The organism is Bradyrhizobium sp. USDA 3315, from assembly GCF_054056795.1.
In genome coordinates this window covers 7,188,736-7,298,468 of the sequence record NZ_JBSRYP010000001.1, presented here as the reverse complement: position 1 = coordinate 7,298,468, position 109,733 = coordinate 7,188,736, and the positions used below count along the sequence as shown (strand labels likewise).

Annotated in this window: 114 protein-coding genes and 1 pseudogene (2 of these 115 only partly in view); 56 read left to right on the top strand and 59 right to left on the bottom strand. The window is 65.0% G+C overall.

Annotated features, from left to right (window positions below; translation table 11 throughout):
* Positions 1-105, top strand: partial view of a GrlR family regulatory protein gene (locus ACVIYL_RS34310; protein ID WP_035634127.1) — the final stretch only. It extends 240 nt beyond the left edge of the window; the window shows 105 of its 345 coding nt (coding positions 241-345); its start codon lies beyond the left edge, outside the window; its stop codon occupies positions 103-105.
* Here ACVIYL_RS34310 and fabG read toward each other — a convergent pair.
* Entirely contained in the window at positions 102-782 is a 681-nt protein-coding gene (fabG, locus tag ACVIYL_RS34305; protein ID WP_028332327.1) for a 3-oxoacyl-ACP reductase FabG, read from the bottom strand. The two genes, ACVIYL_RS34310 and fabG, sit on opposite strands and share 4 nt — an antisense overlap.
* 125 nt (positions 783-907) lie before the next feature.
* Between fabG and ACVIYL_RS34300 the strand changes: the two genes are divergently transcribed.
* Together ACVIYL_RS34300 and ACVIYL_RS34295 are read left to right on the top strand one after the other, a co-directional pair.
* Complete coding sequence (locus ACVIYL_RS34300; RefSeq protein WP_253608883.1) at positions 908-1,597, top strand: SGNH/GDSL hydrolase family protein; 690 nt, start codon at positions 908-910, stop codon at positions 1,595-1,597.
* A gap of 134 nt (positions 1,598-1,731) precedes the next feature.
* Entirely contained in the window at positions 1,732-1,938 is a 207-nt protein-coding gene (locus ACVIYL_RS34295; protein WP_035634033.1) for a hypothetical protein, read from the top strand.
* Between the two features lie 72 nt (positions 1,939-2,010).
* Here the strand turns inward: ACVIYL_RS34295 and ACVIYL_RS34290 are convergent, their stop codons facing one another.
* Positions 2,011-2,754: a tyrosine-protein phosphatase gene (locus tag ACVIYL_RS34290; protein WP_253608882.1), complete on the bottom strand. Its 744-nt coding sequence runs from the start codon at positions 2,752-2,754 to the stop codon at positions 2,011-2,013.
* A gap of 85 nt (positions 2,755-2,839) precedes the next feature.
* Here ACVIYL_RS34290 and ACVIYL_RS34285 point away from each other — a divergent pair, with 85 nt between their 5' ends.
* Positions 2,840-3,151 carry an MliC family protein gene (locus ACVIYL_RS34285; protein WP_253608881.1) on the top strand — a complete coding sequence of 104 codons (312 nt, stop codon included), beginning with the start codon at positions 2,840-2,842 and terminating at the stop codon, positions 3,149-3,151.
* Positions 3,152-3,241: 90 nt separating this feature from the next.
* Here the strand turns inward: ACVIYL_RS34285 and ACVIYL_RS34280 are convergent, their stop codons facing one another.
* Positions 3,242-3,454, bottom strand: coding sequence for a DUF2735 domain-containing protein (locus tag ACVIYL_RS34280; protein ID WP_051002896.1), 213 nt, complete (start codon positions 3,452-3,454; stop codon positions 3,242-3,244).
* 539 nt (positions 3,455-3,993) lie between these two features.
* Here ACVIYL_RS34280 and ACVIYL_RS34275 point away from each other — a divergent pair.
* From ACVIYL_RS34275 to ACVIYL_RS34255, 5 genes are all read left to right on the top strand, one after another.
* Entirely contained in the window at positions 3,994-5,028 is a 1,035-nt protein-coding gene (locus ACVIYL_RS34275; protein WP_024581543.1) for a glutamine synthetase beta-grasp domain-containing protein, read from the top strand.
* Positions 5,029-5,211: 183 nt separating this feature from the next.
* A complete protein-coding gene (locus ACVIYL_RS34270; protein WP_057020062.1) occupies positions 5,212-5,916 on the top strand; it encodes a hypothetical protein in 705 nt (234 codons plus the stop codon).
* Between the two features lie 5 nt (positions 5,917-5,921).
* Complete coding sequence (locus ACVIYL_RS34265; RefSeq protein WP_225163023.1) at positions 5,922-6,608, top strand: substrate-binding domain-containing protein; 687 nt, start codon at positions 5,922-5,924, stop codon at positions 6,606-6,608.
* Positions 6,609-6,640: 32 nt separating this feature from the next.
* Positions 6,641-7,462: a tetratricopeptide repeat protein gene (locus ACVIYL_RS34260; protein ID WP_253608880.1), complete on the top strand. Its 822-nt coding sequence runs from the start codon at positions 6,641-6,643 to the stop codon at positions 7,460-7,462.
* Between the two features lie 63 nt (positions 7,463-7,525).
* On the top strand, positions 7,526-7,675 hold the full coding sequence (locus tag ACVIYL_RS34255; protein ID WP_092086355.1) for a hypothetical protein: 150 nt from the start codon (positions 7,526-7,528) through the stop codon (positions 7,673-7,675).
* Between the two features lie 16 nt (positions 7,676-7,691).
* Here ACVIYL_RS34255 and ACVIYL_RS34250 read toward each other — a convergent pair whose 3' ends face one another.
* From ACVIYL_RS34250 to ACVIYL_RS34235, 4 genes are all read right to left on the bottom strand, one after another.
* Positions 7,692-8,309: an Isoquinoline 1-oxidoreductase subunit gene (locus tag ACVIYL_RS34250; RefSeq protein ID WP_253608879.1), complete on the bottom strand. Its 618-nt coding sequence runs from the start codon at positions 8,307-8,309 to the stop codon at positions 7,692-7,694.
* Between the two features lie 10 nt (positions 8,310-8,319).
* Positions 8,320-8,844 carry a (2Fe-2S)-binding protein gene (locus ACVIYL_RS34245; protein WP_253608878.1) on the bottom strand — a complete coding sequence of 175 codons (525 nt, stop codon included), beginning with the start codon at positions 8,842-8,844 and terminating at the stop codon, positions 8,320-8,322.
* Positions 8,841-11,615: a xanthine dehydrogenase family protein molybdopterin-binding subunit gene (locus tag ACVIYL_RS34240; RefSeq protein WP_456781917.1), complete on the bottom strand. Its 2,775-nt coding sequence runs from the start codon at positions 11,613-11,615 to the stop codon at positions 8,841-8,843. The genes ACVIYL_RS34245 and ACVIYL_RS34240 overlap by 4 nt, the downstream gene beginning before the upstream one ends.
* A 145-nt stretch (positions 11,616-11,760) precedes the next feature.
* The gene (locus ACVIYL_RS34235; protein WP_253608877.1) at positions 11,761-12,852 is read right to left on the bottom strand and encodes a hypothetical protein; all 1,092 of its coding nucleotides are present in this window, start codon (positions 12,850-12,852) and stop codon (positions 11,761-11,763) included.
* A 288-nt stretch (positions 12,853-13,140) separates the two neighbouring features.
* Between ACVIYL_RS34235 and ACVIYL_RS34230 the strand changes: the two genes are divergently transcribed.
* Positions 13,141-13,845 (top strand): GrlR family regulatory protein, encoded by a 705-nt coding sequence (locus ACVIYL_RS34230; protein ID WP_057019933.1) that lies wholly within the window; start codon positions 13,141-13,143, stop codon positions 13,843-13,845.
* Positions 13,846-13,855: 10 nt separating this feature from the next.
* Here the strand turns inward: ACVIYL_RS34230 and ACVIYL_RS34225 are convergent, their stop codons facing one another.
* Positions 13,856-14,299, bottom strand: a complete 444-nt coding sequence (locus ACVIYL_RS34225) for a DMT family transporter (protein WP_016843015.1) — start codon at positions 14,297-14,299, stop codon at positions 13,856-13,858.
* Between the two features lie 159 nt (positions 14,300-14,458).
* On the opposite strand from ACVIYL_RS34225, the gene ACVIYL_RS34220 reads away from it, so the two are divergent.
* Positions 14,459-16,081 (top strand): ABC-F family ATP-binding cassette domain-containing protein, encoded by a 1,623-nt coding sequence (locus ACVIYL_RS34220; RefSeq protein WP_253608876.1) that lies wholly within the window; start codon positions 14,459-14,461, stop codon positions 16,079-16,081.
* A gap of 56 nt (positions 16,082-16,137) precedes the next feature.
* Here ACVIYL_RS34220 and ACVIYL_RS34215 read toward each other — a convergent pair whose 3' ends face one another.
* The 4 genes from ACVIYL_RS34215 to ACVIYL_RS34200 all read right to left on the bottom strand — a co-directional run bounded on the left by ACVIYL_RS34215 (position 16,138) and on the right by ACVIYL_RS34200 (position 19,443).
* Positions 16,138-16,674, bottom strand: a complete 537-nt coding sequence (locus tag ACVIYL_RS34215; protein WP_253608875.1) for an REP-associated tyrosine transposase — start codon at positions 16,672-16,674, stop codon at positions 16,138-16,140.
* Positions 16,675-16,782: 108 nt separating this feature from the next.
* The gene (locus ACVIYL_RS34210) at positions 16,783-17,415 is read right to left on the bottom strand and encodes a DapH/DapD/GlmU-related protein (protein ID WP_253608874.1); all 633 of its coding nucleotides are present in this window, start codon (positions 17,413-17,415) and stop codon (positions 16,783-16,785) included.
* Between the two features lie 76 nt (positions 17,416-17,491).
* Entirely contained in the window at positions 17,492-18,466 is a 975-nt protein-coding gene (locus ACVIYL_RS34205) for a glycerophosphodiester phosphodiesterase family protein (protein ID WP_253608873.1), read from the bottom strand.
* Positions 18,467-18,531: 65 nt separating this feature from the next.
* Positions 18,532-19,443: a dienelactone hydrolase family protein gene (locus ACVIYL_RS34200; protein WP_253608872.1), complete on the bottom strand. Its 912-nt coding sequence runs from the start codon at positions 19,441-19,443 to the stop codon at positions 18,532-18,534.
* Between the two features lie 172 nt (positions 19,444-19,615).
* Between ACVIYL_RS34200 and ACVIYL_RS34195 the strand changes: the two are divergent.
* A pseudogene (locus tag ACVIYL_RS34195) lies at positions 19,616-20,191 on the top strand (MBL fold metallo-hydrolase); the annotation flags it as partial.
* Between the two features lie 25 nt (positions 20,192-20,216).
* On the opposite strand, the gene ACVIYL_RS34190 reads toward ACVIYL_RS34195, so the two are convergent.
* From ACVIYL_RS34190 to ACVIYL_RS34180, 3 genes are read right to left on the bottom strand one after another with little or no spacing between them, the layout of a single operon-like run.
* Positions 20,217-20,408 carry a hypothetical protein gene (locus tag ACVIYL_RS34190; protein ID WP_253608870.1) on the bottom strand — a complete coding sequence of 64 codons (192 nt, stop codon included), beginning with the start codon at positions 20,406-20,408 and terminating at the stop codon, positions 20,217-20,219.
* A 36-nt stretch (positions 20,409-20,444) separates the two neighbouring features.
* Positions 20,445-20,747, bottom strand: coding sequence for a PilZ domain-containing protein (locus tag ACVIYL_RS34185; protein WP_253608869.1), 303 nt, complete (start codon positions 20,745-20,747; stop codon positions 20,445-20,447).
* An 8-nt stretch (positions 20,748-20,755) separates the two neighbouring features.
* A complete protein-coding gene (locus tag ACVIYL_RS34180; protein ID WP_253608868.1) occupies positions 20,756-21,865 on the bottom strand; it encodes a DUF2336 domain-containing protein in 1,110 nt (369 codons plus the stop codon).
* 447 nt (positions 21,866-22,312) lie between these two features.
* Here ACVIYL_RS34180 and ACVIYL_RS34175 point away from each other — a divergent pair, with 447 nt between their 5' ends.
* Both ACVIYL_RS34175 and ACVIYL_RS34170 read left to right on the top strand, forming a co-directional pair.
* Positions 22,313-23,146 (top strand): helix-turn-helix domain-containing protein, encoded by an 834-nt coding sequence (locus ACVIYL_RS34175; protein ID WP_456780640.1) that lies wholly within the window; start codon positions 22,313-22,315, stop codon positions 23,144-23,146.
* 71 nt (positions 23,147-23,217) lie between these two features.
* Positions 23,218-23,463, top strand: a complete 246-nt coding sequence (locus ACVIYL_RS34170; protein ID WP_076832093.1) for a hypothetical protein — start codon at positions 23,218-23,220, stop codon at positions 23,461-23,463.
* 125 nt (positions 23,464-23,588) lie between these two features.
* Here ACVIYL_RS34170 and ACVIYL_RS34165 read toward each other — a convergent pair whose 3' ends face one another.
* Positions 23,589-23,837 (bottom strand): hypothetical protein, encoded by a 249-nt coding sequence (locus tag ACVIYL_RS34165; protein ID WP_021079659.1) that lies wholly within the window; start codon positions 23,835-23,837, stop codon positions 23,589-23,591.
* Between the two features lie 150 nt (positions 23,838-23,987).
* Between ACVIYL_RS34165 and ACVIYL_RS34160 the strand changes: the two genes are divergently transcribed.
* A complete protein-coding gene (locus tag ACVIYL_RS34160) occupies positions 23,988-24,665 on the top strand; it encodes a nitroreductase (protein ID WP_456780639.1) in 678 nt (225 codons plus the stop codon).
* Positions 24,666-24,897: 232 nt separating this feature from the next.
* On the top strand, positions 24,898-26,061 hold the full coding sequence (locus tag ACVIYL_RS34155) for an acyl-CoA dehydrogenase family protein (RefSeq protein WP_253608865.1): 1,164 nt from the start codon (positions 24,898-24,900) through the stop codon (positions 26,059-26,061).
* Between the two features lie 149 nt (positions 26,062-26,210).
* Here the strand turns inward: ACVIYL_RS34155 and ACVIYL_RS34150 are convergent, their stop codons facing one another.
* Together ACVIYL_RS34150 and ACVIYL_RS34145 are read right to left on the bottom strand one after the other, a co-directional pair.
* Positions 26,211-28,292, bottom strand: a complete 2,082-nt coding sequence (locus ACVIYL_RS34150) for a methyl-accepting chemotaxis protein (protein ID WP_253608864.1) — start codon at positions 28,290-28,292, stop codon at positions 26,211-26,213.
* A 165-nt stretch (positions 28,293-28,457) separates the two neighbouring features.
* Positions 28,458-28,709 (bottom strand): hypothetical protein, encoded by a 252-nt coding sequence (locus tag ACVIYL_RS34145; protein ID WP_057019943.1) that lies wholly within the window; start codon positions 28,707-28,709, stop codon positions 28,458-28,460.
* A gap of 192 nt (positions 28,710-28,901) precedes the next feature.
* Here ACVIYL_RS34145 and ACVIYL_RS34140 point away from each other — a divergent pair, with 192 nt between their 5' ends.
* Together ACVIYL_RS34140 and ACVIYL_RS34135 are read left to right on the top strand one after the other, a co-directional pair.
* Positions 28,902-29,492 (top strand): NADPH-dependent FMN reductase, encoded by a 591-nt coding sequence (locus tag ACVIYL_RS34140; protein ID WP_253608863.1) that lies wholly within the window; start codon positions 28,902-28,904, stop codon positions 29,490-29,492.
* Between the two features lie 34 nt (positions 29,493-29,526).
* A complete protein-coding gene (locus ACVIYL_RS34135) occupies positions 29,527-30,309 on the top strand; it encodes an SDR family NAD(P)-dependent oxidoreductase (RefSeq protein WP_253608862.1) in 783 nt (260 codons plus the stop codon).
* Between the two features lie 85 nt (positions 30,310-30,394).
* Here the strand turns inward: ACVIYL_RS34135 and ACVIYL_RS34130 are convergent, their stop codons facing one another.
* Positions 30,395-30,778, bottom strand: a complete 384-nt coding sequence (locus tag ACVIYL_RS34130; protein ID WP_016843931.1) for a hypothetical protein — start codon at positions 30,776-30,778, stop codon at positions 30,395-30,397.
* Between the two features lie 175 nt (positions 30,779-30,953).
* Here ACVIYL_RS34130 and ACVIYL_RS34125 point away from each other — a divergent pair, with 175 nt between their 5' ends.
* The gene (locus ACVIYL_RS34125) at positions 30,954-31,583 is read left to right on the top strand and encodes a L,D-transpeptidase (RefSeq protein WP_016843930.1); all 630 of its coding nucleotides are present in this window, start codon (positions 30,954-30,956) and stop codon (positions 31,581-31,583) included.
* 74 nt (positions 31,584-31,657) lie between these two features.
* Here ACVIYL_RS34125 and ACVIYL_RS34120 read toward each other — a convergent pair whose 3' ends face one another.
* The gene (locus ACVIYL_RS34120) at positions 31,658-32,533 is read right to left on the bottom strand and encodes a hypothetical protein (RefSeq protein WP_225163042.1); all 876 of its coding nucleotides are present in this window, start codon (positions 32,531-32,533) and stop codon (positions 31,658-31,660) included.
* Positions 32,534-33,115: 582 nt separating this feature from the next.
* Here ACVIYL_RS34120 and ACVIYL_RS34115 point away from each other — a divergent pair.
* The 3 genes from ACVIYL_RS34115 (at position 33,116) to ACVIYL_RS34105 (ending at position 34,632) form a co-directional block, all read left to right on the top strand.
* A complete protein-coding gene (locus ACVIYL_RS34115; RefSeq protein ID WP_253608861.1) occupies positions 33,116-33,697 on the top strand; it encodes a septal ring lytic transglycosylase RlpA family protein in 582 nt (193 codons plus the stop codon).
* A gap of 210 nt (positions 33,698-33,907) precedes the next feature.
* Positions 33,908-34,321, top strand: coding sequence for a hypothetical protein (locus ACVIYL_RS34110; protein ID WP_253608860.1), 414 nt, complete (start codon positions 33,908-33,910; stop codon positions 34,319-34,321).
* Between the two features lie 104 nt (positions 34,322-34,425).
* A complete protein-coding gene (locus tag ACVIYL_RS34105) occupies positions 34,426-34,632 on the top strand; it encodes a hypothetical protein (protein ID WP_057019948.1) in 207 nt (68 codons plus the stop codon).
* On the opposite strand, the gene ACVIYL_RS34100 is transcribed toward ACVIYL_RS34105, so the two are convergent.
* Positions 34,629-35,357 (bottom strand): class I SAM-dependent methyltransferase, encoded by a 729-nt coding sequence (locus ACVIYL_RS34100; protein ID WP_253608859.1) that lies wholly within the window; start codon positions 35,355-35,357, stop codon positions 34,629-34,631. The two genes, ACVIYL_RS34105 and ACVIYL_RS34100, sit on opposite strands and share 4 nt — an antisense overlap.
* A gap of 128 nt (positions 35,358-35,485) precedes the next feature.
* On the opposite strand from ACVIYL_RS34100, the gene ACVIYL_RS34095 reads away from it, so the two are divergent.
* Positions 35,486-35,671: a hypothetical protein gene (locus ACVIYL_RS34095; protein ID WP_016840754.1), complete on the top strand. Its 186-nt coding sequence runs from the start codon at positions 35,486-35,488 to the stop codon at positions 35,669-35,671.
* Between the two features lie 85 nt (positions 35,672-35,756).
* Here ACVIYL_RS34095 and ACVIYL_RS34090 read toward each other — a convergent pair whose 3' ends face one another.
* The 7 genes from ACVIYL_RS34090 to ACVIYL_RS34060 form a co-directional block, all read right to left on the bottom strand.
* Complete coding sequence (locus ACVIYL_RS34090) at positions 35,757-35,993, bottom strand: hypothetical protein (RefSeq protein ID WP_016840755.1); 237 nt, start codon at positions 35,991-35,993, stop codon at positions 35,757-35,759.
* A gap of 323 nt (positions 35,994-36,316) precedes the next feature.
* Positions 36,317-36,490 (bottom strand): hypothetical protein, encoded by a 174-nt coding sequence (locus ACVIYL_RS34085; RefSeq protein ID WP_253608858.1) that lies wholly within the window; start codon positions 36,488-36,490, stop codon positions 36,317-36,319.
* 9 nt (positions 36,491-36,499) lie between these two features.
* Positions 36,500-36,730: a DUF6894 family protein gene (locus tag ACVIYL_RS34080; RefSeq protein ID WP_028332292.1), complete on the bottom strand. Its 231-nt coding sequence runs from the start codon at positions 36,728-36,730 to the stop codon at positions 36,500-36,502.
* Positions 36,731-36,870: 140 nt separating this feature from the next.
* A complete protein-coding gene (locus ACVIYL_RS34075) occupies positions 36,871-37,215 on the bottom strand; it encodes a tRNA-binding protein (protein WP_057019951.1) in 345 nt (114 codons plus the stop codon).
* The gene (locus tag ACVIYL_RS34070) at positions 37,215-37,841 is read right to left on the bottom strand and encodes a LysE family translocator (protein ID WP_028344883.1); all 627 of its coding nucleotides are present in this window, start codon (positions 37,839-37,841) and stop codon (positions 37,215-37,217) included. Before ACVIYL_RS34070 ends, ACVIYL_RS34075 begins: the two co-directional genes overlap by 1 nt.
* A gap of 18 nt (positions 37,842-37,859) precedes the next feature.
* Positions 37,860-38,732, bottom strand: coding sequence for a pyridoxal kinase PdxY (gene pdxY, locus ACVIYL_RS34065; RefSeq protein ID WP_253608857.1), 873 nt, complete (start codon positions 38,730-38,732; stop codon positions 37,860-37,862).
* A gap of 10 nt (positions 38,733-38,742) precedes the next feature.
* Positions 38,743-38,916, bottom strand: a complete 174-nt coding sequence (locus ACVIYL_RS34060) for a hypothetical protein (RefSeq protein ID WP_016840760.1) — start codon at positions 38,914-38,916, stop codon at positions 38,743-38,745.
* Between the two features lie 588 nt (positions 38,917-39,504).
* On the opposite strand from ACVIYL_RS34060, the gene ACVIYL_RS34055 reads away from it, so the two are divergent.
* Positions 39,505-39,747 carry a hypothetical protein gene (locus ACVIYL_RS34055; RefSeq protein WP_253608856.1) on the top strand — a complete coding sequence of 81 codons (243 nt, stop codon included), beginning with the start codon at positions 39,505-39,507 and terminating at the stop codon, positions 39,745-39,747.
* Between the two features lie 86 nt (positions 39,748-39,833).
* A complete protein-coding gene (locus ACVIYL_RS34050; RefSeq protein WP_253608855.1) occupies positions 39,834-40,499 on the top strand; it encodes an FMN-binding negative transcriptional regulator in 666 nt (221 codons plus the stop codon).
* A gap of 273 nt (positions 40,500-40,772) precedes the next feature.
* Here the strand turns inward: ACVIYL_RS34050 and ACVIYL_RS34045 are convergent, their stop codons facing one another.
* Positions 40,773-41,576, bottom strand: a complete 804-nt coding sequence (locus ACVIYL_RS34045) for an alpha/beta fold hydrolase (protein ID WP_253608854.1) — start codon at positions 41,574-41,576, stop codon at positions 40,773-40,775.
* Positions 41,577-41,692: 116 nt separating this feature from the next.
* Between ACVIYL_RS34045 and ACVIYL_RS34040 the strand changes: the two genes are divergently transcribed.
* The 6 genes from ACVIYL_RS34040 (at position 41,693) to panD (ending at position 46,729) form a co-directional block, all read left to right on the top strand.
* Positions 41,693-42,631, top strand: coding sequence for a LysR family transcriptional regulator (locus ACVIYL_RS34040; protein WP_253608853.1), 939 nt, complete (start codon positions 41,693-41,695; stop codon positions 42,629-42,631).
* Positions 42,632-43,087: 456 nt separating this feature from the next.
* Complete coding sequence (locus ACVIYL_RS34035) at positions 43,088-43,825, top strand: ROK family protein (protein ID WP_253608852.1); 738 nt, start codon at positions 43,088-43,090, stop codon at positions 43,823-43,825.
* Between the two features lie 129 nt (positions 43,826-43,954).
* A complete protein-coding gene (locus tag ACVIYL_RS34030) occupies positions 43,955-44,215 on the top strand; it encodes a PepSY domain-containing protein (protein ID WP_092086263.1) in 261 nt (86 codons plus the stop codon).
* A gap of 183 nt (positions 44,216-44,398) precedes the next feature.
* Positions 44,399-45,682 (top strand): cystathionine gamma-synthase family protein, encoded by a 1,284-nt coding sequence (locus ACVIYL_RS34025; RefSeq protein ID WP_253608851.1) that lies wholly within the window; start codon positions 44,399-44,401, stop codon positions 45,680-45,682.
* 112 nt (positions 45,683-45,794) lie between these two features.
* Complete coding sequence (locus ACVIYL_RS34020; protein ID WP_057019963.1) at positions 45,795-46,097, top strand: putative quinol monooxygenase; 303 nt, start codon at positions 45,795-45,797, stop codon at positions 46,095-46,097.
* A 242-nt stretch (positions 46,098-46,339) separates the two neighbouring features.
* Positions 46,340-46,729, top strand: coding sequence for an aspartate 1-decarboxylase (gene panD, locus ACVIYL_RS34015; protein ID WP_253639907.1), 390 nt, complete (start codon positions 46,340-46,342; stop codon positions 46,727-46,729).
* Positions 46,730-46,740: 11 nt separating this feature from the next.
* On the opposite strand, the gene ACVIYL_RS34010 is transcribed toward panD, so the two are convergent.
* Positions 46,741-47,091: a zinc ribbon domain-containing protein YjdM gene (locus tag ACVIYL_RS34010; protein WP_028332282.1), complete on the bottom strand. Its 351-nt coding sequence runs from the start codon at positions 47,089-47,091 to the stop codon at positions 46,741-46,743.
* 273 nt (positions 47,092-47,364) lie between these two features.
* On the opposite strand from ACVIYL_RS34010, the gene ACVIYL_RS34005 reads away from it, so the two are divergent.
* Positions 47,365-48,594, top strand: a complete 1,230-nt coding sequence (locus ACVIYL_RS34005; RefSeq protein ID WP_253608849.1) for a S1C family serine protease — start codon at positions 47,365-47,367, stop codon at positions 48,592-48,594.
* Positions 48,595-48,632: 38 nt separating this feature from the next.
* Here the strand turns inward: ACVIYL_RS34005 and ACVIYL_RS34000 are convergent, their stop codons facing one another.
* Positions 48,633-49,628 (bottom strand): LLM class flavin-dependent oxidoreductase, encoded by a 996-nt coding sequence (locus ACVIYL_RS34000; protein ID WP_253608848.1) that lies wholly within the window; start codon positions 49,626-49,628, stop codon positions 48,633-48,635.
* An 85-nt stretch (positions 49,629-49,713) separates the two neighbouring features.
* On the opposite strand from ACVIYL_RS34000, the gene ACVIYL_RS33995 reads away from it, so the two are divergent.
* Entirely contained in the window at positions 49,714-49,854 is a 141-nt protein-coding gene (locus ACVIYL_RS33995; protein ID WP_253608847.1) for a hypothetical protein, read from the top strand.
* A gap of 184 nt (positions 49,855-50,038) precedes the next feature.
* Here ACVIYL_RS33995 and ACVIYL_RS33990 read toward each other — a convergent pair whose 3' ends face one another.
* Positions 50,039-50,767, bottom strand: coding sequence for a hypothetical protein (locus ACVIYL_RS33990; RefSeq protein ID WP_253608846.1), 729 nt, complete (start codon positions 50,765-50,767; stop codon positions 50,039-50,041).
* Positions 50,768-51,078: 311 nt separating this feature from the next.
* Here ACVIYL_RS33990 and ACVIYL_RS33985 point away from each other — a divergent pair, with 311 nt between their 5' ends.
* Both ACVIYL_RS33985 and ACVIYL_RS33980 read left to right on the top strand, forming a co-directional pair.
* Complete coding sequence (locus ACVIYL_RS33985) at positions 51,079-51,669, top strand: hypothetical protein (protein WP_253608845.1); 591 nt, start codon at positions 51,079-51,081, stop codon at positions 51,667-51,669.
* Positions 51,670-51,985: 316 nt separating this feature from the next.
* A complete protein-coding gene (locus ACVIYL_RS33980; protein ID WP_456781916.1) occupies positions 51,986-53,110 on the top strand; it encodes a metallophosphoesterase in 1,125 nt (374 codons plus the stop codon).
* 97 nt (positions 53,111-53,207) lie between these two features.
* Here ACVIYL_RS33980 and ACVIYL_RS33975 read toward each other — a convergent pair whose 3' ends face one another.
* Both ACVIYL_RS33975 and ACVIYL_RS33970 read right to left on the bottom strand, forming a co-directional pair.
* Complete coding sequence (locus ACVIYL_RS33975) at positions 53,208-53,462, bottom strand: hypothetical protein (protein WP_063790162.1); 255 nt, start codon at positions 53,460-53,462, stop codon at positions 53,208-53,210.
* Positions 53,463-53,745: 283 nt separating this feature from the next.
* The gene (locus ACVIYL_RS33970; protein ID WP_253608844.1) at positions 53,746-54,441 is read right to left on the bottom strand and encodes a hypothetical protein; all 696 of its coding nucleotides are present in this window, start codon (positions 54,439-54,441) and stop codon (positions 53,746-53,748) included.
* 352 nt (positions 54,442-54,793) lie between these two features.
* On the opposite strand from ACVIYL_RS33970, the gene ACVIYL_RS33965 reads away from it, so the two are divergent.
* Positions 54,794-55,501 carry a L,D-transpeptidase gene (locus ACVIYL_RS33965; RefSeq protein WP_168859022.1) on the top strand — a complete coding sequence of 236 codons (708 nt, stop codon included), beginning with the start codon at positions 54,794-54,796 and terminating at the stop codon, positions 55,499-55,501.
* A 93-nt stretch (positions 55,502-55,594) separates the two neighbouring features.
* Positions 55,595-55,984, top strand: coding sequence for a lysozyme inhibitor LprI family protein (locus ACVIYL_RS33960; RefSeq protein WP_309145202.1), 390 nt, complete (start codon positions 55,595-55,597; stop codon positions 55,982-55,984).
* Between the two features lie 133 nt (positions 55,985-56,117).
* Here ACVIYL_RS33960 and ACVIYL_RS33955 read toward each other — a convergent pair whose 3' ends face one another.
* From ACVIYL_RS33955 to ACVIYL_RS33940, 4 genes are all read right to left on the bottom strand, one after another.
* Entirely contained in the window at positions 56,118-56,972 is an 855-nt protein-coding gene (locus tag ACVIYL_RS33955) for an SDR family NAD(P)-dependent oxidoreductase (RefSeq protein WP_253608842.1), read from the bottom strand.
* Between the two features lie 293 nt (positions 56,973-57,265).
* Positions 57,266-57,439, bottom strand: a complete 174-nt coding sequence (locus tag ACVIYL_RS33950) for a hypothetical protein (RefSeq protein ID WP_456780638.1) — start codon at positions 57,437-57,439, stop codon at positions 57,266-57,268.
* Between the two features lie 16 nt (positions 57,440-57,455).
* On the bottom strand, positions 57,456-58,253 hold the full coding sequence (locus ACVIYL_RS33945; RefSeq protein WP_253608841.1) for an RNA-directed DNA polymerase: 798 nt from the start codon (positions 58,251-58,253) through the stop codon (positions 57,456-57,458).
* A 139-nt stretch (positions 58,254-58,392) separates the two neighbouring features.
* The gene (locus ACVIYL_RS33940; RefSeq protein ID WP_253608840.1) at positions 58,393-62,166 is read right to left on the bottom strand and encodes a vitamin B12-dependent ribonucleotide reductase; all 3,774 of its coding nucleotides are present in this window, start codon (positions 62,164-62,166) and stop codon (positions 58,393-58,395) included.
* Between the two features lie 807 nt (positions 62,167-62,973).
* On the opposite strand from ACVIYL_RS33940, the gene ACVIYL_RS33935 reads away from it, so the two are divergent.
* Positions 62,974-63,867: a DMT family transporter gene (locus ACVIYL_RS33935; protein WP_253608839.1), complete on the top strand. Its 894-nt coding sequence runs from the start codon at positions 62,974-62,976 to the stop codon at positions 63,865-63,867.
* Between the two features lie 213 nt (positions 63,868-64,080).
* Here ACVIYL_RS33935 and ACVIYL_RS33930 read toward each other — a convergent pair whose 3' ends face one another.
* Together ACVIYL_RS33930 and ACVIYL_RS33925 are read right to left on the bottom strand one after the other, a co-directional pair.
* Positions 64,081-66,318 carry a CHASE3 domain-containing protein gene (locus tag ACVIYL_RS33930; RefSeq protein ID WP_253608838.1) on the bottom strand — a complete coding sequence of 746 codons (2,238 nt, stop codon included), beginning with the start codon at positions 66,316-66,318 and terminating at the stop codon, positions 64,081-64,083.
* Between the two features lie 19 nt (positions 66,319-66,337).
* Complete coding sequence (locus tag ACVIYL_RS33925) at positions 66,338-66,742, bottom strand: response regulator (protein ID WP_026192708.1); 405 nt, start codon at positions 66,740-66,742, stop codon at positions 66,338-66,340.
* A gap of 180 nt (positions 66,743-66,922) precedes the next feature.
* Here ACVIYL_RS33925 and ACVIYL_RS33920 point away from each other — a divergent pair, with 180 nt between their 5' ends.
* The gene (locus ACVIYL_RS33920; RefSeq protein ID WP_253608837.1) at positions 66,923-67,819 is read left to right on the top strand and encodes a DMT family transporter; all 897 of its coding nucleotides are present in this window, start codon (positions 66,923-66,925) and stop codon (positions 67,817-67,819) included.
* A 66-nt stretch (positions 67,820-67,885) separates the two neighbouring features.
* Here the strand turns inward: ACVIYL_RS33920 and ACVIYL_RS33915 are convergent, their stop codons facing one another.
* On the bottom strand, positions 67,886-68,434 hold the full coding sequence (locus ACVIYL_RS33915; protein ID WP_253608836.1) for a BA14K family protein: 549 nt from the start codon (positions 68,432-68,434) through the stop codon (positions 67,886-67,888).
* 268 nt (positions 68,435-68,702) lie between these two features.
* On the opposite strand from ACVIYL_RS33915, the gene ACVIYL_RS33910 reads away from it, so the two are divergent.
* Positions 68,703-69,113: an NADH:ubiquinone oxidoreductase subunit NDUFA12 gene (locus ACVIYL_RS33910; protein WP_057019975.1), complete on the top strand. Its 411-nt coding sequence runs from the start codon at positions 68,703-68,705 to the stop codon at positions 69,111-69,113.
* A gap of 373 nt (positions 69,114-69,486) precedes the next feature.
* Here ACVIYL_RS33910 and ACVIYL_RS33905 read toward each other — a convergent pair whose 3' ends face one another.
* Positions 69,487-70,173 carry a DJ-1/PfpI family protein gene (locus tag ACVIYL_RS33905; protein ID WP_456780637.1) on the bottom strand — a complete coding sequence of 229 codons (687 nt, stop codon included), beginning with the start codon at positions 70,171-70,173 and terminating at the stop codon, positions 69,487-69,489.
* 173 nt (positions 70,174-70,346) lie between these two features.
* On the opposite strand from ACVIYL_RS33905, the gene ACVIYL_RS33900 reads away from it, so the two are divergent.
* Together ACVIYL_RS33900 and ACVIYL_RS33895 are read left to right on the top strand one after the other, a co-directional pair.
* Positions 70,347-71,285 (top strand): GlxA family transcriptional regulator, encoded by a 939-nt coding sequence (locus ACVIYL_RS33900; protein WP_310879417.1) that lies wholly within the window; start codon positions 70,347-70,349, stop codon positions 71,283-71,285.
* 122 nt (positions 71,286-71,407) lie between these two features.
* A complete protein-coding gene (locus ACVIYL_RS33895) occupies positions 71,408-71,626 on the top strand; it encodes a hypothetical protein (RefSeq protein ID WP_456780636.1) in 219 nt (72 codons plus the stop codon).
* A 247-nt stretch (positions 71,627-71,873) separates the two neighbouring features.
* On the opposite strand, the gene ACVIYL_RS33890 is transcribed toward ACVIYL_RS33895, so the two are convergent.
* The 4 genes from ACVIYL_RS33890 to ACVIYL_RS33875 all read right to left on the bottom strand — a co-directional run bounded on the left by ACVIYL_RS33890 (position 71,874) and on the right by ACVIYL_RS33875 (position 75,643).
* Positions 71,874-72,413 carry a hypothetical protein gene (locus tag ACVIYL_RS33890; protein ID WP_246715851.1) on the bottom strand — a complete coding sequence of 180 codons (540 nt, stop codon included), beginning with the start codon at positions 72,411-72,413 and terminating at the stop codon, positions 71,874-71,876.
* A gap of 9 nt (positions 72,414-72,422) precedes the next feature.
* Positions 72,423-73,646, bottom strand: a complete 1,224-nt coding sequence (locus tag ACVIYL_RS33885) for a citrate transporter (RefSeq protein WP_456780635.1) — start codon at positions 73,644-73,646, stop codon at positions 72,423-72,425.
* Positions 73,647-73,810: 164 nt separating this feature from the next.
* Entirely contained in the window at positions 73,811-74,752 is a 942-nt protein-coding gene (locus tag ACVIYL_RS33880) for an alpha/beta hydrolase (RefSeq protein WP_456780634.1), read from the bottom strand.
* Between the two features lie 111 nt (positions 74,753-74,863).
* The gene (locus ACVIYL_RS33875) at positions 74,864-75,643 is read right to left on the bottom strand and encodes an SDR family NAD(P)-dependent oxidoreductase (RefSeq protein ID WP_253608832.1); all 780 of its coding nucleotides are present in this window, start codon (positions 75,641-75,643) and stop codon (positions 74,864-74,866) included.
* Between the two features lie 246 nt (positions 75,644-75,889).
* Between ACVIYL_RS33875 and ACVIYL_RS33870 the strand changes: the two genes are divergently transcribed.
* On the top strand, positions 75,890-76,888 hold the full coding sequence (locus ACVIYL_RS33870) for a DUF2155 domain-containing protein (RefSeq protein WP_253608831.1): 999 nt from the start codon (positions 75,890-75,892) through the stop codon (positions 76,886-76,888).
* A gap of 107 nt (positions 76,889-76,995) precedes the next feature.
* Here ACVIYL_RS33870 and aat read toward each other — a convergent pair whose 3' ends face one another.
* Positions 76,996-77,676 carry a leucyl/phenylalanyl-tRNA--protein transferase gene (gene aat / locus ACVIYL_RS33865; protein ID WP_057019982.1) on the bottom strand — a complete coding sequence of 227 codons (681 nt, stop codon included), beginning with the start codon at positions 77,674-77,676 and terminating at the stop codon, positions 76,996-76,998.
* A 223-nt stretch (positions 77,677-77,899) separates the two neighbouring features.
* Here aat and ACVIYL_RS33860 point away from each other — a divergent pair, with 223 nt between their 5' ends.
* From ACVIYL_RS33860 to ACVIYL_RS33830, 7 genes are all read left to right on the top strand, one after another.
* On the top strand, positions 77,900-79,345 hold the full coding sequence (locus tag ACVIYL_RS33860; RefSeq protein WP_225162515.1) for a DASS family sodium-coupled anion symporter: 1,446 nt from the start codon (positions 77,900-77,902) through the stop codon (positions 79,343-79,345).
* Between the two features lie 178 nt (positions 79,346-79,523).
* Positions 79,524-80,831: an MdtA/MuxA family multidrug efflux RND transporter periplasmic adaptor subunit gene (locus ACVIYL_RS33855; RefSeq protein ID WP_456780633.1), complete on the top strand. Its 1,308-nt coding sequence runs from the start codon at positions 79,524-79,526 to the stop codon at positions 80,829-80,831.
* Positions 80,828-83,935, top strand: a complete 3,108-nt coding sequence (locus ACVIYL_RS33850; RefSeq protein WP_253608829.1) for an MdtB/MuxB family multidrug efflux RND transporter permease subunit — start codon at positions 80,828-80,830, stop codon at positions 83,933-83,935. Before ACVIYL_RS33855 ends, ACVIYL_RS33850 begins: the two co-directional genes overlap by 4 nt.
* Positions 83,936-83,938: 3 nt before the next feature.
* Positions 83,939-87,223: an efflux RND transporter permease subunit gene (locus ACVIYL_RS33845; RefSeq protein ID WP_253608828.1), complete on the top strand. Its 3,285-nt coding sequence runs from the start codon at positions 83,939-83,941 to the stop codon at positions 87,221-87,223.
* Positions 87,224-88,696 carry an efflux transporter outer membrane subunit gene (locus ACVIYL_RS33840; RefSeq protein WP_076832244.1) on the top strand — a complete coding sequence of 491 codons (1,473 nt, stop codon included), beginning with the start codon at positions 87,224-87,226 and terminating at the stop codon, positions 88,694-88,696. It begins immediately after the preceding gene.
* Positions 88,697-88,704: 8 nt separating this feature from the next.
* Positions 88,705-89,013, top strand: coding sequence for a hypothetical protein (locus ACVIYL_RS33835; protein ID WP_253608826.1), 309 nt, complete (start codon positions 88,705-88,707; stop codon positions 89,011-89,013).
* 11 nt (positions 89,014-89,024) lie between these two features.
* The gene (locus ACVIYL_RS33830; protein WP_253608825.1) at positions 89,025-89,351 is read left to right on the top strand and encodes a BA14K family protein; all 327 of its coding nucleotides are present in this window, start codon (positions 89,025-89,027) and stop codon (positions 89,349-89,351) included.
* 25 nt (positions 89,352-89,376) lie between these two features.
* Here ACVIYL_RS33830 and ACVIYL_RS33825 read toward each other — a convergent pair whose 3' ends face one another.
* The 8 genes from ACVIYL_RS33825 to ACVIYL_RS33790 form a co-directional block, all read right to left on the bottom strand.
* Positions 89,377-90,069 carry a hypothetical protein gene (locus ACVIYL_RS33825; RefSeq protein WP_253636037.1) on the bottom strand — a complete coding sequence of 231 codons (693 nt, stop codon included), beginning with the start codon at positions 90,067-90,069 and terminating at the stop codon, positions 89,377-89,379.
* Between the two features lie 158 nt (positions 90,070-90,227).
* The gene (locus ACVIYL_RS33820) at positions 90,228-91,319 is read right to left on the bottom strand and encodes a sensor histidine kinase (protein WP_253608823.1); all 1,092 of its coding nucleotides are present in this window, start codon (positions 91,317-91,319) and stop codon (positions 90,228-90,230) included.
* Positions 91,316-91,756: a response regulator gene (locus tag ACVIYL_RS33815; protein WP_092084305.1), complete on the bottom strand. Its 441-nt coding sequence runs from the start codon at positions 91,754-91,756 to the stop codon at positions 91,316-91,318. Before ACVIYL_RS33815 ends, ACVIYL_RS33820 begins: the two co-directional genes overlap by 4 nt.
* Positions 91,753-93,282 carry a sensor histidine kinase gene (locus ACVIYL_RS33810; protein ID WP_253608822.1) on the bottom strand — a complete coding sequence of 510 codons (1,530 nt, stop codon included), beginning with the start codon at positions 93,280-93,282 and terminating at the stop codon, positions 91,753-91,755. The genes ACVIYL_RS33815 and ACVIYL_RS33810 overlap by 4 nt, the downstream gene beginning before the upstream one ends.
* A 99-nt stretch (positions 93,283-93,381) precedes the next feature.
* Positions 93,382-94,740, bottom strand: coding sequence for an acetyl-CoA carboxylase biotin carboxylase subunit (gene accC, locus ACVIYL_RS33805; RefSeq protein ID WP_028344933.1), 1,359 nt, complete (start codon positions 94,738-94,740; stop codon positions 93,382-93,384).
* Between the two features lie 24 nt (positions 94,741-94,764).
* Positions 94,765-95,262, bottom strand: a complete 498-nt coding sequence (gene accB, locus ACVIYL_RS33800) for an acetyl-CoA carboxylase biotin carboxyl carrier protein (protein WP_253608821.1) — start codon at positions 95,260-95,262, stop codon at positions 94,765-94,767.
* A 52-nt stretch (positions 95,263-95,314) separates the two neighbouring features.
* Positions 95,315-95,788, bottom strand: a complete 474-nt coding sequence (aroQ, locus tag ACVIYL_RS33795) for a type II 3-dehydroquinate dehydratase (RefSeq protein WP_253608820.1) — start codon at positions 95,786-95,788, stop codon at positions 95,315-95,317.
* A 334-nt stretch (positions 95,789-96,122) separates the two neighbouring features.
* Positions 96,123-96,941 carry a DUF1236 domain-containing protein gene (locus tag ACVIYL_RS33790; RefSeq protein WP_057019995.1) on the bottom strand — a complete coding sequence of 273 codons (819 nt, stop codon included), beginning with the start codon at positions 96,939-96,941 and terminating at the stop codon, positions 96,123-96,125.
* Between the two features lie 110 nt (positions 96,942-97,051).
* Here ACVIYL_RS33790 and ACVIYL_RS33785 point away from each other — a divergent pair, with 110 nt between their 5' ends.
* Entirely contained in the window at positions 97,052-97,315 is a 264-nt protein-coding gene (locus tag ACVIYL_RS33785; RefSeq protein ID WP_253641399.1) for a hypothetical protein, read from the top strand.
* An 18-nt stretch (positions 97,316-97,333) separates the two neighbouring features.
* On the opposite strand, the gene ACVIYL_RS33780 is transcribed toward ACVIYL_RS33785, so the two are convergent.
* Positions 97,334-98,101, bottom strand: a complete 768-nt coding sequence (locus ACVIYL_RS33780; RefSeq protein ID WP_016840097.1) for a DsbA family protein — start codon at positions 98,099-98,101, stop codon at positions 97,334-97,336.
* A gap of 87 nt (positions 98,102-98,188) precedes the next feature.
* Positions 98,189-99,595 carry a M48 family metalloprotease gene (locus ACVIYL_RS33775; RefSeq protein WP_057019998.1) on the bottom strand — a complete coding sequence of 469 codons (1,407 nt, stop codon included), beginning with the start codon at positions 99,593-99,595 and terminating at the stop codon, positions 98,189-98,191.
* A gap of 227 nt (positions 99,596-99,822) precedes the next feature.
* Here ACVIYL_RS33775 and ACVIYL_RS33770 point away from each other — a divergent pair, with 227 nt between their 5' ends.
* Both ACVIYL_RS33770 and ACVIYL_RS33765 read left to right on the top strand, forming a co-directional pair.
* Positions 99,823-101,010 carry a pyridoxal phosphate-dependent aminotransferase gene (locus tag ACVIYL_RS33770; RefSeq protein ID WP_253608817.1) on the top strand — a complete coding sequence of 396 codons (1,188 nt, stop codon included), beginning with the start codon at positions 99,823-99,825 and terminating at the stop codon, positions 101,008-101,010.
* A 219-nt stretch (positions 101,011-101,229) separates the two neighbouring features.
* Positions 101,230-102,564 (top strand): dicarboxylate/amino acid:cation symporter, encoded by a 1,335-nt coding sequence (locus tag ACVIYL_RS33765; protein ID WP_057020000.1) that lies wholly within the window; start codon positions 101,230-101,232, stop codon positions 102,562-102,564.
* 10 nt (positions 102,565-102,574) lie between these two features.
* Here the strand turns inward: ACVIYL_RS33765 and ACVIYL_RS33760 are convergent, their stop codons facing one another.
* Both ACVIYL_RS33760 and ACVIYL_RS33755 read right to left on the bottom strand, forming a co-directional pair.
* Positions 102,575-103,807 (bottom strand): NAD(P)/FAD-dependent oxidoreductase, encoded by a 1,233-nt coding sequence (locus tag ACVIYL_RS33760; RefSeq protein ID WP_253608815.1) that lies wholly within the window; start codon positions 103,805-103,807, stop codon positions 102,575-102,577.
* A 106-nt stretch (positions 103,808-103,913) separates the two neighbouring features.
* Positions 103,914-106,442, bottom strand: a complete 2,529-nt coding sequence (locus ACVIYL_RS33755; protein ID WP_456780632.1) for an Rne/Rng family ribonuclease — start codon at positions 106,440-106,442, stop codon at positions 103,914-103,916.
* A gap of 27 nt (positions 106,443-106,469) precedes the next feature.
* On the opposite strand from ACVIYL_RS33755, the gene ACVIYL_RS33750 reads away from it, so the two are divergent.
* From ACVIYL_RS33750 to ACVIYL_RS33740, 3 genes are all read left to right on the top strand, one after another.
* Positions 106,470-107,183, top strand: coding sequence for a hypothetical protein (locus tag ACVIYL_RS33750; RefSeq protein WP_309145031.1), 714 nt, complete (start codon positions 106,470-106,472; stop codon positions 107,181-107,183).
* Between the two features lie 615 nt (positions 107,184-107,798).
* A complete protein-coding gene (locus tag ACVIYL_RS33745; RefSeq protein ID WP_253608810.1) occupies positions 107,799-109,112 on the top strand; it encodes an N-acetylmuramoyl-L-alanine amidase in 1,314 nt (437 codons plus the stop codon).
* Positions 109,113-109,349: 237 nt separating this feature from the next.
* Positions 109,350-109,733: the 5' portion of a penicillin-binding protein 1A gene (locus ACVIYL_RS33740; RefSeq protein ID WP_253608809.1), read on the top strand. 2,118 nt of this gene lie beyond the right edge of the window; only the first 384 of its 2,502 coding nucleotides appear in the window; the start codon lies at positions 109,350-109,352; the stop codon falls past the right edge of the window.

Sequence of the window (109,733 nt, the reverse complement as noted above, 5' to 3'; positions counted from 1 at the left end):
ACCGGCACCTATACCGATCAGACCGCCGAAGGTGACGGCATGGCGCTCGCCGGCAAGCAGAGCATCCGCTTCAGGTCGAAACTGCGGCTGCTGGTTGCGGATTAAACCCGCCCGTTCACCGGCAGGAGCGCGCCGGTGACGGCGCTCGCGGCATCGCTGGCGAGGAACAAGATCACGTCGGCGAGCTCCTTCGGCGTCACCCATTTGGAGATGTCGGCCTTCGGCATCGCAGCGCGATTGGCGGCGGTGTCGATGATCGAGGGCAACACCGCGTTGACCGTGACCTTGCCCTTCAGTTCCGCAGCGAGCGACTCGGTAAGGCGGTGCACGCCGGCCTTCGAGGCGGCGTAGGGACCCATGCCGGAGGCCGCCTGCAGGGCACCGAGCGCGCCGATATTGATGATCCGTCCGGCGCCCGACTTGGTGAGATGCGGGATGGCGGCGCGCGAGGTGTTGAGCGCCGTCATCACGTTCATCGCGTACATGCGCTGCCAGGTCGCCGGATCGCCGTCGCCGACCGCCTCGAAGGTAAAGCCGCCGGCGATGTTGATCAGCCCGTCAAGCCGGCCGAAATGCGCGGCCGCCTTGTCGATCGCGGCCGTCGCCTGCGCAGTGTCGGTGAGGTCGACACCGCCCAGCTCGATATGGTCGGCCGTCGCCGCAAGCGTTGACGCGGCATGATCGATGCCGGCGACGCGCGCGCCGCGCGCCAGCGCCTCTGTGGCGACCACTTTGCCAAGCGCGCCAAGGGCGCCCGTGATGACGATGGCTTTTCCGTGCATGGCGGTCTCCGCATTCGCGAGCAAACGAATGCCCACTATGATCAGGCGGAATTCATTTGCAATGCCGCCAATTTCGCCGCCTACTGCGCGCATTCATCAATTCATTCACCTCAAGGATGTTTGCTATGCCGACACCCAGACCGTGCGAAACCCATCCCGATCTCGTCAGGTTCGGACATAAGCTGCCGCACTTCGCGGATGCGCTGCGGCATCAGCGCAAGATCAAGCTGGTGGCGCTTGGATCGTCCTCGACCGCGGGCGCCGACAACATCCTGCCGTTTCCGCCGCGGCTCGAGATGCTGCTGCGGCAACGCTTCTTCGGCCGGATGATCGACGTGATCAATCGCGGGATCGGCGGGCAGGAGGCGCCGGAGGAATATTCGCGCATCGAGTCCGACGTGACGGCTGAGGCGCCGGTGCTGGTGATCTGGCAGGTCGGCACCAACGCCGTCTACAAGGGCTACAATCCGGCCGAGGTGCGCGCGACGCTGGAGGCCGGGCTCGACGTGCTCACAGCGCTTCCGCTTGACGTCGTCGTGATGGATTCCCAGTACACGCAGGCGATCGTCGGCACTGAAGCTGCGCTCAATCTCGCCAACGTGATCATGCCGATGATCGCCGAAGTGACCGCAAGCAAGAAGGTGAATCTGTTCAGCCGCTTCGCGCTGATGAAGCGCTGGACCGATGACGGGATTCCACTCGCCGAGCTCGACGATGGCGGGCAGCTTCATACCAGCGAATGGGCGACCAATTGCGTAACCCAGTCGCTGTTCGGCGCGATCGACGACGCCTTGAAGCCGGAGGCGATCACGTAAGCCCAACGACGTCGGCCCGACTACGTAAGACTACGGGGTAGGGCCGGTTGGATAAAATTTGCAGCAGTTCTGTAAGTCGTTTGCAGAACCCTTTCCTTAGAAGCGGAACTCCAGCCAAGGTAGGGGTTATGCGAATGGGAAATCTTCCGGATCACGGTTTACCGCTGGTTCAGCTTAAGGAGCAGCGGCGCGATCTCGTGGTGGCGCTGCAAAACCGCAAGGGACCAGTGGGCAGCTGGGAATTGATGCAGATCGCCGCGATCCAGCAGGCAATCTCGGCGTTCGAGGATGTGATTGCCGACCTCGATGCGGAGCTCGAGCTCGAGGCCGCAGCGGCCTGAGCTTTTTTAGTTCAGCCGCGTTTCCTTCACGCGAACCGGTGTGCACGTCGCTCGAAAAGTCGGGCGAACTGATCAGGCCTGCAGATAGCGGCCTTCGAGCGCCTTGCGCTCGGCTTGGCCGAGCCCGAGGCCGTCGCGGAAATAACCGTCGAGGCCGCCATAGTCGGCATCGATCGCCTCGAATGCAGCCTCCAGAAACGCCGCGCGCACGGTGCCGAGCACCTGCTTGACGTCGTCAGGCAGCTCGGTGCTGTGGGCCGGGTCGCGCTTGTAGAACTGGTTGGTCAGGAGATAGTCGTCCGCGATCACCTGATCGGACACGCCGAGCGCGTGCAGGATCAGCGCACAGGCAAAGCCGGTGCGGTCCTTGCCGGCGGTGCAGTGGATCACCAGCGGCGCCCGGTCTTCCAATAGATGGGCAAACAGCGTGCGGTAACGCGCCGTGTTGTCCTGCACATAGCCCCGGTAGGAGTCCCGCATCACGTCGATCGCATCGGCTTCCGAGAGCTGACGGTTGCTGGCGATCTCGCGCAGCGAAGCCACCACGGTCGGCTCGACGGGAAGCGAATGCACGGTGACGTCGCTCATGCCGCATAGCGCCTCGGCGCGCTCGGCGACGCCGCGAAAATCGAACGCGCTTCTGACCCCGAGCGAGCGCACCACGGCGACGTCCTGCTCGGTAAGATGCGCAAGATGGTTGGAGCGGAAGATCTGGCGCCAGCGCACCGTCCGCCCGTCGCGCGTCTGGTAGCCGCCGAGGTCGCGAAAATTGCTGGCGCCGGCGAGATTGAGATGACGGGCAGGGGCTTCGGACATCGGGCGGGCCTGTTGCAGCTGATGAGGTATTGGCGCAGGAATAGCGGCGCAGACAGGTCTATAACCGGCCCGTTGGGGGGAGAATATGACTTATCGCGGGGGCGCCATTGTCATCGGCGCAATTCTTTTCGAGCTCTTTGGTTCCTCGAACGTGTCGGCGCAGTCCGCCTTCCGGAATTATCGCTGCGCTGACGGCACGCAATTCATTGCCGGGTTCTTCAACGGGGATACGCGCGCGCATCTGCAACTCGACGGCAAGGCGGTGACGCTGAAGAAGCGCCTGTCGCTGACTGGCACGCGCTACAAGGGCGGCGGGGTCACGCTCGAGATCAGCCGGGCCGGGCTTGCCAGGCTCCGGCATGCGAGGCGGCCGGCGACAGCCTGCGAGCCGGCATGAAAAAAGGGCCGAAACGCTCGCGTTCCGACCCTTGTTATTGTTCTGCTGCTGTCTGACGTTTTTGCGTCGCGCCCCTCGATCGCATCGGCATCAGTGATCGCGGCCCGGCTTGGCGTCGTCGATGGCCGCCTGATGGTACCAGCTCTCGCTGCAGGCCGAGGTCTCGACTTCAGCGGCGAGTTCGAGCGCGGTCCGCGTCTCGCCGTAGCGGCGTCCGCCAAGAGCCGCGCGGCCTCCTGCCGGGAATTGATAGATTGTTGCCGATCCCTGGATCGGTCCTTGGTTTTGGCCCGTGGTGATCATGTCAAAGTCTCCTTTAGCCGGAGCGAGCCTCCATGGTGCGCCCGACTCATTCGCGTGTGGTTACCGTGTTTTCGATATCGGCCCGGGCTCGGCGGGGTGCAAGTGAACAAGAAATAGTCATTGTTTGATCAATTCGTGGGCAGATTCGGGTTTGCTTCCTGTGAGGCAGGATGCAGCTGACCAACGCTTGAGCCGCGGCGGTGGTTGCAGGGCGCCCGACCGTTGGACACGAACTGTCACATGGCGCTGCCGCCGCAATAAGCGGCAGGCGATGCCGTAGCCGAATTTGCTGCAGAAACGGGCGGTGGAGAGCGTTGAGAGAAGATTTTGACTGACCGCGGCGCATGCCAGCCGCGCTGCTATGTCGCAGAAAAAAATGTGATCTCCGCTGTGGACATCCGCGGCCGGGCGGGCGCCGCAGTGCAGCAACTGGCATTTTAATTGCTTAGTAAGAGCCGGCCGATGGTGGCCGGGTACGCGTGCGGCGGCCGACTGGCTTTCGGTTCCTCACGGTTTTGCATCATCAACAGAGAGGTTCAATGACCAAGTACAAGCTCGAGTATATCTGGCTCGACGGATATACGCCGACGCCGAGCCTGCGCGGTAAGACGCAGATCAAGGAATTCGCGTCGTTCCCGACCCTCGAACAGCTTCCGCTGTGGGGCTTTGACGGTTCGTCCACCCAGCAGGCTGAAGGCCACAGCTCTGACTGCGTGCTGAAGCCGGTCGCCTGCTATCCCGACGCCGCGCGCGAGAACGGCGTGCTGGTGATGTGCGAAGTCATGATGCCCGACGGCAAGACGCCGCATGTCTCGAACAAGCGCGCCACCGTTCTGGATGACGAAGGCGCCTGGTTCGGCTTCGAGCAGGAATACTTCTTCTACAAGGACGGCCGTCCGCTCGGCTTTCCGGAAGAGGGTTATCCGGCGCCGCAGGGCCCGTACTACACCGGCGTCGGCTACAAGAACGTCGGCAGCGTCGCCCGCAAGATCGTCGAAGAGCATCTCAATCTCTGCCTCGCCGCCGGCATCAACCACGAAGGCATCAACGCCGAAGTGGCGAAGGGCCAGTGGGAATTCCAGATCTTCGGCAAGGGCTCCAAGACCGCCGCTGACCAGATGTGGATGGCCCGCTACCTGATGCTGCGCCTCACCGAGAGTTACGGCATCGATATCGAATTCCATTGCAAGCCGCTCGGCGACACCGACTGGAACGGCTCGGGCATGCACGCCAACTTCTCGACCAAGTACATGCGCGAAGTCGGCGGCAAGGAGTACTTCGAGAGCCTGATGAAGGCCTTCGACAAGAACCTGATGGATCACATCGCCGTCTACGGCCCGGACAACGACAAGCGCCTGACCGGCAAGCACGAGACCGCGCCCTGGAACAAGTTCAGCTACGGCGTGGCTGACCGTGGTGCCTCGATCCGCGTTCCGCACTCCTTCGTCAACAACGGCTACAAGGGCTATCTGGAAGACCGTCGCCCGAACTCGCAAGGCGACCCCTACCAGATCGCTTCGCAGATCCTGAAGACGATCTCCGAGGTTCCGACCGGCGCCAAGGCTGCGGCCTAAGCTGCTATCGGACCCGGATGGAGCCATCCGGTACCGCAAATCGGGTCCGCCAGGGCGACAGCCTTGGCGGACCTTCGCTATTTAGCGATACCCTTTGCAGGCGGCGTTCCGCCGAAACCGGTTTCGCTGCGTTATGAACCGCGCTAGATAACGGGTGCATCTTGGCTGCCGGGGATGCGGCGCTTGTTTGAGGGGTTTTACAAGGTCCGGTTCGAACTCGGCGGCGCCGTCGGCCGCGGCGTGATGTATGTCGGCGATGGCAAGATGCTGGGCGGCAATTCGGCGTTCGCCCATATCGGCACCTACGAGAAAGCCGGCGACGAGGTCGCAGTCGAGATCCAGACCGTCCGCCATAACCCCGATCCGAACTACCGCGCGATGGCCGGTACCGATGACGCCACGCTGATTGCCAAAGGCCGGCCGGACGGCGACCTCTACCGCTTCAAGGGCGAGCTGAAGGAGTTGCCCGGCGTGCCGTTCCAGTCGGTGATGACGCCGATCACCGAGGGGGACATCCCGCTCGCCGGCGGGGTCGGCGAGGGCGGCGTCATCAACGGGCTCTATTCGATCCACATCCGCGTGCTCGACGGGGTCGACGGCGGCCTCACCGGCGTGATGCTGCTGAACAACGGCCGCATCCTTGGCGGCGACGCCTTCTTCTACTATCTCGGCACCTACACTTCCGAGAAAGGCCGCTGGAAGGGCCAGATCCTCAATCAGGAGCACACTTCGGCGATGGGCGAGAACCCGATCTTTGGCGGCCATGAGGTCGGCATCGGCTTTGCCGGCACCTGCGACGCCGAGGGCGCCGTGCTGGAGGCGACCGCGCTTGCCGGCAAGCGCAGCCTGCGCCTCACGGCCGCGCTCAAGCTGATGCGGCGGGCATAGGCCATATGAGCAATTCGGTTCGTGTTCTTTCGACACTGGCGTTGAAGGGCGCGGTCGCGCGGCTTGCCGCCGCCTATCAGGCGGCGAGCGGCGTTGCGATCGACGCCGATTTTGCGCCGACGCTGGCGCTGCTCAAACGCCTGCGCGGCGGCGAGGGCGCCGACCTCGTGATCCTGACCCGCGAAGGCCTCGATGAGATGATCGGCGAGGGCCGCGTTGCGCGGGAGAGCGCAGTGGATCTTGCGCGTTCCCATGTCGGCGTCGCGGTGAAGGCGGGGGCGGCGCATCCCGACATCGCAACTGAAGCCGCGCTGCGTGCGGCGCTGCTCGGTGCGCGGGCGGTGGCCTATTCGCGGCTCGGCGCCAGCGGCATCCTGTTCGCGCAGCTGATCGCGCGTCTCGGCATTGTGGCGGCGATCAACGCGCGGGCGGTGATCATTCCGAGCGGCTTCACCGCGGAAAAGCTCGTCAGCGGCGACGCCGATCTCGCAATCCAGCAGATCAGTGAGTTGAAGCAGATCGAGGGCATCGAGGTCGTCGGGCCGATTCCGCTGGATTTGCAGACCCCGGCGGTGTTTTCCGCCGGCCGCATGGCAGCCTCGCAGCGCGCAGCGGCCGCCGATCATCTGCTGCGCTATCTGTCGTCGGCTGATGTCGCGCCAGTGCTGCGCGAGACCGGGCTCGAGCCTTGAATTTGCCCGCACCGCGACGCAACCTGCTGGTCATGTTCAAACCACTTCACGCGATTGTCTTTGCTGCGGCGCTTGCCGCGCCCGTGTCTGCCCACGCGCAATCGGCCGACCTCGTGCTGTGCGACCGGCTTGCCGCCGATCCCACCGATCCCGACAAGCCGGCCGACGTGAAGGGCGTGCCCGACATCGCGTCGGCCGACATCGCGACCGCGATCAAGTACTGCGCGGTGGCCGCAAGATCGTCGCGCCGCGCGATGTACCAGCTCGGCCGGGCCTATGCCGCCAACCGGCAGACGGCGGAAGCCGCAAGCGCTTGGCGCAAGGCCGCCGACAAGGGCTCGACCTCGGCGATGGTCGAGCTCGGCGTGCTCTACGGCAACGGCACCGGCGTTGCCAAAGACGAGGCGCAGGCCCGCAAATTGTTCGAGCGCGCGGCGCAGGCCGGCAACGCGCGCGGCGTCAGCAATCTCGCCGCGCTCGGCGGCGGCGGCGCGGCAGCTGATCCGGCACGCGCGCGCGAATTGCTCGCCAAATCCGCCGAGACCAATGCCGAAGCGCAGTACCAGCTCGGCATGATGCTGGCCGAAGGCCAGGGCGGCGCGCAGGACGATGTCGGCGCGCGGGCGCTGTTCGAGAAGGCCGCTGCGCAGAACCATCCGGGCGCGCTGGAGCGGATGGGCGCCTTCGCGCAGGCCGGTCGCGGCGGGCCGAAGGACAGCGATGCCGCGAAAGCTTATTACGAGCGGGCGGCGGCGCTCGGCGACGAGGATGCCAAGAAGGCGCTGGAGCGGGCCCGCTGTCCCTATGTCATCAAGGACAAGCGCGGCAATGCCGTGACCAATCTCTGCTTCTAACCGAACTGGAACGCTCTCCGCGGCATGTCGTTGACATGCGAAAGGCATTGGCGAGGCGTTGCGATGATCCGCAAACTAAGTTCCGGCGAGTACCGGCTCTATTCCCGCAAGGTCAATCCGAAGACCGGCAAGCGCCGCAATCTCGGCACCTTCAAGTCGCGCGCGGCGGCGGAGAAGCACGAGCGCGACGTGCAGTATTTCAAGCGCCACTAGTTCGGAGTTGCGCGACTTAAGGCACTGGGCAGGCCGCGCCGGTCTTCACCCAGGCCTCGACCAGCGCGCCGGCCTGCGCCTGCGTGCCCGGTGCCGGTGCGCGGCCGAAGCCGGGATGCCAGGCCCAGCCCACCAGCGTGTCCTTGCCGATATGCTCGACCAGCTCCTCGACCTTGCGGCCGCCATTGCGCGCGGGGTCGCGGATTTGCGCGCAAATCTCGCCGACGGTCTTGCCGGCCCATGCCATCTCGCGCGGCGCAAGGTGCCATTCCGGGTGTCCCGGCACCCGACCGGGGTCGAAATTGGCGTGCTGGTGACAGATCGAGCAGCGCATGGCGTCCTTGCCGTGGCCGTCCGCACCGCGCGTCACCGGCGGCTGATGCATGCGGCTGATGTCGCCCTGCCGCGGGCTGTCGCCGGCGGGATGGCAATTGGTGCAGCGCGGATGCGTCAACACCTTGCCGAGCTCGGTGAAGATCGCCGCCGAGCGCTGCTCGACATTCTCGATGCCGGCAAAGCTTTCCGGCGAGGCGAGGGCGTGGCTCGCGCTTTCCGACGCCGCGTAGCCTGCGCACAGGCTGGTCGCGAGCGCCGTCAGCACCGCAACGATCCGAAACCACGTTTCCGATGGCATTCTTGCGCGCTCACTTGCTGGCGGTCAGATAGCGTTTGGAATCGGCGAGGATCACGTCGCGCACCGCCTGGTGATACTTGATGTAGCCGGTGCAACGGCACAGATGGCCGTCGAGCGCATCCGCAATGACGCTCTCGAGCTGGTCCCGCGCCACCGGCGCCTTCGCCAGCCGTTCGAGCAGCACCTGGCCTTCGTTGAGGAAACCGGCCGTGCAATAGCCGCACTGGAACGCGAAGTGGTCGATGAAGGCGCGCTGCAACGCCGAGAGTTCGCCGTCCCTGGCGTGGCCCTCGACGGTGCGGATCGCCTTGCCGTCGAAATTGGCCGCCGGCACCACGCAGGTCGGGGTGGTGTAGCTCGTGCCGTCGGGATTATCGATGATAACGGCACAGCTCAAGCATTGCGCGGCGCCGCAGCCGAACTTGGTGCCGGTCATCCCGAGCATTTCCCGAAGGAAATCGTTCATCGAGAGGTCGTCGCGGACCTCGATCGGGCCGTGCTTCTGGCCGTTGATGGTAAGGTTGAGCGTCGTCACGCCAGCGCTCCCTTGAGCAGGCTTGTTGTCACCGGCAGTGAGCGGAAGCGGTGGCCGGTGGCATCGTTGATGGCGTTGAGCAGCGCCGGCACGATCGGGATCATCACCACCTCGGCCATGCCCTTCGGCGGCTCGTCCGGCGTCAGCGGCGGCAGCATCTCGATCTCGAGATCGTGCAGCGGCAGGTCGGAGCCGCGCGCGATCAGGTACTGGCCGAGATTCCACTGCCCGTTGCCGGGCCCGCCTTCGAACGGCGGCAGGGTTTCCAGCAACGCGTAGCCGACGCCCATCGCGAACCCGCCATGCGACTGGCCGAGCACCACTTCGGGGACCAGCGCCTGGCCGCATTCGAACACGCTGTAGGCCCTGGCGATGCGCAAGATGCCAGTCGCGCGCTCGATCTCGATGCGGACCAGCGTGCCGCACATCGAGGTGTAGGCGGTGCCGATCCGGTTGTTGTCGGTCGGCGGGAATTTCACGCTTGTTCGGTCGATCCGCTCGAACTGGCTTCGGCCGCGACGAACAGCGAGCGCGTCGATCTCGGCGCGGTACTGCTCGCCGAACAGCGGGAAGCGGGCGCGCGACCAGGCCCAGCGCGAGAAGCTGTGCGCGATGGCGCCGGTGACGAAGCCGCGCGCATGCGCGGTCGCGGCAAGCTTTGGCAAGGGTAGCGGCGCGAGATCGTCGAGCACCAGCTGGCCATCCTTCCAGTGCGCCTTGTCCCATTGGCGGGTGCGGGGATCGGCCTTGGCGATGTGCCAGAGCTCGAGCGCCGCCGGCCACAGGCCGAAGCGGAAGATGACGCGGGCCGCCTCGGCCGACGAGTGCGTGCCGACATGGGCGCCGATCGACGCGCTGGTTGCCGAGCTGATCGCCGGCACCCAGCGCGGGTTCTTCTCGGCGAGATCCTGGGTCTTCTGATCCATCGTGTAGGGATCGCCCGAGGTGACGAGCCCGAGCGCGTCGTAGCTGTCGACGCGGGAGACCGCGACCTCGTCGGCGACGGCGCCGAGATGGCTCGCGACCCGGTTGGCGAGCGCGGTGCCGACGCCGTTGCCCATCTCGACGTGGTCGCAGTGGATCGCGATCCGTCCTTCGGCATCGATCTCGACCCGGCCGAGCGAGCAATCCGCGCCCGAGCCGTAATCCTTGGTGACGCAGGCGACGCCGGTGCCGACCAGCCGCCCCTCCGGCGCCTTCTGCTTGAAGTCAGCACGCTGCCGCCAGATCGGATGCTTCTCGAGCTTGTCGAGGATGTCTGATGTGCGCACCGACACGATGTAGGGATTGCCGGTCATGGTCCGGCCGTTCTGCTTCAGCGCATTGTTGCGCCGGAATGCGATCGGATCGACCTTGAGCTCGCTCGCCGCCTCGTCGATCAGGACTTCGAGCGCGGTCATGGTCTGCAGCGTGCCGTAGCCGCGCATCGAGCCTGCGGTGACGCCGCGCGAATGCAGCGCCACGGTGGTGACGTCGACTTTCGGGATGTCGTAGATACCGATCGCAGCCGTCGCGGCAACGACCGCGACATTGGCGGAGAAGTTGGCGAGCCCGCCGCCGTCGAGCACATGGTCGGCGGCGAATGCCGTGATCTTGCCGCTCGCGTGATCGATGCCGATCCGCGAGCGCATCTTGATCGGGTGGCGTTTGATGCCGCCCTGGAATTGCTGGTAGCGGTCCTGCGCCAGCCGCACCGGACGGCCCGGAAAGAACATCGCCGCCAGCGCCACGTAAAGCACGAACGGGGTATGGTCGCGGCCGCCGAAGCCGCCGCCGACATGGGCGAACTGCGCGTTGATGTGCGAGGGCCGGAACGGCGGGCGAGCCTTGCCGAGCATGAAGGCGATCGACTCGGTCGCCTCATAGGGCGACTGCACGCCGAGCACCAGTTCGAGATTGCCGCTGTTGTCGCGGTACCAGGCGAGCCCGCTCTCCGGCTCGAGGAACATCGGATCGACCGACTGGGTCTCGAACTCGCGGTCGAGCACGAGCTGTGTCGGATCGTCCTTGGCGAGTTGGGCGCGGATCGCTTCGCCATGGGTTGCGGCCTTGGCGTAGTCGGCCTTGGTCTCCTTGGCGAGCGGCAGCCAGACCGGCAGCGCCGCGTTCTGGATGCGGCTCGGCGAAACCCAACCGGCCTGGATCGGCGAATAGACGTCGGGCGCGTCAGGCGAGGCGCCCGCCACGCGCGTGAAGCGATACGCGCCGTAGTTCGGCAGGATGACCGGCCCGGTCTCGTCGCCGAATTTGACGAAGCCGCCGTCGCGCAGCGCGAGGCGCGCGCGGTCGAAGGCGTCGAACTGCTCGAAGATCAACAGCGCGATCGGTTGTCCGAGATAGAGCGGCGTCTTGCCGACCGGGCAGAACAGGTCGCCGGTGTAGAACTCCGGGACCCGCGTGCCGATCCGGTCGAGATCGGCAGCGGTTACGATAACCGACGGCTTTGCCGGACCATCGAGACGGGCGAGGTCCATGCCGGCATAGACATGCGTCGCGTCATCGGCGCGGACCAGGATGGCGTGCGCGGTGGTCGCGGGCCAGCCCGCCATGTCGGCGGCGCGGAAGTCGGACGCGTAGAGTTTTGCGCCGGTGACCTTGGCGACGCCGTCGACACGGCCGGCGCCCTTTTCCGCCGGGTTGAAATGGCCGCGGCCGGGCAGCGTCTCGCGGGTCGCGAAAGCCGGTTCCTTCGCCAGCGCCAGATGCGACAGGCTGACCGAGATGCCGCCTGCCGACAACCACTTCACGAAATCGCGTCGCGAAGGCCGCATGGTCTGATCTTTCATCGACACCTCGACGACGGCATATCGCGCCGGGGTTTAACAATTGGTGCAATACACGCGAAAGTATTGCGGCAAAGCGAGCGCAACCGCAACGCCGCAATAGGTCGTAGCTGCCTCACTTGTAGCTTTGGGCTCACTTCAGGTCGGCGATGGTGGCCGGTCCCGGACCTGGCGTGATCAGCGTCGGCCACTGCTTGGAACCGAACGGCACCAGCGGCGGCAGGAAGGCGGTCATGCCGCGCTTCTTGGTCTCGGCGATGATCGCCTCGCGCGCGTCGCCCCCCATCAGCTCATAGTCCATCAGGTGATAGCTGCCGAAGAACAGCGCGCCGACCGAGCGGTCCGCGATGATCCGGGTCAGCGACTCCAGCATGTCCGACGGCGTGGTGGTGAAGGAGATCGTCTCGATCAGCATCAGGCGGCTGTTGATGGCGTCAGGCCCGAAGAACTGCGCCAGCACGCTGAAGATCACGTTGTTCTGCCGCGCTACATAGATCGTGTTGCTCGCGCCGTAGGTCTTGTCCCAGTCGGCGCCGAGCTGGGATTTCCAGTCGGCCATGACCGTCATCCAGTGCGCGACCTGGGTCTGCGCGGCCCAGGCGACGTTCTTGGCGAGCAGCGGCGCCTGCTTCTTGCCGAACGCCTCGAGCGTCGCGAAGGGGATCGCGCCGGCGGTGAGGCATTCATCCATGAAGGCGATGTTGTTCTTGAGGATGGCACGGTTGTTGTCGCGCCAGTCCGCCTGCATCGGCGTGGCATCGAGCCCGTCGAGCGCCGACTGCATCCGGCTGCGATAGGCCTGCATCGACCCGCGCCATGCCTTGTCGTCGGGATTGTTGACATAGGGGCCGACCACTTCGGCCAGCGCCATCGTGCTGTGGCCGACCGATTTGAGCAGCTGATAGACGATCGGCACCTGCGGCGCCTCGGTAGGCGGCTTGCCTGGCCGGTACAGGATCAGGCGGCCGCCGGCGCCGGAGAACAGGCCGAGGATCACAGGGTGTTTGTCGAGGATGTTCTTCTGGAAAATCCGCGCCGCATCGCCATAGAGCTCGAACATGCCGGTGTTGAGCGCGAGCACGTCCTTGGTCGCGACGTCGGCCGGCGTTGATGAGGTCTTACCGGAGATCGGTCCCATATAGTCGGGCAGCGACTGCGCCAGGGCTGTGCCACCGCTGCCGAGCAGCAGCGCCAGCGCGGCGGCCAGGCCAAGGCGATTGATCATGTGATGCTCCTCGAAGCCTCGCCTGTGTCGAGGCCGGGTGCGGCCGCGCGACCATTGGCGGAATGCGCAAATGCTTGGACACAATGAACTGGGAGAGTAGAGAACCGGCAGACCGGATCCCGCGTGACGCAGCACGACGCGGGCGGTGCCTACAGCTAAGCGACGAATCGGCCGCTGTCCACACCCGGACATCGCGGGTTTGCCTGCGCCAAAAGACGCAATGGTGCGGCGTTCGGCCCGGTGCTATGTGGCGAACAGAATCAATTTTATTTTTTTTGGATTTTTTGCGTGCTCAACGGACTTTACAAGGTCGAGTACGGCATCAACGGCGCATTCGGCCGCAGCATCATGTGCATGCATGACGGCAGGATGCTGGGCGGCAATTCGGCCTTTGCCCATCTCGGCACCTATCAGGTGACGGAAGGCGAGATCGCCGCCGAGGTGATCACCGAGCGCCACAATGACGATCCGAACTTCAAGCCGCTGATGGGCGCCGACGTCACCGTCATCAAGGTGCGCGGCAGGAGCGAGGGGTCCACCATCCTGCTCGAGGGCAAGGCTGACGCCATGCCGGACGGCGTGTTCTGGGCGAATTTGGCGCCGCTCGACGACGAGGCCTTGCCGCCGCGCGGGGCGGTCGGTCCCGGCGGCATCGTCAACGGACTGTACTCGATCCATCTGCGCGCGCTCGACGGTGTCGATGCCGGGCTCACCGGGGTCATGCTGCTGATGGACGGCCGCATCCTCGGCGGCGATGCGTTCTTCTACTATCTCGGTTCGTATTCGTCGGCCGATGGCCGCTGGCGAGGCGAGATCGTCAACCAGGAGCATACGCCGGCGAAGGGCGAGTACCCGGTGTTCGGCGGTTATGAAGTCGGCATCGGTTTTGCCGGTTCGTGCCGTGCGGACGGTGCCGAGCTCGAAGGCATCGCGCTGGCCGGCAAGCGCAGCCTTCGCCTGTCCGCCGAATTGCGCCTGATGCGCCGCGCCTGACGAGAGCCCGTCAATCCTTGATCAGAAGCACGCCGCCGATGATCAGCGCGATGCCGGCCAGCCGTGAAACCGACACCGGGTGCTGCGCCAGCCCGAACAAGCCGAAATGGTCCATCGCGATGCCCGCGAGCATTTGACCCGCAACCACCAGTGCCAGCAGGGTCGCGGCGCCGAGTGGCGGCAGCAGCAGGATCATCAGCAGGATAAAGATGCCGCCGAGGACGCCGCCGCTCCAGGCCCACCACGGCACCGCCGTCACCAGCTTCCAGGACGGCACCGGCTCGCGCGTCGCGACCAGCACGACCGCCATCGTCACGAGCCCGCCGAGATAGCTGACGAGCCCGGCCCAGGCCGGCGAGTTGAGGGCTGACCTGAGATTGCCGTTCAGGACCTGCTGAACGGCGACGCAGATGCCGGCGCCGAGCGCGAGCAGATAGAGAAACCAGACTTGCATAAGATGCCCCAAAACCGATCGTCGAACCGCTTCATGTCATATTCGATTGGCAACGATCGTGGCATGCACGAAACGCGGCACGAACCTGCGGAATGGGCTTCCACCCACGTCCCAGATCGAATAAGAGGCCGCAAACCCTCAGTTCCCCAGTATTAGAGCATGATCCGCCTCGATAACGTCTCCAAGCAAGTCGGCCACCAGATCCTCTTCATCGAAGCCTCCGCGGCGCTCCAGAAGGGCGAGAAGATCGGCCTCGTCGGGCCGAACGGCGCCGGCAAGACCACGCTGTTCCGGATGATCTCGGGCCGGGAAATCCCGGACGAGGGCCAGGTCTCGCTCGATCGCGGCATCTCGATCGGCTATTTCAGCCAGGATGTCGGCGAGATGTCCGGCCGCAGCGCGGTCGCCGAGGTGATGGATGGGGCAGGGCCCGTCAGCGTGGTCGCGGCCGAACTCAGGGAACTCGAGGCCGCGATGGCCGACCCCGACAAGGCCGACGAGATGGACGATATCATCGCGCGCTATGGCGAGGTGCAGCATCAGTTCGAGGAGCTCGACGGCTATGCGCTCGACGGCCGCGCGCGCGAGGCGCTGGCTGGTCTCGGCTTCAGCCAGGAGATGATGGACGGCGACGTCGGCAAACTCTCCGGCGGCTGGAAGATGCGGGTGGCGCTGGCGCGCATCCTCTTGATGCGTCCGGACGTCATGCTGCTCGACGAGCCGAGCAACCATCTCGATCTCGAAAGCCTGATCTGGCTCGAGCAGTTCCTGAAAGGCTATGAGGGCGCGTTGCTGATGACCTCGCATGACCGCGAGTTCATCAACCGGATCATCAACAAGGTGGTCGAGATCGACGCCGGCCAGCTCACCACCTATTCCGGCAATTACGAGTTCTACGAACAGCAGCGCGCGCTCTCCGACAAGCAGCAGCAGGCGCAGTTCGAGCGGCAGCAGGCAATGCTCGCCAAGGAGATCAAATTCATCGAGCGCTTCAAGGCGCGCGCCTCGCACGCCGCCCAGGTGCAGAGCCGGGTCAAGAAGCTCGACAAGATCGAACGGGTCGAGCCGCCGCGGCGGCGGCAGACCGTGGCGTTCGAATTTCAGCCGGCACCGCGCTCGGGCGAGGATGTCGTCAGCCTGAAGAACGTCCACAAGGCCTATGGCAGCAAGCGCATTTATGACGGCCTCGACTTCATGATCCGTCGCAAGGAGCGCTGGTGCGTGATGGGCATCAACGGTGCCGGCAAGTCGACGCTCCTGAAGCTGGTCGCCGGTTCAACCGAGCCCGACGACGGCGCGGTCGCGGTCGGCGGCAGCGTCAAGATGGGCTATTTCGCCCAGCATGCGATGGACCTGCTCGATGGCGAGCGCACCGTGTTCCAGTCGCTGGAGGACGCGTTTCCGCAGGCCGGCCAGGGCAGCCTTCGCGCGCTCGCCGGCTGCTTCGGCTTCTCCGGCGACGACGTCGAGAAGAAGTGCCGGGTGCTCTCGGGCGGCGAGAAGGCGCGGCTGGTGATGGCCAAGATGCTGTTCGATCCGCCGAACTTCCTGGTGCTGGACGAGCCGACCAACCATCTCGATCTCGCCACCAAGGAGATGCTGATCAATGCGCTCTCCGAGTTCGAGGGCACGATGCTGTTCGTCTCGCACGACCGGCACTTCCTCGCCGCGCTCTCCAACCGCGTGCTGGAGCTGACCCCTGACGGCATCCATCAATATGGCGGCGGCTACACTGAATATGTCGCGCGTACCGGCCAGGAAGCGCCGGGACTGCGGAGCTAGCGTTCGCGATTACCCCGCCCACTTCGTAGCCCGGATGAAGCGAAGCGAAATCCGGGTCAGTCCTTCCGCTCGCCGAAGTCGTCGTTGTCCATAGCTCCGCTACCGCCCCAATCAGCCGGCAATATCCCACCCCGGACATATCGGTGAAGAGACGTGTGTTGCCAGTCGACAGGCGAGGAAACGAGGCGGTGTTTGGTCGGATTGTAATGGACGTAGTCGACGCAACGTTCGAGATCGCGTTCATTACGGATGGTGTGTTCCCAAAACCGTCGCTGCCAAAGCGGGTACTCGCCGCGGTGGTTTACCGAGAGCGGCACGCCGGCGGCAACAACGGCGCGCGTGAAGTAACTCTTGATCTGCCGCCAGCGATCCGGGAAGTCGCTGTCGCCGGGTGGTAGTGTCATGACCGTATGCAGGTGATCTGGCAGGATCACGATGGCATCCAGCGTGAACGGCTTCTTGGCGCGCGCTGCGCGAAAGGCATCGCGCAACAGCCCGCCTTGTTCGACCAGTAGCGACGAAGTCCGATCTTCCAATGTGACTGTGAAGAAGAACGTGCCGCCGGGTATGAAGTTACGCCGATATTGTACCATGCGGCTAGCTTACCCCGGATTTCGCTTCGCTCCATCCGGGCTACGAAGTCAAACGGCTCTATCCCGTAGCCCGGATGGAGCGAAGCGAAATCCGCGTCAGTCCTATGCTCAAGTCCGCCATCGCGCGCAAAACGCCTCGACGTCGCCGGACTGGAATTCCGGCAGGCGCTCCCAGAGGGTTTCAGCCGGCCAGTTCCACCAGGCGATCTGCGACAGCTCGGCGGCGATCTTTCGGTTGAACCGCTCCTTGATCGGCCGGGCCGGCACGCCGCCGACGATGGTGTAGGGCGCGACATCGCGCGAGACCACGGCGCCGGCCGCCAGCACCGCGCCGTCTCCGACGGTGACGCCGGGCAGCACGATCACGCCGTGGCCGATCCAGACGTCGTTACCGATCACGACGCGATCCGCGCGTCGGTTCCTGAAGAAGTCATGATCGCGCTCGGCTGAGGCGGTGTAATATTCCGGACAATAGGTGAAGCGATGCTGGGAGGGGCGCTCGAGCGGATGATTGGGCGCGCCGATCCGGACCTGCGCCGCAATCGCGCAGAAGCGGCCGATCACGGCGTCGGCGACGATGCAGCCGCTGCCGAGATAGGAGTAGTCGCCAAGCTCGGTGTATTCGATCGCGGTGTCGCCGAGAACCTCACAGCAACGTCCGACCCTGACCTCGCGCAGCTTGACCGTCGGCTCGATGACGGTTTCGGCGATCTTGGGGCGGGTCAGGCTCGGTGCGTTCATAGCGTTGTCCTCGATGCGACGAGCCGCTTCAGTCGCACAATTTCTATGACGGAGAGATGACGGGAGGAGGCCGGATCTAACGCCCGGCGAGGCGGGCGATGGTCTCGATCTCGTTGGTCCAGATCCCGCCGGAATAGCTTTCGGGCAGGCGCCTGAACAGGTCGGCATCGTCAACCCCGGTCGAGAATTCGCCGCCCTGATAAGGCCCGAGCACGAAGACCGCGCTGTTGGCTGCGGCCATGCGGTTGAGGAAGCGGTCCGGCCATCCCCATAGCCATGGCGCGTAGTTGATCGGCACCAGCACGATGGCGTTGCGGCAGGCATCAGGCACGATGCCGGTCCAGCCATAGCCGATATAGCGGATGAGGCAGCTCTTGAGCGCCGCGCGGGAAATGGTGCGGGTTTCCAGCGCAAGCCGCCGGATCGTCTCGATCGGCTCGTCGCCGCCATAAACCAAGATCAGCTTGCGCCGCTCGGCGGCGAGCCGGTTCAAGACCGTTGCGAGCTTCTCGCCCTCGGCGGGATCGCGGCTCTTGACGTTGATCAAGAGCCGGCGATCCGGAAAGGTCTTAAGCACCTCGTCCAGCGACGGCATCAGGCCGATGCCCTTGCCGCGGAACGGGAAGGTCTTGCCGCCATCGGCCGTGTAGCCATAGCCGATATCGAGCATCTTCAGCCGCGCCATCGGCTGTTCGCGGGTGACGCCCTGGCCATCGGTGCGGCAATCGACGGTCCAGTCGTGAAACACCGCGAACTCGCCGTCGGTCGTCGGATGGACGTCGAGCTCGACGATATCGGCGCCGCGCTCGAAGCTCGCTTGCATCGAGCGGACCGTGTTCTCGAGATAGTCATGGCTCGGCGGCAGCATGCGCGCCGCGGTGCAGGTGTCGTTCCTGAGGTCGCGCTCGTCGAAACGCTGCGCCATGCCGCGATGGGCGAGCAGCACCGGCTTGCCGCCGGCATGCGTTGCGAGAAGGCTGGTGTTGTTGAGGTAGATTGCGGCGGCGACGGCGACGATCGTCGCTGCCGCGTATTTCAGTTTCCTGCCCAAGCGACTCGGTTCCTTGCTGGATCGCCGGCCCGGGTAGGGGTGCTTTCTGGTCGATTTGCGGCGGCCTAATCCTTCAAGCCGTCCACTGCGGCAATCGCCCGCACCATCGCGTCCTGGAGCGCCGCGCTGTTGGCGAGATTCGACTGGCGGCGACGGCCGGGATCGTCGAAATCGTGGGTGGCACCCGGATAAACCACGACGTCGATCTTGCTGCCGGCGGCAATGGAGCGGCTGGCGACGTCCCGGCAGCGGTCGGGCGATACTTCCTCGTCGTCCGTGCCGAGCAACATCGTGATCGGTGCTGCCGACCTGAGCGTCTGCGCCAGCAGCGCGGCCGGCCCGCAGCCCGGATAGAACACGAGCGCGGCACGATAGCCCGACGTCGCCGCGCCTTGCCGCTGCATCACGTTCAGCGCGGTGCTGCCGCCGTTCGACCATCCCTGCAGGAAGATGCGGTTGCCGCTGATCTCCTGCTGGCTGCGCAGCCAGCTCAGCGCGCCCTCGGCGTCGAGCGGCCGCACGGTCCTTTCATTGACGTCGCTGCGATCAGGATCGTCATGCGTGAAGCGGCCGAAGCCGTGCGCCTTGCCGCGCGGACCAAAACTGTCCGGCAGCAGCGCGAAATAGCCGTGGTCGGCCCAATACTGTCCCCACATCGCGTGGCGCTTGGACAGGCTGCCGGCATTGCAGGCCGCCGACGGATTGGTCCGCGACACCAGCGTGCAGTCCTTGTTGACGTTGGTCGAATAGGGGCCGCCGCGGCCGTGCAGCAGCACGATCGCGGGGTGCGGACCCGGCTTTTGCGGCCTGAACAGGTAGCCGACGATCTCGGTCTTGCCGTCGGCGCTCGGAAAGAAAACGGTGTCGGGCGCGGCTGCCGCCGCTGTCGGCAATGTCGTAAGCATCAGGAGGACGATCGGAATCGCGCGATGGGTCATTCCCGCAGCATGAACAGGATTTCGGATGAATTGCGGCATGGTTGTTTCCTTCCAGCAATGCAAAGCCGCATGGCGTGCTGCACGGCGCTCGGCTTGTGAGGCGAGGTGCCGCCCGCTACGCTTTACAAAAAACCGGGAGCGAAACAACCATGAAGCAGATCAGGATCGGCGACATCACGATCGACGCGGTGATCGAGCGCGAAGGACCGTGGCGCTCGGCATCTCCTATGAGCAGATCGATTATGTGTTCTGCACCCATCTGCACATCGACCACACCGGCTGGAATACGACGCTGCGCGACGGGCGCTGGGTGCCGACCTTCCCGAACGCGAAATACGTCTTCCACAAGGGCGAGTATGCGGCCTGGGAGGCCGAGAACGCCAAGGGCGCCAATCCGCCCGGTACGGTGTTCCGCGACAATTGCCTGCCGATCGTCGAGGCCGGGCAGGCGCTCCTGGTCGACGACGACTACGCGCTCGACGACACCGTGACGCTGACGCCGACCCCGGGCCATTCGCCCTGCCATTGCTGCATCAACATCTTCTCGAAGGGGCAGCGCGCGGTGGTCGCCGGAGACCTGATGCACCATGCAATCCAGTGCCGCGAACCGGAATGGTCGGCCAAGCCCGATTGGGACCCGAAGCAGTCGGCGATATCGCGGCGGAAATTCTTTGCCTCCGTTGCCGAGACCGACACGCTGATCCTGCCGATCCATTTTCCGGCCCCGACGGTCGGCCTGATCAAGGCGGATGGCGATCGCTTCGACTATCGCTTCAAGCGGGAGTAGGCGCGCGACAGTCGGTAGCTCAAGGTCACCGCGCTGCGCGGGTCCGGCGCGGGACCTGGGTCAGAAACCGTTCCAGATCGGCGCACAGGCGATGCGCCATTTCCTCGTCGATCGCAAACGTCGCGACGGTGCCGGCGCAGTCGATCTCGATGGTCCCGCGCAACGGTGCGGCGGAGGTGGTCGATACCCTGATGTTGGTCGCTCTCTGTACGGTCATGTCGTCAACTTCCCTTCGGGCCGGTTGCGGCAATCCTCACCTTGGAATGACGGGGCGTCCCTTTCGCCGTCTCTCTTCGATGAACCTCACGCCGATCTCGGCACCGTCGACGCGAACCAGCTCGCAGCGGCGGAAGGCCAGTCCACGCGAGGACAGCACCAGGAAGAACTCCTGGGCCTTCAGCACATCGAGCGATCCGTCGACCTCGAGCCGGGCCCCGCTCTGCGAGACGTCGAGCAGGATGCAACTCCGCCGCCACGTGCCGTCGACACCCATGAGATTGACGGGATAGCGCGTCTCGAGCTTGACGCGCTCCGCCCTGCGGTCACCATACGTCATTGCATCACTCACACTGCCTGGGAGCGCTTCGCGGTCAGCTCGCTAAGCGAACCAAACCGGATCGTGCGCTGCGCGTTGGATAGCGCCAGTCCTTCAAACATGTCCCGTGCGCGCTGCAGCTCCTCGGGTGCAACCGTCAGCCCGGCCTTCCGGTAGCTGACGATGGCAGCCGTCGTGTTCCAGTTCAGTCGCGATGCGCGGCAGGCGATCACGAGCCCGCTGATGTCGGCGGCTTCCATCAGCGGTGCGATCGTCTCGATCGGAACGGTTGCGAGCTGCGCCAGCGCCGCAACGACGTTGCGGACCTCTCGCCTGATCGCGAAACGGTTGACGCTGGAATCGTTCAACCGCCCGGTTCTGTTCAAGGCCAGCACGGTGGCCCGCGCCTCCGCATAGTCGATTGTGGCTGGTGGGGTTGCGGAGGCGCGGGCTGCGCTGGCATCGATCGCAGCGCGGATCGCGTCCTGAATGTCGAGGCGTGCGCGTTTGAGCAGCCGGGCCTGTTGGCGCGGCGTTGATCGCATCACGAGGTCGACAAGAACGCGATGGGGCAGGTCGCTGCGCGATATCAGCGCGTCGGCGATGTCGTCGTCGCGCTCGGCGGCATCGACCATCATGGCGAGGCCTGCGCTGGTCAGATCAGCGCCGGGATTGCGCGCGAGGACTCGAAGCACGCTGCTGTCGCCTCGCATCAGGAGAATGTCCGTGAGCTCCGCATTGACGGCCTTGCGTCCTGCGATCGCGCAGAGGTGTCCCTCGGCCCGCATCCAGGCGATGTCGATCAGGTCGGCATCGGGGAGGCATTCGCATTTGCGCAGGATCGGAGCGGCGACATCGGCGTCGTCATGGTTGGCCAGACGGCGCGCGAGTTCCCGCGGCACCAGGCGCAAATCGGCAAACGAGCGGCTGAGCGTGGTCAGGGTCCGTAGTTCGACGCTCTCGGTCAGGCGGACCAGGATGCCGTCGAACATCTCGACGTGGTGCGCGCTGAGGCGGTGAGCGTCTTCGAGAAACAACCCGGCCACCTCCTGCAGCATGCGCGTGCGGAGGTCGGGCGAGCCAGCTTTCAAGACATGGTCGAGTTTGGCAATAAGATCGGGCGAGGCAATAACTGTCATTGCGGTCTCTAAAATGGTCCGCGACGAGGAACATCATCGTTCCCGATGCCAATTTGCTCCTCGAATCTTTAATAGGGGTATAGAAATTGATGGGGAGGGCCGATTGCGGCGGTGGATATCCCGCTAAAGACTATCGAAATTCGGCAGCCGCGTTACATTGGCGGATTGTCCGGTTCGACGAACGGACCGCATTTTTCCTGATTGAACCTATTGGACGATTCGCATTTTGTGCATGGAATTTATTGATGCGGCCGGCGCGCAAGGCGCCGCGTCGCGCGCAATTTTTCAAGAGCATTTCACGGGAGCGGTCATTTGACGGCGCCATTACCGGTGCCGAGAGTCTTTCGTTTTGACGATGTTGATGCATTCCGGAGTTCGATCCGAAATCTGGATGTTGATTTCACGCCACTTGCGCGGAAGATTTCGGCCGAGCAGGTCATCCTGAGTTTGCCGGGATGCGAGCTCAACTACACGCAGTCCTTTCCGCGGATCGTCGACGCACAGCTTGCGCCGCACACCACTGCGGTCGGCTTCACGATGGATGACGGGGTCCCGATCCGCTTCAACGGCGTCGAGCGCGATCGCGCGGTCATTGTGCTCGGTGGCGGCGGCGCGTTCTACACCTCGGTGGAGGAGACGCCCCGCCAATATGCCTCGGTGATGTTCACGCCGGAGATTGTCGACCGCGGCTGGCCGCGGGCGGGTCTTCATTTCAGCATCCACGAAATTTCTCAACGCGCGCAGGATCGGCTGCGTGAAGTGGTAAGGCACATCCTGCTCGTGACCTCGCAGCCGACCGAGGATGCCCAGTTCGCTAGCGGCGAGTCGATCAAGGAGACGCTGCTTGCCGCGATCGACAACGCCTTCGCCGAGATCGTGCCGGCCAAGTGGACGACGCGGGCCAACACGACGCGCCAGTTCAAGGTCTTCAACGACGCGCGCGCAATTCTGGCAGGCGACGTGGCGCACCCGATCTACAGCGGCGAACTTGCCAGGCAGATCGGCGTGTCGGTGCGCACGCTGCATGACGCCATCCAGCGCTACCGGGGCGTCAGCCTGCATCGCTATTTGCGGTTGCGCCGGCTCTGGCTGGTGCGCCAGCAACTGCTGGCCGGTGCGCCGAGCGTCAAGACGTGCGCGCTGGCCTACGGATTTTGGCACTTGAGCGATTTTTCGCGCAGCTATCGGTCGCAGTTCGGGGAAGCGCCGTCGGAGACGCTGGCCGCCTCGCGCCGTCCGGGCGCCACCCGCGCCGATCCGTCCCGCGGACACGGTTCGTAACCATCGATCTGAACGGAATCTTAACGGCCGCCGACGAGCCTGTGGGTACGATTTCACCAGAGGCGACGGCAATGCATCCCCGGAGATTTGCGCGTGTTCGTCCGAGCGGATGCGTATCCAGCGTGGTCAAGCTCCAGCTTGAACCGAAGGCGCCGCTGATCGAATGCCGGCTGGTGGACTATTCCGCCGGCGGAGCGTGCCTGGAATTTGCCAAGCCGACCCAGTTGCCGGAACGTTTCGAAATGTTTCACGGCAACACCCGGAAGCGTTGCCGGCGGGTCTGGAGCAGGGGCGTGCGGGTCGGCGTCTCGTTCTGAGGGCGCCTCAGAATACGCGTCCCGTCCAGCGGCCCTCTACCGCCAAAAGCCGATCGGGCCGCGGCCCGGCGCGACCCGATGGTCTGTTCCCGATTGTTGGGGCGTGTAGACGCCCGTCGAGGGGCTCAGGCGCCGCTCTGGCACTTCTTCATGAACGAGGTCTTGGCCGCGCCGGCGAGCTTCTTGCCGTCGGAGCCGACCGCCTTGGTCTCGCAGGCGTCCGTCGTACACTTCTTCATGAACGAGGTCTTGGCCGCGCCGGCCAGCGGCTTGCCGTCCTTGCCGACGGCTTTCGTCTCGCAGGAGGCGTCCTGTGCAAATGCCGAACCGGCGGCAAAGGTCGCGATCACGGCCGCCAAGAAAATCCGCTTCATCTGGGTTCTCCCTAAACCAAACCAGCGGCCGGATTGGATACGGGATTCCTGGCCCGATCAAGTTCCCATGGCCGATTTTGTCGATAAAATACCCCGATCAGATCAAGGAAATTCCGCGTGCAGCGCGGAACAAAATCGGGGAAGCGCGGAATGGAATTCGAGACGCTGGTACAGTCACGCAAAAGCGTGCGCGGGTTCAAGCAGCAGCCGGTGTCGCGGGCGACGGTCGAGGAGATCATCGAGGTGGCCAAGCGCGCGCCGTCCTCGATGAACACCCAGCCCTGGCACGTCCACGTCCTGACCGGGGCGCCGCTGGAGGAAGTGCGCCGCCGCAACATGGAAGAGATGGTCGCCGGTGCCAAGGTGAAGCGCGACATCGTCAGCCATGGCGAATACCAGGGCGTGCACCGCGGCCGCCAGGTCGACATCGCTAAGAAGCTGTTCGGGGCGATGGGGATCGCCCGCGACGACAAGCCGATGCGGCAGGATTGGGTGCTGCGCGGCTTCCGCCAGTTCGACGCCCCGGTGTCGCTGGTCCTGACCTACGACCGGATCCTCGATCCGGGCGCGGTCTGCCATTTCGATCTCGGCGCGCTCTGCTACGGCATCGTGCTGGCAGCCTGGGATCGCGGCCTTGGCAGCGTGATCAACGGCCAGGGCATCATGCGCTCCGACATCGTGCGCGAGGTCGCCGACATCCCGGAAGACGAGGTGATCATGACCTGCGTCGCAATGGGCTATCCCGACGACGGCTTTGCCGCCAATGCGGTACGCTCCGACCGCGAGGCCAACAACGATTTTGTCCGCTACGTCGGCTTTGCCGATTAGCGCCGCGTCGTTCGCTTGCTCAGGGGAACAACCTCGTGCGGCACGCTCGGTTGCGCGATGCACGGGCGTGTCCGGCGCATTTGCGTACGCGCCGACCACGCCGCGGGATATTGAATTCCGCGCCGTGAAACCATCGCGCGAGCGTGAGCACGGCTGCGCGTTTCCGCTATTCTCGCCGGTAAAAAATGCGCTACTGGTTTTTTGAAGCACCAGCGCGGGCGAGGAATCCCAGATGAGCGACGATGAACAGACAGCCATGATCCGCGAGACCGTCGCGAGATTCGTCGATCGCGAACTGATCCCGCTCGAGCCGCACTATCTGAAATCGAAGCTGCCCGGCAGCGATCACCCCGAGCTCACGTCGGAACAGCGCAAGCGGCTGCGCGACGTCTCGAAGGAGCTCGGCCTCTGGGGCCTCGATGCGCCCGAGGATCTCGGTGGCCACGACCTGCCGACGCGCACGATGGCTGCGGTGCACGAAGAACTCGGCCGCAGTTGCGTGCCGTTCGTGCTGCCGCCGGACTCGCCGAACCTGCGCATGCTGCAGGCGGTCGGTACCGACGCGCAGAAGAAGAAATATCTGCAGCCCTATATCGAAGGCCGGATGGCCTCGGCGATCGCGATCTCCGAGCCCGGCGCCGGCGGCGATCCCGCGGGCATGAAGACGCGCGCGGTGCTCGAAGGCGAACAGTGGGTGCTCAACGGCCGCAAGATCTGGATCAGCAATGCACGCGCCGCCGACTTCATCATCGTGATGGCGCGGGTCGGCAACGATCAGCGCCAGGGCGGCATCACCTCCTTCATCGTCGAGAAGGGCACGGCGGGCTTCATCATCGAGCGCGAGATTCCGATGGTCGGCGGCGGCTCGACCTACGAGATCGTGTTCGAGGATTGCCGCATCCCGAAGGACTCCGTGCTGGGCGAGGTCGGCAAGGGCTATGCGCCGATGCAGCTGCGGCTGCGCACGCGGCGGCTCGAGATGGGATCGACCTGCGTCGGCATCACCAAGCGTGCGCTCGACATGATGTGCGAGCACGCCAGGCAGCGCGAGACCTTCGGCGTCAAGCTCGCCGAGCGCCAGGCGATCCAGTGGTGGATTGCCGATATCTCCACGCGCATGCATGCGTGCCGGCTGATGGTGCGCGAGGCTGCCGACAAGACCGACCGCGGCGAGGACATCCGCCACGAGGCCTCGATGATCAAGGTGTTCGCGACCGAGATGGCCTATGACGCCTGCGACCAAGCCATGCAGACGCTCGGCGCGCTCGGCGTCACGCTGGAATTGCCGCTGAACGCGCTGTGGCAGAAGGCCCGCCTGATGCGGGTCTACGAAGGCCCGAGCGAGGTCCATCGCCAGGCGATCGCCCGCCGCGTGCTCGGCTTGCGCGGCGGCTAGCAGGGCGCGCGGCCCTCAAGCAAACCCGTCATTGCGAGCGCAAGCGAAGCAATCCATCGTGCCGCAGTGGAGACATGGATTGCTTCGTCGCTGTCGCTCCTCGCAATGACGAGGAGAAAACCTGCCACGTGGTCACCACGTGCTCTCGGTTACGCCGCCCGCACGTCGGACAGGAAGCGGTTGACCTGGCCGGCGAGGTCCTTGGACTGCGTCGAGAGCTGTTCGGCTGCGCCGAGCACCTGGTTCGCGGCGCCGCCGGTGTCGTCCGCGGCGCGCTGCACGCCGGAGATGTTGGAATTGACCTCCTGCGTGCCGCGCGCGGCTTCCTGAACACTGCGTGAGATCTCCTTGGTCGCCGAGCCCTGTTCCTCGATCGCAGCGGCGATCGCGGTGCCGATCTGGTCGATCTCGGTGATGACGTCGATGACGCTCCGGATCGCCGTCACGGTCTCGTCGCTCGCGGTCTGGATCGCGGTGATCTGCTCGGAGATCTCCGTGGTTGCCTTCGCGGTCTGGCCGGCCAGCGACTTCACCTCGGACGCGACCACGGCAAAGCCGCGGCCGGCCTCGCCGGCGCGGGCCGCCTCGATGGTGGCGTTGAGCGCCAGCAAATTGGTCTGTGCCGCGATGCTCTGGATCAGCGTCACGACGTCGCCGATCTTCTGCGCGCCCTCGGCCAGCGAGCGCGCGGTGTCGCCGGTGCGCCGGGCATGATCGACCGCGCGCGCGGCGATCTCGGTCGAGGTCGCGACCTGGCGGGCGATCTCCGAGATCGAGGAGGTCAGCTCCTCGGTGGCGCTCGCCACCGTCTGCACGTTGGTCGAGGTCTGATCGGACGCCGCTGCGACGACGGCGGCCTGGCGGTTGGTGGCGGCGGCGGTGGCCGACATCGATTGCGCCGTGTCCTCCATCACCGAGGATGCCGCGGACAATCCGCCGACCAGCTCGGTGACCTTGGCTTCGAAGGCGCGGGTCAGATCGTCGAGCACGCGGGCGCGGCGCATCTTGACGTCGTTCTCGGCTTCCTTCTCGGCAGCGAGGCGATCGGCTTCGATCTTGTTGTCCTTGAACACCTGCACGGCGGCGGCCATCGCGCCGATCTCGTCCTTGCGCGCGGCGCCCGGGATCGTCTCGGCAACTTCGCCCGCGGCAAGACGCGACATCCGGCCGGTGAGGGCCGCGATCGGGTTGAGGATGCGGCGGCGGACCATGACGATCAGGCCGGCACTGACGGCAACGACCGCGAGCAGCCCGATCAGCGCCACCACGAAGCTGAAGCGCGCCGACGAATAGGCGCCCGCAAGGCCTTGCTCGGCATTCTCGTAGAATGCGTCGCGCACGGTGATGATGGAGGCGAGCCCGATCTGGGACTCGGCATAGTAGGTCTCGACGTCCTGCTCATACTTGCCGGAGATCGCGCCTTCCTTGGCGAGCTTCAGGGCCTTGCCGAAACGCTCGACATAGTCGGCCTGCATCTTGCCCAGCGCCGTCAGGACATTGGCTGATGTCGCCGGATTGTTGCGCAACTCCTGCAGCGTCGAGAGGATCTGCTCGGTGCGGCCGGTGCTGCGGAACAGCTCCAGCTTTTCCTGTTCGGTCGCGACGCGCTTGGCGCCGACCAGCGCCTTGTGCAGGCTGGCATTGAGGCCGCCGGTGTCGCGCAGGGTCCAGGCGACATTGGCGTAGCTGGCCTGGCGGTAGGCGTTGCCGTCAAGGCCGGCGAGGCGGCGCACCTGCTCGTCGAGCAGCACGGTGACGCCGGCGTTGAAGACGGAGTTGTCGGCGACGATCTTGGTTGCCGCCGGACGGCGGGCGTCGAGCGGACCTGCGATCGCTTTCTCGATCGCGTCGCGGAGCGCGGCGAACTTGGCCTTCAGCGCATCGATCGCGCTCGCAACCGCTTCGCCGTCGTCGAGCGAGCCGGGCAGCGTGGCGCGGACCTGATTGACCTTGGCGAGCGCGCCGTCGGTCAGCTTGCGCAGCTTGTCGAGATCGGTGATCTGCTTCTGGTCGATCGCGCCGGTACTGAACAAGAGGTTGGTGGACATGCCGCGTTCGGAGTTCATGTAGCGCGGGATGTCGCCGACGGCGCGGACGATTTCGAGCCGGCTCTGCGCGGTCGAGACCTTGTCCATGGTCTGGTACTTGGTCACCGCGACATAGGCCGCCAGTCCGCCGCCGACCGCGGACAATGAGACGATCGCGGCCGTCAGGAGAGTACCGATTTTCATGGGATGCGCGCCATTCTTGACGAGAGAGGGGAGGCCTCAACCGTAGCGGGCGTGCATTAAGCTTGGGTTTATGATGCGGGAGTCGCCGCAACGGTCCCGGCAGTTTGGTCCGAAAGTCGAAGGCGCCGCATCGCCCCGGCCGCGTGGGGCGGCAGGCGTGACACGTCAGTGCTCGTCGTCGTCAGCGCCCTTGGCCGCGGGGCGGTGCTGGGTGGCGCCGTTCGAGCCCGCTTCGCCGCAGGGGAGCTGGTTCCAGGTGCCATCGGCGGCCTGCTGATAGGCCTGGCAGCCGGACGAGGTGGTGGTCGTGGATTTGTCGTCGGCCTTCTGCCGCTCGGTACTCTTGCCCAGCGCGGGCGTGGCAACGGCAGCGATGGCTGCGAGCGAGCCTGCGAAAACCAGCTTTGCGATCCGCATGTCGGTTCCTCCTTCTCGAAGCGAAAACATATCCAGAAAACAAATCTGGCGATTTTTGGCCACGGCGAAGGGCCTGCGACGAATTGCTTAATGCTGGCGGAACGAGCCGGCATGCCGGTTAACACTTGTGCGCGGCGGCTCACCGCGCCCGCGCCGCAGGACGCTGTTGCCGCACCGTGCTAGGATCGCCCCATGACCCACCGCATACTCGTGTTCTACGGCTCCTATCGCTCGGATCGCATGGGCATCCGGCTGGCACACTTCGTCGTCGACGGCCTTCGTGCCCGCGGCAACGATGTCGAGTTGATCGATGCCAAGGAGGTCGGCCTGCCGATGCTCGACCGGATGTACAAGGAACATCCCAAGGGGCAGGCGCCGGCCGTGCTCGAAACGCTCGCCGGAAAAATCCGCGACGCCGACGGCTTCCTGTTCGTCACCGGCGAATACAATTGGGGCATTCAGCCCGGGCTGAAGAACCTGACCGACCATTTCCTCGAGGAATGGTTCTGGCGTCCCGCGGCGATCGCAAGCTATTCGGCCGGGCGGTTCGCCGGCGTGCGTGCCGCGACCGCCTGGCACGGTACGCTGTCCGAGATGGGCATGGTGGTGGTATCGAGCACGATCGGTGCGGGGCCGATCGCGCAGACGCTGTCGGCCGAGGGCAAGCCGATCGGCGAGGGCGGCAAGGCGCTCGAACGCGCCTTTCCGCGCTTTGCCGAGGATTTTTCCTGGTGGATCGAAGCCGCCAAGGTACAGCGGGCGCGCAAGGCGCCGCCCTACTGAGCGCAGGTCTGCCAATCCCGGGAGTTTCGCGATCATGAGCCTCTTCACATCGCCGTTCGATCCCGCACGCGAGACAGCCCTGGTCACCGGCGCGGGCAACGGCATCGGCCGCGCCATTGCGCAGGCCCTGGTCGGCGAAGGTGTGCGGACGGTGTTTGCCGATCTGCATGAGGACAGGGTTCTGGCGGCGATCAAGGCCGCGCCGCGTCCCGAACTCGCGGTCGCGTGGGCCGGCGATCTCGCGCAGCACGCGGCGTACGACGCCCTGTTGGCGCATGCGCAAGCCTCGCTCGGGCAGGTGACCCATTTCGTCCACAGTGCTTCGCCGCCGCGCCGCGAAGCCGATCATGCGATGGCCGTCGATCAAGAGATCTGGCGGCAGATGCATGCGGTCAATCTCGATGCCGGCTTTCATTTGTCGCGCGAACTGGCGCGCAGGCTGATCGCGGCGAAGACGCCGGGCTCGTTCCTGCTGCTCACCTCGCTGCATGCCGGCACGCCACGCAACCTGCCGCATTACTCGACCGCGAAGGCCGGCATGGCGATGCTGGTGAAGGAGCTTGCCAAGAGCTGGGGCCGCTATGGCATCCGCGTCAATGCGCTGGTGCCCGGCGCGATCGCGGCCGGCGGCTTCGTCGCCGATCCCGCGCTGGCAAAGCATATTCCGCTCGGACGGCTTGGCCAGGCGGACGATCTTGCGCCGATGGCGCTTGCCGTGCTCTCGCACAAGCTCTCCGGTTACGTCACCGGGGCGTCGATCGTGGTCGATGGCGGCCTGTCGCTGACCAACTGGTTCGCGCCGCCGGAGCTCGATTGAGGATTCTCGTTCGACGTGTTTTCTTCACGCGAACCGGTGCCCATCCCGCATCAAGTGCGGGACAGGCTTCGCTCGAAAACGCTTTCTATTCCTTCGTCCTGATGTAGCCCGCGAGCCGCGTCTTCTGGTCCTGGCACCAGGTCGTCATGCTGCCGGCGCGGCGCTGATCGAGGTCGGTGGTCTGGGTTGCGATCGCAACTTCCGTCATCAGGTCGTCGGCCTGCTTCTCGCCCATCTTGCCGCCGGTATGCATGAAGGCGATCGCCTTGCGCACCTTCTCGGTGGTGCCGTCGGGCAGATGCATGTCCTGCGCCCGCTGCACGAGGTCCTGATAGACCAGATCGGTGCCGGGGCACTCGACCTTGGCGGCAAAGGCCTGAAGCACCATCGTGACATAGGCCGCGCGCGGATCGGCATGGGCAGGGGTTGCTGCGACAATCAGGCCGCCGATCAGCAGGGCGTAACGCATGAATTTCCTCCGGAGGTTTTGGACGTTTTTTGTGAAGCTAGCGTCCAAGGGAACCGAGTGCAACCGCCAGGACACACTCACGGAAAGAACCGATCAAACGGACGTGTTCCAACCTGCGCTGCCACGATTTGAGCACGATTTCGGCAGCATGTGGCACAAGTTGACGCAGGGGAGAATGATCGTGTCAAAGTTGGGGCTTGCTGCGGTGCTGGTGGGATCACTTGCGCTTGGCGGGTGCATGCAGGCGACGCTGTCGCCGGCGACGGATGTCGCGATGACGTCGCGCGATCGGCAATTGCTGGCGCATCCGCCCTATGCGGATGCCAAGATCCCGCAGCAGTTCCAGCGGCACATTGTCGAGTACACCCGTCGGGAGCAGCCGGGCTCGATCCTGGTCGATACCGACGCGCGCTACCTCTATTACGTGCTGCCCGGCGGCAAGGCGATCCGTTACGGCGTCGCCGTCGGCGAGGAGGCGATGGCCTTCTCCGGCGTCGCCACGGTCGGCCGCCTGGCCGAATGGCCGGATTGGGTTCCGACCCAGGATATCCAGGAGCGGCTCGGGCCGTATCCGAAGCGTGTCGCCGGTGGACCGGCCAATCCGCTCGGTGCCCGCGGCATCTACCTCTACCAGGGCAACAAGGACACGCTGTATCGCATCCATGGCACCAACCAGCCCGAATATATCGGGCAGGCGATCTCGTCGGGCTGCATTCGCATGACCAATGGCGACGTGATCGACCTTTATCAGCGGGTCAAGCCGGGCGCGACCGTGGTCGTTCTGCCGCCGGGACAGAGTGCGTAATTCGAATACAAAGTGTATTGCGGCCGATCGCGTCATCGCGATCGGCCGCACGCTTTTTTAAAGGTCAGTCAGGCTCAGCGCAGCGGCATCGGCGGCCGAACCACCGGGCCGCCATCATCCGCGTCAACAACCGAGGACTGCTGCTGCACCGGCCGCGGTGCCGCAACCGCCTGTGGGGCGGCGGCGGGAGCCGGCAGCGGCGCTGCTGATGCGGGCGGTGGAGGCGGCGGGATATAGGCCTGCGCCGGTCGGCGCACCGGCGGCGGCGCAACGGCGGCATGCGGCGCCGCCTGTGGCGTGACCGCGGCGCGCGGGCGCGGCGGAGCGACCGGCCGCGGCTCGACGGCCCTGGTCTCGGTCGTCTTCGCGACGCGCTGTGCCAACTGATCCTGGCCGGCCTTGAGCTGATCGATGCTGGTCTTCAACTGCTCGATCTGCTGTCCCATCGACGCGAGATCGCGCGCCATCGATTGCAGCAATTGCGTCTGGTCGGGTGCCGTTGCGGCTGGTGCCGCCGCGGTAGCGGGCGCAACCGGTGCTGCTGTGGCAGCCGGGGCCGCGACAGGGGCGGGCGCCGGCGCGGCTGCGGCGGGCACGGCCGTGGCGACGTCCTGTGGCGGAGTGGCCGGTGCAGCTTCAGCTGCCGCCTGATCGGTTGTCGCCGCCGGTGCTGGCGGCGCACTCGCCTGATCCGAGGCGGAGGCTGCCTTGCCTGGGATCAGCGAAGTCAGTGCAGCGATCTGGGGCGCCCACTCGGCGGCGATCTGCTTGGCGCGATCGCCGTAGTGCTGCCACGCCGCGGTGCCCATGGCGCCAGCGATCGCGAAGCAGAACCAGAAGGCGCGGATCGCCCATTTGCTGGTGGGGCGCGGCGCGCGGTCCAATCTGATGTCGTCCAGTCGGCCGTCATGGCTTGGCGCGCTATAGGCCGGCTCGGCCGCCACTGACATTGGCGTGACCGGCGGCACCGAGGCGACGGCCGCGACCGGGGGTGTGGACGTAGGCGCGAGGCTTGAGCCGAAATAGGGCTCGCGTTGCCCCGGCGCTGCCCTTCCGGCTGGCGCTGCGGCGTTGTCCGGACGTACCGGAGCGAAGCTCGGTTCGATCGCGAAAATATCGTGTGGATCTGCGTCTTTCAGTGTCGATTGCATGGCGGTCCCCGTTTCATTCCAAGGTCAACCGCAAATGGGCGGCCGGCAAATTTACGCTCTGTATTGACCCCTGACCCTGTCCCCACGACTCCAGTCCGGTTTGACCAAAGCAAGGCGAGAGGGTGGAGAGGTTGGGGAGTTTGGGGAACCGAAACCCGGGGGCGAGGGGGCGTGGCCATCCACGGCCCGAGTGCGGCGCTTCAAGCCGGCATTTCCGGGTGAAGCGTCCGGGTTGTGTGGCGCATCCACCACATCCGAGGGGAAATCGCATCGCGTGCGGCAGGTCTGACCGCGCTCCGCCACCGTTCCGCCCCGATTGGATTCGGCTGATAGGCCGTTGGATTTTCGGCTTGGGCTGGGGGCGCAAGTTGGGGGTGCAACATGTCACGCGACGATGCAGTCAACTCGTACGTCGGCGTCAAATGCAGCGCGCATGGTGCTGCGGCCCCGATCCTGTTTGCGCATGCCCGAAAGCCGCTCCGGCTGCTCGCCGTGATGATCGGCGCGGCGTCGCTCGCGGCGTGCGCGCAGTCCTCCGTTGTCAGCCAGCGCTCGCAGGCGCTCGCGAGCCGGCCGGCATCGATCGAGCCGTCACGGGCTGCGTCATCTGCCACGCGCACACGCGTCGCCACGGCGCGCAGGCATACGCCTTATGCCTCGCGCAGGACGGGCAACAGCAAGATCGCCTCGCACGGCGTCGCGAGCTTCTACAGTGAGGAGCAGCCGACCGCGAGCGGCGAGAAGTTCGACGGGCGCGAGTTGACCGCCGCGCATCCGACATTGCCGTTCGGCACCAGGCTTCGCGTCACCGACGTCAAGAGCGGCCGTTCGGTCACGGTGCGCGTCAATGACCGCGGACCCTACGTTCCCGGGCGCATCGTCGACGTCTCGCATTCTGCGGCGCAATCGCTCGGCATGATCGGCAAGGGCATCACGAATGTCAGGCTCGACGTGGTGCAGTGAACCGCGCCGCACAGGCGAGGTCCGGGATTTTTGCCAGCTGGATCGGGAAAAAGTCCCGGCGCTGCGCGCGCTTTAATCCTGTTGTCCGAACGACGGCGGCAAATAGAATTGTTGCCGCTACTTCCCCGCGCTCTCCATTTCCAGGCGCGTGGATTTCCACCCAATGAACCTTCCCCGCCTTGGTGTCCTTCCAAGGCGGGATTTTTTCTTGTGGCCGCCATGCGCGCCGCATGCGTTGACAGCGCAGGCCGACGCCATAGCCTCCGTTCTGCTTTGGAGGGCGGCGACGCCAAACAACAATCAAGAAACGGACGGCTTCGCACGCTCGAGGACGGCAGAGGCACGCACCGGATCGAGGTCGGCCTCGATGCGCCGCGCGAGGGCACCACGACGATGACCGGCAACAAGTTGCATCACGAATACCAGCCCGACCTGATGCGCGTGGTCGCGAGCGGTACCTGGCGCGACCTGCGCACTTTCGTGATGACCTGGACCTTCGTGGAATCGGCGTTTCGCGACACCGTGACCCGCACCTTCGAGGGACCGCAGATGCGATTCGCGCGCAGCGTCAACGTCAACTCATTGGCGCTGGATATGCCGACCTTGATGGGAAAGCTCGCATAGGCGCGACCGAAGGTTGCGCGCTGGCGGATCCTGCGCCGGCGGTTCCACCAAATTGTCACAGTCCCAGCGAAATCCGGCCCAAAGCCGCTGCCAACAAACGCCGGATGGACCAAGTCGGCGAGGGACAAGCGTTGGCCTACAAGATGATCGCAGAACGCGAGAACGAAACGGTCAGGATCGAGCGCGAGAGCACCTTCATCATCATCGCCAAGGCCAAGGTCTGGGCGAGCGAAGGGTGGCAGGTGGTGATCACCGACAAGGACGGGAAATCATACCCGCCCGAGGAGTTCGACAAGCTGCTCGCGGCCTAGCGCTGCGCTGACACCAGCAGCATCATCGGCCGTTCGAGCTCGTCGGCCAGTTCGGGTGCGGCCTTGATCTGCTCCCGCGTCGGGCAGAACTCCTCGACATGGCGCAGCGTGAAGCCGGCGGCGATCAACGCGTTGAGCGTGGTGCCGATGGTGCGGTGATATTTCAGCACACCCTTCACATACCAGTCGGTCCGGCGCTCGCCTTCGATGAAGTAGCGGTTGACCGGCCAGGTCTTGCGGCCGTCTTCGTCCTGCCCCCAGTCCGGATGGACGGCCGCCATGTAGACCGGATGCTCGACGGTGAAGACCAGATGCCCCTCCGGGACCAGCGCGCGATACAGCATGCGCGCCAGGCGATCGAAATCCCTGATGTAGTGGAAGGCGAGGGCGGAGTAGGCGAGATCGAATGTCGATTTCGGCAGCTCGAGCGTCTCGAGGTCGGCGATCTCGTAGGTGATCGCCGCATCCTGCGTCATGGCCGCGGCGCGGGCGATCATGTTCTGCGAGAGGTCGATGCCGAGCACGTCGGATGCGCCTTGCTCGCGCATCCAGCGCGACACCCAGCCGAAGCCGCAGCCGAGATCGACCACGCGCTTGCCCGCGACATCGGACAGCATGGCGCGGATCGCCGGCCATTCGGGCGCGCCGAGCAGTCCGCGGACCTGCCGCGGCAGCTGGCTGTAGCCGGCGAAGAAGCCGGGATCGTCGTAGATGTTCTGCGCCATGGCTCTCTCTGTAACCGCCGCCGCACCGTGTGGGAACCGCTGATTGTGTCGCGCCCGGCGCGCTGCTGGAACCAGACGCGGCGCTCAGTGGTTTCTGATGTCAGCAGTCGACAGCCGAGGAGAGCGCCATGTTAGCCGAGATGCAAATCCACACCATCGCGCGGCAGATGCTGTTGAAGCACGGTCCGGAGGCGATCGCCCAGGCCGCGCAGAACGCCGTGGCTTGCGAGAGCAAGGGCGAGACCGACGACGCGCGCGACTGGCGCCATATCGAGGACGCGCTGAAGATGATGCGCGGACCGCATCAGAGCTGACGGCGGGCAGGCTAGACGACCCCGCCGTCGCGCAACGACACAGGGACCGCGCGAGCGCGATCGCCGCAACCCTAACCGACGGACGCTAGCCCGCCCGGCGCCACCGCGGCACGGGATCGAGCGGCGTGCGGTAGAGCTCGCGCCGGTCGATGTCGGTGACGCGCACTGCGCAGCCGCGCGCCTTCAGCTCCGGCTTGACCTGCGACAGCTCGTTGGCGAGCTGGTCGGCGCGGTCGGAGGCGAGGCTGATGTCTTCGAGGATGATGGTTCCTTGATTGCGGAACTCGTCCCCCACCACGAGATCGAAGGTGTAGTACGGCATTCCGAAGTCTCCGTTTCGGTTTGCATCACAGGGTAACACTGAGTCGAGCATTCCCTAAGATGCGTGGCGCACAATCGGCGTGCGATCGGCGCAAAAACGATGTGCAGCGCATCAAGCACGACGAACGAACAAGCCACGCCGCACGGCGAAGGAGTCCTTTGAACCAGCTCACCGCCATGCCGTTAAGATTTGATTAAAACAGTCGTCGCAAGCTCAAGACCAAGTGGAATCGCAGCGGAACCGGACTCCGGGAACCGGCAGCTGCAGGAGAAGGCCGGTGGCGTAACGCCCGCCGGCCTTTTCTCGTCGGGGATGCCGCGAAGCTAGTCGCGCAGTGTGGCTTGCCGCCGGGCGCGGCATTTCGGGCCTGGTCCGCGCATGTAGTACAGTTCGGGGCGATAGGGATTGATGACGCCATCGATCAGCGCGACGCAGCGCGCGACGAGGCGGGCGAGGTGGCGCCGCAACGGCTGCAGGGCAAGTTCCATCGCATTCATGGCATGCCCTCAGTGCAGCTCGCCGAGGATGGCGGTGAACGGCAGCTCGAAGATCTCGGTTCCGATGTCGTCGGTGACGTGAACCGCCCAGTTGCGCCAGTCCTCCACGCTCGGTGTCATGACAAAGCTGCGCGCCAATTGCTCCGCATACACGCGCGCCTCCGCCAGATCCATCGCGGCGCCGGTGCGATCCAGGATGACGTGCTTGTCGTCGGAGCAGTGAAAGAAAACTGCGGACATTCTTCCGATTCCCATGCCGAAGCGATTCTCGCGCGCTGCAATAGCAGCGCGCGCGGGCACTGAGAATCCGGGTGATCCCCCATCGGTAAACTACGGGGAATCCAGACGATTTGAATCACGCGGCCGTGATCAGCCCGACGTCAGAAGATCGGCTCGCCGATCGCAACCTCGCTGCGCGGGCCGAGCACGATCACCTCGCCGCTGGCGTCCTTGGCGCCGAGGATCAGGAGTTCCGAGGTGAAACCCGCGATGTTCTTCGGCCCAAGATTGCAGATGCACACGACCAGCGAGCCGACCAGCGCCGCCGGCTCGTAATTCGTGATCTGCGCGCTCGACCACATGATTCGCCCGGCGCCGACATCGACGCCGACCTTGTAGGACGGATTGCGGGCGCGGGGAAACGGCTGCACCTCGACGACCTTGCCGATCCGGATATCGAGGCGGGCGAAGTCGTCGTAGCTGGCCTGCGGCTTGAGCGGAGACATCAGCGCTCCTGGAACGCAAGGCGGACGCCGAGCGCGATATAGATCGTGCCGACCACGCGGCCCTGCCATTGCCCGATGCGGCGATGCCGCCTGATCCACGGGCTGATCTGGCCGGCGGCGAGCGCCAGCAGCGAGGTGTAGACCGCGCTCATGACGACGAAGATCAGGCCGAGGGTCGCGAACTGCGCCACCGCCGAGCCGTGGCCGGGATGCACGAACTGCGGCAGGAAGGCGAGGAAGAACAGCGCGGTCTTCGGATTGAGCATTTCCGCCCAGATTGCCTGCCGGAACGCGCGGCGCGGATCGACCGGCTGCGCCGCCGGCAAATCCAGCTCGTCGTTCTTCTCGAACAGGGCGCGGACGCCGAGCACGATCAGGTAGATCACGCCGGCATATTTCACGACCGAGAACGCCAGCGCCGAGGTCATCAGCACGGCCGAGAGGCCGAATGTCGCCATCGCGGTGTGGACGAGATCGCCGAGCGCGATACCGAACCCGGTCGCGACGCCGACGCGCGCTCCGCCGGTGACCGAGCGCGCGAGCACCAGCAGCACCGCCGGCCCGGGGATCAGGAACAGGCCGAGCACGACGGCGGCGTAGGTGAGGAGGGTGGTGATGTCGATCATGAAGACCTGTCCCGGATGTCAGGATGCGGCGATGGTAACCGCCGCGAAGCGCGGCTTCGGATCAAGCATCACGCCGGCGCTTTCGACAATGCGCATTTCCTCGGTTCCGCTCTGCGCCGTGCGCTCCAGCACGCCGTGGATGCCTGACGCGGCGTGGCTGAGCGCATCCGGCGTCGCCAGGCCGCGCGTGCGGGCGGCGACGAACAGCGCGGCGAACAGGTCTCCGGTGCCGGACGGGCTGATCGGAACCCGCGGCGTGCGCACGCGCCAGGCGCAAGTCTTGTCGGATTGAGTGCGCTCGATCGCCAGCGTCTCGATCTCGCTGTGCGGCGTGCCCGCCAGCTCGGCGCTGGTGATGACAACGGTCGCAGGTCCCTGCGCCATCAGCGCGCTCGCCTGCGCGACGACGTCATCGATCGTCGTCACGCGCGCGCCGCAGAGGAATTCGAACTCGAAATGGTTGGGCGTGATGATGTCGGCGAGCGGGCAGAGCTGGTCGCGCACCAGCGGCGGAATGTCCGATCGCACGAACATGCCGCGGTCGCGGTCGCCCAGCACGGGATCGCAGCAATAGAGCAGGGCCGGGTTCGTCGCCTTCGCGCGCTCGACGAAGTCGGCCACGTCCATCGCGATGTCGGCCGAGCCGAGATAGCCCGACAGGATCAGCCGCGCGGCTTCGACCGCGCCGCGCTCCTCGATGCCGCGCAGCAGGTCAGCGACCAGCTGCACGTCGAGCACCCGGCCGCGGATGGTCGGATAGCCCGGCCGGTTGCTGAGCAGCGTGGTCGGCACGGCGACGACATCGATGCCGTGCAGCTGGATCGGAAAGCTGGCGGCGCTGTTGCCGACATGGCCCCAGGCGACCTGTGACTGGATTGAGATGACCGTCATCTTGTGCGCATCACCCGAACAGTGCGGCGTAGATGACGTAGAGCCAGCCCAGGATACCGTGGATGATGGCCCACAGGATCGAATGGTTCTTGGTGTAGGAGATCGCGATCGCCAGCGCCGAGCCGAACCCCACGCCGTATTTCGCGCCCTCGACGCGGACGCCATAATATCGATTGCCGTTCATGGGGAATCCTTCCAGCGGGAGGGCGTGAGCGTGAAGGCAGCGTAACCTGCTAGTTGCCGTCAGTTCAACGGCGGATTGGAATTCCGCGGCATTGCTAAGCTCGATCATTCTCGGGCAAAGCCTTCGCCTCTGCTGCCGGCATGACGGTGATGGAGTCGGTGCGCGCATCTTTCTCCATTCGCCGGGACGACATCGAATGTGTGGTTCGCTGCGAGTCATATATCCGCATTCTCGCGACATGTTTTGTCTGATCGCACCCATGGGCCGCGAGCAAAGGGCAGTAAGCGGAATATTTTCTTATTCTGATATCGACATGTTTTGCTGAGTTGTCCGTCGGGCTGTCTTGTCGCAGGCGGCGGAGCCGGTTTGATTTGCGGGTTCGCGTCGGGATCTCGTCTGTCACGCTGCGATCAACCGATCGTGTCGGGTCGACGTGGAAGAAGATGCACGGGTGGACTGTCTTGCATCCAAACGCTTGCCTCATGGCGTCGGAACAAGACGGCAGAGCGATCGATCTTGATGTGAGCGCGAACCGATCGGCGGGCGGCGAACAATGCGCCGGCGCGCCGAGTCCAACAGGAGCAACTGATGTCCAGGATCAAACAGATTGCGGCCGCGCTGACCGCGCTCGCCATGCTGACGGCGTCGGCCATGGCACACGAAGTGCCGGCGGCGGGCCCATCCGCGCTCGCGAAGAGCCATGCCGCCGCCGGCCGCTGGAGCGGTGGTCCGCCGCGCATGGCGGTCCCGCATTTCGGCGAGTCCGAGGCGCCGCCGCGCGACCAGCCCGGCGGCGTCTGCGATCACGGCGACAATGCCAGGATCTGCTGAGCCGGATCGTGCATGGCGGTGATCTCCGGCGAAAGTTGCGCTAGCCTTGCTGGGTCGTCTCCCTCCAGCTCGCGAGCGCTGCCGCCATGCACATCCTCCGTCCCCAGTTTCGCATTGAGCAAGACCGCGCGCTCGCCTTTGCGGCGGCGCGCGGCTTCGGCGCCATCGTCGCCGCCGATGCACGCGGCCCGCGCGCGTCCCACGTGCCGTTCGTGATCGAGCGGCGCGACGAGCGCATGATCGTGCAGATCCATCTCACCGCGAAGAATCCGCTGGTCGAGCTCGCCGACGGTGTCAGGCGCTTCCTCCTGATCGTCTCCGGCGATGACGCCTACATCTCGAACGACTGGTATGTCTCACCCGACAACGTTTCGACCTGGCTCTACGAGGCGGTGCATTTGTCCGGCGTCGCGCATCTGCGCGATCACGGCGAGAACCGCGGCCATGGCGACGCGCTGCTCGCGGTCTCCGAGGCGCGGTTGCAAAAGCAGCCCTGGGACCTGACGCAGATGGAGCCCGGCAAGCGCGAAGCGATGCTGGCGGGGATCAGGGTGATCGACATCGTCGTCGACGAGATCGAGGGCCAGTCAAAGCTCAACCAGCACAAGAGCGATGCGGAATATGTCGCGCTGGTCAATCGCCTTGCGCGGGCGCAGGAGACGGCGAGCCAAAGGCTGGCGGAGAAGATGCGCGCGTTGCGGCCGGAGCTTGGATACGACGTTGGACGGCACGGACGGGTCAGCTCCGTGTAACCCGGCGCTGTCTCAAGGCGGCAGAGAGCGGATTACGCTTGCGCTAATTCGCTCCACAGAGCCGATCGGCATTGGGTCCGCAAACCTGTTGTTAAGAATCGCTCCGCGCTGATTTGTTCGATTCCGATTCGTTCTTTGCGAACAAAATGGAGTCGAATGGGGAACATGTGGTGCGTGATCCATGTAGCCCGCATGAGCGAAGCGATATGCGGGGCCCGATCACGTACTCTTGGAGCGGTCCCGGATGTCGCTTCGCTCATCCGGGCTACACAGTCATAGGGCGGAGAGCGCCAGGAAGCTCACGACCTCGCTGTTGAATCGATCCGCCTGCTCAATATTGAGGATATGAACGCCGGGCAGCAGAACGAGCTTGGCATCGGTGATTGTCGCGGCGATATCAGCGCTATGATTGGCCCGCGTGACCGCGTCGCTCTCGCCGCCGATCACGAGGGTCGGCGCCGCAATCAGCGAGATGACGCGGCGGAGATCGACGTCGCGCAGTGCGGCGTAACATCCGGCGAGACCGCGCGGCGGCGTGGTCAGCACCATGTTGCGGAATTCGTCGACGACCTCGTTCGGCGCGGCCAGCATCGCTGCCGGAAACCAGTTGCGCATGAAGCCGTCTGCGATTCCATTCATGTCCGTGGCCGCGAGCACCGCGCGGATCTGTTCGTCGAACGCCAGTTCGGACGCCAGATAGGACGAGGTGTTCGAGAGGATCAGGCGGTCGATGCGGTCAGGCGCGAAGATGCCGAGCCATTGCCCGACGAAGCCGCCGAGCGACAGACCGAGGAAATGCGCGCGATCGATGCCGAGGGCGTCGAGCAGTTCGACCACGTCGCGGCCGAGCCGGTCGATCGAGTAGGCGCCCACCGGTGCGTCCGACCCGCCGTGACCGCGGGTGTCGTAGCGGAGCACCCGAAACGACCGGCTGAGGGCCGGCATCGAACGATCCCACATGTGCAGGTTGGTGGCGATCGAGTTCGACAGCGCGAGCACCGGCCGATCGACGGGGCCGTCGATACAGTACGCAATCCGGCAGCCATCCGCCGTGGTGAAGTGTCGATCGCTGCTCATCTCGTCAGTCCCTTGTGCTGGTGGAAGCCGGCAGGCTTCGCGTCGAGCCAGGCTAGGACTCGCGCCTCCGAAGAAAAATTACTAAGATTGATCAATCTCTGTAGGTTTTATGGACAATGGATCGGATCAAGCTGCACGATTTGCGCTGCTTTGACGCTGTCGCGACCAAGGGAAGCTTTCAGGCCGCCGGGACGGCGCTGAACCGGTCGCACCCGTCGGTGTTCGCGGCGGTCGCCCGGCTCGAGCAGCAGCTCGGCCTCACGCTGTTCGATCGCAGCGGATACCGTATCGGGCTGACGGACGCCGGCCGGACGTTTCACGCACGCGCGCAGGTGACGCTGCGCGAGCTCGATCTGCTGCAGGGGTATGCGGAGCAGCTTGCCGGCGGAGAAGAGGTCGTCCTGCGCGTCGTCATCGGCGACCTGTGCCCGCGGCCGCCGGTGCTGCAGATGCTCTCGGCGTTCTTTGCCCGCTATCCCAACACGCGCCTGCACCTGGAGTATGAGGCGGTCGGCGGGCCGCTCGAGCGCCTGATCGATGATAACGCTGATCTGGTGTTTCATCGCGCGGAGCCGTCCGATCCGCGCTTCGAACAGATCAAGCTCTCGCGCACGACCATGGTGCCGGTCGTCGCTCCCGGCTTTCTGCCGTTTGCGTGGACGAAGCGGATCTCGCCGGAGCAGATACGTCCCTTCACGCAGTGCGTCATCCGCGACACGGCGCGGCGAGCGTCGTCGGAAAACTTCTTCCTGATCGAAGGTGCGCACCGGTGTAGCGTGCCGGACCAGATGATGAAGAAGGAGCTGATCCTGCATCGTCTTGCCTGGGGCCATCTGCCCGCATGGCTGATCGAGGACGAGCTGCGGGACGGCAGGCTGATCAGCATCGCCGGACCGAATTTTCCGGGCCGCGAGGAAAATCTTGCGGCAGTCCGTCATCGCCAGCATTCGCACGGACCGGTCGCCGAAGCGCTCTGGCTTCACCTCAAAGGCTGGCGGCTCGCTCAGCGTGCAGGGCGGGCGGCCCGACCGGTCCGCGCGAAGCACGGCCGATAATCGGCGCGGAGTAACCCGACGCAGTGATGTCGTCGATGGATGTCCGATTACGCTTGCGCTCATCCGCCATACCAAGTGCCGCGGCATCGAGCGCGCAAACCTCTTGTTAAGAATCGCTTCGCGCCGATTTTTCGATTCCGATTCGTTCCTCGCGAACAAACTGGAGTCGGATCGGGAACGCTGCCTTAGTGCGACTCATCGATCGATCAGTGATGCGGGAGAACGCAGTGTGCCTGAGATGCGCCGCGGTGTTGCACGCCGAGAGCAATAATCCCATCATGATACAACATCGATTGTTCGGATGCGGTCGATGTATGTGCGTTGTTAACATCTGGATCGCGCCGATTTTCCTGATTCCGATTCGTTCTTGGCGAACAAATTGGAGTCGGATCCAGAACGCCGCTGTGGCGCGCGATACGTTTCTCTGCTCCACTCGGCGCATAGGAGAGCGGATTGATGGCCAAGAAGGCAGGCAACAAGACCAGCAAGAAAATGAACAGGCCCGCGTCGCGGCGCACGGTGCTCGTGATCGACGTCGGCGGCACGCATGTGAAGGTCATGACCGACAAGGAGCGCATCAAGCGCGAATTCGAGTCAGGTCCAACTCTGTCCGCGACCGAGATGGTGCGGCAGGTCAAGCTGCTCACAAAGGACTGGTCCTATGATGTGATCTCGGTCGGTTATCCGGGACCCGTCGTTCACAACCGTCCGCTGACCGAGCCGCACAATCTCGGCCGCGGCTGGGCCGGCTTCGATTTTCACCGGGCGTTCGGCCGCCCGACCAGGGTCGTCAACGATGCGCTGATGCAGGCGATCGGCAGCTATCAGGGCGGCCGGATGCTGTTTCTCGGGCTCGGCACCGGCCTCGGCTCCGCGATGATCGTGGACGGTGTCTACGAGCCGATGGAGCTTGGTCATTTGCCGTACCGCAAGGGCGCGACGTTCGAGGATTATGTCGGCGCCGCGGGTCTCGAGCGGCGCGGCCGGAAGAAATGGCGCAAGAGCGTCGACGACGTCATCGCGCGGCTGTCCGCAGCGCTGGAGCCCGAGTACATCGTGCTCGGCGGCGGCAATGCCGACAAGGTCGACAACCCGCCGCCCAAGGTGAGGTTCGGCGACAACGCCAACGCATTCGAGGGCGGATTTCGAATGTGGAAGAAGCGAGCGCGCAAGGCGAACGGCGCGGGTCGATGAAACCGGAACCGCCACCAAATCGCCGCAACTGCCGAAGTTTCGCGCTGCATCGTCACCCCTGTTGTCGGAACTGATGGGTGCGCCGCTCGTTTTATGCGGCATAACATCCTGTTCCATGAGGAGTGAGCCATGCGAAGTTTCATTATTCCCGCGATCGCGGCCCTGGCGATCGGCGCAGCGACGCCGGCGATGGCCTACGATTCCGGTAGCCAGATCTCGATGGAGGCCGCGCTCGATGTCGCGACCGGTCTCGGCATCGTGACGGTGTCCAATACCCAGTTCCTCGGCGACGAGTGGGAGGTCGAGGGGCGTGACCGCCTCGGCCGCTGGATGAAGGTCGATGTCGACGCGCGGACCGGCGAGGTGCGCAACGTGGATCGCGGCTGGTAGCCCGCGTCTTCACCGCTGCGTGAAAATTCGGAACGGCCGGCGGAGCAGGGCGCACGCCGGCCGTTCGTTATCCAGAACTGTCTGATGCCGTGCTTTGGCTGAATGGCATAAAGCTGGGGTATGCTGGTCCCATCATTCCGGGAATCGCCGCCAGCGCGGCGGCCCGTGAACAGGAGACCGGCCATGACAAAACCGTTTCCGTCCAAAACCCATATCGGCAATCACCTGCTGCATCCGGAAACCCAGATGCTGAACTACGGCTACGATCCGCAGCTGTCGGAGGGGGCCGTCAAGCCGCCCGTGTTCCTGACCTCGACCTTCGTGTTCCGCACCGCCGAGGACGGCAAGGACTTTTTCGACTTTGTCGCGGGCCGGCGCGAGCCTCCGGAAGGCATGGGGGCGGGGCTGGTCTATTCGCGCTTCAACCATCCGAACAGCGAGATCGTCGAGGACCGGCTTGCGATCTATGAGCGCACCGAGAGCTGCGCGCTGTTCTCCTCCGGCATGTCGGCGATCTCGACCACGGTGCTGGCCTTCGCGCGGCCCGGCGACGTGATCCTGCATTCGCAGCCGCTCTATGGCGGCACCGAGACGCTGTTCACCAGAACACTGGCGGGCTTCTCGATTCACGCCGTGGGCTTTGCCGACGGCCTCGACGAGAGTGTCATCCGCGCCGCTGCCGACGAGGCGATGAAGAAGGGCCGTGTCGCGATGATCTTCATCGAGACGCCGGCCAATCCGACCAACGGCCTGGTCGATATCGCGCTGATGCGGCGCATCGCCGACGCGATCGGCAAGGCACAGGGCCATACGCCGATCATCGCCTGCGACAACACGCTGCTCGGGCCGGTGTTTCAGCGGCCGATCGAGCACGGCGCCGATCTCTCGCTGTACTCGCTGACGAAATATGTCGGCGGCCATTCCGACCTGATCGCGGGCGCGGCGCTCGGCTCGAAGAAGCTGATGAAGGACGTCAAGGCGCTGCGCGGCGCGATCGGCACCCAGCTCGATCCGCATTCCTGCTGGATGATCAGCCGTTCGCTGGAAACGCTCAGCCTGCGCATGGAAAAGGCCGACCGCAACGCGCGGATCGTCGCCGACTATCTGCGCGATCATCCCAAGGTGGCGCAGGTGCATTACCTCGGCCATCACGATCCGGCGTCCCCCGCGGGGCGCGTGTTCGCGAGCCAAAGCAGCGGTGCCGGTTCGACCTTCTCGTTCGATATCGTCGGCGGGCAGCAGGCGGCGGAGAAATTCCTCAACTCGCTGCAGATCTTCAAGCTCGCAGTCAGCCTCGGCGGCACCGAGTCGCTCGCGAGCCTGCCGGCCACCATGACGCATTCCGGCGTGCCGGCCGACATCCGCAAGCGGATCGGCGTGCTGGATTCGACAATCCGGCTCTCGATCGGGATCGAGCATCCGTCCGACCTGGTGGCCGACATCGCGCAGGCGTTGAGCCGGGTGTGAGCCAGTCAAAAGCGTGTAGGATGGGTCGAGCCAACGGGGCCGCGCGTCGCGCGGCCCGATGATAAACTCCACGAAACCCGTCCTACGGGCTACCAACCTCCGGAGAGAGTGCATGCTGGCAATCACGGCGATCATCCGCGCGAAGAAGGGCCATGAGGCGGCGATGCGTCAGGCGTTGCTCGACGTCGTCGAGCATGTCCGCGCCAACGAGCCGTCCACCGTCGGCTACTACGTCTCGCAGGATGTCGACAGTCCGCGGATATTTTCGACGTATGAGCGATACCTGGATCAGGCGGCGATGGACCGGCACAACAATTCGCCGGCTGTGGCGCGCTTCTTTGAGGTCGCGAAGCCGATCCTCGACGGCGAGGTGATAGTGGTCTTGGCGAACGAGATTGCGAGCAAGCGAGAGTAGGGCGTTCGCTACCGGGTCACAAATAATAGCCTGCTCCGGAAAGGCTCCGCCGCAGCGCATTCATTCTCCGATTTCGGTGGCGCGGAGCATTGCAGCCCGGCGCGGTCGACGATTTCAGGACAAACCCATCGTCGCGGAACTGCGCTCGAAGCGAGCGTACACCCGGACAACGTTGACGCGGAGGCGGCGCGCCGTTATTGGCGGCGCGGAAAATTCCGACGCAACGATACGGGATGGTCTCGATGCAAGTGACTTTGATGAAGGGCAAGATTCATCGCGCGCACGTCACCGAAGCGGACTTGCATTATGAGGGGTCGATTTCGATCGACCGCAATTTGATCGAGGCCGCCGGTTTCCTCATCAATGAACGTGTTGACATCTATAACATCGACACCGGCGCGCGGTTCTCGACCTACGTGATCGAGGCGCCGGCGGGATCGGGCACCATCGGCCTCAACGGCGCGGCCGCACGGCTTGCCATGGCCGGCGACAAGGTCATCATCGTCGCCTATGCCAGCTTCGACGCCGACGAGGCGCGCAAATTTCATCCGCGGGTCGTGCTGGTCGACGACAAGAACCGGCACATCGCGAAGGCTGCCGCCGCACCGGCGAAAGCCTTGGCGGATGCGTAAGCTGGGCTACGCTAGGCCTTCTTGACGAACTCCGATTTCAGATTCATCGCGCCGATGCCGTCGATCTTGCAGGCGATGTTGTGTCCGTCGCTGCCCTCGGTGAGGCGGATGTTCCTGACCTTGGTGCCGCCCTTGACCACCGACGACGAGCCCTTGACCTTGAGGTCCTTGATCACGATGACGCTGTCGCCGTCCGTCAGCGGGTTGCCGTGCGCGTCGCGCACGCCCGCTTCCTGCGCGGTCTCGGCGGCCGCGGCCGCATCGCTGCTCCACTCATGGGCACATTCCGGGCAGACCCAGAGAGCGCCGTCCTGATAGGCATGCTCGGAATTGCATTTCGGGCAGTTCATTGCGGCGTCCATAGTCGAGATCGTCTCCGTCGTTGCGGGCGCACCGTAGAGGCACAGGCGGCCAAAGCAAGCAAAAACCCGGCGATTTGATGCGCAAAGCGGCGCAAAGGTGGCGAGCCACTCGTCCACCCGCGGATGCCGGTGGAACGGTCTGCGCCTCTATCCGTTGCCGTCCGTCGCTCGGCATTGCGCCCCTGTGCTGCAGGGAACGGTTCACTGATCGTCGCGTCCGGGCCGGCAATTCATCCAGGAGCAATCGGCTGATCCCAAACATGGACGCGGAAGATGAATCAGAGAAATTCGGCCTTCGTCTGCCTTCGCACGTCGCTCGTCACCGCCGCCTTCACGTCGGCGTTGCTGGTGGGCGCTAGTCTTGTGAGCGCAAGTCTTGCCCACGCACAGCCAGTGAATTCGCGCGCGGATCATGGCAATGGTGGTCCTGGCGAGTTCGCCGACCTTGCCGAGAAGGTCGGGCCGGCCGTGATTGGCGTCAACGCCAAGGTGGCGGCTGCGGCGGATGACGACGATTCTTCTCCAGGCGAGTCTCCCGGTGACTCCCCCGGCGGTTCTCTCGGGCCGGACGGCTCTCCCGATCAGGACACGCCGGGAAGGGCCGTTCCGGATCCCGGCAGGCGCGGACCGGGCAATCTGCCGAAGTTGGGTGAGATGACCTCGATCGGTTCGGGCTTCTTCATCTCGGCGGACGGCTATGCAGTGACGAACAATCATGTCCTCGGCGGCAGCGACCGCGCCGACGTCCGCACCAGTGACAACAAGGTCTACAAGGCGAAAGTCCTGGGCAAGGATCCGGTCAGCGACCTGGCCCTGCTCAAGGTCGATGGGCGGACCGACTTCAGCTATGTCAAGCTCGCGGATCAAGCGCCGCGCACCGGCGATTGGGTGCTCGCGGCCGGCAATTCATTCGGCCTCGGAAACACCGTCACCGCGGGAATCGTCTCGGCGCGTGCGCGCGACCTGGAGACCGGGTCGTCGGAAGATTTCGTCCAGATCGACGCGCGGATCAACCGCGGCGATTCCGGCGGGCCGAGCTTCAACACGCATGGCGAGGTGATCGGCGTGAACAGCCTGATCTTCTCGCCCTCCGGCGGCTCGGTCGGTGTCGCGTTTGCGATACCCGCCGATACCGTGAAGACGGTGATCCCGCAGCTGAAGGACAAGGGCATGGTCACGCGCGGCTGGATGGGCGCCCAGATTCAATCGATCACCCCCGGCATTGCCGAAAGCTTAGGTGCGAACAATCTGCACGGCGCGGTCGTGGTCGGCGTGCAGACCGGCGGTCCGGCAGCGAAGGCCGGATTGAGGCGAGGCGACGTGATCACCTCGGTCAATGACGAGCCGATCAAGAGCGCCAACGAGCTGACCAAGAAGGTCTATGCGGGCGCGCCGGGCAGTTCGGTCAAGCTTTCGATGCTGCGGGACAATGCGCCGAATTCGCTGAGCGTGACGCTCGGCCAGCTCGCACAGTCGCAGGCGCCCGCCGGCGCGCCGAAGTGAGGCTGCGTTAGTGCGTAGGCCACTACCCATCCTGCAGGCTACGTCTGCGGTGTGATCCCGCCGGCCTGGGCGATCAATTCGAACGATCGCAGCCGCTTCTGGTGATCATAGACGTCGGACACGATCATCAGCTCGTCGGCGCCGGTCTCCGCGACCAGCGCGTCGATGCCGGCGCGCACCGTCGCGGGCGAGCCGATGATGGAGCGCGCGAGCATCCGCATCGCCTGCACCTTCTCCGACGGCGACCAGTAGCTCTCGATGTCGTCGATCGGCGGCTGGCTGAGGCCGCGCGCGCCGCGGAAGATGTTGGTGAACGACATCTGCTGCGTGGTCGCGAGCCGCCGCGCCTCCTCGTCGGTGTCGGCGGCGATGATGTTGACGCCGACCATGGTGTAGGGACGATCGAGCTGCTCCGACGGCTTGAAGCGGGCGCGGTAGATCTGCAGCGCCTGGATCAGCAGCTCGGGGGCAAAATGCGAGGCGAAGGCGTAGGGCAGGCCGAGCTCGCCGGCCAGCATCGCGCCGAAATTGCTCGAGCCGAGAATCCACAGCGGCACGTCGGTGCCGGCGGCCGGCACCGCCTGGATGCGCTGGTTGGGACCGGCGGCGGCGAGGAAGGCCTGCACCTCGAGCACGTCCTGCGGAAAGTTCTCGGCGGATTCCGGCGTGCGGCGCAGGGCGCGCAGCGTGAGCTGGTCGGTGCCGGGCGCGCGGCCGAGGCCGAGGTCGATACGATCGGGAAACAGCCGCGCCAGCGTGCCGAACTGCTCGGCGATGACATAGGGTGCGTGGTTCGGCAGCATGATGCCGCCGGCGCCGACCCGGATGGTCTTGGTGCCCGCCGCGATGTGCCCGATCACGACCGACGTCGCGGCGCTGGCGATGCCCGCCATGTTGTGATGCTCCGCCACCCAGATGCGGCGATAGCCGAGAGCCTCCGCATGCACGGCGACATCGCGCGCGTTATAGAGCGCGCCGCGCGCGTCGGTTTCCTCGGTGACGCGGACGAGATCGAGAATGGAGAGGGCGGCCACGGCGACTCCGGAGCGTTAGGGACGGGGAGCCGATGGTATTTGGCTGTGTCCAGGTGGATGCGAAACGGCGGGGAACAGCCGGTTCATGCAGATGCATATGGATGCGGTCGCCATGCCGGTCAATCCGCCTGATGCGATCGACGAAGCAGGGCTGCCCATCCAAAATATCGAAAACAACCCCATGCAAAGGTGCAGGTTGCCGCAGGCACTCGGAAACGCGCCTTGACGCGTCGGGCAAATCGGTGATATTTTTCCATTATTCCGAAATAGTGCAGGCAGCCCATTGCTGCACAATGGCTTCGGCGGTCAGCAGCGTAGCGTAGGATGGGTAGAGCGCAGCGAAACCCATCATCTCGCCACTCGGCTTGCAGCCTGATGGGTTTCGCTTCGCTCTACCCATCCTACAGTCCTCATTCGCACGCTCGACCACCGCTATCGGAGAACCGACGCGTCAGTCCCCAGACGATTGCGGCCGTGGCTGAAGTCGCGAGCAGATGCTTCAAGGTGTGTCCGCTGACGTACTGAAGCGTGTCTGCGATCTGATGGTCGAGCACCTCGGCGATCTTGGCCACAACGTACAACATCATCGCGGCGGCGAATGCGATGCGGTCGGCGCGCGGCGCACGATAGATCGACTGCCAGAGCGGGATCAGGATGAGCGGGAGGACCTGCAGCAGCAGATACGGTCGAAGGTCGCCCGTACCATGCCGGTCGGTGGCGACCCACCACGCGACGCTGGCGGTGGCGTAAAGCCCGAGAACGATCGCTTCGATATTCGTCTTCGATCCCGGCTGGGTGTCGCCGCGGACGCCGACGAGCAGGCCCGCGCCGGCAAGCGCAATCGGCAGCATGTCCCAGGTCAGCCGGCCATTGCCGGGGGCGAGGTGAAAGAACGCGGACCCGAAGGCGGTCAGGAACAATCCGATCAGGAACAGGCGGTAGCCCGGCCATCCGGTGCGAAGCTGATCGCTGTTGCGGTGAGGGCGCAGCGCCAGCCAGCCCCAGCTCGCGACCAGGGCGAAGCCGATGTTCGACAAGACATCGCCTGCGTGGGGGATGCCCAAGAGGGCCGAGTGGTCGGCGAAATCGTTGTAGTGGGCCGGCTGTGCGATGCGTCCGTGCGCCGCGAATGCCGCCATGATGCCGATCGTGATGATCGTCGGGGCGTACTTGATCCACGATTTCACGGATCGGTTGGGCCCGATCGATCCGTCCGTCCAGGAGGTGGTTTGCATCACCGGCTCCGCAGAAATGAACATTGTTCAACAATAAATCAGGGAAATGAGCGATGTTCAAGTTTTATTTGAGAGGAGCTTTTGGCCGCCTTTGCAGCGGCTTTTGTGATTCTCGCCGCCGTTGCGTGCGGAAGGATTGCACCCGACGACCGCAGCTCCACATCTTGATGGATTGAGGCTGATCGTGCAGAAGCGGACTGTCGAAAGGCAAACCGATGCGGCTGGCGGATTTCGTCGCCAAAAGAAGACCGTCTTTCGCCGATATCGCCACAACGGCGGTGGCTTACGTTTGTGGCGAGGCGTTCGGGTGGGCCGGCGCTTTTCTGATCCTGTTGGCAGGTAGCATCAGCATCTACGCTGGCCTGGCCGTACTTTTATGTCTTGCGCTGTTTGTTACGCTGATCGTGCGGCGAGAACTCAAGCGGGACATCAGAGCCCTCGACGATCCCAACGACAATCCCCGAGCGAACCGATTGATCGGCGATACCTCCAGCGCCTCAATCAGAACGCATCGGAGCGCGCTTCGCCCGGCCGTGCCTCGTCCGGATCGTCGTATGACCCGCGCACTCGACGCCCTGGAAGACATGGCGGTTCGATTTGCGATCGAACTCTTCAAATCCGTCGCAATCATCATGGCTCTGACGCTGGGGATGGGCTTTGCCGCTGAAGTGGTTGCGTTCGTTCTGTCCGACCGGGATGTCAGTGGCGCCTTCGGTTCTGGTCTGGCCGGAGTTGCCGGCGGCGTACTTGGCCTGGTCCTCGCCGTCGTGATCGTGCTCAGGCGCATTGCGGATATCGAAGACTGATCGGGCGGCTTCTGGCGTATGCGCCATGACACAGGGGCGGCCAGCCCGTAGCCCGCATGAGCGAAGCGATATGCGGGGGCCGGTGGCGTGTTCTTGCGAGGCGGATCCCGGATGTCGTGGAGCCTGTCATCGGGCGCGCGTTCGCGCGACCCGTTGGCTCATCGGGCTACTGGGACAAAAGCGCAGGGCGTTTCGGCGAAGCGCGACTTGCCGAAAATGTGCTGACGATGGCGGCTTACGCCCGCGGCCGATCCACCCTACCTTCGCAGGGCGCCGACCCGCACAGCCTTAACCGATCCGATCCGGAGCGAGACCTATTCCCCAGCTCATATTCGGCCTGACCAGCCTGCTGATCCTGGCCCGCTTCATCTGGCCGCTCGACTGGCCGCTCGCGGCAAAGATCGTTGCCGCGTTGCTTGTGCTGGTCGCCTTGCAGTTTCACCGCTGGAACAGGCTGTCGTCGGGATCGGAATTCTCGCCGGAGTTTCCGCGTCCGGTGGTCGTCCTGTTCAACTGGGCGTTCGGCGCGATCATGCTGCTGGCGCTGCTGCAACTGGCGCTCGATGCCGGGCTGCTGGTTGCCGCGCTGATCCACGGCGGCTTCGTCGGCGCGCCTGATGGCGTCCGCTACGCACTTGCAGCGGTCGCGGCCGCAGCCGCCGCGATCGGCGTCCATCAGGCGATGCGCATTCCGCCGCTCAGGGATGTCGAGGTCGGGATCCGCGGACTTCCGCGAGCGTTCGACGGCTACACCATCCTGCAACTGACCGATCTTCACATCAGCCGGCTGTTTCCTGCGCCATGGGCGCGCGCCGTGGTCGAGCGATCGAACAAGCTCGGCGCCGACCTGATCGCGATCACCGGCGACCTGATCGACGGCACCATCGATGCGCGGCGGGGCGGCATCGCGCCGCTGCGCGACCTGATGGCGGCCGATGGCGTCTACGTGATCTCGGGCAATCACGAATATATCTTCGGCTATGACGGCTGGATGGCGCACTACGAAGCGCTCGGCCTGCGCTCGCTCGAGAACCGGCACATCGTGCTCGAACGCGGTGGCGGCCGCCTGGTGATCGCGGGGATTACCGATCGCGCGTCGCGCCACCGGGGGCATTCCATCCGCGACCTTGCCGCGGTTCTCGACGGCGCCCCGAAAGGCGCGCCCATCGTCCTGCTCGACCACCAGCCGAGCGACGCACGAAAGGCAGCCCGGCTCGGCGTCGCGCTGCAACTCTCCGGACACACCCATGGCGGATTGATCCTGGGGATCGATCGCCTCGCCGCGCGCGCCAATGCCGGCTTCGTCTCCGGCCGCTACGACGTCGACGGGATGACGCTCTACGTCAACAACGGCACCGCGCTATGGCCCGGCTTTGCCTTGCGGCTCGGCCGCCCGTCCGAATTGACCCGGATCACGTTGCGCGTGGCGGGCGACACCTGACCGATCGATTGCAATGACGCCGTGACGCTTGCGATGGCGCGCCGAGGTGGCCGGGTTAGCGCGGACGTTCCGAAGGTCGCAGGAGGGTGAGAATCGGTCACTCACGTTCCAAGGCCGGCGGCTGCCATGCGTCGATCGCCGTCTCCGGGTAAATCTGCACCGAGCCGGGCTCGAAGTAGCTCTCGATCGCATATCCGAGCCTGGTCAAATCCGTACGATACCAACCAACGATTCGACCGCGCCATGATGCTCGCCCTTTCTTGGCGGCATAGTCACCCATCTGAAACTTTGCATCTGCGGGCCACGGATCGACCATCTCGCCTCCGACCGAATTGCCTTGAAAAGAAGACATTATGGCCGACCCATCTACGTCCGCAACGGGTCGATTTCGTCCCGCCGATCTCGGTCTGACAGCGGCAATGATCTTGCCAGCTTCACACCAATCTCTTCGCGATCGAGGTGCAGCGAAGGCGGCCTGAGCGAAACGAACAAGCACGTAACGAATAGGGTGGGTTCGCCAACGGATCGCGCGGAGCGCGTGTCCGATGATAGACTCCTCGTAACCCGCCGCTCGGCGTTACCGCGACGAAGGGCGGATTACGCTGCGCTAATCCGCCCTACGAGCCGCGAGATGTTCATCGCGTCGGTCTCTTTTGGTAGACACCTGAAAATGAGACGTTTGTCCCGCCGCAATGGAGGTTGTCGCCGACAACCAGTAACTTGCCGACGAGCTGCATCGTGACCTGACAGTCGAGTTCGTCCGTCCCGTCACCGAATTTCATCTTATCGCCTGAAGGTTTTGCTTCGTAATCAAGCTCGCCGGAATGGGTGCGGCTGCCCGAACCCCAAATGGCCTCGCCCTTGATGGCCAGCTGACCTTCCTCTTTCGATTTCGAGATGCGAATGACGTTGTCGTAGGCACGCCATTCGCCGAGCCAATCCCGTTCTGCCGGTCGTCGTATGTCCTCCTGCCACGCAAGCCTTTCGATCTCGATCCAGCCGACCGTCTCAGTGCCCTTGCGAGGTTGAAACCAACTGCATGCGAACTTGCCTGACGTCCGGGAAACAATGACTTCATCGTTGCGAACGACATAAGTTTTCAGACGACAGGCTTGGTCGTCGGGGCAACGCTCGTTGCCGTCGCCGCGGAAATAGATCCTGTCGCCGGCTGCGCCTTTGATCTTCGCCAGCCTGTAGTCGGTGCTCTCGCGCGGGAAATATCCGTTCCGACAAATGTTGTCGGCGTTGCCCTTGAGCTGGCCGGATGCGGGCGAGGTTTGGAGAATGCTCCATGCGAGGAGTCCGAGCGAAGCCTGGACAACGCGTCTCATTGGGTTTTCACCTTCGATTCATTTTCCGCATGGAATGCGGCAGGGTGGCGGGGCGGTGATTCCATACTAATTTGGTCCGACAAAGCGCCGCAGATCAATCGCATGAAAACGTGATCAATCAGTTGTTGCCATCGCGTAGGGCGGATTAGCCGAAGGCGTAACCCGCCGACCTTTAGCTCATTGAGCGAAGGCGGAAGCGTAATCCGCCGAAGTTCTCGCATTGTTCTCGGAAGGATTCACAAGACCATCTGTTGGTCAACCTCAGACAATGACGAAGAACTTTTCTTTTCCCTTCTACTGTATGCCAAAGTCTGCTTCGGCCGCGCAACGGGACAAGGGAAAATCAGAAATCATGATCATGGACCGTGGAATTGCCGACGCTGGTGCGATGGGCGAGGGCGCTCTGCCTGGGCCTCGGTCGCGGCTTCTCAACCGCCGGGCGTTTCTGGTCGGTTCTGCTGCTGGTCTCGCCGCACTGAGCCTGGCCGGTTGTGCGTCCGACTACATGAGCCTGGCCGAGGCGGAGAAGGTCTACGGGCCCGTGCCCGACGAGAAATTCCCGATCCCCGCGGTCGACGTCAGTAAGGTCGATCCGAAATATTTCCGCAAGACCGTGAAGTACCACAGCGATGAGGCGCCCGGTACGATCATCGTCGATCCGAGCAAATACTATGTCTACCGCATCGAAGGCGAAGGAAACGCGACCCGCTATGGCGCCAATGTCGGCCGCGATGGGTTCCGGTGGAGCGGGGAGGCTTATGTCGGGCGCAAAGCCGAATGGCCGACCTGGACGCCGCCCAAGGAGATGATCGCGCGCCAGCCGGAGGCGGGCAAATATGCTCGCGGCATGGCGGGGGGTCTCGACAATCCACTTGGCGCGCGCGTGCTCTACCTCTACCAAAATGGGGTGTACACGCTTTACACGATCTATAGCACCAGCGCCCCCGAAACGATCGGGAACGGTATTACGAGCGGCTGTACCGGCCTCCTCAGTCAGGACATGATCGACCTCTATTCGCGAACGCCCCTCAAAACGAAGGTGATCGTGCTGCCGGCGTAAACTGCGTCGGCCGTCGGCCCCAGGCGCTGCCAGGGACGCCTTTGTGCGGCGATGGTTGTCGAAAGACGCAGGCAGGGTGATTTGGACGTGGTGATGCTTTCGCGGAGGCCAGTCATTGTTGCGGCGATGCTCGTGCTCGGGACCTTATCGGTCCGCGCGCAGCAAAGCGTCGAGTATGATGCGTGCATGGACAAGGCCGAAGGGGTGTCGACGAAGATGCTCGATTGCGGCAAGACCGAAATCGATAAGTGGGACACGAGGCTCAACACCGCCTATCAAGCCCTTCTCGCCAGCTCGAAGGGCGAGGCGCACGCGCAATTGCTCAGGGAGCAGCGGGCCTGGCTGAAGCATCATCTCAGCGAAACCCATCGCCTCGCCGCGGACCCCAACAACGGCTCCGTCGCATTCCTCGACTCCCAGGCGTTCGAATTGAGGGACATCGCCGACCGCACGCTGCTTCTTGAAAAGCGTGCCAGCCGGTAGCCCGCAGGAGCGAAGCGATATGCGGAGTCGGGTGGTCACGTGCTGTGATGCTTGTCCCGGATGTCGCGGAGCCTGTCATCGGGCGCGCATTCGCGCGGCCCATTGGCTCATCCGCCCTACGCTTGCTGCGCGCTCATCGCTTCGGGGTGCGCCCGCGGATCCGGTCGAAGCCTTGCTTGATTGCGGCGAAGCGCGCGTCGACAATCGGCTCGAATTCGAGGTCGGTGAAGATATAGGGCCAGTCGTTTTCGATGCCTTCGCGGACGAGCTCACCGACATAGTTGGGATCGATGCCCTGAGAGACGCGTTGGCGGATCAGATTGATCTGCTCGGCAATCGGGCCCGACGTCGGCAAGGTACGGACCGCCCCCTCGAAGCGCTCGGGAAGGTTGCGCCTCGAGTTCACGATTTGCGTGCGGATGAACCCGGGACACAGCACCGATACGCCGATTCCGCGGGGTGCGAGTTCAAGCCGCAGTCCCTCGGATAGCGCGACAACGCCGTATTTCGAAACATTGTATGCGTTGCTGGCCCCTGAAATAAGACCGGCGATCGAGGCTGTGGAGATGATGTGTCCACCCTCGCCATGCTGCTCTATCAACGGCCCGAAAATCTCGATTCCCCAAACGGTCGCCATCAGGTTGACGCCCAGTGTCCAATCCCACGACCCGTCGGTCCAGGTGCCATAGGGCCCACCGCCACCAACGCCCGCGTTGTTGACGAGGATGTGCACCTTGCCGTAGCGGGCAGTCGTGGCTTCGGCGGCCGCCACGAGTTCGGGTTTGAGGGAGATGTCCGCTTTCACGCCGTCGACATCGACGTTGGTGCGCCTCAGTTGCTCGAGCGCCGCGGACAGAGCCGCTTCCTCAATATCGCAAAGCATGACCTTCGCCCCCGCCTGGGCCAAAGCCGTCGCGATCCCCAGTCCGATGCCCGACGCTGCACCGGTCACGAACGCGGTCTTTCCAGCGAGTTCTTTCACGCGCATTCTCCCCCCGCAAGCCGAGACCCTCGCCCCAAACGCCGAGTGCCCCCGGACGGTATATGACCGCACTTTCGCGCGATTGGGAAGCGTGCCGGATGTCTGCGTCTGGCCCAGGTGATCTAAGCGCGGAGCCTAGGATAGGGACAGCGAAGCGTAACCCGCCGCGATCGTTTTCACCGAAAGGGCGGATTATGCCTTCGGCTAATTCGTCCTACGCTTGCCTTGCTTTCATTTTCACGACCACGAAAGACAGCTCTGAATTTCTCTAATGGAGTATGGGTATTGGACGGGGATCTTTAGCTGAGGCCCTTGTTGGCCTCGGTAACGATCGCGAGTTGCCTTCCATACTCGACGATCAGATAGTTCGTGCCTTCCACGTAGCATCCAGGTGCGCGTATCTCGAATCCGATGCAATAGTCGTTGGGCCTGTTGATCATGTTTAGGGGGACGATAATGCCAAGTGCAGGCATCAACGTGGGCTGCTCCTTAAAGAGCGGCATTGTCTTGTTCGGGAAGAATGTCAGTCGGTATGGAATGACGCTGAAACCATTGTGCTTGGCCATTCCGAGCCTTTCGTATTTTGTGGTCAGCACCGTAACCGACCGCGCGCGACCCGGACCGTTCGAGAACGATGCGATCGACCGCCGAACCAATTATTTCGGCCGTTACCCTGGATATGTCAGTTCCGATCGGTACACCGACGGTTTGTCCTGATTGGCCCAGTCGCAGAGCCCAATCCATGTGGTTCCCGTAGTTGTTTGGATCGTTTGGATCCGTATTAGACTTTGCCGCTTGCTTCCCATGAAGGGCCCATGGGATCGAGTGCGTATAAATTGATGGATAGAATTTGGCGATGTCGGCCCTGATAATGTGCCGGGCACGCGCCGAGCGGTTCTTTGCTTCACGCTGCACGTTTTCAAAGGAGGGCGTCCGGATCGCGCGGTCCGTTCCTTGGCCGTCGGATAGGGAAAGCGGCGACGCAGTTGATTTTGAAGCGTTGCAATGATCCGCTATCTTGTCCCAATGCGAGGACAGCCAGCCCGATGCTAGCGCAACGGATATCGGGTGCATCAAATTGAACACTCGTCTTGAATAACCTCTTTTGGTGCAGCTGTAGGAAATGCGATCAAACGTGTGACCTTTTAAGTCAACGTCGACCCCGAGCTGGCACTGGTTAGCGAAGCCCACCGACGTAAAGATCGGAGGTAGTACTTCTGGCAAAAAGCCGAAGGCCGCGAATTTCCAGAAAGTGGGATGATCGCCGATGCTTACCTTGACAGGCATGTACCGCCCCGTAGTTACGCGTATAAGTTGCTCATAAAGGTTATCTGGTCAAAAGAGAAGGGCGGCCCCTTCGTGCCGCCCTTCGTGGATGCCCGGGCCAAGCCCGGTCGTGAAGAAGACTATCGTCTTCTGGCTCTTCTCACGAACACCCCGTCGTGGACCCGCAAGTATCGCACTTCATGCAGGTCCCATTCCGCACCAGCGTGAAGTTGCCGCACTCCGAGCACATCTCGCCTTCGTAGCCCTTGGCCTTCGCCTCGGCGCGACGCTCGGCCTTGGACGGGGCGGCGGCGGCTGCGGTGCCGGGCTTGCTCCAGTTCAGCGCCTCGAGCTTCTCGGTCGGCGAGAGGTCGTGGCTGACTTCCTGCTTCAGGGCGACCGCGCCCTCGACGGTGTCGGAGGCGCCGCGCGAGGTTGCGCCGTGGGAGGCGAGCGCGGTGACGCGGTTGCCGGCGGGCGCGTTGTCGGCGCCCGGGCTCACCGCGGCCGAGCCGCCGCGCATGACGACGAGGTTGTCGGTGCGCGACCGGGTCAGGCCCTTCGACAGGTACTTGGTGGCCTGGTGCTGGGCGGGGGCCTCATCCGGCTCCTTGCCTTCCTCGACGCCCTTGCCGAGCGCGTCGAAGCCAGACTCGTTCGGATCGACATGGGCGAGATCGAAGCGCGCCATGTAGCTCACCGCGAGCTCGCGGAAGACATAGTCGAGGATCGAGGTCGCGTACTTGATGGAGTCGTTGCCCTGCACCGGACCCGCGGGCTCGAAGCGGGTGAAGGTGAAGGCATCGACATATTCCTCCAGCGGCACGCCGTATTGCAGGCCGAGCGACACCGCGATCGCGAAGTTGTTGATGAAGGAGCGCAGCGCCGCGCCTTCCTTGTGCATGTCGATGAAGATCTCGCCGAGCCGGCCGTCGTCATATTCGCCGGTGCGCAAGTACACCTTGTGGCCGCCGACAACCGCCTTCTGGGTGTAGCCCTTGCGGCGATCGGGCATCTTCTCGCGCTCGCGCATCACGACGATGCGCTCGACCAGCTTCTCGACGATCTTCTCCGAGACCTGGGCGGCACGCGCGGCCATCGGCTTCTCGTAGAGCGCTTCGACCGCATCGTCCTCGTCCTCGTCGTCGGCGATGAGCTGCGAGTTCAGCGGCTGCGACAGCTTCGAGCCGTCGCGGTACAGCGCGTTGGCCTTCAGCGCCAGCTTCCACGACAACAGGTAAGCGGACTTGCAGTCCTCCACCGTGGCGTCGTTCGGCATGTTGATGGTCTTGGAGATCGCGCCCGAGATGAACGGCTGCGAGGCCGCCATCATCCTTATGTGGCTCTCGACCGAGAGGTAGCGTTTTCCAATTTTACCGCAGGGGTTGGCGCAGTCGAACACGGGGTAGTGCTCGGCCTTCAAATGGGGGGCACCTTCGACCGTCATCGCGCCGCAGATGTGCACGTTGGCGGCCTCGATCTCGCGCTTGGTGAAGCCGACGGCCTGGAGCAGGTCGAAGCCGGGGGCTGCGATCGCTTCCGCGCCGATGCCGAGCTGGTCGCGGATGAAGTCTTCGCCGAAAGTCCACTTGTTGAAGGCGAACTTGATGTCGAACGCGGTCGGCAGCGCCTTTTCCACCTTGGCAACGGCTTCATCGGTGAAGCCCTTGGCCTTCAGGGTCGAGGCATTGATGCCGGGCGCATTCGACAGCGAGCCGTGGCCGACGGCGTAGGCCTCGATCTCCGCGATCTCGCTCTCGCGATAGCCGAGCGCGCGCAGCGCCGACGGTACCGCTTGGTTGATGATCTTGAAGTAGCCGCCGCCGGCGAGCTTCTTGAACTTCACCAGCGCGAAGTCGGGCTCGATGCCGGTGGTGTCGCAATCCATCACCAGGCCGATGGTGCCGGTCGGCGCCACCACGGTGGTCTGGGCGTTGCGATAGCCGTTGACCTCGCCGAGCGCCAGCGCGTCGTCCCAGGCCAGCCTGGCATGGGTGACGATGTCCTCCTGCGGGCAGGAGGCGTGATCGAGCGGCACCGGGTTGACCGAGAGCGCCTCGTAGCCGGCGGCGTTGCCGTGGGCGGCGCGGCGGTGGTTGCGGATCACGCGCAGCATGTGCGCGGCGTTCTTCTTGTAGCCCGGGAAGGTGCCGAGCTCGGCCGCCATCTCGGCCGAGGTCTTGTAGGAGATGCCGGTCATCACAGCGGTCAGCGCGCCGCACAGCGAACGGCCTTCCTTGCTGTCATAGGGCAGGCCCATGGTCATCAGCAGGCCGCCGATGTTTGCGAAGCCGAGGCCGAGCGTGCGGAATTCGTAGGACAGCTCGGCGATCGCCTTCGACGGGAACTGGGCCATCATGACGGAGATTTCGAGCACGATGGTCCAGAGCCGGCACAGGTGCTCGTAGGACTCGATGTCGAACCGCTTGGTGGTGGTGCTGTAGAACGTCAGCAGGTTGGCCGAGGCGAGGTTGCACGCCGTGTCGTCCAGGAACATGTATTCCGAGCACGGATTGGACGCGCGGATGTCGCCGGACGCCTTGCAGGTGTGCCAGTCGTTCATCGTGGTGTTGAAGTGCAGGCCCGGATCGGCGCTCGCCCAGGCGGCGTAACCGATCTTCTCCCAGAGGTCGCGGGCCTTCAGCGTTTTTGTGACTTTCTTGGTGGTGCGGCCGACCAGATTCCAGTCACCGTCCGTTTCCACCGCGCGCAGAAAATCGTCCTTCAGCGACACCGAGTTGTTGGAGTTCTGGCCGGAGACGGTGAGGTAGGCCTCGGAATCCCAATCGGTGTCGTAGGTGTCGAACGAGATATCCTTGTAGCCCTGCTTGGCGAACTGGATGACGCGCTTGATGTAGTTGTCGGGCACCAGTGCGCGGCGCGCGAGCTTGATCTCGCGGCGGAGCGCCGGGTTCTTCTCGGGATCGAAGCAGTCGTCGCCGCTGCCTTCGCAGTTGACGCAGGCCTTCATCACGGCCTTGAGGTGCTTCTGGTTGATCTTGGAGCCGGTGACGAGGGCGGCGACCTTCTGCTCCTCCTTCACCTTCCAGTCGATATAGGTCTCGATATCGGGGTGATCGGCGTCGACCACGACCATCTTGGCGGCGCGGCGCGTGGTGCCGCCCGACTTGATCGCGCCCGCGGCGCGGTCGCCGATCTTGAGGAAGCTCATCAGGCCGGAGGAGCGGCCGCCGCCGGACAGCTTCTCGCCTTCGCCGCGCAGGCTCGAGAAGTTGGAGCCGGTGCCGGAGCCATATTTGAACAGGCGCGCCTCGCGCACCCAGAGGTCCATGATGCCGCCCTCGTTGACGAGGTCGTCGCCGACGCCTTGGATGAAGCAGGCATGCGGCTGCGGATGCTCATAGGCCGACTTCGACTTGGTCAGCTTGCCGGTCTTCCAGTCGACGTAATAGTGGCCCTGGCCGGGGCCATCGACGCCGTAGGCCCAGTGCAGCCCGGTGTTGAACCACTGCGGCGAGTTCGGCGCGACCATCTGTTTTGCGAGCTGGAAGCGGAGCTCGTCGAAGAAGGCGAGGGCGTCTTCTTCCGTGGAGAAGTAGCCGCCCTTCCAGCCCCAATAGGTCCAGCAGCCGGCGAGGCGATCGAACACCTGCTTGGCCGAGGTCTCGCCGACGATGCGCTCGTTCTCCGGCAGGAGGCCAAGCGCCTCGGTGTCGGGCACCGAACGCCACAGCCACGACGGCACGGTCTCTTCCTCGACCTTCTTCAGGCGCGCGGCAACGCCCGCTTTACGGAAATACTTCTGCGCCAGCACGTCGGAGGCGACCTGCGACCAGAACTCCGGAACCTCGACGTTCTCGGCGCGGAACACGACCGAGCCGTCCGGATTGCGGATCTCTGATGTGGTCAGGCGGAAATTGATCCCGGCATAGGGAGATTGTCCGCTGGTGGTGTTGCGTCGTTCGATTCGCATGGTCGAGCCCCGTCTCTTCTTCTGCCCGGCCCCACGTTTCCCCGCAGGTGCCGGAATGTTGTCTGTTCGCGGACTCCGGGAACACGCGTCAGCACGCCTCCCGTCATCCGCAGCTCAGCCGGTGGATCCGGCCTGTTTTCTCTCATCCGCTGGGCACCGGTATGACCGGTCCTGCGGCGGCATCGTCCCGGCGCGGCGCCCGACTGGTCGGGTGCTCCGGGTCATGCATTCAACGCCCCAAACGCTTCACGCGACACGTCACGCGTACGCTTCTTGCGGGCCGGTTGCGGCCTCTGTTTCCGGGTCCTTCGCGGCCCGTTTGTCGTCCCCGACGGCGGCCCCAAAATCAGGGCAGAAAAGCCCTTCACCCGCGGCCCGAGGGCCTGGCGGAGTGGTCATTTTGGAACCCTTGTGGGAGCGACCGGCGGGGACCCAAACACACTCGCGCCGAACAGGTTGAAAGCTAGGCCATGTCCGTCACGCCCGTCAAGGACTAGTACGAGTTTCTGAATCAAACACTAAATATGGTGGAAAGAGGGGGATAACAGGGGTCGGTGCCGCGCCTGTGATCGGGCCAACTATCGGTGAGTCCTCAGGGATTCCCAAGCCAAAAAAATTCCTATCGCCTGTGGATCGGAGCTTCGCCCCGCTGTTCACAGGCGAAGTTTTTATTCGCGGTCCCGGATTGAATTTTGGGGACTCACGTAGGCCTACGGGCAAAGTACGGATCAGGCATGTCAGAGCCGTGATGGTCGGGCGACAAAATCGCGGGCAAGGTGAGGCCGACTCACATCCCCGCCGGGTTCCATGACAGTCCAGAAGCCCTCCGCGCGGCCGCGCCTTGCGCCCGCCGGCCTGATGTTCCTCGCCATCACCTCGGTGGGTTGGGGGTTCAACTGGCCGTCCACCAAGTTCCTGCTCGGCGAGCTGCCGCCGCTGACCTTGCGCGGCACCACCGGGGTGATCGGCGCCGTGCTGCTCGCGGTGCTGGCGCTGATCCGTGCCCAGAGCCTGCATGTCGAGAAACGGCTGTGGCCGCGGCTCGCGCTGTATGCGGCGCTCAACGTCACCGGCTGGATGGTGCTGATGGGGCTCGCGCTGCTCTGGCTGCCGGCGAGCGAGGCGGCGCTGATCGCCTACACCATGCCGGTATGGGCCTCGCTGCTGGCCTGGCCGGTGCTCGGCGAGCGGCCGACGCTGCTGCGGACCATCGCGCTGGTGATGGCCTTTGCAGGCCTCGCCGCGATCATGGGCGGCAGCGGCATCACCGCGAGCAGAGAGAAGCTGCCGGGAATCATCATGGCGCTCGGCGGCGCCTTCGGCTTTGCGCTCGGCACCGTGCTGGCCAAGAAGTACCCGCTGGTGATGCCGCCGATCCCGGCCGCGGCCTGGCAGATCGGCCTCGGCTGCGTGCCGATCGCGATCGTCGGCCTCTTGATCGAGACCACACATCTCGACCGCATCACGACGGTCGGCTGGTGGCTGCTGGTCTACTCGACGCTGATCCAGTTCTGCGTCGCCTATGTCGCCTGGTTCGCCGCGCTCGCCCGCCTGCCGGCCTCGGTGGCGGCGATCGGCACCATGGCGGTGCCTGTCATCGGCGTGGTGGCGTCCGCGGTCGCATTGCACGAGCCGCTGGGGCCAAGCCAGATCGTCGCGTTGCTGTTCACGCTCGCCGGCGTCGCGCTCGCGACGAGGTAGCGATGGACTCCACCTCGCCCCGCTTGCGGGGAGGGGTCGGAACGCATCGTTAGATGCGTTCCGGGTGAGGGGGAGTCTCCGCAGACGCAGCTAGCAGCGAATGCGCGGAGACGGCCCCTCACCCCAACCCTCTCCCCGCAAGAGCGGGGCGAGGGAGCAAAGCGCCGTTGTGGTTGCTACCCGACCTTATCCATCGCGCTGGTCTAGCTCACCTCACTCGCCGAGCGCCTGCTGCAGCATGCTGGCGAGCTGCGCCTTGCGGTAGGGCTTGGCCAGCAGCAGCACGCCTTCGTCGAGGCGGCCGTGATGCACGATCGCGTTCTCGGTGTAGCCCGAGGTGTAGAGCACCTTGATGCCGGGGCGGCGTTTTTGCACCTCGTCGGCGAGCTGGCGGCCGTTCATGCCGCCGGGCATGATCACGTCGGTGAACAGGAGGTCGAACTTCTCGCCCTTGTCGACCAGCGCCAGCGCGGCGCGGGCGTCGGGCACGGCGATGGTCTTGTAGCCGAGCGCGCCTAGCTGCGTGACGACGTAGTTGCGCACCAGCTGGTCGTCTTCCACCACCAGGATGACTTCGCTGCCGCGCCGCACCGGCTCCGGCGGGGGCGCCTCGACCTCGACCTGGCCGCGGGCAGGGGGCAGATAGAGCTTGATCGTGGTGCCGTGGCCTTCCTCGCTGTAGATCTTGATATGTCCGCCGGACTGCTTGACGAAGCCGTAGACCATGCTCATGCCGAGGCCGGAGCCCTTGCCGACTTCCTTGGTGGTGAAGAACGGCTCGAACACCTTGTCCTGCACCGCGTGCGACATGCCGGTGCCGGTGTCGCTGACCGCGAGCAGCACGTAGCGGCCCGGCGTGATGTCGGGATTGACAGCCGCATAGGCGTCGTCGAGCACGATGTTGCTGGTCTCGAACAGCAGCTTGCCGCCGTTCGGCATCGCGTCGCGGGCGTTGATCGCCATGTTGAGCAGCGAGTTGGCAAGCTGCGACGGATCGATATGGACGCTGGCGACATCGGGCGCCAGCACCGAATTGATCTCGATCTGCTCGCCGAGCGTCGGCCGCAGCAGCTTGGCGATGTCGACCACGGTGCCGTTGATGTCGACGGTGCGCGGCTCCAGCGGCTGGCGGCGCGCGAAGGCGAGCAGATGCTGGATCAGCTCGCGGCAGCGCTCGGCGGCGCGGTCGATCAGCTCGGCGGTTTTCGCGAGCTGCGGCTGGGCGCGCAGGCTGTCGACCAGCGTCTCAGTGGTGCCGGTGATGACCGTCAGCATGTTGTTGAAGTCGTGCGCGACGCCGCCGGTCAGCTTGCCGATGGCGTCGAGCTTCTGTGCCTGCTGCAGCTTGTGCTCGGTTTCGCGCGAGGCGGTGATGTCGTGATAGATCAGCGCCGCGCCGGTGATGGTGTCGTCGCCATCGCGCAGCGGCCGGCCCGACACCACGAGGTGAATCTCCGGCGCGCCGCGCACCGGCTTGGCGACGAATTCCAGCCCGTCGAATTCCTCGCCGCGCAGCGTCCTGGCCGACGGCATGTCGTCGGCCTGCATCGGCGTGACGCCGTCGGACTGGAACACGTTGCTCATGGCGCGCAGCTGCCGGACCGTCATGCCCGGCTTGTAGCGCAGCATCTTCTCGGCGGCCGGGTTCGACAGCAGCACGGTGCCGGCGCTGTCGATCACCAGCACCGCCTCCGCCATGGTGCGGAAGGTGGTTTCCATCACCGAGGTGGAACGGCGGAGCTCTTCGAGCGCGGCACCGAGATCCTTGGTGCGATCGGCGACCTTGCCCTCGAGCGACAGATTGGTCGCCTTGGTCGCGCTGAGCGCGCCCTGCAGTTCGCGGCTGGCGCGCCGGGCCGTCACCGTTAGCGCGATCGCGAGCAGCAGGATCATCGCCACGCCGGCGAGATCGATCATCAGCAGCAGCCGTCCATTGGTCTTGGACTGGTCGGTGCGAATCCGGAGCAGGCGGCGCTCTTCGGTGACCAGGCGGTCGAGCGCCGCGCCGACCTTGTCGGTCAGCGCGCGGCTCTCGCCCGCGGAGACCAGCGCCGCGGCGCCGGCCGTGTCGCCCGCGCTGCGCAACCTGATCAGCTCGGCGCCGAGCGCAATGGCACGCTGGACCTCGACCCTGGTGCCCGTGATCAGCTGCGCCTCCTCGGGGGCCGACGTCACCGCCGCCATCAGATCGTCGAAGGCCGCGGTGAGGGCTGCGCTCTGCTCGCGAAACTCGTCGGCAAAGGACGCATCGCCGGTCAGCGCGAAACCGCGCGCCGCGCTCTCGACGCTGCGCGGCAGCTGACGCGCGTCCGAAATGCGCTTCAGGATGCTGAGCGTGCGGTCGACCGAATCAATCTCGCTGCGCGACTTGACGTCCAATCCGATCGACGCCGCGCTGATGACGAGGAGGATCGCAAGGCCGCTGCCGAGAATGAGACGCTGGGAAGCCATCGACGATTAGTACGAGCAATTATTTCGAAAGACGAGCGGAAGGTGCATACTTCGCAAGACATTCGTTAACGGCGGCAATCAGCGCCTGCGGGGTGAACGGCTTGCGCAGGCAGGCGGACGCGCCGAGCTCGATCGTCATCCGCAGGAAGTCCGGCGCGCGATCGGCATTGGCGAAGGCATAGCCGGACATCGCGATGACGGGAATATCGGGGGCACGCTCGTGGAAGACGCGGATCGCCTCGAACCCGCGCATATGCGGCATGAAGACGTCGACCAGCATGACATCGAAGGTGGCCTGCTCCAGCGCGCGCATGCCGGCTTCGCCGCCATCGGCGACGGTGACCTCGAAGCCCTGGCGTTGCAGACACACCTCGATGGCAACGCACACCATCGGGTCGTCATCAACCACGAGAACGCTCGGCACGATGCATCCTCTTTCTAACGGCCTCGCGTGCCGGCGACTCGCTTGGCCTGTTCGTCAATTAAGGCGGAACCTGGACGGAAAGTCTGTATCATAGAATGCATATGCTGTTTGCTGACAAGCAGATTTCCAGCTAGCCGTGACACATCACCTGTATTTGTCCATCCCCTTTACGACAGGTCCATGACTGCAGTTCCCGTCGCCGGCCGCGCCCCGCTGTCACCGCTTGGCCTCGCATTCCTGGTCGTTGCCTCGATCGGCTGGGGACTCAACTTCCCGATCATGAAGTTCCTGCTCACGGAGTGGCCGCCGCTGTCCGCGCGCGGGCTGTGCGGCGTGGTCGGCGCGGTTGCGCTCGGTCTGGTCGCGCTGATGCGGGGACAGACGCTGCGCGTGCCCGACGGCATGTGGTTGCGGCTTGCTTTGGTGTCGACACTGTCGATCGGCGGCTGGGTCGCGTCCATGGGCCTCGCGCTGATCTGGCTGCGGGCCAGCGAGGCGGCTGTGCTCGGGATATCGATTCCGGTGTGGGTCGCGCTGGTGGCCTGGCCGGTGCTCGGCGAGCGCGTGTCGCTGCCGCGTGCGCTTGCGCTTGCGGTGGCGCTCGCCGGGATCGCGGCGCTGATCGGCGGCGGCGGCATCGACACAAGCCTCGGCAAGCTGCCGGGGATTCTGTTCGCGCTCGCCGGCGCGCTCTGTGTCGGGCTCGGCACGGTGATGACCAAATCGTTCAAGCTCGCGATGCCGCCGCTGTCGCTCGCGGCCTGGCAGCTTGCGATCGGCTGCGTGCCGATCGCGATCATCGGCATCATGATCGAGCAGCCGCAGCTCGCCGCGCTGTCGCAGTTCGGCTGGGCGTCGATGATCTACATGACGCTGATCCAGTTCTGCCTTTGCTATGTCTGCTGGTTTGCGGCGCTCGAGCGATTGCCGGCGGCGACCGCGTCGATCGGCACGCTGCTGGTCCCCGTCGTCGGCGTGCTCGCGGCAGCGGCGATGCTGCGCGAGCCGCTCAACGCGAGCGATATCGCAGCGCTCGTGGTGACGTTCGCGGCCGTCGCGGTCGCCTTGCGCACATAAGACTTGCGTACATCAAAAAGGGCGGCGCTGGCGCCGCCCTTTTGCAATCAAGAATTCAGGCCTTCATTACGGGCAGGGATGCCGCCGGCCGTCGTAGCCGAGATAGGTGCCCGAGGCCGGATCGTAAGACCTGTAGCGCTGCGCGCAGTAGCTGGCGCCGCCGCCACTCGGCACCTCCACGGCGACAGACGGTTCATCGTAATAGCCGTAGCTGTCGTCATAATAGCCGGGGCCGTAGCCATAGCCGGAGCCGTAATACGCGCCCGAGGCGAGCGCGCCGCCGACGACCGCACCGGCCACCGCGCCGGGCCAGAACCCGCCGCCACGATGGTACCCGCCGTGCCAGCCGCCACCGCCGCGCCAACCGCCGCCGCCACCACCGGCCCAGTGACCGCCGCCACCGCCGCCGTGCCAGCCGCCGCCTCCGCCGCCCATGCCACCTCCGCGGCCGCCGCCGCCAAAGCCACCACCGCCGCCACCACCAACGTGGCCACCGCCGCCGCCCATCGCACCCATCTGTGCGGCAGACTGGGCGAACGAAACGGTCGGCGCCACAGCCAACGGCAGCGCAAGCGCCAGAGCCGCGGCGGTGCTCAGAACCTTCATATTGATCATTTTGGACTCCATCAAAACGGTGAATGTCTAACCATCTCTGTGGTCGGACGTTCCCGTGCTCCACATTGATTGTGGGTCATCTTCGCGTAGCCGGCGGCTCATGTATGGCAGCTGAACAAAACTCCTCGTGAGCGCGTCATTTGGTCGCCAACTGGGTGCATAAACCGGGGGCTGTCCGAGGGGTGCGGGGCTACCTTGGCGGCGGCTGGACATTTGGGGAATGAGGTGGCATCAGAGCCCATAGCATCGAACCGACGACCGGCCACGCATGAAACAATTCCTGCTGAAATTCTTCACCTGGTGGAATGGCCAGACCTTTGGCACGCAATTGTGGACCTCGCGATTCGGCGAACTGGTCGGCGAGGACGAGCAGGGCAACCGCTATTACCGCACCAAGGGCGGTGAGATCGACCCGACGCTGCATTTCGAGCGCCGCTGGGTGGTCTACAACGGCTACGCCGAAGCCTCCCGCATTCCGGCCGGCTGGCACGGCTGGCTGCATCACACGGTTGATGTGCCGCCGACCGAGGAGAGCTACCAGGCGCGCGAATGGGAGAAGCCGCATCTGCCGAACCTGACCGGCACCGCGCAGGCTTACCGCCCGTCCGGCTCGACGCTGGCGAGCGGCCGCCGCCCCAAGGCGACCGGCGACTATCACGCCTGGACGCCGGGAAGCTGACTTTCACGCATTGTTGTTCTGACGTGCACGTGCGTAACGACGCGCGTGCATCGCACACGCGCCCGGCAGCGCAAGCGCGCGCCTGTGAACAACGGTAACAGCGGGGACAGATGGGCCGCAGCCGATGCTGCCCGCTTGCGCCGGGCGCGGGTTCGCGGCTCAATAGGGCCATCTTACGGAGATGGGAAACCATCGCGTCGGATCGGGCTCCAGATCGCGACTGTCCCGATGTGCAGCGGCCTCCGAGTTGGATGCGGCCGGGAGATAGGCCCCCGGTACAGACGTCCTGAAATCGCCCGCAAATGTGAGGCTACCGTGAGACAGGAAGGGCCGCTCGGGAAACCGGGCGGCCTTTTTCTTTGCGGCGATCAGGTCAGGACAGCCGTGCCGCGGCACGGCCCATCAAGTCGGCGCGGCGCGCCTGCGACGGCGCGATCCGCTCTTTCATGAAAGCGAGGATCTCGGCCGGTGCGGTGTCCGGCGAGCCCGCGTTGAACGGCGGGGCCGGGTTGTATTCGAGCCTGAGCTGGATCGCTTCCGCGGTCTTGCGGTCGACGAGCTCCGACACCAGCGTCAGCGCGAAGTCGATGCCCGCGGTGACGCCGCCGCCGGTGAAGCGGTTGCGGTCGACGCAGACGCGCGTCCTGGTCGGAATGGCCCCGAAGCCCGACAGGAAATCGATCGAGCTCCAATGCGTGGTGGCGCGAAAGCCCTTGAGCAGGCCGGCCGCGCCGAGCACCAGCGATCCCGTGCAGACCGACGTGACGTATTTCGCACCCTCGGCCTGCTTGCGCAGGAAGGCCAGCATCTCCTCGTCGCCGACCATGTCGTCGGTGCCGAAGCCGCCGGGCACGCAGATCACGTCGAGCTGCGGGCAGTCGGCAAAGGTCGTGGTCGGCGTCAGGACCATGACGGAATCAGTCGGAACGGGTTCGATGCGCTTCCAGATCAAATGGACCTTGGCGCCGGGGACCGAGGAGAACACCTGCAGCGGACCGGTCAGGTCGAGCTGGGTCACCTTCGGGAAGACGAGCAATCCAATCTGCAGGGGTTCGGTCATCGGGGGCTCCAAATAGCGCTTGACGGAACCACGATGTCATGATGGCCTCTCGTCCAAAATGGCGTATTTCCCTCATTTTCGGACGTAGGTCTCCTGAAGCAAGGCTCCCAAGAGACGCAAGGCTCCTGAGAGAGGATCGCCAAGAAAGTAACGTCACCTGCGAGGATTTGGCGATGATCGGCATCCTGATCTTTCCCGACTTCCAGCTGCTCGACGCGGCCGGGCCGATCGCGGCCTTCGAGATCGCGGCGCGCTTCGCCAACAACGCGCCAGCGATCAGGACGCTTGCGGTGAAGGCAGGACCGGTGCGCTCTTCGTCCGGTGTCGAGATGCTCGCGCGCGGCCTCAAGCCATCGACGGCGATCACGACGCTGATCATTGCGGGCGGCAACGGCGTGCGCACGCCGGCGACCTGTCCAGCCACGCTGTCATTCGTGCGGCGGATGGCCGGCCGTGGCATTCGCGTCGCCAGCGTCTGCTCGGGCGCCTATGTGCTGGCCGAGGCGGGCCTGCTCGACGGCCGCCGCGCCACCACGCATTGGCAGCGCACGCCGCATTTCGTGAAGACTTATCCGAAGATCAAGCTCGAGCCGGACCAGATCTTCGTGCGTGACGGCAATATCTGGAGTTCGGCCGGCATCACCGCTGGCATCGACCTCGCGCTCGCGATGATCACCGAGGACTATGGCGACGAGGTCGCGCAGAACACCGCGCGGCAACTCGTGCTGTATCATCGGCGCAGCGGCGGGCAGTCGCAGTTTTCCTCGCTGCTGGAATTGAAGACGCCGAACGGCCGGTTCGGGCCGCTGCTCGCCTGGGCGCGCGAGCATCTCGATGCGCCGCTGACGGTCGAGGACCTCGCCGACAAGGCCGGGATGAGTTCGCGGCATTTCACCCGCGCCTTCATCGCGGAGACCGGCACGACGCCATCGAAAGCGGTCGAGCGGCTCAGGATCGAAGTCGCGCGGCAGCGCGTGCAGTCGTCGGGCGAGGCGATCGAGCGCGTCGCCGAGATCACCGGCTTCCGCGATCCCGAGCGGATGCGCCGCGCCTTCATCCGCGCCTTCGGCCAGCCGCCGCAATCACTGCGGCGTGCGGCGCGGGCAGGGTAGGCGAGTTTGGGACAAGCTCGTTGTCCGATTTCACCCGATCCATGTTGTCTTTGCAGTGATGAACCTGGCGAGGGTTCCCGTGACCCACGTTAAGTGGGCATTGGGGACCCGAGGAGGTTCTAATGACAAAGCATCGAACGATTACCGGGTTCGTGGCTGTCGCCCTGCTGGCTGTCACCGCGACCGCCGCGACCATCAAGTCGCACGCGCCCCGGACCGACGGCATTGCCGTCGCCGGCACGGACGCGCTCCCGGCCAGGGATTTCAGCGATCGCTGGTCCGCGATATCCGATTTGCCTCCGGCAACGGACATGACCGGGCGTGCAACTGACGCACGTTAAGGGCATGGACGGAGGTCCGGCCGGTTCGAGGACGCAGCCCGTGCAGAGATCACTCGTCTCGCAACAAAAAATGCCCCGCCGAAGCGGGGCAAGATGTTGAACGACTTAGTCTTGAGCGACTTGGTCTTGAATAGAACTAACGGTTCCACCGCGCCGGAATAGCGCAGTCATTCACCAATACAGGATCAGCCCACGATCGCAGAGATCCACGGATGCTCTGATCACGAACCGTGCTTCAACCGAAAGATCACTGGCCCAATGTATCGGTTGCGATCTTCTTCTTGAGTGCTTCGCAGGTATCCCTGACCTCCGCGGTCATCAACGAGACGGCTTCGATCTGCAGGAAGAAACGCTTGCCCTGATCGCGGTAACCGGCAGCGAACTCCTTGATCTCGGCGATCATGTCATGAACGCCTGCGACCATGACCTCGCAGTTCTTCGCGGCCAATTGCAGTTCCGATCCAAGGGCCTCGATCTCTTTCACCGCCGCTTCATATTCGCGCACGACCGCCTCGGCCGACAGCTTGCCCACCTCGTTGACGCCGTTGCGATGCTCGACATAGTCCGGCATCGGTGAGAGGGGCCGGATGTTGCTGCGTGGTCGATGCGAAGTCACCGTGTTGATTTCGTCCTCCATCTGCTCCGACGGAGCGCGGGCGAGGACTTCTGCACTAACACTCATGCGAACTCTCCATAACTTGTTACGGCGAATGGAGTTTAGCAATGTCAACGGAATTGTCTCGATTTTCCACAGTTTTGAGGTAAGCGCAATTGTGCGCTGCAGCATTGTGTTGCGTCAATGTGGCGCGTCGGGATGCCAGCCAAGCAGTGTGAGCATCACAAAGAAGCCGACGACATAGGCCGCCATGATCGGCCAGCCCTGGGTGATCCAGCGGACCACCGATTTGGCTTCCGGGTACATGTTGGACACCGCAACGCCCGCCGACGAGCCGAACCAGACCATCGACCCGCCAAATCCGACCGCGTAGGCGAGGAAGCCCCAGTCATAGCCGCCTTGCTTCAGCGCCAGCGCGGTCAGGGGAATATTGTCGAACACCGCCGAGACGAAGCCGAGCCCGAGCGCGGTCTGCCACGATGCGGCGGGCAATTTCTCCACCGGCATCATCGAGGCCGCCGTCACCAGCGCGAGCAGGAAGACGGTGCCCTTCAGCGTCTCGGGCATCACCGACCAGTCCGGCCGCCGCAGCACCGAGGTGACCAGGATCGCGGCCCAGACCGCGAGCCCGAGCACGGGCAGCGTATCGAGCAGCGCGGGGAACTTCAGATTGGCCGTCACATTGGCCGTCAGCGCGGCGAGCAGGATCACGGCCACGATCGCAACCCGCGCCCAGTCGATTCTGAGGCCGGACGGTGCATCCTTCACGATCGGCGAAAAGCGGTGCTGTTGCAGCGAGGCCGGCACCGCAAACACCAGCATCGCGACGATGGCTGCGACATATGCCTCCACGACCGTGAGCGGGCTGATGCCGTCGATCCACATCATCGTCGTCGTGGTGTCGCCGACGACGCTGCCGGCGCCGCCGGCATTCGATGCGGCGACGATGGCCGCGAGATAGCCGATATGGACGCGGCCACGGAACACGTGGCGGGCCACGGTGCCGCCGATCAGCGCGGCCGCGATATTGTCGAGGAAGCCCGACAGCACGAACACGATGACCAGCAGGATCAGTCCGCCCTTCCAGTCATCGGGCAGCAGCGCCGGCATCTCGTCGGGAATGCGGCTCTCCTCGAAATGGCGCGACAGCAGCGCAAAGCCCATCAGGAGCAGAAACAGGTTGGCGAGCGTGACCCACTCATGCTCCATGTGATGCGCGAGACCGGGCAGGCCCGCGCCGAATTTCGCAAAGCCCGCGAACAGCAGCTTGTAGGCGACGATCGCGGCAAGGCCCGTCAGCGCCACCGCGAGCGTGTGGTGATGGAAGATCGCGACGCCGAGCAGCGTCAGCGCGAACAGGATGAAATCGAGCGGGATACCGTAGACGAGGAGTGGCGTGAGCAAGACGATCTCGATGGCTGGAGTGCCCGGCGGCGTGAAGCGCTGACGGCGGCACTATCGCGCGGCGTGGGGAACTTCAAGGCGCACTAACGCCGCAAGAGGCTCGCGATGCGCTCGCGAGCCCCGATCGGGAACGACGCCAGCCACGTCGCCGCGGGTCCGATTGCTCAGCCCAGCGTCTTCAGCCAGGCGCTGATCTCGGTCACCGCGATATTGGCCTGATTGAGCAGCTTGCCCATGGTGAAGAAGCCGTGGAACTGGCCGGGGAAATGCCGATAGGTCACCGGCACGCCGGCGTCCTTGAGGAATTTCGCATACTCGTCGCCTTCGTCGCGGAGCGGATCGGCGCCGGCGGTCAGCACATAGGCCGGCGGCAAGCCGGCAAAGTCCTTCGCGCGCGCCGGCGAGGCACGCCAGTCGTTGTTGTCGGCGTCACCGAGATAATGGTTGGCGAACCAGCCGATCACCGAATGCGTCAGGAGGATGCTGGTCTCGGGCTCGCGATGCGAGGGATGCTTCCGCGAGAAATCGGTCGCGGGATAGATCAGCAGCTGGGCCGCGAGCTTCGGCCCGCCGTCGCGGGCGGTCAGGGCAACCACCGCCGCGAGGTTGCCGCCGGCGCTGTCGCCGCCGACGATCAGGCGCGCGGCGTCGATGCCGAGATCCCTGGCATTGGCGGCGACCCATCGGGGCGCGGTGATGGCGTCATCGACCGCGGCAGGGAAACGATGCTCGGGCGCGAGCCGATAATCGATCGAGATCACGATCAGCTCGCCCTCATGGGCAAGCTTCTGGCAAACCACCTCATGGGTATCGAGGTCGCCGATCACCCAGCCGCCGCCGTGGAAGAACACCAGGCAGGGCGCGAGCCCGTCTTTCTTGCGCAGCGTGTTCGGCGTGTAGATGCGGGCAGGGATCGTGCCGTGCGGCGCCGGGATCGCGAGCGGCTTGCTCGATTGCAGCGCGGGCGGCTCGGGATTGGAGACGACGCGGGCGGCTCGGTAATAGTCGCGCGCTTCCGGCGCGGTCAGCGTCTCGTAGGCGGGACGGCCGGCCTCCTGGAACGCCTTGTAGACGGCAGCGGCATCGGGATCGAGAACGACGGGCATTGGGGGGACCTTCTTTTGGTGATGTCATTCCGGGGCGATGCGAAGCATCGAACCCGGAATCTCGAGATTCCGGGTCTGGTGCTTGCGCACCATCCCGGAATGACGGTCGTGTCAGGCGGCGGTGCGGCCGCCGTCGACGGTGTAGGCGGAGCCGGAGACGTAGCTCGCCTCGTCGGAGGCAAGGAAAGCGACAATGGAGGCGACCTCGCTTGCGAGGCCGAGCCGGCGCGCCGGGATGCGGTCGACGATCTTCTCGATCGGCGGCGGCGCGTTGCCGCCGGAGCGGCCCTGCAGGATCGTGCTCAGCATCCGGCTCTCGATCATGCCGGGGCAGACGCAATTGACCCGCACGCCGGTGCCGGTGCATTCCCAGGCCGCGCTCTTGGTCAGCCCGATTACCGCGTGCTTGCTCGCGCTGTAGACCGCGATCATCGGCGATCCCACAAGGCCGGCGATCGAGGCGGTGTTGATGATGCTGCCCTTGTTCTGCTTCAGCATGACCGGCAGCACATGCTTCATGCCGAGGAAGACGCCGACCACATTGACGTCGAGCACCCGGCGAAAGCTCTCCAGCGAATATTCGGGGATCGGCCTGATGTCGCCCTCGACGCCGGCGTTGTTGTAGAAGGCATCGATGGTGCCGAAGCGGTCGACGGCGGCGCGGACATAGTCCTTGACCTCGTTCTCGTCGGTGACGTCGGCTTCGATTGCGAGGGCCTCGGCCGAGGCCGGCAGGTCCTTGATGGCGGCTTTGAGATCGGCGCCCTTGCGGTCGACTGCGACAATCCGCGCACCCCGTTCGGCGAGCAGCTGGAGCGAGGCGGTTCCGATGACGCCGGCAGCCCCGGTGACGACGGCGACGCGGCCGTCGAGCCTGATGCGATCGGGCATGGTGGGTTTCCTCTGGCTGGTCCGGTTCGATCCGGATTTTCCTGGTTTTCACGCGCGGCGGCGTGCCTTCAGCGTGAGGACTATCACACGTGTTCCCAGGAGTGACCAGAGGCTGCCCAGTGGACCGGGGAGAGGTGGCCGGGTGCCCTTTCCCCGCCGTATTCGGCGTGTTAACCGGTGGCCTGCGAGCGGCCGATATCAAGGTAGACTGTCGCGAGCCCGATTCGCCCTTTAAAGCCGCGCGAGATGCTTCGAACCGTTGCCCTGACTGGCTTTGCGGCCCTGGTTGCCGCCTCAACCATCTCGCTTGCGCCGCCCGCGCGCGCGCAGATCGGAACGATTTTCTCCGATCCCGCGCCGCGTCCGCCCGGCTCGATCCCGCGTGGTCAGCCGGCTCCTCCCAGCGACGACGACGAGGAAGTGCCGGAATTGCCGCGCGGCCGTCTGCTGCCGACACAGCCGCGGGCGCTGCCGCCAGGCCAGGCGGTGCCGCCGCCCGGCAGCGTGCAGTCGCAGCCGCTGGCGCCGCCGCCGGGCTCGACGGTGGCTCCGCAGGGCACCCAGCCCGGTGTCGCAGTGCAGCCGCCGCAACCCGGCGGTCCCGCCGTCGCCAATACGCCGCCCGGCGCCAACCCGCTGCCGCCGGGGCAGCGTCCCAAGGGCACGCCCCCAGGCACCCCGCCGCAGACGCCTGCCACGTTGCAGCCGGGCGACGAGGTCGTGCAGGAGCCGCCGTCGACCAAGATCACCAACAAGAAGGCGAGCTTCTCCGGTCTCGACAAGATCACCGGGCGCATCATCAATTTCGACGAGGATATCGGCGAGACCGTGCAGTTCGGCGCGCTGCGGGTGAAGACCGATGCCTGTTACACGAGGCCATCGACGGAAGCCGCCAACACCGATGCCTTTGTCGAGGTCGACGAGATCACGCTGCAGGGCGAGGTGAAGCGGATCTTCTCGGGCTGGATGTTCGCGGCGAGCCCCGGCCTGCACGGCGTCGAGCATCCGATCTACGACATCTGGCTGACCGACTGCAAAGGGCCGGACCAGACCATCGTGACCGCCGCGCCCGATCCGCCGAAGGCGCCGACGCCTCCGCCGCCGCCGGCCCAGAAGCGCGCGCCGCCGAAGCAGGCCGCGCCGCGTCCGCCGCCGCAGCCGCAATACCAGCAGCAGCCGCCACCTCCCCCGCCCCAACAACAGCAGCGGCCGGGCGGGTTGTTCGGCGGATTGTTTGGGAACTAGCAAGCACGGCGTAGCCCGGATGAAGCGCAGCGAAATCCGGGTTTCTCTCCGCGGACAGACTTGTCCCGGATTGCGCTTCGCTTCATCCGGGCTACGCGATCAACCGTTCAATTGCGTTCGGCGATGATTGCCAGCGCGTCGGCACCTTTGACCGGCTGGGTGGCGTCGAGCCTGCGGAAATCCGCCGGCGCGCCCGTGATCGCCTTGTCGAGCAGCGTGCGATAGCGGCGCCGCGAGATCTCGATCGCGCCGAACGTCCTCAGGTGCTCCGTCACATATTGCGTGTCGAGCAGTTCGAACCCGCCCGCGATCAGCCGCGCCACCAGATGCACCAGCGCGACCTTCGATGCGTCGCGCGTGGTGTGAAACATGCTTTCGCCGAAGAAGGCGCGGCCGAGGCTGACGCCGTAGAGCCCGCCGACCAGATTGTCGTCCTGCCAGACCTCGACGCTGTGGCAATGGCCCGACGCGTACAGCCCGACATAGAGATCGCGGATGCGCCTGTTGATCCAGGTGTCGTCGCGGCCGGGCTGCGGCGCCGCGCAACCGGCGATCACGGCCTTGAACGCGGTATCGACGGTGACCGTGAAGGCATCGGAGCGCACGGTGCGCGCCAGGCGGGAGGCGACACGGAAGCCGTCGAACGGAATCACGCCGCGCAATTCCGGCTCGACCCAGAACAGGGTCGGATCGTCGGCGCTCTCCGCCATCGGGAAGATGCCGCAGGCATAGGCGCGCAGCAGCACCTCGGGCGTGATCTCGGAGGAGGCGGAGTCGCGTGACGTCATACCGCCAAGGATAGCAAAGCGCGGGCGGTCTTGCGATGGGGGCTGCCACCGGGACGCTACGTGTTGACGAAACGCGCTGGTTCCTCCACAAGCCGCGCCGTTCCGCAGCAGTTTCCCGAGACGGACTGCGCGGTCGTGCTAGATTGCAACAAAAAGATGGCGGCGCTGCCGGGACACGGCGGCTTGCGCGCCCGACAATCGACACAGGTGAGGGGGACGCTGCATGAAATGGTCATGGCGGACGTTTGCGCCGTTGCTGGTTTGGCTTGTGATCTATCTGGTCCCGGTGCCTTCGGGGCTGAACGCCAATCAGTGGCACTATTTCGCGGTGTTCGCCGCCGTGATCACCGGGCTGATCCTTGAATCGATGCCGGTCGGCGCGGTCGGTCTGATCGGCCTGACGGTCGCCGGCATCGGCGGCTATGTCGAGCACGACCCGAACAAATCGCTGCGCTGGATGCTCGGCGGCTTTTCCGAGAGCACGGTGTGGCTGATCGTCGGCGCCTTCGTGTTCTCGATCGGCTATCGCAAGAGCGGGCTCGGCCGCCGGCTGGCGCTGCTCTTGGTGCGCGGCCTCGGCCGCCGCACCATCGGGCTCGGCTATGCGGTGGCGTTCTCCGATCTCGTGCTGGCGCCGGCGACGCCCTCAAACACCGCGCGCTCCGGCGGCACCATCTATCCGATCGTCAGCAACATCCCGCGCATCTACGGCTCCGAGCCCGGCCCGACCGCGGGCAAGATCGGCACCTTCGTGATGTGGACCGCGTTCGCGACCACGGCCGTCACCAGCTCGCTGTTCCTGACCGCGCTGGCGCCGAACGCCGCCGCGCTCTCGATCGCCAAGAAGCTCGTCAACATCGAGGTCGGCTGGTCGCAATGGTTCATCGGCTTCGCGCCGCTCGGGATCCTCTTGCTGCTGCTGGTGCCGCTGCTCAGCTATCTGGTCTGCCGGCCCGAGATCAAGGAGAGCCCCGAGATCGTGACCTGGAGCGAGGGCGAGCTCGCCAAGATGGGGCCGCCGTCGCGGCACGAATGGATCATGGCGGTGCTGGTGGTGCTCGCGATGTTCCTGTGGATCTGCGGCTCCAACCCCAACATCAGCGTGCCGCTGCTCGGCTCGAATTTCATCAACGCGACCACGGTCGTGTTCGTCGTGATCTCGCTGATGCTGCTGACCGGCGTGATCGCGTTCGAGGACATCGTCGCGGAGAAGAGTGCGTGGGAGGTATTTTTCTATTTCACCTCGCTGCTCACGCTGTCGTCCGGCCTCAACGAGATCGGCTTCATCAAATGGGTGGCCGAGGGTTATGCCAAGCCGCTTTCCGGCACGTCGCCGATGGTCGGGATGATCCTGCTCGTCACCTTCTTCTTCTGGATCCACTATTTCTTCTCGAGCATCACCTCGCATACCGCCGCGGTGCTGCCGGTGGTGCTCGCCGTCGGCTCCAGCATTCCCGGCCTGTCGGTGCAGACCCTGATGCTGCTCTGCGTGTATTCGCTGGGCCTGATGGGCGTGATCTCGCCCTATGCCACGGGACCGGCGCCGATGTATTACGGCAGCGGCTATATCGGCAAAGGCGACTTCTGGAAATTCGGGCTGATCTTCGGCCTGATCTACTTTGCCGGATTGTTGCTGATCGTGTTGCCTTGGTTACAAATGATCGGGTAAAATAGCCACAATCCAGCGAGAAACAGCGGCCGACCGGGAAGAGCCGCTATCCTTTACAATTCTTAACGCGCTTTGTCCGGCAGAAGCCTTCAAAATGCTTCGTCGGATGTGGCGCGCGCGGAGTTCAGGGGACACATAGAGCCGCGCGAGCTCATTCGTGTTTCTTCGTGGGCAGGTTATGGACCAGCAGATCAAAGACCCGTCGATTGTGGCGCCCGAGCGAACCAGGCGAGGATCGCGTTGGCGGGGGTTTCTGACGGGATGTCTCGTGCTGGCGGTGCTGGCCGGCATCGTCTGGTGGACGCGGCAGCAGGCCGCGCCGCCGCAGGCCGGTGGCGGGCGCAACGCCGGGCCGATGTCGATCGTACCGGAGACGATCGGCAAGGGCGATATCGGCGTCAGCCTGAATGCGCTCGGCACCGTGACGTCGCTCGCGACCGTGACGATCAGGAGCCAGATCAGCGGCTATCTGATGAACATCGATTTCAAGGAGGGCGATGAGGTCAAGAAGGGCGACCTGATCGCCGAGATCGATTCGCGCCCCTACGAGGCGACGCTGGCGCAGGCCAAGGGCCAGCTCGCCCGCGACGAGGCGCAGCTGAAGGGCGCCCAGGTCGATCTCACCCGCTACCAGAACCTCGCCGCGCAGAACGCCGTGCCGCATCAGACGCTCGACACCCAGGTCGCGCTGGTCGCGCAGTACCAGGGCACGGTGGAGGCCGATCGCGCCTCGGTGAAGTCGGCCGAGGTGAATTTGCAATATTGTCACATCGTGTCGCCGATCAACGGGCGCGTCGGACTGCGCCAGGTCGATCTCGGCAACTATGTGACGCCCGGCGATACCAACGGCCTCGTCGTGATCACGCAGCTCGAGCCGATCAGCGTGCTGTTCACGCTGCCGGAGGACAATCTGCAGGCGGTCTCGAAGCGGTTGAGGGAGGGCGCGGTGCTGCCGACGGCGGCTTATGACCGCAGCGGCGCCAACAAGCTCGCCGAGGGATCGTTGCAGACCTTCGACAGCCAGATCGATGCGACCACCGGCACCATCAAGCTGCGGGCGCAGTTCGAGAACGACAAGCGCACGCTGTTTCCGAACCAGTTCGTCAACGTCCGCCTGCTGCTCGATACCCACAAGGATGCGACGACGATGTCGACCGCCGGCATCCAGCGCGGTGTCCCCGGCACCTTCGTCTATCTCGTCAACGCCGATAGCACGGTCTCGGTGCGGCCGGTCAAGCTCGGCGTCACCGACGGCGACCGGGTCGAGGTGCTGTCCGGGCTCGCGGCCGGCGATCGCATCGTGATCGACGGCGCCGACAAGCTGCGCGAGGGCGCGAAGGTGGTCGTGCGCTCCGCTGCCGATGCCGCGAACCCTGCCGCTGCGGCCAAGGGGGCGGCGAAGGGAGATAGCAAGGGAGATAGTAAGGACGGCGCTGATCCCGGAGGCGGCCACCACAAGCGGTCCGAGGACGGGCAGAAGAAATGAACCCGTCGCGGCCATTCATCCTGCGGCCGGTAGCGACGACCCTGATGATGATCGCCATCATGCTGTCGGGCATGCTGGCGTTCAGATTTCTCCCGGTCGCGGCGCTGCCGGAGGTCGACTATCCGACCATCCAGGTGCAGACCTTCTATCCGGGCGCGAGCCCCGACGTGATGACCTCGTCGGTGACGGCGCCGCTCGAGGTGCAGTTCGGCCAGATGCCGAACCTGACCCAGATGAGCTCGGTGAGCTCGGCGGGCTCGTCCGTGATCACGCTGCAATTCGGCCTGTCGATCTCGCTCGACGTCGCCGAGCAGGAGGTGCAGGCCGCGATCAATGCCGCGGGCAATCTGTTGCCGTCGGACCTGCCGGCGCCGCCGATCTACGCCAAGGTCAATCCGGCCGATGCGCCGATCCTGACCCTCGGCCTGACCTCGAAGACCATGCCGCTGACCCAGGTACAGGATTTCGTCGACACGCGGCTGGCGCAGAAGATCTCGCAGCTGCCGGGCGTCGGCCTCGTCAGCATCAGCGGCGGCCAGCGGCCCGCGGTGCGCATCCAGGCTGATATCCGCAAGCTCGCGGCCTATGGCCTCAACATCGACGATCTCCGCACCACGCTCGGCAACGCCAACGTCAACACGCCGAAGGGCAACTTCGACGGCGCGATGCGCGCCTACACCATCAATGCCAACGACCAGATCCGCAATGCCAGCGACTACCGCTCGCTGATCATCGCCTACAAGAACGGCTCGCCGGTCCGCCTCAGCGATGTCGGCAACGTCGTCGACGGCGCGCAGAACGACAAGCTCGGCGCCTGGATGAACGAGACGCCGGCGATCATCCTCAACATCCAGCGCCAACCCGGCGCCAACGTCATCTCGGTGGTGCAGGGCATCAAGGACCTGCTGCCGCAGCTGCAGGCCACGCTGCCGGCCGCGATCGACCTCAATATCCTGACCGACCGCACCGTCACGATCCGGGCCTCGGTGCGCGACGTCGAATATGAGCTGTCGCTCGCCGTGATCCTGGTCGTGCTTGTGATCTTCGTGTTCCTGCGCTCGACCCGCGCCACGCTGATCCCGAGCCTGTCGGTGCCGCTATCGCTGGTCGGCACGCTGGGCGCGATGTATCTGTTCGGCTTCAGCCTGAACAATCTGTCGCTGATGGCGCTGACGATCGCGACCGGCTTCGTGGTCGACGACGCCATCGTCGTGATCGAGAACATCTCGCGCTACATCGAGGAGGGCGAGTCGCCGCTCGAGGCGGCGCTGCGAGGGTCGGAGCAGATCGGCTTCACCATCATCTCGCTGACGGTATCGCTGATCGCGGTCCTGATCCCGCTGCTGTTCATGGGCGACGTCGTCGGCCGCCTGTTCCGCGAATTCGCCATCACGCTGTCGGTCACGATCCTGATCTCGGCCGTGGTGTCGCTGACCCTGGTGCCGATGGCCTGCGCCAAGCTACTGAAGCCGGAGGCCATGGCGCGGGAAAACACCTTCCAGCGGCTCAGCCGCGAAGGCTTCGAGGCCGTCATTGCGATCTACGCCCGGATGCTCAATTGGGTGCTGGATCGCCAGACCTTCGTGCTGCTGATCGCGCTCGCCACCTTTGGTCTGACGGCGCTGCTCTACGTCGTTATCCCCAAGGGCTTCTTTCCGGTGCAGGACACCGGCGTGATCCAGGCGATCTCCGAGGCGCCGCAATCGGTGTCCTATGCGGCGATGGCCGAGCGGCAGCAGCGGCTCGCCAGCGCGATCCTGAAGGATCCGGACGTGCAGAGCCTGTCGTCGTTCATCGGCGTCGACGGCACCAACACCACGCTGAACAGCGGCCGCATCCTGATCAATCTGAAGCCGCATGAGCAGCGCAAGGCCAATGTCTCGACGATCATGGACCGGATCAAGGCGAGCACGGCGGCGCTGACCGGCATCACGCTCTACATGCAGCCGGTCCAGGACCTCACCATCGAAGGCACGGTGAGCCGGACGCAGTACCAGTTCATCCTGCAGGATGCCGATCCGAACGAGCTTGCGGAATGGACGCCGAAGCTGGTCGACAAGCTCCGGGAATTGCCCCAGCTCAGCGATGTCACGAGCGATATTTCGGCGCAGGGGCTTTCGGTGTTCGTCGACATCGACCGCGACCAGGCGGCGCGGTTCGGCATCACGCCGGCGACGATCGACAACGCACTGTACGATTCCTACGGCCAGCGCATCGTCTCGACCGTCTTCACCAATTCGAACCAGTACCGCGTGATCCTCGAGGCCGATCCGTCGCTGCAGACTTCGCTGGACTCTCTGTCGTCGATCTACCTGCCGTCATCGGTGGGCTCGACGCCGGTGCCGCTGTCGGTGATGGCCAAGATGCGGGTGGAGACCGCGCCGCTGCAGATCTCGCATCTCGGCCAGTTCCCGTCGGCGACCGTCTCGTTCAACCTGGCGCCCGGCGCCTCGCTCGGCGGGGCGGTGACGGCGATCAAGCAGGCGCAGGCCGACATCAACCAGCCGCTCGGCATGATCACGAGCTTCCAGGGCGCGGCGCTGGCGTTCCAGTCCTCGCTGTCCAACCAGCTGTTCCTGATCCTCGCCGCGATCATCACGGTCTATATCGTGCTCGGCGTGCTCTATGAGAGCTTCATCCATCCTTTAACCATCCTCTCGACGCTGCCCTCGGCCGGGATCGGCGCGCTGCTGGCGCTGATGATGGCCGGACAGGATCTCACGATCATCGCGATCATCGGCATCATCCTCCTGATCGGCATCGTGAAGAAGAACGCGATCATGATGATCGACTTCGCGCTCGATGCCGAGCGCAACGAGGGCAAGCCGCCGCGGGAGGCGATCTATCAGGCCTGCCTGCTGCGGTTCCGGCCGATCATCATGACGACGATGGCAGCTGTGCTCGGCGCGCTGCCGCTGATGCTCGGCAGCGGCGCGGGGTCCGAGCTGCGGAATCCGCTCGGCATTTCGATCGTCGGCGGCCTCCTGGTGAGCCAGCTGCTGACCCTGTTCACGACACCGGTGATCTACCTCTGGTTCGATCGCCTCGCGCTGCGATTTGCCGGGCGGGCGGACGAGATCGGCGAGGCGAGCGGGTCGCGTTGAGCCATGGATCCGTCAACGCCCTTCATCCGTAGGCCGGTGGCAACGACGCTGTTGACGTTCGGGCTTGCGGCGGCCGGCATTGTCGCGTTCTTCAAGCTGCCGGTGTCGCCGCTGCCGCAGGTGGATTTCCCGACCATCTCGGTGCAGGCGACGCTGCCCGGCGCCAGCCCGCAGGATGTCGCGACCACGGTCGCAAGTCCGCTCGAGCGACATCTCGGCCAGATCGCCGACGTCACCGAGATGACGTCGTCGAGCTCGGTGGGCGCGACCCGCATCACGCTGCAGTTCGGGCTGAACCGCGACATCAACGGCGCGGCGCGCGACGTGCAGGCCGCGATCAATGCGGCGCGGGCCGACCTGCCGACCAGCCTGCGCAGCAATCCGACCTACCGCAAGGTCAACCCGGCCGACGCGCCGATCCTGATCCTGACGCTGACGTCGGATACGCTGACGCGCGGCGATCTCTACGACGCCGCCTCCACGGTGCTGGCGCAGAAGCTGTCGCAGGTCGAGGGCATCGGCGAGGTGGTGGTCGGCGGCAGCTCGCTGCCGGCCGTGCGCGTCGATCTGATCCCGCAGGCACTCTACAAATACGGCATCGGGCTGGAAGACGTCCGCGCGGCGCTGTCGAGCGCCAACGCCCACAGCCCCAAGGGGGGCATCGACGTCGGCGACCAGCGCTACCAGGTCTACGCCAACGACCAGGCCAACAAGGCCGACGACTACAAATCGCTGATCGTGGCCTACCGTAATGGCGCACCGGTTCATCTCTCCGACGTCGGCGAGGTAGCCGACGGCGTCGAGAATTTGCGCAATGCCGGGCTCGCCAACGGCAAGCCGGCGGTGCTGATCATCCTCTACCGGCAGCCGAACGCCAACATCATCAGTACCGTCGACCTCGTGAAGGGGGTGATGCCGCAGCTGCAGGCGTCAGTCTCGCCGGCGATCGATATAGGCTTTGCGGTCGACCGTTCGACCACCATCCGCACCTCGCTCCGGGACGTCGAACGAACCCTCGTTCTGGCGGTGCTGCTGGTCATCATCGTGGTGTTCGCGTTCCTGCGCAATGCGCGGGCCACCTTCATTCCGGTGGTGGCGGTCTCGGTGTCGCTGGTTGCGACCTTCGGGGCGATGTACCTGTTCGGATACAGCCTCGACAATCTCTCCCTGATGGCGCTGACGGTCGCGACCGGATTCGTGGTCGACGACGCCATCGTGGTACTGGAGAACGTCACCCGTTACATCGAGGACGGTCTGAGCCCGCTCGAGGCGGCGCTGAAGGGCGCCAACGAGGTCGGCTTCACCGTGCTGTCGATGAGCATCTCGCTGATCGCGGTGTTCATCCCGATCCTGCTGATGGCCGGCATCGTCGGGCGGTTGTTCCGCGAGTTCGCGATGGTGATCTCGATCTCGATCCTGATCTCGCTCGCGGTCTCGCTGGCGACCACGCCGATGATGTGCGCCGTGCTGCTCAAGCCGGACACCGGCGGCCATGGCCGGCTCTATTGGGCGAGCGAGCGCTTCTTCGAGGCGATGCTAAATTTCTACCGCAGAACGCTGACCGCGGCGTTGGTGCATCCGCTGTCGGTGATGCTGATCCTGGCGGCGGTGTTCGGCCTCAACTTCTATCTCTACGACGTGATCCCGAAGGGCTTCTTCCCGCAGCAGGACACCGGCCGGCTGGTCGGCTCGATCCAGGCTGACCAGAGCGTGTCGTTCCAGCTGATGCAGCAGAAGCTCGCGCGGTTCGTCGGCATCATCAAGCGCGATCCGGCGGTTGAGACGGCGGTCGGCTTCACCGGCGGCGGGCAGACCAATTCCGGCTTCGTGTTCGTCTCGCTTCGTCCGCTTGATGAGCGCAAGATCGGCGCCGACGGCGTGATCGCGCGGCTGCGCCGCGAGATGTCGGTGGTGCCGGGCGCGAGCCTGTTCCTGCAGGCGGTGCAGGACATCCGGGTCGGGGGCAGGGCCTCGAACGCGCAGTATCAGTACACGCTGCAGGGATCGACGCTGGAGGAGCTCAATGAATGGACGCCGAAGATCGCGGCGGCCCTGCAGCGCGATCCTGATCTCGCCGACGTCAACAGCGACCAGCAGAACAAGGGCCTGGAATCCGATCTCGTGATCGACCGCGACGCCGCGGCCCGGCTCGGCATCACGGTGAGCCAGATCGACAACACCCTCTACGACGCCTTCGGCCAGCGGCAGGTGTCGACGATCTATGTCGCGCGCAACCAGTATCACGTCATCATGGAGGTCGCGCCGCGCTACTGGCAGAACCCGGAGACGCTGAAGGACGTCTATATCAGCACGTCCGGCGGATCGGTCGGCGGCTCGCAATCGACCAACGCGGTGGCAGGCACGGTCGTCGCCCCAGGCAACTCCAGCGCGGCCAGTGCAGCCAACGCCCAGGCCGCGCGCAACCAGGCCACCAACTCGATCGGTTCGACCGGGAAGGGCGTTGCCTCGACCGGATCGGCCGTCTCCACCAGCAGCGAGACCATGATCCCGCTGTCGGAAGTTGCAGCATTCAAGCAGGGCGCGACGCCGCTTGCGGTCAATCACCAGGGTCTGTTGGTCGCCAACACCATCTCGTTCAACCTGCCGCCGAACGTGTCGCTGAGCACGGCGGTCGGCAGCATCGAGGCGACCATGAACCGGATTGGGGTCCCGGCCACGATCCGCGGCACCTTCCAGGGTACCGCCAAGGCGTTCCAGGACTCGCTGAGCAACCAGCCGTTCCTGATCCTGGCCGCGCTGGTGGCGATCTACATCGTGCTGGGCGTGCTCTACGAGAGCTACATCCATCCGCTGACCATCTTGTCCACATTGCCCTCGGCGGGTGTGGGCGCCTTGCTGGCGCTGATGGCATTCAAGACCGAGTTCAGTATCATGGCGCTGATCGGCGTCATCCTGCTGATCGGCATTGTGAAGAAGAACGCCATCATGATGATCGACTTTGCGCTGGAGGCGGAACGCAGGCGCGGGCTGGAGCCGCTCGAGGCGATCCGGGAGGCCTGCCTGCTGCGCTTCCGCCCCATCATGATGACGACGATGGCCGCGCTGCTCGGGGCGGTGCCGCTGGCGATCGGCATGGGCGACGGCGGCGAGCTGCGGCAGCCGCTCGGCATCGCCATCGTCGGTGGCCTGATCCTGAGCCAGGTCCTCACGCTCTACACGACGCCGGTTATCTACCTCTATCTCGACCGGTTCCGCCTGTGGGCCCAGCGCGCGCGCCGTGGCGGCGCGATGCGGACGCCGGGCTCCTCACTTCAACCGGGCGAGTAAATGCCGACAGGTACAGCGTTGCGAAATCTTCAGTTGATGCGCAAGCCGATCCGGTTTCTGCGCGTGGCGGCGTTCGGCGGCCTCAGCCTCGGTCTGTCCGGCTGTATTCCCGGGGCGGAGAAGCCGGAGCTCAGCCTCGAAGTGCCGGCGAGCTACAAGACTGCGGCCAAAGGCGATGCCGACGCGGCTGTTCCGGCGCTTGCCTGGTGGCGCGGCTTCCGCTCGCCCGAACTGACCGGGCTGATGGAGTCCGCGCAGCTCTACAATCTCGACATCGCGGTGGCGATCGCCCAGATCGTGCAGGCCGACGCCCAGGTCGGCGTGTCCGGCGCCGCGCTGCTGCCGTCCATCTCCGGATCGGCGAACGCCGAGCGTCAGCGTGTGGCAACGGGATCCAGTTCGTCGTTCGGCACCAGCGGCACTTTCTCGCAGTACAGCCTGGGGCTGAGCGCAAGCTACATCGTCGATTTCTGGGGCAAGAACCGCGCGACGCTGTCGGCCTCGGAGGAGAGCGCGACCGTCGCGCGCTACAATCGCGAGGTGGTCGCGCTGACCACGATGGCGACGGTCGCCAATACCTATTTCCAGCTGCTGGCGGCGCAGGACCAGATCAAGGTCACCCGCCGCAACCTCGCGGCGGCGGAGCGCATCCTTGCGCTGATCAAGTCGCAATTTGCGGGCGGCACCGCTTCGCAGCTGGATCTGTCGCAGCAGGAGGCGCTGGTCGCCACGCAGCGCGCGGCGATCCCGCCGCTCGAGGTAACGGTCGGGCAGAACACCGCGGCGCTCGCCGTGCTCGTGGCGCGCGCGCCGGCCGATTTCAAGGTGCGCGGCGGGTCCACCACGCAGATCGCGGTGCCGCGCGTCACGCCGGGACTGCCGTCGGAATTGCTCTACCAGCGGCCTGACGTCCGCGAGGCCGAGGCGCAGCTGGCGTCGTCCAATTTCAGCGTCGACGCGGCGCGCGCGGCATTCTTTCCGCAGATCCAGCTGACCGGCACTACCGGCTTCCAGAGCGCGGCGCTCGCCGCGCTGTTCGCGCCCGGCGCCTGGTACTACACGCTCGCCGCCGGGCTAACCCAGCCGCTGTTCGACGGCTTCCTGCTGGAGAGCCAGCTCAAGCTCGCCAAGGGGCAGCAGCTGCAAAACCTGCAGGCCTATCGCAAGGCGGTGCTGTCGGCCTTCGCCGATGTCGAGAAGGCGCTGATCGCGTTGCAGAAGTACACATTGCAGGAGCGCCTGCAGTCCGACGTCGTCGCCGCCTCGCGCAAGGCGTTCGAGGTCGCCGAGACGCAGCTGCGCGGCGGCACGGTCAACCTGATCACGGTGCTGCAGGCGCAGCAGACGCTGTTCACGGCAGAAAACAATCTGGTTACGGTCCGGCTCAACAAGCTGCTGGCGGCGAGCAGCCTGTTCCAGGCGCTCGGCGGCGGCTGGACGCCCGCCGGTACGCTGGCGGCGGCAGTGCCATGAGGTCAGCCATGCAGCGTTTCGCGACACTCCTCGTTGCCCTCGTCATCGGGCTCGGCGTATCGACCGGCGCGTCCCGCGCGCAGCAACGTCCACCCAACAGCGTTCCGCTCGCCTTCGGCATGAGCGCCGACCAGGCCAGCCGGTCGCTCGGCGTTCCCCTGAATTATGTGCGCGGCACGCCGGGCAATGAATTGTTCGTCGCGCTGCCCAATGTCAGGGGCAGCGTGCTGTCGAGGCGCAGCGACGGGCTCTATCTGCAATTCGGCAAGGGACGCCTGATCGCCTGGAAGGGCGACTGGGGCACCCTTCCGCAATGAGGGTTCTGGCCATGATCGCCATGAGAGGATTGATCGCCTGCGCCGCCATCGCGCTCAGCGTAGCCGCGGCATCGGCCCAGCAGCGGCCGCTGCGCTACGGCAGCACCGGCGGCGCGTATTTCGACGGCAGGGACGACGACCGGGATTTTCGCAGCAACGGCTATTTCCCCGGCAATTTCGCGGCCGATCCCTTCAGCGCGGGGTTCGGTGCGGCCGGCCTGTTCGGCTCGACGCCGTGGCATTCCGCGCGACCCTATCCGTCGCAGGTTGTGTTTGGCGCGCCGTGCCAGGACTGCCGTCCGCACCGCGCACGCCGGCACCGCGGCAGGCACGAGTGAGGCGCTTCGCAAAGGCTTGATGCCTCTAGGCCTTGCGCAAGAGCTCGTCGATGATGCGCAGCTTCATCCAGCCGGCCTTGTCGATGATTTCGTTGCGCAAGGTGTCCTTTTCCATCTCGTATTGTTCGTGCGAGATATCCCGGCCGCCGGTCGCGGTGATCCCGAACGTCTCGAGCAGGGCGTTGTGCCGCGCCTTCCACGCGATCACATGCTCGGTCATGACTTGCGTCACGGATGGAAGGAAGCCGGGATGGCCTGCGAGACCGCATGACGCCGTGGTCTGCGGGTCTTCTGCCAGCATGATCACGTTCCACTCGTCGTAGCCGATCAGCCCCATCTGCGCGTAGAGAAACGCGCCTTGCGGTCCATCCCAGATTTTCTGGTCGATGACCAGGAACGGCACCGCGTGGCAGTGGCCGTGCCGCGCCGTCATGTCGCGGTTGAAGGTCTCGGTACGGTCCTGCAATCGCTTGCTGGCCGCAGCGAACACGGCAAGGCGATTGTCTGCCGTCGGTACGATGCTGGCTTCGCCATCAGGCGCGAAGCCTGCATCGCGCAGCATCGACCCGATCAGCGGGTGATCCCACTGCTGCTTGTGAAAAGCCGGCGTCGCGCCCTCGGCGCCCGACGCCGGACGCACGGTCTCCTTGAGCTCGCCCGAGTTTGTCTCTTGGGTCGTCTCTTGCTTCTTTCCAAAAACTGGCCTGCGCCCGAACATCGCGTGCCGCTCCTGCCAAGCAGTCGGCACAAGCATCGCAAAGGACGCCCAGAACTTTCTTAAACGGTCAGGCCTGGCGGGCAGCGATCGATCAACAGCATGACGCAGTCGTTAAAACGAACCGGACAAATCAATCGAATTTGCTGAAATTGGCGGCATTAGCTGGCGGCGGCGCTTGTCGATTTGTCGAGCGCCGGGCTGACGCGGGCGAACCGCACCACGAAGCGGGTGCCCTTGTGGCCGGGGTCGCGCTCGACGCTGGCATCGAGCTTGGCTGCCATCGCGCTGACGATCCGCTGGCCCATGCCGGTGCCGCGCGGATCGGCCTTATCGGAAAAGCCGACCCCGTCGTCGCTGATCGCGAGCTGCAGATCGTCGCCTTGCGGCTTCAGCTCGACATGGATCGGGCCGGCGCCGTCGGGATAGGCGTACTTCACGGCGTTCATCACCAGCTCGTTGACGATGATGCCGATCGCGACTGCGCGGTCGGGATCAATCTCGATCGGGTCGGCCTTCAAGGTCAGCCGCGACATCTTGTTGCCTTCGGCCGATCGCCGGAGATCCTCGAGCAGTGCCTCGAGATACTGGTTGAGCATCACCGTCTTGAAGTCGTGCGAGGTGTAGAGGCGGCGGTGCACCTGTGCGACGGCCGCGACGCGCCCCATCGCGTTGGTGAGCGCCGCCTTCACATCCTGCTGGGTCGAGGAGTTGGCCTGCAGATGCAGCAACGAGGCGATGATCTGCAGCGAATTGCCGACGCGATGGTTGACCTCGCGGAGCAGAACCTCACGCTCTGCGGCGAGCGCGGCATAGCGGTCGCGCGAGGCGTGCACCTCGGCCTCGGCCTCGTCGCGCGCCTTCTGGAGCGCGGCCTGCCGGATCGCGCCGTTCACCGCGACCTGGAGCAGGGGGATGAACTCGCCCCTGACGTCCTTGACCAGATAGTCCGCCGCGCCGGCCTTCAGTGCGGTGACGGCGATCGCCGAATCCTGCGACGCGGTGACGAACACCACCGGCGGAGCGTCCGGTATCTTGAGGATCTGCTCCAGCGTCTCCAGCCCGTCGAGGCCGGGCATGTACTGATCGAGCGCGACGACGTCGATGCCGCCCTGGGCGAGCCGATCGAGGCCTTCCTGGCCGCTTGCGGCGTGCACGACCTTATAACCCGCGCGCGTTAGCCCGCGTTCGACGAGGCGCGCCAGCGCCGCGTCGTCGTCGATGTAGAGCAGTGTCGGCGTTGCGCTGGTCATACGGAAGCCGGCGGCACCTGAATCACGGAAAAGAACAGGCCAAGCTGACGAATGGCGTTGGCGAAGCTTTCGTAGTTCACCGGCTTGGTGATGTAGACGTTGCAACCCAGCTCGTAGCAACGCTTGATCTCCTGGGAGTCGTCGGTCGTGGTCAGCACGACCACCGGCGTCGACTTGAGATATTTGTTCTCCTTGACCCGCCTCAGAATATCGATGCCGGTCATATCGGGCAGATTGAGATCGAGCAGGATCAGCAGGGCCTGGCCCTTGCGCTCGACGGCGCTGCCATCCTTGCCGAACAGGTAGTTGACCGCCTCTGTACCGTTGGTGAACGGGATGATCTCATTGTTGACACCCGAGCGCCGGATATTCCGCTCAATCAGGCGGGCATGGCCCTCGTCGTCCTCGATCATGATGATGGTGACTGGATCACTCATGTCACTTTGTCCCGGTTCTTGCCTGACCAATTGATAGGCAGCGTAATCGTGAAGGTGCTGCCGTTGTGAAGTTCCGATGCTACCGACATGGTGCCGCCCAGTCTGCGCACAAGTGCGCGGACATGGGCAAGCCCGATGCCCTGACCGGGCTTGTCCTGGGTTCCGGCGCGGCGGAACAAATCGAAGATGCGCTGGTGGTCCTTGGGATCGATGCCGCGGCCGTTGTCGGTGACCTCGAAGATCGCGAAGCCGAGCTTGGTGCGGCCCTCGATCGAAATCTCGCCGGGAACGCCGTTCCTGAGGTACTTGAGGGCGTTGTCGATCAGATTGGAGAAGATCTGCTCCAGCGCGAGGCGGTCGCTGACGATATTTGGCAGCGCGCCGACCTCGACGGTCGCGTTGGCCTCGACGGCCTGGTGAGCCATCGTCTTGACGATGCCGTCGATCAGCTCGCGCAGATCGATGCGTTCGGGCTTGAACTCGCGGCGGCCCTCGCGGGTGAGATTGAGGATCGCACTGATCAGGCGATCCATCTTGGCGATCGACGATTTGATGAAGCCGAGCGATTCATTGAAGTCGTCGGATAGCTGCTTGTCGGAGCCTTCGAGCTCTGGCTCGGCCACATCGGTCGCGTCTTCCGGCATCGCCGGCGCTAGCGAGGCGGCGCGATTGAGCGTGGCGATCCGCTTGAAGATGTCGCCGCGCAGTTCCTCGAGCTCGCTGGTGAAGCCCATGATGTTGACCAGCGGCGAGCGCAGATCGTGGCTGACGATATAGGCGAAGCGCTGGATTTCCTCGTTGGCCTCGCGCAGGTCGGAGGTGCGCTCGTCGACGATGGTTTCGAGATTGACGTTGCTGTCGCGCAACCTGGCCTCGGCCTCGTCGCGTGCCCGCGACGATCGCCGCAGCAGCACCACCGAGAGGGCGGCGAGCGCCAGCACCATGCAGGAGCCGGCGATCGTGACGGAGGAGGCCAGCACCTGGGTCTTGTCCGCCGTCGCGGTGCGCAATGCCAGCAGACGATCCTCCTCGGTGCGGATGTCGCGGGCGATCCGGGCGATCGCCTCGACCGCATCGGTCGATGTGGTCTTGCGCAGGACGTCGACGCTGGTCGCCGTGTCGTTGTTCTTGACGCGCTCGATGCTGAGCGCGAACTCGGCCAGCCGTTGCTCGACGGCGGCCTTGAGCTTCGCGGCATTGGCGACCTGCGCCGGATTATCCACGGTCATCATCTGGAGATGGTTGAGCGCGGCCGGGACTCCCGCTGCCGCGGACTGGTACTCGGACAGGTATTGTGGTGCTGATGTCAGCAGATATGCCCTGGTCGCGCTTTCGGCGCGCCTGACGTCGAGCAGCAGGTTGGCAATCTGGCTGTCGGTCTCGACGGTGTGAATCACCCAGGCGTTGTCCTCGCGCGCCTTGTTGACCAGCAGGACGGACGCCACGCTGACCGCGACCAGCACGAAAAATCCCGCCGACAGCAGGAGGATCTGTAACGTCGATCGGCGTCGTGAAACGACCGTCACGACGATCTCGCTATGGGAGTGGGATTCAACGCGTCCCCGTGGAAAGCCAATAACCCTATAGTACGTCTGAGGAAGGGCTGGGTTCCACGGAGTTCCGAACTATTTTGCGGCGTCGGACGGCTGACCGGCGAGGTACTGCTCCAGCCAGTGAATGTGGTAGTCGCCCTCGATGATGTCGGGCTCGCGCACCAGCGCGCGGAACAGCGGCAGCGTCGTCTCGATCCCGTCGACCACCATCTCGTCCAGCGCCCGGCGCAGCCGCATCAGGCATTCGCCGCGGGTCTTGCCGTGCACGATCAGCTTGCCGACCAGCGAGTCGTAATAGGGCGGGATCACATAGCCCTGATAGACGGCGGAATCGATCCGCACGCCGAGGCCGCCAGGCGGATGGAATTGCGTGATCCGTCCGGGCGAGGGACGGAAGGTCTGCGGGTTCTCCGCATTGATGCGGCACTCGATGGCGTGGCCGATGATCGCGATGTCGTCCTGTTTGGCCGGAAGGTCGCCGCCGGCGGCGATCCGGATCTGCTCCAGCACGAGATCGATATCGGTGATGCTTTCGGTGACGGGATGCTCGACCTGGATGCGCGTGTTCATTTCGATGAAATAGAACTCGCCGTCCTCGTAGAGGAATTCGATGGTGCCGACGCCGAGATATTTCATGTCCCGCATCGCCTTGGCGCAGGTCTCGCCGATCCTGGCGCGCGCCGCCGCCGCGAGCACGGGCGACGGGCCTTCCTCCCAGACCTTCTGGTGACGGCGCTGCAGCGAGCAGTCGCGCTCGCCGAGATGGATTGCGCCGCCGCGGCCGTCGCCGAGAATCTGGATCTCGATGTGGCGCGGCTTCTGCAGATATTTTTCCAGGTAGACCGAGGCGTCGCCGAATGCCGACTTGGCCTCGTTGGCCGCGGTCGAGAGCGCGAGCGCGAGGTCAGCCTCAGTATGGGCGACCTTCATGCCGCGGCCGCCGCCGCCGGCCGCCGCCTTGACCAGCACCGGGAATCCGATGTCTCTGCCGATCGCGAGCGCGTCGGCCTCCGAGGTCACCGCGCCGTCCGAGCCGGGCACCACGGGAATGCCGAGGCGCTTGGCGGTCTTCTTGGCTTCGATCTTGTCGCCCATCAGGCGGATGTGCTCGGCCTTCGGTCCGATGAAGCCCAGATTGTGGTCGGCGAGGATCTCGGCGAAGCGCGCGTTCTCGGACAGGAAGCCGTAGCCGGGATGCACGGCGTCGGCGCCGGTGATCTCGCACGCCGCGAGCAGCGCCGGCACGTTGAGATAGGAATCCTTCGACGGCGGCGGGCCGATGCACACGCTCTCGTCGGCGAGCCGCACATGCATGGCGTCGGCGTCGGCGGTGGAATGCACCGCGACGGTCGAGATGCCGAGCTCCTTGCAGGCGCGCAGCACGCGAAGCGCGATCTCGCCGCGATTGGCTATGAGGATCTTGTCGAACATCGCAGCGCCTGGTGTTGACGGAAGCTATTCAATGATGACGAGCGGCTCGCCGAATTCGACCGGCTGGCCGTCCTCGACGAGAATCTGCGTCACGGTGCCCGCGCGCGGCGACGGGATCTGGTTCATCGTCTTCATGGCCTCGATGATCAGAAGCGTCTGGCCGGCGGAGACCTTGGTGCCGATTTCAATGAACGGCTTGGCGCCCGGCTCGGGCGCCCAATAGGCGGTGCCGACCATCGGCGACGGCACGGCGCCCGGGTGCTTGGCGAGATCGGTCGCAGCCGCAGCCACCGGGACGGCAATGGCGGCCGGTGCGGCAACGCCCGCCACGGAGGCGGCGGGCACCGAGGCCGCGATGCTGATGTTGCGCGCGACGCGGACACGCAGGCCGGCACGCTCGATCTCGATCTCGGTCAGATTGGTTTCCGCAAGCAGCAGCGCGAGTTCGCGAATGAGGGCGCTGTCGTCGCTCTTGGAGTCGTTCTTTTTTGCGGTTGATTTGTCGTCTGGCTGGCGCGCCATGCTCTGTGATCCAAAATCTTTGTCTGGTGACGGGGAACGTCAGGATTGACGATTAAGTCTTTGGCTTGGCGTCGATCTTGACGCCGATCCTGGTGGCGAGGCCGATGATCGCAAGCCGGTAGCCGTCGATGCCGAAGCCGCAAAGTGACGCGAAGGCGGCTTTAGCAGTGAACGAGTGGTGCCGGAAGCTTTCGCGGGCGTGGATGTTGCTGACGTGAACTTCGACCGCGGGGATCTTGACCGCGATCAGCGCGTCATGCAGCGCGATCGAGGTATGAGAGTAGCCACCGGCGTTGATGATGATGCCGACCGCCTTCTTGGCGTGGGCCTCATGGACGAAGTCGATCAGTTCACCCTCGCGGTTGGACTGTCGGCAGTCGGCGCTCAGCCCGAACTGGCGCGCGGTGTCTGCGCACAGCTTCTCGACATCGGCGAGGGTGGCATGGCCGTAGGTCTCCGGCTCGCGCGTCCCCAGCAGGTTGAGGTTCGGGCCGTTCAGCACATAGATCGTTCCGGCAGCAGCCATTCCAGAGTTTCCTGCTAAGGGTTCCGGCCAAAGGTTCCGAAGGGGGTCCGACAAGGGGTGGAGTGGGCCGGGTTATAGGTAACAACCGGCCGAAGGGGAAGTCTTTAGGTGAAATCGGAACGTCTTCAACAACTTCCTCCGACCTGTTAGATGACTGTCCTAACCTGCGGAAAATGCTGATTAACCAAATCTTGCGGAAGCGCCTTCGGCGGGCGCTCCGGCCCGCCATCCACTGCGCGATGCGGGGTGCGGCCGAAAGCAAGACCCCGCCCCGAAGGGGCGGGGTCGAGATGAAGGCGAGGGCCCGTTTGGGCGCCCTCGCACCGAGGCCGGTTTAGCCCTCGATGATGTAGACGATCTCATGGGTCTCAGGCTGCACGATCACGTAGCGGCCCTTGACCAGGATGAACTGATAGCCGCGCCACTGCGGGTAGATCGTCACGACCCGCTCCGGCACCGGGTAGAAGTGAACGTCAGCCGGAACGCGGGTGCCGACCGACACGTTAAAGTTGACGTTGGTGGCTTCGGTCACGTGCTCCGACTTGATCGCGGTCGTGATCTGGCTGCGCTTCTCGGCCGGCGGAGCCGCGGTGGCCGACGTTGCCGCGTTACCGGTCGTGGTCTGCGTGCGGCTCGTGTCGTTGGTCTGCGCGCGGTTGGGGTCGGCCGGGCTCTTGGTCTGAGCGTTCTGGTTGGTCGTGGCACCGGCACCGCTCTTGTCGCGGCCCTCGGCGTTCATCTTGCCGCTCTTGTCACGCTCCTCGGCTTTCATGTTGCCGCTCTTGTCGCGACCTTCGGCCTTCATGTCCTTCGAGCCCTCCTTGGAGCCCTTGGTCGCTTCGTTCTCCGAGCTCATGCCCTTCGACTTTTGGGTACTGTCCTGCGCGCCCTTGGTGGCAGTGCCGGACTTGTCGGACTCCGCACCCTTGGTGCTCGACTCACCGGTCGTCGAATGCTCGGAACCCTTCATGCCGCTCTTGTCATGCTGCATGGTGCCCGATGACGCACCACCGGACGGTGCAGACTGCTGCGTGGTCGCACCACCACCGGCCCCGGTTTCCTTGTTGGCGCCGCCGGCGCCCTGTGCGTTCGCGAAACCGGTGCCGGCGATCAAAGCCGCCGCCGCGACCGAAATCAGAAAGCGGTTAGACATCGCAATTCCTCCTCGTTTTTCAGCATTGCCCGCGCCGACAACGGGAGAGCATGTGCGATGTTCCTGTTGATTTGCGGTTCCTTGCGGTTTGTTCTTGAGGTGAATGCGCGATGAACGCGCGAGATGAATGCGCGGCTGCTTCAACCGCAGGCCCAGTCGAACTCCGCGCCCGCATGATCGAGCTGGCCGTTGCCGCCGCCGAAATTGAAGCCGCCGAAATGCTCTTCGATCTCGAGATTAGGTCGCGCTATATTTTCGGCTTCGCGCGACTTGCGTCGTTGGTGACGGCCCTTGGTTGCGACCCGCGCGGAATCGGTTCGGGTGGCGGCAACAAAAAATCCGGCTGCATCGCAGCCGGATTTTGTACGCGATGAGCGCTGTCGGAGCGGCGATCAGCAGGTCGCCTTGCCGCAGCGGGCGATGCCGATCTTTTCCTTGAGGTTGTCGACGCCGACGGCGCCGATCACGACCTGCTTGCCGATCACGTAGCTCGGTGTGCCGTTCATGCCCATGGATTCGGCGAGTCGGAAGTTCTCCTCGATGGTCGCCTTCACCTCGGGGCTCGCCATATCCTTCTCGAGTTTCGCCATGTCGAGACCGACCTCCTTGGCGACCGCCAGCGCACGCGCCTTGTCGGCGGCGCCACGGCCGCCGAGCAGCTTCTGGTGGAAATCGAGATACTTCTTGCCGGTCGGATCCTGCATGCGCACGGCGACCGCGACCTGCGCGGCCTCGACCGAGCCCTGGCTCAGCACCGGGAATTCCTTCAGCACGACCTTCAGCTTCGGATCCGCCTTCATCAAATCGAGCATGTCGGACATCGCGCGCTTGCAGTAGCCACAATTGTAATCGAAGAACTCGACGAAGGTGACGTCGCCGTCCTTGTTGCCGAGCATGACGCCGCGCGGCGAATTGAAGATGGTGTCGGCGTTCTTGGCGACGCTCTGCTCATGCTTCTCGGCTTCGGCGGCGGCCTGCCGCTTGCTCAGCTCGTTCATCGCCTCCTCGAGCACCTCCGGGTGCGCGATCAGATAGTTGCGCACGATGGTCTCGATGTCGCCGCGCTGGGTGTCGGTGAAGCTCTGCGCGGACGCCGGAAGCGGCGCGGCGCAAACGCCGAGCGCGAGCAGGGCAGGGGCAAGAAAACGAAGCGCTGGCATGACAAAATCCTTGTTCGCGGTGGCTCAAAAAAACGGCGGGGCCGTGAGCCGGTTTCGGTGATCGTTGTATGGAACTACGGTTTATTTCTAGTTGTTTTTCTGACCCGGCATGGGCTTGGCGCTCACAATGTCGTCAGCTTTGACCCAGCCGGGCGTGCCGATCGCGAACCGCGTCTTGGCGCGTGACGCAAGATCGCGGGCGGTCTTGGTGTCGCCGCGGAGATAGGCGGCCTGCGCCGAGGCGAGGTCGGCCTGGGCATAGTCGCCCTTGCGGCCATAGGCCATCGCGAGCTGGGTATAGCCGAGCGGCGCCTCGGGCTCGCGCGCCACCGCGGCACGCAGCATGTTGATCGCCTCGTCGGTGTAGGCCTTGTTGTCCGAGGCGACCAGCGCCTGGCCGAGCAGCATCTCGATCAACGGCGAATTGCTGGAGAGCTGCACTGCGCGGCGCAGCGGCGCGATGGCTTCTGCCGGCCGGCCGCCTTCGAGCAGCGCCTGGCCGCGCAATTCATGGAAATAGGGATTGTTGGGCTGCACCTGGATCAAGCCGTCGATCTGCGCGATCGCCGAGCGCAGATCGCCGTGCAGATAGGTCGTGATCGCGCGTGCATAGCGCGCCGGCAGGCTGGTGTTGGACAGCGGATAGCGGCGGTAGACCGTGTCCTGCCGCTCCATGAAGCCCGAGATCTTGGCGCGCATCATGTCGTGGCGCAGCTGCAGCGCCGGATCGTCCTTCTTGTCCCAATAGGGGCTGGAGCGCGCCAGTTCCTGCAGCGCGGAGACGCGATCGACCGGCATCGGATGCGACTGCAGATAAGGGTCAGCCCCGCGCGAGGCGAACAGGCTCTCGTCGGTGAAGCGCTTGAACGTCTCGTACATGCCCTTGGCGGACTGTCCGGTCGCGTTCAGGAACTTGACGCCGGCGCGATCGGCGTTTTCTTCCTGCTGGCGCTGATAGGACAATAGCGTGCGCTGAATGACCGCTTGCGGCGCCGAGATCGCCGCGGCGCCGGCGCTGGAGAGACCGTTGCCGCCGCCGCGGCCGCCCGCACCCGCGGCAAGCGCGCCGACGCCGAGCAGCATCGCGATGATCATCTGGGTCTGGGCTTGCGCCAGCTGCTCGCGCATCTTGGCGAGATGGCCGCCGGCGAGGTGGCCGGTCTCGTGCGCCAGCACGCCGATGATCTGGTTCGGCGTCTCCGATTGCAGCAGCGCGCCGTAATTGACGAAGATGCGCCGGCCGTCGGCGACGAAGGCGTTGAACGAGCCGTCGTTGATGATCACGATCTGGATGTTCTGCTTCTCCAGACCGGCGGCGCGCAGGATCGGCCTTGTGTATTCGCGCAGCAGCTGCTCGGACTCGGTGTCGCGCAGCACCGGCGGGCCTTTTTGCTGGGCTCGCGCAGGGACCACGGGGCCGACCGCGAGCGCAACCGCAGTCATGAGCGCGGTGAGCTTGAAGGTCCTGGTGCGAAGCGCGAGGCGGAACAGCATGGGCGATCTATCGGCGATGACTGGCCGCGCCGGCGCGAGTCCGGGGGCCGGGCCCGACCGGATTTGGCGCGTGGCGCAGTCTGTTGTTTTTGCAGTTCTTCTTCACGCGAACCGGGTATTCACTTGGCCTGAAAGCGTTATAAGGAGCCACCGAATGCGGCCAGTCTGGGGCGGCAGCCGGTAACGGGAACCCGAATTCGGCAGCGGCCGTGCAATAGCAGAAATCCATGCGTGAAGCGACACCGAGAGACCGTGTAGGCAGCCTGTTGACAGCGTCCGGACGGAGCGATGTTCCGCCGTTCATGGTGATGGACGTGATGGCGGCGGCCGCGCGAATCGAGGCCGCCGGCGGCCATGTCATCCATATGGAGGTGGGGCAGCCTGCCGCAGGCGCGCCGAAGCCGGCGATCGCGGCCGCGCAGGCCGCGCTTGCGGACGGGCGGATCGACTACACCTCGGCACTTGGCATTCCCTCGCTGCGCGCACGCATCGCCCGGCACTACAGCGACACGTATGGTTGCGCGGTAGACGCTGAGCGCATCATCGTCACGACCGGCTCGTCGGGTGGATTCATCCTGGCGTTTCTTGCGATGTTCGAGCCGGGCGACCGGGTCGCCGTGACCGTGCCGGGCTATCCGCCGTACCGGCATATCCTGACCGCGCTGGGCTGCGAGCCGGTGCTGATCGAAACCTCCGGCGACACCCGCCATGCCCTGACCGGCGAGGCGCTGCTCGCCGCCCATCGCAAGGCGCCGCTGAAGGGCGTGCTGGTCGGCAGCCCCGCCAACCCGACCGGCACCATGATGTCGCGCGAGGCGCTGTCGACCCTGATGGCGGCCGCCGACAGCGCGGGCATCCGCTTCATCTCCGACGAGATCTATCACGGGCTCGACTATGCGTTTCCTGCGGTGACGGCCGCAGAGCTGTCGCCGAACGCGCTCGTGATCAACTCGTTCTCGAAGTACTTCTGCATGACCGGCTGGCGTGTCGGCTGGATGGTGGTGCCCGACGTGCTGGTGCGGCCGATCGAGCGGCTGCAGCAGAACCTGTCGATCTCGGTGCCGACCCTGTCGCAGATCGCGGCCGAAGCGGCGTTCGAAGGCCGCGAGGAGATGGAGGCGATCAAGCGCGGCTATCAGGAGAACCGCCGCATCCTGATCGAAGGGCTGCCGAAGGCCGGCCTGACCAAATTCCTCCCCGCTGACGGCGCGTTCTATCTCTACGCCGACGTCTCCGACTTCACCTCGGACAGCTTCGCCTTCGCCAGCGAGATGCTCGAGAAGGCGCATGTCGCGGCGACCCCCGGCGTCGATTTCGATCCGATCCACGGCGGCGCCTTCATCCGTTTTTCCTATGCACGCTCGGCCGCGGAGATGCAGGAAGCAGTTGCACGGATCGCGCATTGGCTTAAATAGCCCGCGAACTCCAGGAGCCTTCAAACTCCAAGAGCCATCAAGAGCCTTCCGGCGTTCGCTTTGCCTTTCGGATCGGTTTCGCAGCGCAGTGCCGTGGTTTCGCCGGCACTGTGGCGGGCGGATCATCGCGGATAAGCGGCAGGGCCCACACAGTTCCATTTGACTTGAACCGCCAAGTTGATCTTGGCTGTTTCCGCCATTTCTGAGGGGGAGTGACACATGGCAACGGCAACCGTTGTCACGGCTGCGCCGGCGAGCGCCGGCAGCAAGCCGTGGTATAAAGTTCTCTATGTCCAGGTCCTGATCGCGATCGTGCTCGGCGCATTGGTCGGCTGGTTGTGGCCGGGCCTTGCCACCAACGAGTGGATCAAGGCGCTCGGTGACGGCTTCATCAAGCTGATCAAGATGGTGATCGCGCCGATCATCTTCTGCACCGTGGTATCGGGCATCGCCCATATACAAGATGCCAAGAAGGTCGGCCGCATCGGTGTCAAGGCGCTGGTGTATTTCGAGGTCGTCTCGACCTTCGCGCTGGTGATCGGATTGCTCGTCGGCAATCTGGTCAGGCCTGGCGCCGGCTTCGGCAATGCGGCGGCGAACGCGCAGGCGGTCGCCGGCTATGCCAAGCAGGCGGAGGCGCAGAAGAGCGTCGACTTCGTGCTGCACATCATTCCGGACACAGTGGTCGGCGCATTCGCGCAGGGCGAGATCCTTCAGGTGCTGCTGTTCTCGGTGCTGTTCGGCTTCGCGATCATGGGCCTTGGCGAGCGCGGCCACACCATCCGCTCGTTCATCGACGACGCCGCGCATGCGGTGTTCGGCGTCATCTCGATCGTGATGCGGGCGGCGCCGATCGGCGCATTCGGCGCGATGGCCTTCACCATCGGCAAGTTCGGCACCGGCGCGATCCTCAACCTGATGGGGCTGATCGCGACGTTCTATCTGACCGCCGCGTTGTTCGTGTTCGTGGTGCTCGGCATCATCGCGCGGATCGCCGGGTTCTCGATCTTCAAGTTCCTGGCCTACATCAAGGACGAGCTCCTGATCGTGCTCGGCACCTCGTCCTCCGAGAGCGCGCTGCCATCATTGATGGAGAAGCTCGAACGTCTCGGCTGCTCGAAATCGGTGGTCGGCCTCGTGGTGCCCACGGGCTATTCGTTCAACCTCGACGGCACCAACATCTACATGACGTTGGCGACCCTGTTCATCGCACAGGCGCTGGGCTTCGATCTCACCTTCAGCCAGCAGATCACCATCCTGATCGTGGCGATGCTGACCTCGAAGGGTGCCTCCGGCATCACCGGTGCCGGCTTCATCACGCTGGCGGCGACGCTTGCGGTGGTCGATCCGCGGCTGGTGCCGGGCATGGCGATCGTGCTCGGCATCGACAAGTTCATGAGCGAGTGCCGCGCGCTGACCAATCTGTGCGGCAACGGCGTGGCTTGCGTGATCGTCGCCTGGTGGGAGGGCGAGCTCGACCGCGACAAGCTCAATGCCAATCTCGCCAAACAGGTCGACCCAACCGACATGGAGACCGCGTTGACGACGGACTAGTTCTCCTTAGTTAGAACCGGTCCAGCCGATACGGCGAGGTGTCCACCGCGGATGCCTCGCCGTTCATCGTTTCGGCCAGCACCCGCGCGGTCGCGGGGCCGAGCGTGAAGCCCTGATGGCCGTGGCCGAAATTCACCCACAGCCCGCGATGCCGCGGCACCGGCCCGAGCACCGGCAGCATGTCGGTTGTGCAGGGGCGGGTGCCGAACCACGGTTCGGGCTCGACGCGGCTGCCGATCTCGATCAGCTCGCGCGCCGCCGCTTCGGCGTAGCCGAGCTGGATCGGCGTCGCCGGTGCGTCGGGACTGGTCAGCTCCGCGCCGGTGGTGATGCGGATGCCCTTGGCCATCGGCGCCATCGCGTAGCCATTTGCAGTGTCGACCAGCGGCAGGTCGAGCGAGCGGCCGCCCTGGTAGTGCATGTGGTAGCCGCGCTTGCGTACCAGCGGGATCCGGTAGCCGAACTTGCGCAGCAATTGCGGTGACCACGGGCCGAGCGTGACCACGACGTGGGCGGCATCGATCCGGCCGCCACTGGTGTCGACCGACCAGCCGGACGTCGTCTCCGTCAGCGTCTGGGCGTCGCCGCGCAGCAGCTTGCCGCCGAGGTGCTCGAACAGTCCGGCATAGGCGGAAACAAGCCCGCCGGGGTCCGACACGGTCCAGGGCCCAAGCCAGTGAATGGCGCCGGGCAGGTCGTCGCGCAGCAACGGCTCCGCCTTGGCGAGCTCGCGGCCGTCAAGCACGCGAAACGTCACGCCGAAGTCACGCTGGTTCTCCTCGGCGATCGCAATGGCCTGTTCGAGCGCGGCCGGGTCGCGATGCAGCAGGCGATAGCCGGCGCGGCGGATCAGATTATCGGCATGGGCATCGCGGATCAGCGTGTCATGCTCGGCGGTGGCGTAGGCGATCAGGCGCGCCCAGGCGAGGGTCGCTTCGCGGTGCCGCTCGGGCGTCGAGTTCCACCAATAGCGCAGCAGCGGACCGGCGTGCTGCGGCAGCGACGCCAGGCGATAGCGCACGTCGTTGGTGCGTCCCATCGCGATCCTGGCAAGGACGGCAGGATCGCGCGGCATCGGGTAGGGCCGCACCGCCTCGCTCTGAATGATGCCGGCATTGCCGTAGCTGGTTTCGCGGCCTGGTTCCCTGCGGTCGACGAGCGTCACCGACCAGCCGCGACGCTGCAGATGCAGCGCCGTGCTGACGCCCACCATGCCGCCGCCAAGAACGATCGCGCTTTGCATTGGGATCCGTCTCCGTCAGGCTCCGTTACGCCGGCGTCTGACGAACGGATTGCCTGTTCAACAAAAACGCCCGGCGTGAACCGGGCGTTTTGACTTGCAGGTGGCGCTAGTTGCCGCCGCCGAAGCGGCGCGACCACCAGCCCTTGCGGGCCGGAGCCTCGGCCGCAGCGGCCGGTGCCGGCTCTGGAGCAGCCGCGGCCGGCTCAGGGGCTTCCTCCGCGGGGCTCTGAACCAGCGCCGCTGATGCCTCGGGCAGTGGGCTCGACGCGAAGTTGACCTTTTCGCGCACCGTCGAGCGGCGGCGCTGCGCGCGGTCGCCTTCGGCAGCCGTGTCCTCGGCTGCAGACGCCGCGGCGGTTTCGGGCTCGGGTGCCGCGACCGGCTCGACGGGTGCGACCTCGGTCGGCTGCCACTCCGGCGGCTCGGCGACCAGTTCGGGCTGCGCCAGCGAGGGAGCCGGCTCCGCATCATGACTATCGAAATCGGCGACTGCGTCGGAGGCCTCCGACGTCGCCGCCGGGCTCAACTCATCGGAGATCGATCCGGCGAGACCGTCATCCGGTCCGCCACCGCCGCGCCGGCGGCGGCCGCCACGGCGCCCGCGGCGCCGCGGACGGCGATCGCCATTGCCGGCCTGGTCGTCGCGGGCAACGCCCTGCTGCTCGTCGCCTTCGTCCTCATCACCTTCGGCTTCGGCGGCAGCAACCGCCTCGGTGCCTTCGGGCAGGACATGCATGAGATCGCCGTCCTCGCGCGGCTGCTGGGCGCCTTCACGCGCCTCGCTGCCGCCGCGGCCGCGACGCCGGCGGCGCCGCTTGCGGCGCTGACCGTCGCCTTCGCCCTCGGCGGAGCCTGCTTCATCACCGGCCGCCCGCTCGTCGGCGAGGCCTTCGGTCTCGTCGGTCTCGATCTCGGCCTCGTATTCGAACAGCTCTTCCTCGTCATCGGCCTCTTCGGCCTGGGCCGGCGCAGCGGCAGCCTGCGCAGCGAGCAGCGCCTTGGCCGCTTCGAGCGTATGCACCTGTTCGCCGCGGTCGATGATGTAGGACTGCTGGCCGTGCACCGTGGCGTCCGCGACGATCGACAGCGAAACCCGGAAGGAGTCTTCGAGGTCGCGCAGATGACCGCGCTTGTGATTGAGCACGTAGAGCGCGACGTCGGTGCGGGTGCGGACCACCAGATTGTGGGTCGCGCCCTTCATCAGGATTTCCTCGATGCCGCGCAACAGCTGCAGCGCCACCGATGAGACCGAGCGGACGTGACCGCTTCCGCCGCATTGCGGGCAGGGCTCCGTCGAGCTTTCGAGCACGCTGGCGCGGATGCGCTGGCGCGACATTTCCAAGAGGCCGAAATGCGAGATGCGGCCGACCTGGATCCGCGCACGGTCCTGGCGCAGGCAGTCGGACAGCTTGCGCTCGACCGCGCGGTTGTTGCGCTTCTCGTCCATGTCGATGAAGTCGATGACGATCAGGCCGGCGAGGTCACGCAGGCGCAATTGGCGCGCGACTTCTTCCGCCGCTTCCAGATTGGTCTTGAGCGCAGTGTCCTCGATATGGTGCTCGCGCGTCGCCCGTCCGGAGTTGACGTCGATCGAGACCAGCGCCTCGGTCTGGTTGATCACGATGTAGCCGCCGGAGCGCAACTGCACGGTCGGCGAGAACATCGCGTCGAGCTGGCTTTCGACGCCCATGCGCGAGAACAGCGGCTGGCCGTCGCGATATTGCTTCACCGCCCGCACATTGGCCGGCATCAGCATCTTCATGAAGTCGCGCGCTTCACGGTAGCCGGCTTCGCCCGCCACCTGGATCTCGTCGATCTCCTTGTTGTAGAGGTCGCGCAGCGAGCGCTTGATCAGCGAGCCTTCTTCGTAGACCAGCGTCGGCGCCTGCGACTTCAGCGTCAGGTCGCGCACCGTTTCCCACATCCGGATCAGGTATTCGAAGTCGCGCTTGATCTCCGGCTTGCTGCGGGAGGCGCCGGCGGTGCGCAGGATGATCCCCATGCCCTCGGGCACGTCGAGATCCTGCACCACTTCCTTCAGCCGCGAACGGTCCTGGGCGGAGGTGATCTTGCGGCTGATGCCGCCGCCGCGCGCGGTGTTGGGCATCAGCACGGCGTAGCGGCCGGCGAGCGACAGATAGGTGGTCAGCGCGGCGCCCTTGTTGCCGCGCTCTTCCTTGACGACCTGCACCAGCATCACCTGCCGGCGCTTGATCACTTCCTGGATCTTGTACTGGCGGCGCGGACGGAACGGGCGCTCCGGAACCTCCTCGAGCACATCGTCGCCGCCGACCGACTCGACGACGTCCTCTTCCTCGCCTTCCTCGCCGTCATCCTCTTCGTCATCTTCGCCGGCCTCGTCGCCAGGCCCGGTCTCTGGCGCGACCACCTCGGCGAGCGCGCCGTATTCGGCGACCGCGTGCTCATCGGCGGCGGCGTGAACCTCGTCGGACGCCACATGCGGCGCGTCGTCGGCATGCGCGGCGTTTTCCTCGATCTGCTCCTCATGGGCGCGCTCGGGCTCATGATTGACCTCGACCGTCTCGACGGTCTCGGGCGCGGCCGACGCGGCGGAGGCTTCGACCACAGCAACGACGGGGTCGGACGGGGCGTCGGCAACCGCCGCCTCGCTCACCTCGGGGGCGTGGTCGTGATCATGTGCATGATCGTGGTCGTGATGGTCGTCGTGACCATGATCGTGGTGGCCATGATCGTCGTGGTCATGCTCATGGTCCTCGTGATGCGCATGATCATGCTCCTCATGCTCGTGGCCTTCGTGGGCGACCACGCCGTGATCGTGGTGCCCGGCATCTTGCTCATGATGCTCGGCATCGACGGGATGTTCGTGGGCCTCGATGGTGGGCAGCGCCTGCGTGTCGTTCGCCCCCTCGATCACCTCGCTCTGGACGCGCTCGCCATGGCCGCGCCGACGGGCGTTGCGATGGCGCGACCGGCGGCGATGGCCGCGGTTCTCGTGCTCTTCCTCGGCCTCGCGATGGGCGCGCTCGTCGGCCTCGATCAGCGCCTGACGGTCGGCGACCGGGATCTGGTAATAGTCGGGATGGATTTCGCTGAAGGCCAGGAAGCCATGCCGGTTGCCGCCATACTCGATGAAGGCGGCCTGCAGCGACGGCTCTACGCGCGTAACCTTGGCGAGATAAATGTTGCCGCGCAGCTGTTTGCGCTGGGCGGTCTCGAAATCAAACTCTTCGACGCGATTGCCACGGACCACAACGACCCGGGTCTCTTCCGGGTGGGTGGCATCGATCAACATCTTGTTGGGCATTTTGGAGCTCTTGACGGCGGCGGGCGCGGATCATGGCGCGCGCAAACTGCGCCGCCCGGTGACGCGACGGTCCACCTGATTCGGGGGTGAGGGGAAGGCCGAAACGCATCTCGCGGCGCAGCGCCGGACGGGAACTCACCGGGATGATGCGACGGGCGAAGTTTTCACCTCGCGTCAGCGCGATCATTCGGGGGATCCTGGTCGGCAATGCAGTCTGGCGCATTAAGCGTCGGCCCGTCTAAACATGTTGGCGGCGAAAAATACCGCCGTATCTTTTGCTGAAAGCCCCGTCTGGCGCCGAAGCGCCTGCCGGCCATCGCATATCGAGGCCCCAAGGGACCGGATAATCGGTTATGCCTTGTCTCAAACCGTCCCTCTGGCGAGGGAGTGTGCCTGGGACCGGACGCCGCTCGGGCTTGAATCCGCCACTCCGTGTCAGCCGCGCGCGGCGCTGGCTGGGGAGGGACCGGAAAAACACGGCGGGATCTTCGATCGGGAAGGTTCCACCGCTGCACCGGGAGGCTGAACGCGACACAACCGGGAGTACTAGCCGTCAGCACCTCGTACATACGTGGATTGACCGCCGCGTGCAAGGGAAGCGTCACGCCGCCGCAACACTCGGTTCTTTTCACCGGAGCGTCATTAGGGGGCGATTAACCGTGTGGTTCTAATGCGGTAAGAAGCAGCTGGGAGGCTACGAATCGGGTGGCGAACCGCGCAAAACACCTTGTTTTTCTGGGATGCGGGCTGTTGTGCGCCGCAGCATCGGTGTTTGCCATTGCCGGCGCCCCGAGCGCCGCCGAGGGACCGCAGAACGGCCCGCCGGCACCACCGGCCGCGAGCGCCCCGAATTTCCCGGTCGCATCCGGCGCCAGGCTCGCCGGCGACGCCAAGCAGACCCGATTCATCCTCGACCTCGACCGCAAGATCGAGTTTCGCGCCTTCCCGCTGGCTGACCCCTACCGCGTCGTGGTCGATATCCCGCAGGTCGATTTTCAGCTCGCGGCCGGCACCGGCTCGGCGGGGCGGGGCCTGGTGAAGGCGTTCCGCTATGGCCTCGTGATGCCCGGCGGCTCGCGGATCGTGTTCGACCTGACCGGACCGGTGAAGATCGCCAATTCCTACGTGCTCGACGCCGCCAACGGCCAGCCGCCGCGGCTGGTGCTGGACTTCGAGGAGGTCGACCGCACCAGCTTCGTGCAGTCGCTGGCGCCCGCGAGCCGGCCCGAATCGAAACCGGCGATTTCCGAATCCACCACCGCCACCATTCCGGCCGTCACCTCGGCGGCGCTGCCGCCGGTCGCGGTCACCGACGCGCGCCCGCTGATCGTGATCGATCCCGGTCACGGCGGCATCGACAACGGCACGCAATCCGGCGACCAGACCGAGAAGAACCTGGTGCTGGGCTTTGGCCTTGCCCTGCGCGACCGGATCGAGAAGTCGGGCAAGTATCGGGTGGTCATGACGAGGTCCGACGACACCTTCATTCCGCTCAACGATCGGGTGAAGATCGCGCGCTCCCAGTCCGCGGCGCTGTTCGTCTCGATCCACGCCGACGCCCTGCCGCGCCGCGAGGGCGATGCCCAAGGCGCCACGATCTACACGGTGTCGGACAAGGCCTCCGACGCCGAGGCCGAACGGCTGGCCGAGGCAGAAAACAAGGCTGACGCCATTGCCGGCGTGAACCTGACCGACGAGCCGACCGAGGTCGCCGACATCCTGATCGACCTCGCGCAGCGCGAAACCAAGACGTTCTCCAATCGCTTCGCCCGTCTTCTGATGGACGAGATGAAGACCACGGTGCGGATGCACAAGCATCCGCTCAAATCGGCCGGCTTCCGGGTGCTGAAGGCGCCCGACGTGCCGTCCGTGCTGGTCGAGATCGGCTACGTCTCCAACAAGGGGGACCTCGAGCACCTGGTCTCCGAGAGCTGGCGGAACAAGGCGGTCGGCTCGATGGTGCAGGCGATCGACACGTTCTTCGCCAAACGGCTGGCAACTGCTGGGTCGGCAAAGTGAAATCGGCTCGCTGAAAAGCCGGGGCCGCTGCGCCGAAGCCCTAGTTTGGCCACAGCCGCGACGGTATAGACAATGGACCGCAGGTCCGCAGAATCGACCATATTGTCCGGCGGCTCTTGTATACTCGCGTGCGCAAGGTGGCTCGCTGGGCCAAGGCTTCGTTGTGTGAGGCTCTCGCACTTTTGGACAGGCGCTTCTGATGGCTGAGCGCCGGAGGGTAGGAACGGAACGTCGATAATGCGCCTGCTCGTGCGGTTTATGGGTTTCTTGTTCGCCGCCGGAACCGTCGTGTTCCTGGTCGGTGTCGCCGCCGTCGCTGGCGCCATCTGGCATTTCTCCAAGGATTTGCCCGACTACTCGCAGCTGCAGGACTATGAGCCGCCGGTGATGACCCGCGTGCATGCCACCGACGGCGCGCTGCTTGGCGAATACTCCAAGGAGCGCCGGCTCTATCTGCCGATCCAGGCGGTGCCGAAGCTCGTGATCAACGCCTTCCTCGCCGCCGAAGACAAGAACTTCTACGAGCACGGTGGCATCGACTATCAGGGCATGGCGCGCGCTGCCATCCTTTATGCGCAGAACTACGGCTCGAACCGCCGCCCGCAGGGCGCCTCGACCATC

Coding starts and splice junctions, on each gene's coding strand:
- ACVIYL_RS34035 (WP_253608852.1), top strand. CDS start 43,088: ATGGCCAAGAAGGCAGGCAACAAGACCAGCAAGAAAATGAACAGGCCC.
- ACVIYL_RS33960 (WP_309145202.1), top strand. CDS start 55,595: ATGCTTTCGCGGAGGCCAGTCATTGTTGCGGCGATGCTCGTGCTCGGG.
- ACVIYL_RS34180 (WP_253608868.1), bottom strand. CDS start 21,865: ATGACAGTTATTGCCTCGCCCGATCTTATTGCCAAACTCGACCATGTC.
- ACVIYL_RS34215 (WP_253608875.1), bottom strand. CDS start 16,674: ATGGTACAATATCGGCGTAACTTCATACCCGGCGGCACGTTCTTCTTC.
- ACVIYL_RS33970 (WP_253608844.1), bottom strand. CDS start 54,441: ATGAGACGCGTTGTCCAGGCTTCGCTCGGACTCCTCGCATGGAGCATT.
- ACVIYL_RS33940 (WP_253608840.1), bottom strand. CDS start 62,166: ATGCGAATCGAACGACGCAACACCACCAGCGGACAATCTCCCTATGCC.
- ACVIYL_RS33935 (WP_253608839.1), top strand. CDS start 62,974: ATGACAGTCCAGAAGCCCTCCGCGCGGCCGCGCCTTGCGCCCGCCGGC.
- ACVIYL_RS34020 (WP_057019963.1), top strand. CDS start 45,795: ATGCTGGCAATCACGGCGATCATCCGCGCGAAGAAGGGCCATGAGGCG.
- ACVIYL_RS33780 (WP_016840097.1), bottom strand. CDS start 98,101: ATGCCAGCGCTTCGTTTTCTTGCCCCTGCCCTGCTCGCGCTCGGCGTT.
- ACVIYL_RS33790 (WP_057019995.1), bottom strand. CDS start 96,941: ATGTCTAACCGCTTTCTGATTTCGGTCGCGGCGGCGGCTTTGATCGCC.
- ACVIYL_RS33905 (WP_456780637.1), bottom strand. CDS start 70,173: ATGACCGAACCCCTGCAGATTGGATTGCTCGTCTTCCCGAAGGTGACC.
- ACVIYL_RS34135 (WP_253608862.1), top strand. CDS start 29,527: ATGAGCCTCTTCACATCGCCGTTCGATCCCGCACGCGAGACAGCCCTG.
- ACVIYL_RS33830 (WP_253608825.1), top strand. CDS start 89,025: ATGATCGCCATGAGAGGATTGATCGCCTGCGCCGCCATCGCGCTCAGC.
- ACVIYL_RS33870 (WP_253608831.1), top strand. CDS start 75,890: ATGCTTCGAACCGTTGCCCTGACTGGCTTTGCGGCCCTGGTTGCCGCC.
- ACVIYL_RS33880 (WP_456780634.1), bottom strand. CDS start 74,752: ATGCCCGTCGTTCTCGATCCCGATGCCGCTGCCGTCTACAAGGCGTTC.
- ACVIYL_RS33815 (WP_092084305.1), bottom strand. CDS start 91,756: ATGAGTGATCCAGTCACCATCATCATGATCGAGGACGACGAGGGCCAT.
- ACVIYL_RS34150 (WP_253608864.1), bottom strand. CDS start 28,292: ATGAAAATCGGTACTCTCCTGACGGCCGCGATCGTCTCATTGTCCGCG.
- ACVIYL_RS34155 (WP_253608865.1), top strand. CDS start 24,898: ATGAGCGACGATGAACAGACAGCCATGATCCGCGAGACCGTCGCGAGA.
- ACVIYL_RS34285 (WP_253608881.1), top strand. CDS start 2,840: ATGACTTATCGCGGGGGCGCCATTGTCATCGGCGCAATTCTTTTCGAG.
- ACVIYL_RS34185 (WP_253608869.1), bottom strand. CDS start 20,747: ATGACGTATGGTGACCGCAGGGCGGAGCGCGTCAAGCTCGAGACGCGC.
- ACVIYL_RS33990 (WP_253608846.1), bottom strand. CDS start 50,767: ATGGCGGCATTCGCGGCGCACGGACGCATCGCACAGCCGGCCCACTAC.
- ACVIYL_RS33785 (WP_253641399.1), top strand. CDS start 97,052: ATGAACGCGCGAGATGAATGCGCGGCTGCTTCAACCGCAGGCCCAGTC.
- ACVIYL_RS33995 (WP_253608847.1), top strand. CDS start 49,714: ATGCAGATGCATATGGATGCGGTCGCCATGCCGGTCAATCCGCCTGAT.
- ACVIYL_RS33835 (WP_253608826.1), top strand. CDS start 88,705: ATGCAGCGTTTCGCGACACTCCTCGTTGCCCTCGTCATCGGGCTCGGC.
- ACVIYL_RS34140 (WP_253608863.1), top strand. CDS start 28,902: ATGACCCACCGCATACTCGTGTTCTACGGCTCCTATCGCTCGGATCGC.
- ACVIYL_RS34235 (WP_253608877.1), bottom strand. CDS start 12,852: ATGATCAATCGCCTTGGCCTGGCCGCCGCGCTGGCGCTGCTGCTCGGC.
- ACVIYL_RS33955 (WP_253608842.1), bottom strand. CDS start 56,972: ATGCGCGTGAAAGAACTCGCTGGAAAGACCGCGTTCGTGACCGGTGCA.
- ACVIYL_RS33850 (WP_253608829.1), top strand. CDS start 80,828: ATGAACCCGTCGCGGCCATTCATCCTGCGGCCGGTAGCGACGACCCTG.
- ACVIYL_RS34125 (WP_016843930.1), top strand. CDS start 30,954: ATGATCGTGTCAAAGTTGGGGCTTGCTGCGGTGCTGGTGGGATCACTT.
- ACVIYL_RS34160 (WP_456780639.1), top strand. CDS start 23,988: ATGGAATTCGAGACGCTGGTACAGTCACGCAAAAGCGTGCGCGGGTTC.
- ACVIYL_RS34145 (WP_057019943.1), bottom strand. CDS start 28,709: ATGCGGATCGCAAAGCTGGTTTTCGCAGGCTCGCTCGCAGCCATCGCT.
- ACVIYL_RS34040 (WP_253608853.1), top strand. CDS start 41,693: ATGGATCGGATCAAGCTGCACGATTTGCGCTGCTTTGACGCTGTCGCG.
- ACVIYL_RS33765 (WP_057020000.1), top strand. CDS start 101,230: ATGGCAACGGCAACCGTTGTCACGGCTGCGCCGGCGAGCGCCGGCAGC.
- ACVIYL_RS34045 (WP_253608854.1), bottom strand. CDS start 41,576: ATGAGCAGCGATCGACACTTCACCACGGCGGATGGCTGCCGGATTGCG.
- ACVIYL_RS33890 (WP_246715851.1), bottom strand. CDS start 72,413: ATGCTGCAGCGCACAATTGCGCTTACCTCAAAACTGTGGAAAATCGAG.
- ACVIYL_RS33770 (WP_253608817.1), top strand. CDS start 99,823: ATGCGTGAAGCGACACCGAGAGACCGTGTAGGCAGCCTGTTGACAGCG.
- ACVIYL_RS33895 (WP_456780636.1), top strand. CDS start 71,408: ATGACAAAGCATCGAACGATTACCGGGTTCGTGGCTGTCGCCCTGCTG.
- ACVIYL_RS34165 (WP_021079659.1), bottom strand. CDS start 23,837: ATGAAGCGGATTTTCTTGGCGGCCGTGATCGCGACCTTTGCCGCCGGT.
- ACVIYL_RS34220 (WP_253608876.1), top strand. CDS start 14,459: ATGATCCGCCTCGATAACGTCTCCAAGCAAGTCGGCCACCAGATCCTC.
- accB (WP_253608821.1), bottom strand. CDS start 95,262: ATGGCGCGCCAGCCAGACGACAAATCAACCGCAAAAAAGAACGACTCC.
- ACVIYL_RS34025 (WP_253608851.1), top strand. CDS start 44,399: ATGACAAAACCGTTTCCGTCCAAAACCCATATCGGCAATCACCTGCTG.
- ACVIYL_RS33840 (WP_076832244.1), top strand. CDS start 87,224: ATGCCGACAGGTACAGCGTTGCGAAATCTTCAGTTGATGCGCAAGCCG.
- ACVIYL_RS34280 (WP_051002896.1), bottom strand. CDS start 3,454: ATGATCACCACGGGCCAAAACCAAGGACCGATCCAGGGATCGGCAACA.
- ACVIYL_RS33845 (WP_253608828.1), top strand. CDS start 83,939: ATGGATCCGTCAACGCCCTTCATCCGTAGGCCGGTGGCAACGACGCTG.
- ACVIYL_RS34265 (WP_225163023.1), top strand. CDS start 5,922: ATGAGCAATTCGGTTCGTGTTCTTTCGACACTGGCGTTGAAGGGCGCG.
- ACVIYL_RS33875 (WP_253608832.1), bottom strand. CDS start 75,643: ATGCCCGATCGCATCAGGCTCGACGGCCGCGTCGCCGTCGTCACCGGG.
- ACVIYL_RS34050 (WP_253608855.1), top strand. CDS start 39,834: ATGCACATCCTCCGTCCCCAGTTTCGCATTGAGCAAGACCGCGCGCTC.
- ACVIYL_RS34085 (WP_253608858.1), bottom strand. CDS start 36,490: ATGAATGCGATGGAACTTGCCCTGCAGCCGTTGCGGCGCCACCTCGCC.
- ACVIYL_RS33965 (WP_168859022.1), top strand. CDS start 54,794: ATGATCATGGACCGTGGAATTGCCGACGCTGGTGCGATGGGCGAGGGC.
- ACVIYL_RS33855 (WP_456780633.1), top strand. CDS start 79,524: ATGGACCAGCAGATCAAAGACCCGTCGATTGTGGCGCCCGAGCGAACC.
- ACVIYL_RS33775 (WP_057019998.1), bottom strand. CDS start 99,595: ATGCTGTTCCGCCTCGCGCTTCGCACCAGGACCTTCAAGCTCACCGCG.
- ACVIYL_RS34255 (WP_092086355.1), top strand. CDS start 7,526: ATGATCCGCAAACTAAGTTCCGGCGAGTACCGGCTCTATTCCCGCAAG.
- aroQ (WP_253608820.1), bottom strand. CDS start 95,788: ATGGCTGCTGCCGGAACGATCTATGTGCTGAACGGCCCGAACCTCAAC.
- ACVIYL_RS34275 (WP_024581543.1), top strand. CDS start 3,994: ATGACCAAGTACAAGCTCGAGTATATCTGGCTCGACGGATATACGCCG.
- ACVIYL_RS33910 (WP_057019975.1), top strand. CDS start 68,703: ATGAAACAATTCCTGCTGAAATTCTTCACCTGGTGGAATGGCCAGACC.
- ACVIYL_RS34055 (WP_253608856.1), top strand. CDS start 39,505: ATGTCCAGGATCAAACAGATTGCGGCCGCGCTGACCGCGCTCGCCATG.
- ACVIYL_RS34295 (WP_035634033.1), top strand. CDS start 1,732: ATGGGAAATCTTCCGGATCACGGTTTACCGCTGGTTCAGCTTAAGGAG.
- ACVIYL_RS34250 (WP_253608879.1), bottom strand. CDS start 8,309: ATGCCATCGGAAACGTGGTTTCGGATCGTTGCGGTGCTGACGGCGCTC.
- ACVIYL_RS34200 (WP_253608872.1), bottom strand. CDS start 19,443: ATGCCGCAATTCATCCGAAATCCTGTTCATGCTGCGGGAATGACCCAT.
- ACVIYL_RS33760 (WP_253608815.1), bottom strand. CDS start 103,807: ATGCAAAGCGCGATCGTTCTTGGCGGCGGCATGGTGGGCGTCAGCACG.
- ACVIYL_RS33900 (WP_310879417.1), top strand. CDS start 70,347: ATGATCGGCATCCTGATCTTTCCCGACTTCCAGCTGCTCGACGCGGCC.
- ACVIYL_RS34120 (WP_225163042.1), bottom strand. CDS start 32,533: ATGTCAGTGGCGGCCGAGCCGGCCTATAGCGCGCCAAGCCATGACGGC.
- ACVIYL_RS34005 (WP_253608849.1), top strand. CDS start 47,365: ATGAATCAGAGAAATTCGGCCTTCGTCTGCCTTCGCACGTCGCTCGTC.
- ACVIYL_RS33825 (WP_253636037.1), bottom strand. CDS start 90,069: ATGTTCGGGCGCAGGCCAGTTTTTGGAAAGAAGCAAGAGACGACCCAA.
- ACVIYL_RS33950 (WP_456780638.1), bottom strand. CDS start 57,439: ATGCCTGCACTTGGCATTATCGTCCCCCTAAACATGATCAACAGGCCC.
- ACVIYL_RS34060 (WP_016840760.1), bottom strand. CDS start 38,916: ATGAACGGCAATCGATATTATGGCGTCCGCGTCGAGGGCGCGAAATAC.
- ACVIYL_RS34070 (WP_028344883.1), bottom strand. CDS start 37,841: ATGATCGACATCACCACCCTCCTCACCTACGCCGCCGTCGTGCTCGGC.
- ACVIYL_RS34075 (WP_057019951.1), bottom strand. CDS start 37,215: ATGTCTCCGCTCAAGCCGCAGGCCAGCTACGACGACTTCGCCCGCCTC.
- ACVIYL_RS34130 (WP_016843931.1), bottom strand. CDS start 30,778: ATGCGTTACGCCCTGCTGATCGGCGGCCTGATTGTCGCAGCAACCCCT.
- ACVIYL_RS33985 (WP_253608845.1), top strand. CDS start 51,079: ATGCGGCTGGCGGATTTCGTCGCCAAAAGAAGACCGTCTTTCGCCGAT.
- aat (WP_057019982.1), bottom strand. CDS start 77,676: ATGACGTCACGCGACTCCGCCTCCTCCGAGATCACGCCCGAGGTGCTG.
- panD (WP_253639907.1), top strand. CDS start 46,340: ATGCAAGTGACTTTGATGAAGGGCAAGATTCATCGCGCGCACGTCACC.
- fabG (WP_028332327.1), bottom strand. CDS start 782: ATGCACGGAAAAGCCATCGTCATCACGGGCGCCCTTGGCGCGCTTGGC.
- ACVIYL_RS34190 (WP_253608870.1), bottom strand. CDS start 20,408: ATGACCGTACAGAGAGCGACCAACATCAGGGTATCGACCACCTCCGCC.
- ACVIYL_RS33930 (WP_253608838.1), bottom strand. CDS start 66,318: ATGGCTTCCCAGCGTCTCATTCTCGGCAGCGGCCTTGCGATCCTCCTC.
- ACVIYL_RS34030 (WP_092086263.1), top strand. CDS start 43,955: ATGCGAAGTTTCATTATTCCCGCGATCGCGGCCCTGGCGATCGGCGCA.
- ACVIYL_RS34105 (WP_057019948.1), top strand. CDS start 34,426: ATGGACCAAGTCGGCGAGGGACAAGCGTTGGCCTACAAGATGATCGCA.
- ACVIYL_RS34260 (WP_253608880.1), top strand. CDS start 6,641: ATGTTCAAACCACTTCACGCGATTGTCTTTGCTGCGGCGCTTGCCGCG.
- ACVIYL_RS33945 (WP_253608841.1), bottom strand. CDS start 58,253: ATGCCTGTCAAGGTAAGCATCGGCGATCATCCCACTTTCTGGAAATTC.
- ACVIYL_RS34090 (WP_016840755.1), bottom strand. CDS start 35,993: ATGCCGTACTACACCTTCGATCTCGTGGTGGGGGACGAGTTCCGCAAT.
- ACVIYL_RS33750 (WP_309145031.1), top strand. CDS start 106,470: ATGATCGTGGTCGTGATGGTCGTCGTGACCATGATCGTGGTGGCCATG.
- ACVIYL_RS34290 (WP_253608882.1), bottom strand. CDS start 2,754: ATGTCCGAAGCCCCTGCCCGTCATCTCAATCTCGCCGGCGCCAGCAAT.
- ACVIYL_RS33915 (WP_253608836.1), bottom strand. CDS start 68,434: ATGATCAATATGAAGGTTCTGAGCACCGCCGCGGCTCTGGCGCTTGCG.
- ACVIYL_RS33860 (WP_225162515.1), top strand. CDS start 77,900: ATGAAATGGTCATGGCGGACGTTTGCGCCGTTGCTGGTTTGGCTTGTG.
- ACVIYL_RS34170 (WP_076832093.1), top strand. CDS start 23,218: ATGCATCCCCGGAGATTTGCGCGTGTTCGTCCGAGCGGATGCGTATCC.
- ACVIYL_RS34100 (WP_253608859.1), bottom strand. CDS start 35,357: ATGGCGCAGAACATCTACGACGATCCCGGCTTCTTCGCCGGCTACAGC.
- ACVIYL_RS34210 (WP_253608874.1), bottom strand. CDS start 17,415: ATGAACGCACCGAGCCTGACCCGCCCCAAGATCGCCGAAACCGTCATC.
- ACVIYL_RS34225 (WP_016843015.1), bottom strand. CDS start 14,299: ATGCAAGTCTGGTTTCTCTATCTGCTCGCGCTCGGCGCCGGCATCTGC.
- ACVIYL_RS34095 (WP_016840754.1), top strand. CDS start 35,486: ATGTTAGCCGAGATGCAAATCCACACCATCGCGCGGCAGATGCTGTTG.
- ACVIYL_RS34240 (WP_456781917.1), bottom strand. CDS start 11,615: ATGCGGCCTTCGCGACGCGATTTCGTGAAGTGGTTGTCGGCAGGCGGC.
- ACVIYL_RS34080 (WP_028332292.1), bottom strand. CDS start 36,730: ATGTCCGCAGTTTTCTTTCACTGCTCCGACGACAAGCACGTCATCCTG.
- accC (WP_028344933.1), bottom strand. CDS start 94,740: ATGTTCGACAAGATCCTCATAGCCAATCGCGGCGAGATCGCGCTTCGC.
- ACVIYL_RS33975 (WP_063790162.1), bottom strand. CDS start 53,462: ATGTCTTCTTTTCAAGGCAATTCGGTCGGAGGCGAGATGGTCGATCCG.
- pdxY (WP_253608857.1), bottom strand. CDS start 38,732: ATGACGGTCATCTCAATCCAGTCACAGGTCGCCTGGGGCCATGTCGGC.
- ACVIYL_RS34115 (WP_253608861.1), top strand. CDS start 33,116: ATGTCACGCGACGATGCAGTCAACTCGTACGTCGGCGTCAAATGCAGC.
- ACVIYL_RS33820 (WP_253608823.1), bottom strand. CDS start 91,319: ATGACCAGCGCAACGCCGACACTGCTCTACATCGACGACGACGCGGCG.
- ACVIYL_RS34010 (WP_028332282.1), bottom strand. CDS start 47,091: ATGGACGCCGCAATGAACTGCCCGAAATGCAATTCCGAGCATGCCTAT.
- ACVIYL_RS33920 (WP_253608837.1), top strand. CDS start 66,923: ATGACTGCAGTTCCCGTCGCCGGCCGCGCCCCGCTGTCACCGCTTGGC.
- ACVIYL_RS34300 (WP_253608883.1), top strand. CDS start 908: ATGCCGACACCCAGACCGTGCGAAACCCATCCCGATCTCGTCAGGTTC.